The 115,343-nt window shown below is 62.4% G+C and carries 107 protein-coding genes, 1 tRNA gene and 1 riboswitch (1 of these 109 running past the window's edge); of the genes, 32 read left to right on the forward strand and 76 right to left on the reverse strand.

Annotation, left to right across the window (positions count from 1 at the left end; genetic code table 11):
- Positions 1–438: 438 nt before the first annotated feature.
- A complete protein-coding gene (gene tyrS / locus AC2ETI_RS26015) occupies positions 439–1,716 on the reverse strand; it encodes a tyrosine--tRNA ligase (RefSeq protein ID WP_020907871.1) in 1,278 nt (425 codons plus the stop codon).
- 19 nt (positions 1,717–1,735) lie between these two features.
- On the reverse strand, positions 1,736–2,344 hold the full coding sequence (locus tag AC2ETI_RS26020) for a DNA-3-methyladenine glycosylase (protein ID WP_020969717.1): 609 nt from the start codon (positions 2,342–2,344) through the stop codon (positions 1,736–1,738).
- Positions 2,345–2,430: 86 nt separating this feature from the next.
- Here AC2ETI_RS26020 and AC2ETI_RS26025 point away from each other — a divergent pair, with 86 nt between their 5' ends.
- Genes AC2ETI_RS26025 through AC2ETI_RS26035 form a run of 3 tightly spaced genes read left to right on the forward strand, consistent with a single transcriptional unit; the run spans position 2,431 to position 4,537 of the window.
- The gene (locus AC2ETI_RS26025) at positions 2,431–3,165 is read left to right on the forward strand and encodes an ABC transporter ATP-binding protein (protein ID WP_042951992.1); all 735 of its coding nucleotides are present in this window, start codon (positions 2,431–2,433) and stop codon (positions 3,163–3,165) included.
- Positions 3,162–3,917, forward strand: coding sequence for an ABC transporter permease (locus AC2ETI_RS26030; protein WP_003944033.1), 756 nt, complete (start codon positions 3,162–3,164; stop codon positions 3,915–3,917). Before AC2ETI_RS26025 ends, AC2ETI_RS26030 begins: the two co-directional genes overlap by 4 nt.
- Entirely contained in the window at positions 3,914–4,537 is a 624-nt protein-coding gene (locus tag AC2ETI_RS26035; protein ID WP_308370697.1) for a TetR/AcrR family transcriptional regulator, read from the forward strand. Before AC2ETI_RS26030 ends, AC2ETI_RS26035 begins: the two co-directional genes overlap by 4 nt.
- Here AC2ETI_RS26035 and AC2ETI_RS26040 read toward each other — a convergent pair.
- From AC2ETI_RS26040 to AC2ETI_RS26105, 14 genes are all read right to left on the reverse strand, one after another.
- Entirely contained in the window at positions 4,534–4,740 is a 207-nt protein-coding gene (locus AC2ETI_RS26040; RefSeq protein ID WP_003944045.1) for a Trm112 family protein, read from the reverse strand. The genes AC2ETI_RS26035 and AC2ETI_RS26040 overlap by 4 nt on opposite strands.
- 39 nt (positions 4,741–4,779) lie before the next feature.
- Complete coding sequence (locus tag AC2ETI_RS26045; protein ID WP_483634618.1) at positions 4,780–7,761, reverse strand: acyl-CoA synthetase; 2,982 nt, start codon at positions 7,759–7,761, stop codon at positions 4,780–4,782.
- Between the two features lie 169 nt (positions 7,762–7,930).
- Positions 7,931–9,373: an argininosuccinate lyase gene (gene argH / locus AC2ETI_RS26050; RefSeq protein WP_029255450.1), complete on the reverse strand. Its 1,443-nt coding sequence runs from the start codon at positions 9,371–9,373 to the stop codon at positions 7,931–7,933.
- Between the two features lie 3 nt (positions 9,374–9,376).
- Positions 9,377–10,576 carry an argininosuccinate synthase gene (locus AC2ETI_RS26055; RefSeq protein WP_007736221.1) on the reverse strand — a complete coding sequence of 400 codons (1,200 nt, stop codon included), beginning with the start codon at positions 10,574–10,576 and terminating at the stop codon, positions 9,377–9,379.
- Positions 10,577–10,623: 47 nt separating this feature from the next.
- Positions 10,624–11,103 (reverse strand): arginine repressor, encoded by a 480-nt coding sequence (locus tag AC2ETI_RS26060; RefSeq protein ID WP_019748604.1) that lies wholly within the window; start codon positions 11,101–11,103, stop codon positions 10,624–10,626.
- A complete protein-coding gene (argF, locus tag AC2ETI_RS26065; RefSeq protein ID WP_019748605.1) occupies positions 11,100–12,050 on the reverse strand; it encodes an ornithine carbamoyltransferase in 951 nt (316 codons plus the stop codon). Before argF ends, AC2ETI_RS26060 begins: the two co-directional genes overlap by 4 nt.
- The gene (locus tag AC2ETI_RS26070; protein ID WP_020969719.1) at positions 12,047–13,246 is read right to left on the reverse strand and encodes an acetylornithine transaminase; all 1,200 of its coding nucleotides are present in this window, start codon (positions 13,244–13,246) and stop codon (positions 12,047–12,049) included. The genes argF and AC2ETI_RS26070 overlap by 4 nt, the downstream gene beginning before the upstream one ends.
- Positions 13,243–14,166, reverse strand: a complete 924-nt coding sequence (gene argB, locus AC2ETI_RS26075; protein WP_019748607.1) for an acetylglutamate kinase — start codon at positions 14,164–14,166, stop codon at positions 13,243–13,245. The genes AC2ETI_RS26070 and argB overlap by 4 nt, the downstream gene beginning before the upstream one ends.
- The gene (gene argJ / locus AC2ETI_RS26080; RefSeq protein ID WP_020907877.1) at positions 14,163–15,374 is read right to left on the reverse strand and encodes a bifunctional glutamate N-acetyltransferase/amino-acid acetyltransferase ArgJ; all 1,212 of its coding nucleotides are present in this window, start codon (positions 15,372–15,374) and stop codon (positions 14,163–14,165) included. Before argJ ends, argB begins: the two co-directional genes overlap by 4 nt.
- 59 nt (positions 15,375–15,433) lie before the next feature.
- Complete coding sequence (argC, locus tag AC2ETI_RS26085; protein WP_019748609.1) at positions 15,434–16,504, reverse strand: N-acetyl-gamma-glutamyl-phosphate reductase; 1,071 nt, start codon at positions 16,502–16,504, stop codon at positions 15,434–15,436.
- 38 nt (positions 16,505–16,542) lie between these two features.
- On the reverse strand, positions 16,543–17,004 hold the full coding sequence (locus AC2ETI_RS26090) for a hypothetical protein (RefSeq protein ID WP_483634619.1): 462 nt from the start codon (positions 17,002–17,004) through the stop codon (positions 16,543–16,545).
- 116 nt (positions 17,005–17,120) lie between these two features.
- Complete coding sequence (locus tag AC2ETI_RS26095; RefSeq protein WP_030245831.1) at positions 17,121–18,056, reverse strand: NAD-dependent epimerase/dehydratase family protein; 936 nt, start codon at positions 18,054–18,056, stop codon at positions 17,121–17,123.
- On the reverse strand, positions 18,053–18,964 hold the full coding sequence (locus AC2ETI_RS26100; RefSeq protein ID WP_483634620.1) for a bile acid:sodium symporter family protein: 912 nt from the start codon (positions 18,962–18,964) through the stop codon (positions 18,053–18,055). The genes AC2ETI_RS26095 and AC2ETI_RS26100 overlap by 4 nt, the downstream gene beginning before the upstream one ends.
- Positions 18,964–20,283, reverse strand: coding sequence for a flavin-containing monooxygenase (locus tag AC2ETI_RS26105; RefSeq protein ID WP_483634621.1), 1,320 nt, complete (start codon positions 20,281–20,283; stop codon positions 18,964–18,966). The genes AC2ETI_RS26100 and AC2ETI_RS26105 overlap by 1 nt, the downstream gene beginning before the upstream one ends.
- A 56-nt stretch (positions 20,284–20,339) precedes the next feature.
- Between AC2ETI_RS26105 and AC2ETI_RS26110 the strand changes: the two genes are divergently transcribed.
- Positions 20,340–21,404, forward strand: coding sequence for an Lrp/AsnC family transcriptional regulator (locus AC2ETI_RS26110; protein ID WP_483634622.1), 1,065 nt, complete (start codon positions 20,340–20,342; stop codon positions 21,402–21,404).
- A 58-nt stretch (positions 21,405–21,462) separates the two neighbouring features.
- On the opposite strand, the gene pheT is transcribed toward AC2ETI_RS26110, so the two are convergent.
- The 6 genes from pheT to infC form a co-directional block, all read right to left on the reverse strand.
- Positions 21,463–23,949 carry a phenylalanine--tRNA ligase subunit beta gene (pheT, locus tag AC2ETI_RS26115; protein WP_483634623.1) on the reverse strand — a complete coding sequence of 829 codons (2,487 nt, stop codon included), beginning with the start codon at positions 23,947–23,949 and terminating at the stop codon, positions 21,463–21,465.
- Between the two features lie 60 nt (positions 23,950–24,009).
- Positions 24,010–25,080, reverse strand: coding sequence for a phenylalanine--tRNA ligase subunit alpha (pheS, locus tag AC2ETI_RS26120; protein ID WP_003944109.1), 1,071 nt, complete (start codon positions 25,078–25,080; stop codon positions 24,010–24,012).
- A 170-nt stretch (positions 25,081–25,250) separates the two neighbouring features.
- Positions 25,251–26,081 carry a TrmH family RNA methyltransferase gene (locus AC2ETI_RS26125; RefSeq protein ID WP_007736261.1) on the reverse strand — a complete coding sequence of 277 codons (831 nt, stop codon included), beginning with the start codon at positions 26,079–26,081 and terminating at the stop codon, positions 25,251–25,253.
- A gap of 23 nt (positions 26,082–26,104) precedes the next feature.
- Positions 26,105–26,494, reverse strand: coding sequence for a 50S ribosomal protein L20 (gene rplT / locus AC2ETI_RS26130; protein ID WP_019748616.1), 390 nt, complete (start codon positions 26,492–26,494; stop codon positions 26,105–26,107).
- Positions 26,495–26,557: 63 nt separating this feature from the next.
- Positions 26,558–26,752 carry a 50S ribosomal protein L35 gene (rpmI, locus tag AC2ETI_RS26135; protein ID WP_003944043.1) on the reverse strand — a complete coding sequence of 65 codons (195 nt, stop codon included), beginning with the start codon at positions 26,750–26,752 and terminating at the stop codon, positions 26,558–26,560.
- A 43-nt stretch (positions 26,753–26,795) separates the two neighbouring features.
- Entirely contained in the window at positions 26,796–27,488 is a 693-nt protein-coding gene (infC, locus tag AC2ETI_RS26140) for a translation initiation factor IF-3 (protein WP_003944008.1), read from the reverse strand.
- A 370-nt stretch (positions 27,489–27,858) separates the two neighbouring features.
- Between infC and AC2ETI_RS26145 the strand changes: the two genes are divergently transcribed.
- Positions 27,859–28,227 (forward strand): DUF1844 domain-containing protein, encoded by a 369-nt coding sequence (locus AC2ETI_RS26145; protein WP_020907885.1) that lies wholly within the window; start codon positions 27,859–27,861, stop codon positions 28,225–28,227.
- 1 nt (position 28,228) lies between these two features.
- Entirely contained in the window at positions 28,229–28,645 is a 417-nt protein-coding gene (locus AC2ETI_RS26150) for a DUF1801 domain-containing protein (protein WP_019748618.1), read from the forward strand.
- Positions 28,646–28,650: 5 nt separating this feature from the next.
- On the opposite strand, the gene AC2ETI_RS26155 is transcribed toward AC2ETI_RS26150, so the two are convergent.
- Positions 28,651–29,361: a helix-turn-helix transcriptional regulator gene (locus AC2ETI_RS26155; RefSeq protein ID WP_019748619.1), complete on the reverse strand. Its 711-nt coding sequence runs from the start codon at positions 29,359–29,361 to the stop codon at positions 28,651–28,653.
- An 80-nt stretch (positions 29,362–29,441) separates the two neighbouring features.
- Between AC2ETI_RS26155 and AC2ETI_RS26160 the strand changes: the two genes are divergently transcribed.
- Positions 29,442–30,152, forward strand: a complete 711-nt coding sequence (locus AC2ETI_RS26160) for an alpha/beta fold hydrolase (protein ID WP_019748620.1) — start codon at positions 29,442–29,444, stop codon at positions 30,150–30,152.
- Between the two features lie 72 nt (positions 30,153–30,224).
- On the opposite strand, the gene uvrA is transcribed toward AC2ETI_RS26160, so the two are convergent.
- Positions 30,225–33,185, reverse strand: coding sequence for an excinuclease ABC subunit UvrA (uvrA, locus tag AC2ETI_RS26165; RefSeq protein WP_024487477.1), 2,961 nt, complete (start codon positions 33,183–33,185; stop codon positions 30,225–30,227).
- Between the two features lie 174 nt (positions 33,186–33,359).
- Here uvrA and AC2ETI_RS26170 point away from each other — a divergent pair, with 174 nt between their 5' ends.
- Positions 33,360–34,046, forward strand: coding sequence for an MBL fold metallo-hydrolase (locus tag AC2ETI_RS26170; RefSeq protein WP_020969731.1), 687 nt, complete (start codon positions 33,360–33,362; stop codon positions 34,044–34,046).
- A gap of 28 nt (positions 34,047–34,074) precedes the next feature.
- On the opposite strand, the gene AC2ETI_RS26175 is transcribed toward AC2ETI_RS26170, so the two are convergent.
- Complete coding sequence (locus tag AC2ETI_RS26175; protein ID WP_241896145.1) at positions 34,075–34,644, reverse strand: DUF2716 domain-containing protein; 570 nt, start codon at positions 34,642–34,644, stop codon at positions 34,075–34,077.
- 245 nt (positions 34,645–34,889) lie between these two features.
- On the opposite strand from AC2ETI_RS26175, the gene AC2ETI_RS26180 reads away from it, so the two are divergent.
- The 3 genes from AC2ETI_RS26180 to AC2ETI_RS26190 all read left to right on the forward strand — a co-directional run bounded on the left by AC2ETI_RS26180 (position 34,890) and on the right by AC2ETI_RS26190 (position 38,782).
- Positions 34,890–35,822 carry a DoxX family protein gene (locus AC2ETI_RS26180; protein WP_483634624.1) on the forward strand — a complete coding sequence of 311 codons (933 nt, stop codon included), beginning with the start codon at positions 34,890–34,892 and terminating at the stop codon, positions 35,820–35,822.
- Between the two features lie 132 nt (positions 35,823–35,954).
- Positions 35,955–38,237 (forward strand): HelD family protein, encoded by a 2,283-nt coding sequence (locus AC2ETI_RS26185; protein WP_133727425.1) that lies wholly within the window; start codon positions 35,955–35,957, stop codon positions 38,235–38,237.
- Positions 38,238–38,320: 83 nt separating this feature from the next.
- Complete coding sequence (locus tag AC2ETI_RS26190) at positions 38,321–38,782, forward strand: hypothetical protein (protein WP_483634625.1); 462 nt, start codon at positions 38,321–38,323, stop codon at positions 38,780–38,782.
- A 1-nt stretch (position 38,783) separates the two neighbouring features.
- Here AC2ETI_RS26190 and AC2ETI_RS26195 read toward each other — a convergent pair whose 3' ends face one another.
- The 3 genes from AC2ETI_RS26195 to uvrB form a co-directional block, all read right to left on the reverse strand.
- A complete protein-coding gene (locus AC2ETI_RS26195) occupies positions 38,784–39,236 on the reverse strand; it encodes a universal stress protein (protein ID WP_019748627.1) in 453 nt (150 codons plus the stop codon).
- A 188-nt stretch (positions 39,237–39,424) separates the two neighbouring features.
- Positions 39,425–40,300, reverse strand: a complete 876-nt coding sequence (locus AC2ETI_RS26200; RefSeq protein ID WP_029538185.1) for an SCO6745 family protein — start codon at positions 40,298–40,300, stop codon at positions 39,425–39,427.
- A gap of 45 nt (positions 40,301–40,345) precedes the next feature.
- Positions 40,346–42,508 (reverse strand): excinuclease ABC subunit UvrB, encoded by a 2,163-nt coding sequence (gene uvrB, locus AC2ETI_RS26205; protein ID WP_019748629.1) that lies wholly within the window; start codon positions 42,506–42,508, stop codon positions 40,346–40,348.
- Between the two features lie 86 nt (positions 42,509–42,594).
- On the opposite strand from uvrB, the gene AC2ETI_RS26210 reads away from it, so the two are divergent.
- Positions 42,595–43,113 (forward strand): ribonuclease FAU-1 family protein, encoded by a 519-nt coding sequence (locus AC2ETI_RS26210; protein WP_113684194.1) that lies wholly within the window; start codon positions 42,595–42,597, stop codon positions 43,111–43,113.
- Positions 43,114–43,117: 4 nt separating this feature from the next.
- Here AC2ETI_RS26210 and coaE read toward each other — a convergent pair whose 3' ends face one another.
- Positions 43,118–44,332 (reverse strand): dephospho-CoA kinase, encoded by a 1,215-nt coding sequence (gene coaE / locus AC2ETI_RS26215; RefSeq protein ID WP_113684195.1) that lies wholly within the window; start codon positions 44,330–44,332, stop codon positions 43,118–43,120.
- A 159-nt stretch (positions 44,333–44,491) separates the two neighbouring features.
- Here coaE and AC2ETI_RS26220 point away from each other — a divergent pair, with 159 nt between their 5' ends.
- Positions 44,492–44,707: a hypothetical protein gene (locus AC2ETI_RS26220; protein WP_003944056.1), complete on the forward strand. Its 216-nt coding sequence runs from the start codon at positions 44,492–44,494 to the stop codon at positions 44,705–44,707.
- A gap of 174 nt (positions 44,708–44,881) precedes the next feature.
- On the opposite strand, the gene rpsA is transcribed toward AC2ETI_RS26220, so the two are convergent.
- Entirely contained in the window at positions 44,882–46,369 is a 1,488-nt protein-coding gene (gene rpsA, locus AC2ETI_RS26225) for a 30S ribosomal protein S1 (RefSeq protein ID WP_019748632.1), read from the reverse strand.
- 338 nt (positions 46,370–46,707) lie between these two features.
- On the opposite strand from rpsA, the gene AC2ETI_RS26230 reads away from it, so the two are divergent.
- The gene (locus tag AC2ETI_RS26230; protein WP_007728737.1) at positions 46,708–47,553 is read left to right on the forward strand and encodes a class I SAM-dependent methyltransferase; all 846 of its coding nucleotides are present in this window, start codon (positions 46,708–46,710) and stop codon (positions 47,551–47,553) included.
- Positions 47,554–47,556: 3 nt separating this feature from the next.
- Here AC2ETI_RS26230 and AC2ETI_RS26235 read toward each other — a convergent pair whose 3' ends face one another.
- From AC2ETI_RS26235 to AC2ETI_RS26250, 4 genes are all read right to left on the reverse strand, one after another.
- Positions 47,557–48,318 carry an amino acid ABC transporter ATP-binding protein gene (locus AC2ETI_RS26235; protein WP_019748634.1) on the reverse strand — a complete coding sequence of 254 codons (762 nt, stop codon included), beginning with the start codon at positions 48,316–48,318 and terminating at the stop codon, positions 47,557–47,559.
- Positions 48,315–49,271 (reverse strand): amino acid ABC transporter permease, encoded by a 957-nt coding sequence (locus AC2ETI_RS26240; protein WP_483634626.1) that lies wholly within the window; start codon positions 49,269–49,271, stop codon positions 48,315–48,317. Before AC2ETI_RS26240 ends, AC2ETI_RS26235 begins: the two co-directional genes overlap by 4 nt.
- Positions 49,271–50,143 (reverse strand): ABC transporter substrate-binding protein, encoded by an 873-nt coding sequence (locus AC2ETI_RS26245; protein ID WP_024487476.1) that lies wholly within the window; start codon positions 50,141–50,143, stop codon positions 49,271–49,273. Before AC2ETI_RS26245 ends, AC2ETI_RS26240 begins: the two co-directional genes overlap by 1 nt.
- A gap of 206 nt (positions 50,144–50,349) precedes the next feature.
- The gene (locus AC2ETI_RS26250; protein WP_060939360.1) at positions 50,350–51,447 is read right to left on the reverse strand and encodes an isocitrate/isopropylmalate dehydrogenase family protein; all 1,098 of its coding nucleotides are present in this window, start codon (positions 51,445–51,447) and stop codon (positions 50,350–50,352) included.
- On the opposite strand from AC2ETI_RS26250, the gene AC2ETI_RS26255 reads away from it, so the two are divergent.
- Positions 51,413–51,988 (forward strand): 2'-5' RNA ligase family protein, encoded by a 576-nt coding sequence (locus tag AC2ETI_RS26255; RefSeq protein ID WP_483634627.1) that lies wholly within the window; start codon positions 51,413–51,415, stop codon positions 51,986–51,988. The genes AC2ETI_RS26250 and AC2ETI_RS26255 overlap by 35 nt on opposite strands.
- Here AC2ETI_RS26255 and AC2ETI_RS26260 read toward each other — a convergent pair.
- Entirely contained in the window at positions 51,933–52,862 is a 930-nt protein-coding gene (locus AC2ETI_RS26260) for a DMT family transporter (protein WP_060939345.1), read from the reverse strand. The two genes, AC2ETI_RS26255 and AC2ETI_RS26260, sit on opposite strands and share 56 nt — an antisense overlap.
- 213 nt (positions 52,863–53,075) lie before the next feature.
- Between AC2ETI_RS26260 and AC2ETI_RS26265 the strand changes: the two genes are divergently transcribed.
- Entirely contained in the window at positions 53,076–54,071 is a 996-nt protein-coding gene (locus AC2ETI_RS26265) for a helix-turn-helix domain-containing protein (RefSeq protein WP_483634628.1), read from the forward strand.
- A 74-nt stretch (positions 54,072–54,145) separates the two neighbouring features.
- On the forward strand, positions 54,146–54,517 hold the full coding sequence (trxA, locus tag AC2ETI_RS26270) for a thioredoxin (RefSeq protein WP_003944106.1): 372 nt from the start codon (positions 54,146–54,148) through the stop codon (positions 54,515–54,517).
- A gap of 74 nt (positions 54,518–54,591) precedes the next feature.
- Here the strand turns inward: trxA and polA are convergent, their stop codons facing one another.
- Positions 54,592–57,339: a DNA polymerase I gene (polA, locus tag AC2ETI_RS26275; protein WP_019748643.1), complete on the reverse strand. Its 2,748-nt coding sequence runs from the start codon at positions 57,337–57,339 to the stop codon at positions 54,592–54,594.
- Between the two features lie 303 nt (positions 57,340–57,642).
- On the opposite strand from polA, the gene AC2ETI_RS26280 reads away from it, so the two are divergent.
- The 4 genes from AC2ETI_RS26280 to AC2ETI_RS26295 are packed head-to-tail and all read left to right on the forward strand — an operon-like array spanning position 57,643 to position 61,772.
- On the forward strand, positions 57,643–58,953 hold the full coding sequence (locus AC2ETI_RS26280; RefSeq protein ID WP_037120375.1) for a branched-chain amino acid ABC transporter permease: 1,311 nt from the start codon (positions 57,643–57,645) through the stop codon (positions 58,951–58,953).
- Positions 58,954–58,958: 5 nt separating this feature from the next.
- On the forward strand, positions 58,959–59,948 hold the full coding sequence (locus AC2ETI_RS26285; RefSeq protein ID WP_003944088.1) for a branched-chain amino acid ABC transporter permease: 990 nt from the start codon (positions 58,959–58,961) through the stop codon (positions 59,946–59,948).
- A complete protein-coding gene (locus AC2ETI_RS26290; RefSeq protein WP_029255470.1) occupies positions 59,941–60,969 on the forward strand; it encodes an ABC transporter ATP-binding protein in 1,029 nt (342 codons plus the stop codon). The genes AC2ETI_RS26285 and AC2ETI_RS26290 overlap by 8 nt, the downstream gene beginning before the upstream one ends.
- The gene (locus tag AC2ETI_RS26295) at positions 60,966–61,772 is read left to right on the forward strand and encodes an ABC transporter ATP-binding protein (protein ID WP_007728720.1); all 807 of its coding nucleotides are present in this window, start codon (positions 60,966–60,968) and stop codon (positions 61,770–61,772) included. The genes AC2ETI_RS26290 and AC2ETI_RS26295 overlap by 4 nt, the downstream gene beginning before the upstream one ends.
- 56 nt (positions 61,773–61,828) lie before the next feature.
- Here AC2ETI_RS26295 and AC2ETI_RS26300 read toward each other — a convergent pair whose 3' ends face one another.
- A complete protein-coding gene (locus tag AC2ETI_RS26300; protein ID WP_483634629.1) occupies positions 61,829–63,160 on the reverse strand; it encodes an ABC transporter substrate-binding protein in 1,332 nt (443 codons plus the stop codon).
- Between the two features lie 218 nt (positions 63,161–63,378).
- A complete protein-coding gene (locus AC2ETI_RS26305; protein WP_003944029.1) occupies positions 63,379–63,996 on the reverse strand; it encodes an ANTAR domain-containing response regulator in 618 nt (205 codons plus the stop codon).
- 107 nt (positions 63,997–64,103) lie between these two features.
- On the opposite strand from AC2ETI_RS26305, the gene AC2ETI_RS26310 reads away from it, so the two are divergent.
- Positions 64,104–64,180: transfer RNA gene (locus tag AC2ETI_RS26310), tRNA-Leu, on the forward strand.
- A 75-nt stretch (positions 64,181–64,255) separates the two neighbouring features.
- Entirely contained in the window at positions 64,256–64,888 is a 633-nt protein-coding gene (locus AC2ETI_RS26315) for an AMIN-like domain-containing (lipo)protein (protein WP_483634630.1), read from the forward strand.
- Between the two features lie 111 nt (positions 64,889–64,999).
- On the opposite strand, the gene AC2ETI_RS26320 is transcribed toward AC2ETI_RS26315, so the two are convergent.
- A complete protein-coding gene (locus AC2ETI_RS26320) occupies positions 65,000–65,941 on the reverse strand; it encodes a bifunctional 5,10-methylenetetrahydrofolate dehydrogenase/5,10-methenyltetrahydrofolate cyclohydrolase (RefSeq protein ID WP_483634631.1) in 942 nt (313 codons plus the stop codon).
- A gap of 23 nt (positions 65,942–65,964) precedes the next feature.
- A riboswitch (ZMP/ZTP riboswitch) is annotated at positions 65,965–66,045 on the reverse strand.
- A 174-nt stretch (positions 66,046–66,219) separates the two neighbouring features.
- Between AC2ETI_RS26320 and AC2ETI_RS26325 the strand changes: the two genes are divergently transcribed.
- Positions 66,220–66,723 carry an SRPBCC domain-containing protein gene (locus AC2ETI_RS26325; RefSeq protein ID WP_113684196.1) on the forward strand — a complete coding sequence of 168 codons (504 nt, stop codon included), beginning with the start codon at positions 66,220–66,222 and terminating at the stop codon, positions 66,721–66,723.
- Positions 66,724–66,756: 33 nt separating this feature from the next.
- Here the strand turns inward: AC2ETI_RS26325 and AC2ETI_RS26330 are convergent, their stop codons facing one another.
- From AC2ETI_RS26330 to AC2ETI_RS26385, 12 genes are all read right to left on the reverse strand, one after another.
- On the reverse strand, positions 66,757–67,638 hold the full coding sequence (locus tag AC2ETI_RS26330; RefSeq protein ID WP_483634632.1) for an acyl-CoA thioesterase: 882 nt from the start codon (positions 67,636–67,638) through the stop codon (positions 66,757–66,759).
- Positions 67,639–69,057, reverse strand: a complete 1,419-nt coding sequence (pyk, locus tag AC2ETI_RS26335) for a pyruvate kinase (RefSeq protein ID WP_003944038.1) — start codon at positions 69,055–69,057, stop codon at positions 67,639–67,641. It lies immediately after the preceding gene.
- A gap of 82 nt (positions 69,058–69,139) precedes the next feature.
- A complete protein-coding gene (locus AC2ETI_RS26340) occupies positions 69,140–70,642 on the reverse strand; it encodes a glutamate synthase subunit beta (protein ID WP_483634633.1) in 1,503 nt (500 codons plus the stop codon).
- A complete protein-coding gene (gltB, locus tag AC2ETI_RS26345; protein ID WP_483634634.1) occupies positions 70,635–75,113 on the reverse strand; it encodes a glutamate synthase large subunit in 4,479 nt (1,492 codons plus the stop codon). The genes AC2ETI_RS26340 and gltB overlap by 8 nt, the downstream gene beginning before the upstream one ends.
- Positions 75,114–75,244: 131 nt before the next feature.
- Positions 75,245–76,123, reverse strand: a complete 879-nt coding sequence (locus AC2ETI_RS26350; protein WP_483634646.1) for a TM2 domain-containing protein — start codon at positions 76,121–76,123, stop codon at positions 75,245–75,247.
- A 127-nt stretch (positions 76,124–76,250) separates the two neighbouring features.
- Positions 76,251–76,676, reverse strand: a complete 426-nt coding sequence (locus tag AC2ETI_RS26355; protein WP_355334314.1) for a TM2 domain-containing protein — start codon at positions 76,674–76,676, stop codon at positions 76,251–76,253.
- Positions 76,673–77,746: a prolipoprotein diacylglyceryl transferase gene (lgt, locus tag AC2ETI_RS26360; protein WP_019748656.1), complete on the reverse strand. Its 1,074-nt coding sequence runs from the start codon at positions 77,744–77,746 to the stop codon at positions 76,673–76,675. Before lgt ends, AC2ETI_RS26355 begins: the two co-directional genes overlap by 4 nt.
- Positions 77,743–78,546 (reverse strand): tryptophan synthase subunit alpha, encoded by an 804-nt coding sequence (gene trpA, locus AC2ETI_RS26365; protein WP_003944010.1) that lies wholly within the window; start codon positions 78,544–78,546, stop codon positions 77,743–77,745. The genes lgt and trpA overlap by 4 nt, the downstream gene beginning before the upstream one ends.
- Positions 78,543–79,892: a tryptophan synthase subunit beta gene (gene trpB, locus AC2ETI_RS26370; RefSeq protein ID WP_019748657.1), complete on the reverse strand. Its 1,350-nt coding sequence runs from the start codon at positions 79,890–79,892 to the stop codon at positions 78,543–78,545. The genes trpA and trpB overlap by 4 nt, the downstream gene beginning before the upstream one ends.
- Before the next feature lie 74 nt (positions 79,893–79,966).
- A complete protein-coding gene (gene trpC, locus AC2ETI_RS26375; RefSeq protein WP_003944016.1) occupies positions 79,967–80,776 on the reverse strand; it encodes an indole-3-glycerol phosphate synthase TrpC in 810 nt (269 codons plus the stop codon).
- Between the two features lie 125 nt (positions 80,777–80,901).
- Entirely contained in the window at positions 80,902–81,609 is a 708-nt protein-coding gene (locus tag AC2ETI_RS26380; protein ID WP_139148532.1) for a TIGR02234 family membrane protein, read from the reverse strand.
- The gene (locus tag AC2ETI_RS26385; protein WP_483634635.1) at positions 81,606–83,192 is read right to left on the reverse strand and encodes an anthranilate synthase component I; all 1,587 of its coding nucleotides are present in this window, start codon (positions 83,190–83,192) and stop codon (positions 81,606–81,608) included. The genes AC2ETI_RS26380 and AC2ETI_RS26385 overlap by 4 nt, the downstream gene beginning before the upstream one ends.
- Before the next feature lie 57 nt (positions 83,193–83,249).
- Between AC2ETI_RS26385 and AC2ETI_RS26390 the strand changes: the two genes are divergently transcribed.
- Positions 83,250–83,708 carry a peroxiredoxin gene (locus AC2ETI_RS26390; RefSeq protein WP_020907928.1) on the forward strand — a complete coding sequence of 153 codons (459 nt, stop codon included), beginning with the start codon at positions 83,250–83,252 and terminating at the stop codon, positions 83,706–83,708.
- Between the two features lie 39 nt (positions 83,709–83,747).
- On the opposite strand, the gene AC2ETI_RS26395 is transcribed toward AC2ETI_RS26390, so the two are convergent.
- A complete protein-coding gene (locus AC2ETI_RS26395) occupies positions 83,748–84,530 on the reverse strand; it encodes a dioxygenase family protein (RefSeq protein ID WP_019748662.1) in 783 nt (260 codons plus the stop codon).
- Between the two features lie 175 nt (positions 84,531–84,705).
- On the opposite strand from AC2ETI_RS26395, the gene AC2ETI_RS26400 reads away from it, so the two are divergent.
- Positions 84,706–85,215, forward strand: a complete 510-nt coding sequence (locus AC2ETI_RS26400) for a MarR family winged helix-turn-helix transcriptional regulator (RefSeq protein WP_020969752.1) — start codon at positions 84,706–84,708, stop codon at positions 85,213–85,215.
- Positions 85,216–85,244: 29 nt separating this feature from the next.
- Here the strand turns inward: AC2ETI_RS26400 and AC2ETI_RS26405 are convergent, their stop codons facing one another.
- On the reverse strand, positions 85,245–86,783 hold the full coding sequence (locus AC2ETI_RS26405) for an FAD-binding protein (RefSeq protein ID WP_483634636.1): 1,539 nt from the start codon (positions 86,781–86,783) through the stop codon (positions 85,245–85,247).
- Positions 86,784–87,026: 243 nt separating this feature from the next.
- On the opposite strand from AC2ETI_RS26405, the gene AC2ETI_RS26410 reads away from it, so the two are divergent.
- Positions 87,027–87,617 carry a TetR/AcrR family transcriptional regulator gene (locus AC2ETI_RS26410; protein ID WP_003943994.1) on the forward strand — a complete coding sequence of 197 codons (591 nt, stop codon included), beginning with the start codon at positions 87,027–87,029 and terminating at the stop codon, positions 87,615–87,617.
- Here the strand turns inward: AC2ETI_RS26410 and AC2ETI_RS26415 are convergent.
- The 20 genes from AC2ETI_RS26415 to AC2ETI_RS26510 all read right to left on the reverse strand — a co-directional run bounded on the left by AC2ETI_RS26415 (position 87,614) and on the right by AC2ETI_RS26510 (position 107,185).
- The gene (locus AC2ETI_RS26415; RefSeq protein WP_029255477.1) at positions 87,614–88,081 is read right to left on the reverse strand and encodes a hypothetical protein; all 468 of its coding nucleotides are present in this window, start codon (positions 88,079–88,081) and stop codon (positions 87,614–87,616) included. The genes AC2ETI_RS26410 and AC2ETI_RS26415 overlap by 4 nt on opposite strands.
- Entirely contained in the window at positions 88,078–88,614 is a 537-nt protein-coding gene (locus AC2ETI_RS26420; protein ID WP_020907934.1) for a hypothetical protein, read from the reverse strand. The genes AC2ETI_RS26415 and AC2ETI_RS26420 overlap by 4 nt, the downstream gene beginning before the upstream one ends.
- Entirely contained in the window at positions 88,581–89,900 is a 1,320-nt protein-coding gene (locus tag AC2ETI_RS26425; protein ID WP_029255478.1) for an MCE family protein, read from the reverse strand. The genes AC2ETI_RS26420 and AC2ETI_RS26425 overlap by 34 nt, the downstream gene beginning before the upstream one ends.
- Positions 89,897–91,078 (reverse strand): MCE family protein, encoded by a 1,182-nt coding sequence (locus tag AC2ETI_RS26430; RefSeq protein ID WP_483634637.1) that lies wholly within the window; start codon positions 91,076–91,078, stop codon positions 89,897–89,899. Before AC2ETI_RS26430 ends, AC2ETI_RS26425 begins: the two co-directional genes overlap by 4 nt.
- The gene (locus AC2ETI_RS26435) at positions 91,075–92,337 is read right to left on the reverse strand and encodes an MCE family protein (protein WP_041815020.1); all 1,263 of its coding nucleotides are present in this window, start codon (positions 92,335–92,337) and stop codon (positions 91,075–91,077) included. Before AC2ETI_RS26435 ends, AC2ETI_RS26430 begins: the two co-directional genes overlap by 4 nt.
- A complete protein-coding gene (locus tag AC2ETI_RS26440) occupies positions 92,337–93,359 on the reverse strand; it encodes an MCE family protein (protein WP_020907938.1) in 1,023 nt (340 codons plus the stop codon). The genes AC2ETI_RS26435 and AC2ETI_RS26440 overlap by 1 nt, the downstream gene beginning before the upstream one ends.
- Positions 93,356–94,378, reverse strand: a complete 1,023-nt coding sequence (locus tag AC2ETI_RS26445; protein ID WP_020907939.1) for an MCE family protein — start codon at positions 94,376–94,378, stop codon at positions 93,356–93,358. Before AC2ETI_RS26445 ends, AC2ETI_RS26440 begins: the two co-directional genes overlap by 4 nt.
- Positions 94,375–95,544: an MCE family protein gene (locus AC2ETI_RS26450; protein WP_020907940.1), complete on the reverse strand. Its 1,170-nt coding sequence runs from the start codon at positions 95,542–95,544 to the stop codon at positions 94,375–94,377. Before AC2ETI_RS26450 ends, AC2ETI_RS26445 begins: the two co-directional genes overlap by 4 nt.
- Before the next feature lie 9 nt (positions 95,545–95,553).
- On the reverse strand, positions 95,554–96,426 hold the full coding sequence (locus AC2ETI_RS26455) for an MlaE family ABC transporter permease (RefSeq protein ID WP_003944051.1): 873 nt from the start codon (positions 96,424–96,426) through the stop codon (positions 95,554–95,556).
- Positions 96,423–97,163, reverse strand: coding sequence for an MlaE family ABC transporter permease (locus AC2ETI_RS26460; RefSeq protein WP_021344419.1), 741 nt, complete (start codon positions 97,161–97,163; stop codon positions 96,423–96,425). The genes AC2ETI_RS26455 and AC2ETI_RS26460 overlap by 4 nt, the downstream gene beginning before the upstream one ends.
- A 34-nt stretch (positions 97,164–97,197) precedes the next feature.
- Positions 97,198–98,451: a cytochrome P450 gene (locus tag AC2ETI_RS26465; RefSeq protein ID WP_483634638.1), complete on the reverse strand. Its 1,254-nt coding sequence runs from the start codon at positions 98,449–98,451 to the stop codon at positions 97,198–97,200.
- Between the two features lie 53 nt (positions 98,452–98,504).
- Positions 98,505–100,142: an acyl-CoA synthetase gene (locus AC2ETI_RS26470; RefSeq protein WP_483634639.1), complete on the reverse strand. Its 1,638-nt coding sequence runs from the start codon at positions 100,140–100,142 to the stop codon at positions 98,505–98,507.
- A 26-nt stretch (positions 100,143–100,168) separates the two neighbouring features.
- Positions 100,169–101,416, reverse strand: coding sequence for a hypothetical protein (locus AC2ETI_RS26475; protein ID WP_031333428.1), 1,248 nt, complete (start codon positions 101,414–101,416; stop codon positions 100,169–100,171).
- A gap of 5 nt (positions 101,417–101,421) precedes the next feature.
- Positions 101,422–101,973: a Cif family virulence factor gene (locus AC2ETI_RS26480; protein WP_020907944.1), complete on the reverse strand. Its 552-nt coding sequence runs from the start codon at positions 101,971–101,973 to the stop codon at positions 101,422–101,424.
- A 58-nt stretch (positions 101,974–102,031) separates the two neighbouring features.
- Positions 102,032–102,223 (reverse strand): ferredoxin, encoded by a 192-nt coding sequence (locus AC2ETI_RS26485; protein ID WP_020907945.1) that lies wholly within the window; start codon positions 102,221–102,223, stop codon positions 102,032–102,034.
- Between the two features lie 2 nt (positions 102,224–102,225).
- Positions 102,226–103,620 carry a cytochrome P450 gene (locus AC2ETI_RS26490; RefSeq protein ID WP_046378648.1) on the reverse strand — a complete coding sequence of 465 codons (1,395 nt, stop codon included), beginning with the start codon at positions 103,618–103,620 and terminating at the stop codon, positions 102,226–102,228.
- A complete protein-coding gene (locus AC2ETI_RS26495; RefSeq protein ID WP_021334003.1) occupies positions 103,617–104,423 on the reverse strand; it encodes an SDR family oxidoreductase in 807 nt (268 codons plus the stop codon). Before AC2ETI_RS26495 ends, AC2ETI_RS26490 begins: the two co-directional genes overlap by 4 nt.
- Positions 104,423–105,628, reverse strand: a complete 1,206-nt coding sequence (locus AC2ETI_RS26500) for a cytochrome P450 (protein WP_019748682.1) — start codon at positions 105,626–105,628, stop codon at positions 104,423–104,425. Before AC2ETI_RS26500 ends, AC2ETI_RS26495 begins: the two co-directional genes overlap by 1 nt.
- On the reverse strand, positions 105,625–106,191 hold the full coding sequence (locus AC2ETI_RS26505; protein ID WP_024487471.1) for a TetR/AcrR family transcriptional regulator: 567 nt from the start codon (positions 106,189–106,191) through the stop codon (positions 105,625–105,627). The genes AC2ETI_RS26500 and AC2ETI_RS26505 overlap by 4 nt, the downstream gene beginning before the upstream one ends.
- Positions 106,192–106,327: 136 nt before the next feature.
- A complete protein-coding gene (locus AC2ETI_RS26510; protein WP_019748684.1) occupies positions 106,328–107,185 on the reverse strand; it encodes a mycofactocin-coupled SDR family oxidoreductase in 858 nt (285 codons plus the stop codon).
- A gap of 229 nt (positions 107,186–107,414) precedes the next feature.
- On the opposite strand from AC2ETI_RS26510, the gene AC2ETI_RS26515 reads away from it, so the two are divergent.
- From AC2ETI_RS26515 to AC2ETI_RS26535, 5 genes are all read left to right on the forward strand, one after another.
- The gene (locus AC2ETI_RS26515) at positions 107,415–108,881 is read left to right on the forward strand and encodes an aldehyde dehydrogenase (RefSeq protein ID WP_133727441.1); all 1,467 of its coding nucleotides are present in this window, start codon (positions 107,415–107,417) and stop codon (positions 108,879–108,881) included.
- A gap of 60 nt (positions 108,882–108,941) precedes the next feature.
- A complete protein-coding gene (locus AC2ETI_RS26520; RefSeq protein ID WP_007728639.1) occupies positions 108,942–109,691 on the forward strand; it encodes an SDR family oxidoreductase in 750 nt (249 codons plus the stop codon).
- Positions 109,688–110,632, forward strand: coding sequence for an NAD(P)-dependent oxidoreductase (locus AC2ETI_RS26525; protein WP_483634640.1), 945 nt, complete (start codon positions 109,688–109,690; stop codon positions 110,630–110,632). The genes AC2ETI_RS26520 and AC2ETI_RS26525 overlap by 4 nt, the downstream gene beginning before the upstream one ends.
- The gene (locus tag AC2ETI_RS26530; RefSeq protein WP_084325651.1) at positions 110,629–111,090 is read left to right on the forward strand and encodes a carboxymuconolactone decarboxylase family protein; all 462 of its coding nucleotides are present in this window, start codon (positions 110,629–110,631) and stop codon (positions 111,088–111,090) included. The genes AC2ETI_RS26525 and AC2ETI_RS26530 overlap by 4 nt, the downstream gene beginning before the upstream one ends.
- Positions 111,091–111,177: 87 nt before the next feature.
- Positions 111,178–112,644, forward strand: a complete 1,467-nt coding sequence (locus AC2ETI_RS26535) for an FAD-dependent oxidoreductase (RefSeq protein ID WP_020907950.1) — start codon at positions 111,178–111,180, stop codon at positions 112,642–112,644.
- A gap of 10 nt (positions 112,645–112,654) precedes the next feature.
- On the opposite strand, the gene AC2ETI_RS26540 is transcribed toward AC2ETI_RS26535, so the two are convergent.
- The 3 genes from AC2ETI_RS26540 to AC2ETI_RS26550 all read right to left on the reverse strand — a co-directional run.
- On the reverse strand, positions 112,655–113,491 hold the full coding sequence (locus AC2ETI_RS26540) for a helix-turn-helix domain-containing GNAT family N-acetyltransferase (protein WP_021334000.1): 837 nt from the start codon (positions 113,489–113,491) through the stop codon (positions 112,655–112,657).
- Positions 113,492–113,593: 102 nt separating this feature from the next.
- Positions 113,594–114,616: an alpha/beta hydrolase gene (locus AC2ETI_RS26545; RefSeq protein ID WP_355334355.1), complete on the reverse strand. Its 1,023-nt coding sequence runs from the start codon at positions 114,614–114,616 to the stop codon at positions 113,594–113,596.
- A gap of 86 nt (positions 114,617–114,702) precedes the next feature.
- Positions 114,703–115,343, reverse strand: the end of a protein-coding gene (locus tag AC2ETI_RS26550; protein WP_483634641.1) for a non-ribosomal peptide synthase/polyketide synthase. 26,209 nt of this gene lie beyond the right edge of the window; 641 of the gene's 26,850 nt are visible here — the last part of the coding sequence; the start codon falls outside the window, past its right edge — the gene reads right to left on this strand; it ends in the stop codon at positions 114,703–114,705.

Genomic DNA, 115,343 nt, shown 5'->3' on the forward strand with positions numbered 1-115,343 from the left:
GAAAAATACTCACACCGCACACAAACCAACCAAACCCCAAGAGGCGGTTGATCATTCGCGGATGTGAAGTACCAAAAAATATTTGGCACTGACATTCATCGACACACTGTTGAGTTCTCAAAGAACACGCACACACCATCGCTTCAAACTGGTTGAAAGCTCCGGGGCAAGGGTTAAAATCTTAGCTTGTTCACTCCCAGGAAGCAAGTTCCCGTTGAGCGTGAATGTCTCCGACTTCGTCCAACCGCGTTTCCCCGGCCTCTCGGTCGGGGTTGGTGTCCGTGTCGCTCTGACTTGGACAAAGTTACGCGAATGAAAACTGAGCGTCAAACGTGCAGGTCGCAGGTGTTCGCCAGGTTAAATCCGCTGGTAGCCCGCCCGCAGACGGGCCACCAACGGCCACAGGAGCCCCGCGAGACAACTGTGACCCCACACACGTCAGTTCGAAAGTATTTTCACGCCGGCGAAATTGCGCTTTCCGCGCCGGACGACCAACCAGCTGCCGTGAAGCAGATCGGATGCGGCGGGCTCCCAGTCGTCGGCCGACACCTTCTGGTTGTTCACCGAAGCGCCGCCTTCCTTCACTGCGCGTCGAGCAGCTCCCTTGCTCTCACACAAACCGCTCGTCACAAGCAGATCGATGATCGTGCGCGGCTCCCCCGGCGCCAATTCGCTGACGGATGCTTCCTTCAGCGCCGCGGCGAGCGTCGACTCGTCGAGTTCCGCCAATTCCGCCTTGCCGAACAACGCCTGGCTGGCGAGCTCGACGGCGCGAGTGTTGTGTTCTCCGTGAACCAAGGTCGTCATCTCCGCAGCCAATCGCTTCTGCGCTTCGCGCGCATGCGGACGCTCCGCCGTTGCCGTCTCGAGTTCCGCGAGTTCGTCTGCGGTCAGGAACGTGAACCAGCGCAGGTACTTGATCACGTCGGCGTCGCCGGTGTTCACGAAGTACTGGTACCACGCGTACGGGCTGGTCATCTCGGGGTCGAGCCACAGACTGCCGCCACCGGTCGACTTTCCGAACTTCTTCCCATCAGCCGAGGTCACCAGCGGAACGGTCATTGCGTGAACACTCTCGCCGTCGACACGACGGTTGAGTTCGACGCCCGCGATGATGTTGCCCCACTGATCGGACCCACCGACCTGCAGAGTGCAGCCGAGATCGCGTCGCAAGTGCAGGTAGTCGTTGGCTTGGAGCAGCATGTAGCTGAACTCGGTGTACGACATCCCGTCCGACTCGAGACGACGCTTCACGGTGTCACGCGCAAGCATGACGTTCACGGAGAAGTGTTTGCCGACATCACGCAGGAAGTCGATGGCCGACATCTTGCCGGTCCAGTTCATATTGTTCTCGATGACCGCACTCGTCGGTGAATCGTCGAAATCCACGAATCGTTCGAGCTGACCACGGATGCGACCTGCCCAGTCCGCGACGGTATCGGCGGAGTTCATCGTCCGTTCCCCGACGTCACGGGGATCACCGATCAGGCCTGTTGCACCGCCGGCAAGAACGATCGGACGGTTACCGGCACGCTGAAACCGCTTGAGCGCGAGGAGCGGAACCAGGTGACCTGCGTGCAGGCTCGGGCCGGTCGGGTCGAAACCCGCATACAACGTGACCGGTCCGGCCTCGAGATCTTTACGCAAAGCGTCGAGATCAGTTGATTGGGCGATCAGCCCACGCCAGGTCAGTTCGTCGAGAATATTCTCAGTCACGGACTCGATCATCCCATCTTCACGAAATGACCGGCGCTCGCGGGCTTCGGCGGTACGCGGACACCGCTCGCGAGTCCGGAATCCAGAGGCGCCACGGGACCTCGGCCGCAGTACTGACCCCCACCCGCGGTCCACTGACCCACTCCTTCGACTCCCCCAATTCGAGCCGAACCCGCGAAGCAGGGTTGAACACGTCTGTTCCGTTGTCCGCCAACGTGATTGCAACGGAAGCGCCGAGATTACCTGGCCCTCTGGCCCATTGGTGAGATGGTCGATCCGGCGATCTCCGAGCAGACACCACATCGTGACCGGCCTCGATTTCGGCCGCTCGGAGCAGAACACCACCCGCGACACCATCCGGGCCGTACGAGATGTTCATACAAAAGTGCATTCCGTAGCTGCGGTAGACGTAGAGACGGCCCGCCCGCCCGAACATCACGCTGTTCCGCGGCGTTTGCCCCCGATACGAATGTGCTGCCGGATCTGGCCAGGGCCCGTCCTTCTCCCCTCCGTACGCCTCGACCTCGACAATCCTCAGCGAGATGTCGTCGACGATCAGGGTCGAGCCGAGAATTGTCAGGCCCGCTTCCAACGGGTTCTTCACATTTTCCAAGGTCTCGATACTCACCCTTCGATTGTGCCCACGCCGTTGACTCATCGGTCGGCCGAGTCGCATAATTCAACAAGTGATGAATTATCGAAATGAGGCGAACCGTGACCACCACGCCGGCAATAGACATCCGCGGACTACGAGTCATTCGCGGCAAGCACGAAGTTCTTCACTCACTCGACCTGCAGGTTTCGGCAGGATCGATCACCGGACTGCTCGGCCCGTCCGGTTGCGGCAAGACAACCCTGATGCGCGCGATAGTCGGAACCCAGATCGTCGAAAGTGGTGAGGTCAGAGTCCTGGGCGACCTCGCGGGGTCCGTTGCTCTTCGCCGCCGGGTCGGATACGTCACCCAATCCCCCAGCGTGTATGGCGACCTGACGGTCACTCGAAACGTCCAGTACTTCGGCGCTCTGTACGGCAAGTCCGGCGAAGACGTCGCAGCAGCGGTCGACGCCGTCGGACTGAGCCGATACGCCGACCAGACCGCCGCCGATCTGTCCGGAGGTCAACGCGGTCGAGTCTCGCTGGCATGCGCGTTGGTGGCATCACCTGATGTGTTGATCCTCGACGAACCGACCGTTGGTCTCGATCCGGTGCTTCGTGTCGAATTGTGGGAACGATTTGCCGACCTTGCTCGCAGCGGAACCACCCTGTTGGTCTCCAGCCACGTCATGGATGAGGCCGACCACTGCGCTGAACTGATCCTGATGCGAGACGGGCATCTCCTCGCTCAACTCACACCCGATGAATTGCGCGCCAAAACCAGATGTGAACGGCTCGAGGACGCCTTTCTCGAGCTGATACGGACTTCACCCGTCGGAGGCGAAATATCATGAGCATCAGGATCTTCGGTGCTACGACCGTACGCATTCTGCTTCAGCTCCGCCAGGACCATCGCACGGTGGCCATGATCTTGTTGGTCCCGTCGTTGTTGATGATTTTGCTGTATTTCCTCTACCAAGACGTACCCACGCCGCCCGGCCAGGTTTCACTGTTCCAACGGGTGGCGATCACCATGCTGGGAATCTTGCCGTTTGTGGTCATGTTCCTGGTCACGTCCATCGCCATGCAGCGCGAACGCAGTTCAGGAACACTCGAACGCCTGCTCACCACCCCGATGGGCAAACTCGATCTTCTGGCGGGATACGGCGCGGCATTTTCGCTCTCGGCCGCCGCTCAGGCAGCTCTCGCGTGCGCGGTTGCTTTCGGATTTCTCGGACTCACCATCGCCGGCAGTCTTGCCTGGGTCATCGTCATTGCAGTTCTCGGCGCAATACTCGGCGTTGCGCTCGGCCTGTTGGCCAGCGCATTCGCGAAGACCGAGTTCCAAGCGGTGCAGTTCATGCCGGTAGTTGTGGTCCCCCAACTGTTCCTCTGTGGACTCCTGGTGCCCCGCGATCAATTGCCGACCTGGCTCGAATGGATCAGCAACGTCCTCCCCTTGAGCTACGCCGTCGACGCACTTCAGCAAGTGTCGATGCATGCCGACGCGACGGGTCAGATGTGGCGTGATCTCGCCGTCATGGCGGGCTTCGCCGCCGCAGCACTCTCGCTGGCCGCGGCAACACTCGATCGCCGCACTCCATGAACGACAACGACACGGCGCCCGCACCTGCACCGATTCGTTCGGGGCGACGACCGGGCAAGTCGGAGACTCGCGCGCAGATCCTCGATTCGGCGCGACGGGCGTTCTCTCAGAACGGTTTTCGACGAACAACCGTTCGATCGATAGCTGCGGCCGCTGACGTCGATCCGGCCATGATTCATCATCATTTCGGAAGCAAGGAGCAGTTGTTCACCGCTGCGATCGCGCTACCGATCGATCCAGTGCAGGTATTGGGACCGGTTCACGCCTCTCCGACCGAAAATCTCGGCGAAAATCTACTCAGAGCAGTGATCGGGTTGTGGGAATCGGAACACCAGCCGGCGATTCTGGCGGCTTTTCGATCGGCGGTTTCCGGCGACGGAGCGCAGTTGATCCAGAGCTTTCTGCTCGATGTCGTATTGCGCGACATCATTCCGCGGGTGGACACACCACCTGGTAGCGGCTTGATCAGAGCGGAGTTGGTGGCATCTCAGATGGCCGGACTGCTTGTCACGCGATATGTGCTCGGACTCGAACCACTCGCATCATTGTGCGTTGACGCTTTGGTACCGCTGGTGGCTCCGAACCTCCAGCGGTACCTGACCGGTGAATTACCGATCTAGCCTTCAGCCCGCGCGAGCAACTTCTCGTGCTCGTCGTCCGCCACATCGCGTGCCTCGTCGATCAACAGAACTGGAATGCCGTTCTCGATCGGGTATGCACGCCGCAGGCGCGGGTTGTAGAGCAACTCGTCCCCGACCAGCAACAGCGGGCCTTTGTCCTGGGGGCAGGCCAAAATGCTGAGCAACGTCGAATCAATAGCCACGTGAGTCCTCTCGAACCGATCAAACAGAATGTCCTCAGGCTACCGTGCTCCGGTGCCCACCCTCGTCGGCATCAACTGCGCGGCAATTGCCTTGGTCAGCCGCTTGTACGACTGCGTCTCGGAATCGAGGAACCAGGTCCGTGGTCCTGGCGCCGGCAATCCGGCGGCAGCTAACGCAGTGGAGCTCGGACGGTACGACGAACCCACCGGGATCTCGTCTACCACGTGCACGATATCCGGGCGCGCATCAAAAGCGATGCGCGAGAGAGCCTCTGCAAGCTCGGCGGAACGGAACTGCCGCCCCGGACGCCATGTCACGGCAGCGACCGCCAGCTGATGCGGCGCGTCACCGACGCCGTATGCGACGGCAAGATCCACCCGCGCCACACTCGACAACGCGTCGACGATCGGCTGGGTGAACACGGGACCGCGGAGCGTCGAAATGACCGTGTTCTTGTGATCGATCAGCCAGTAGTCGCCGTCGGCGTCCCGGCGGAAGAGATTCTCCGTGGGAATCCACGAATCACCCGCTTGGAAGAGTCCCCGCATCGCTCCGCCCGAGAGATCGGCAGTGAATCCCGCGCGCCCGAGTAGCAACCCGACTTCGTCTTCGGCGCACTCACGGACAAATCCGTTTCCGTTTTCGAGGAGCCGACCACTCAGCGGGTCGTATGCCGCCAACCGCACCTGCGCGCTACCCGGCAACGGGCGGCCCTTGGAACCAACTTTGGAGCCCGCGACATTGGCAAGAATCACGTCACCTTCGGTCGACGCATAGAACTCGAGTACCTGCGCGGGGTCGAACGCCTCCGTGGTCCGCTTCCACAGCCCGTGAGGCATTCCCGAACCGATGAACAGTCGGACCGGATGGCTACCGTCGATGAGAAGAAGATCCTCGTCGAGGATCTCGCGCATCATCGACCACGTGTAACTCACGACGGTCACACCGTAGCGATGGATTTCCTCGACGAATCGAGCCGGATTCAGTCCGCGTGAGAGCGCAATCCGTGAGCCACCGGCCATGGCGCCACCGATGGTCGCGAGCAGACTCGACGAATGATGGAGTGGTGCAAGGCAGTACACGGTGTCACCGCGATCGAGATCTGCCGCCGTGGCCGTTCCGAAGGCCGACAGTGCCCACCGGTAGTTAGTGATCTGCTTGGCTTCGAGCACACCGCCCGATTCCGCAAAGATGATGAATGCGAGTTCACGGGCGACGCCGGGATCCGGCCGGTACCAACCGGGCAGATTGACCTTCGTCGGATCGATTTGTTCGAGATCGATCACGTCGTGTGACGGATCCACCTCGAGTCCGCGGGCATCGCCGCCGCCGAGTACCAAGACCGGCCTACCGGTGATCACCGCAGCGTCGACGTTCTCCGGATCGGTGATGATCCGATCAACCGATCCCAGCTTGACCGCCGCCGAGATGTCGGACCCCGGCGGAAGCATGACGGCAACGGCACCGAGGCGCGACAGGGCCGCGATGGCCGCGAGCGCGCTGGGGCGGGTCTCCATCAGGACACCGACGTGCGCTGCCGGACGCACTCCCACGGAAATCAATCCACGCACGACATTGTCGATGCGGGCGTTGACCGCTTCGTAGGTGTGCACACGATTGTCGAAGAGGAAGCACTCGCCGTTCGGTGCTTTTCGACGCTGCTCCGCGAGCAATTGGCTCAGCGAGATCTTGGTGTGTGGCTGAATTTGGTTGAGTCGCGCAAGACGTGGCAACGCGCGTGCCGCTTCGCCGGACAATTCGAAAGTCCCGCGCAACGCACCGGCTGCAAGGTCACTGATTCCCTTGGTGACTCCTGCACCTACTTCAGCGACCGAGGCGACAGTGTGGATGATCCGATTGCTGATCGACACACCGGTCTGGTCTTCGAGGTCGGCGCCGTAGACCATGTTCGCGATACGGTCCGGGAGGGGTCCACCCGTCTCGGTCCACTGCACGAATTCACCGGTGGTCGGCCAGGTGTGATTGGCCGCGGTGGAACCGACAACCAATCCGAAATGACCTGCGCGCAAGGTAGATTCGTAGACCTTGGCCCGCGGCGCCGCCTGGCTGATCCCACGGACCGCCTGAGGTTGACCGATGTCGTCGACCTCGCCGACGAATGCCAGGATGGGGCAGGTGATCTCGGCGAGCGAGACCAATTGATCCTTGATGACAAACCCACCGGTCATCATTCGGTTGTGCACGATGAACTGCTTGAGCAGTTCGGCAACCGCGGGCCCGGACCACGCGACCCAACCCTCGGTCGCGAGGAAGCGTCGCTGCTGCTCCCTCGGCAGCAAAGCCTCACGGTCGTGCAGTTGAAGCAGGAAGTCGACGCGCATCTTCAACGTCTTCACGGGATCGAGCAACTGGAACCCGGTGCGAGCCATCCACCCGGTGACCGCCAGGCGATTGAAGACGTGATCGGCGAGGAAATCCGCACCCTTGGTGGCCAGTCCGGCCGGGATACCGAAGGGCAACGCGGCGAGTGTGTCGACCGGACTGCCGAAGGTGATGACGCTGGCGATGTTTCGACTACGCCGATACGCGGCAGCTTGATAGGCGAACATGCCGCCCTGCGAATAGCCGGAGATGTGAACATCTTTACCGGTGTGACGGTGGATGTGGTCGATGATGTCGCTGAGAGCGATGATGTGATCGGCGAGATTGCGATCCCAACCGCCCTCTTCGGAGTCGGGCGAACCAAAATCGACTACCCAGGGGTCCAGGCCCATCTCGTGCAGAATTCCCACAGCACCCTGGTCGCGGGTCACGTCGTACACGTTCGCCGACATCATCATCGGCGGGATCAGCACGATCGGTGCACCGACGGTTTCCGGATCGCTGTCCGGGAAGTAGCGGCGAAGCCGGTACATCGCAGCGCGCTCGACGATCTCGAACGGCGACGTGGTCGCATCCGTTTCCAGCCCACCCAACCGGACGACCTCGAGGCCGTTTTGTGCTGTCGCAACCACCCGACGAATCGGGCCCAGCACAGACTTGGAATTCAATCCCACCATTTCACTCCCAAGTTACTCACCATGTGACGTCAGTCTCATTTTCCCGCGCGCAACAAGCCTACTGACGACGAATACGCGTACGCGGTCAGGGAGCAAATTCTGCTCCCTGACCGCGTACGACCGAAGGACTACTGCCGAAAAGAGAGAGGAAACACTCGTGACCGCAAGGTCAGAGGGTCCATTCCCGCAGCGACTGCGCCACTGCTCGGACTCCGTCCAACTGTTCTGCTACCCGCACCCCCGCGGTGCCGCCTCGCGCATTACGCGAAGCGATGGAACCCTCGACTGTCAGCACCTCACGAACAGCGGGAGTCAGCGCGCTGTCGACGCCGGCCAGTTCCTCGTCCGTGAGATCTTCGAGTCCGACGCCTCGCGCTTCGGCGACACGCACACACGCTCCAGCAGCCTCGTGTGCAACCCGGAACGGCACGCCCTGGCGCACCATCCACTCCGCGATGTCGGTGGCCAACGTGAACCCTGCCGGAGCAAGTTCCGCCATACGCGCGGTGTGGAACTCGAGAGTCTGCACCAGGCCGGTGATGGCCGGGAGCAACATCTCCAGCTGCGCAACCGAGTCGAAGACCGGTTCCTTGTCCTCTTGCAGATCGCGGTTGTACGCCAGCGGCTGAGCCTTGAGCGTCGCCAGCAGGCCGGTGAGGTTACCGATCAAACGACCAGACTTACCGCGCGTGAGTTCCGAGACATCCGGATTCTTCTTCTGCGGCATGATCGACGAACCTGTCGACCACGCGTCGGCAAGCGTGATGTAGCCGAATTCCGGTGTGCTCCAGATGATGATCTCTTCCGCCATGCGGGAGAGATCGACACCGATCATCGCAAGCACGAACGCTGCCTCGGCCGCAAAATCACGCGAAGCGGTTGCGTCGATCGAGTTCTCGGCCGAGCTGTCGAACTTCAATTCCGCTGCAATGGCTTCGGGGTCGAGACCGAGCGAGGAACCGGCAAGTGCACCGGAACCGTACGGGGACACCGCAGCTCGCACGTCGAAGTCGCGAAGACGTTGCACGTCGCGCAACAGCGGATGCGCATGGGCGAGCAGGTGATGTGCCAACAAGACCGGTTGAGCAGCCTGCAGGTGCGTCTTGCCCGGCATCACGGCATCCGGGTGAGCCCCGGCCTGAGTCGCCAATGCGTCGACCACGTCGAGAACACCGGTGGAGATGCGGCGAACCGCATCCCGAAGCCACATTCGGAACAGCGTGGCCACCTGGTCGTTTCGCGAACGACCAGCACGCAGGCGTCCGCCGACCTCAGGCCCGACACGCTCGATCAGACCGCGTTCGAGTGCGCCGTGTACGTCCTCGTCCGAATCACTCGGTCCGAAGGCGCCACTGGCAACATCGGCCGCCAGACGGTCGAGACCGTCGAGCATTGTTGCGAGGTCGGCCTCGCTGAGCAGGCCTGCCTTGTTCAGTACGCGAGCATGCGCCTGCGACGCCCGCACGTCGTACGGAGCGAGGACCCAGTCGAAGTGAGTCGACTTGCTCAGCGCCGCCATGGCAGCGGCCGGTCCGGACTCGAACCGTCCGCCCCACAGCGCGCCTTCGTTGGTGCCGTGTTTTTGGGCGTCTCCGTCACCGTGAGCCGTCATGGCTCAGAGTCCCAGATCGCGCTTCGCGGCGACCTTCGACGACAGACCGTGGATCTCGACGAAGCCCTTCGATGCGGACTGGTCGAAGCTGTCGCCCTCGTCGTACGTCGCGAGGTTGAAGTCGTAGAGCGACTCGGGGCTACGACGACCGTTGACGGTGATGGCTCCACCGTGCAGGAAGAGACGAATGTCGCCGGTGACGCGCTCCTGCGTCTTGTTGACGAACGTATCCAGTGCGTCCTTGAGGGGCGAGAACCAGAGGCCGTCGTAGACCAGCTCGGACCAACGCTGCTCCATCTGACGCTTGTAGCGACCGAGTTCGCGTTCGAGGGTGACGTGCTCGAGTTCCTGGTGCGCGGTGATGAGAACCATGGCTCCGGGAGCTTCGTAGATCTCACGGCTCTTGATGCCCACGAGACGGTCCTCGACGACGTCGAGGCGACCGACGCCCTGAGCGCCTGCGCGCTTGTTCAGTTCCTGGATGGCTTCGAGAACCGACACCGGGCGGCCATCGATGGCAACCGGGCGACCCTTGTCGAAGCTGATGATGAGCTCGTCGGGCGCGTTCCAGTTGACCGTCGGGTCCTGGGTGTAGTCGTAGACGTCCTTCGTCGGTGCGTTCCACAGATCCTCGAGGAATCCGGTTTCGACGGCGCGGCCCCAGACGTTCTGGTCGATCGAGAACGGCGACTTCTTGGAGACGTTGATCGGGATGTTGTTCTCTTCGGCGAAGGCGATGGCCTTCTCGCGGGTCCAGGCGTAGTCGCGGACCGGTGCGATGACCTGAAGGTCGGGTGCGAGGGCGCCGAATCCGACCTCGAAGCGAACCTGGTCGTTGCCCTTACCGGTGCAACCGTGCGAGACGATGGTGCCGCCGTGCGAGCGTGCAGCTTCGACGATGTGCTTGACGATCAGCGGACGGCTGATGGCCGAGACCAGCGGGTAGCGGTCCATGTAGAGGGCGTTGGCCGCAATGGTCGGCAGGCAGTACTCGTCCGCGAACTCGTCGCGGGCGTCGACGACAACGGATTCGACTGCGCCGCAGTCGATCGCGCGCTGACGCACGACCTCCATGTCCTCGCCACCCTGCCCCAGATCGATGGCGACGGCGACAACTTCAGCGCCCGTCTCCTTACCGATCCAACTGATGGCAACAGAAGTGTCCAGCCCGCCCGAGTAGGCGAGTACGACGCGATCGGCCATGGTTTTTGTGCTCCTTCGGTTGAAAATCTCTATCAAAGAATAAGGGGTCAGGCGAGCGATTCGATCATGGCCGCGAGTTCCGCTCCGGAAAGCGGTTCTCGGGCCACCACGAAGATGGTGTCATCTCCGGCGATCGTTCCCACGATGTCGGGCATCGAGGACCGATCCAGTGCGCTCGCGAGGTAGTGCGCGGCTCCCGGCGGTGTCCGGAGAACCGCCATGTTGCCGCTGAAATCGGTGGAGACCAACAGCTCACCCAACAGCCGTGAGAGGCGGTCGGTACCGCCGGACACACCGCGTACCGGGTTCCCGTCCTCCGGCACCACGTAAACACCGGCGCCGCCGTCAGCGGCACGCAGTTTCACCGCTCCCAGCTCTTCGAGGTCACGCGAGAGGGTGGCCTGCGTCGCTTCGATGCCCTCGGCACCGAGCAACGCCGCCAACTCCGTCTGACTTCGGACGGGATGCGCCGCCAGCAGCGCGATGATGCGCGACTGGCGACCGGCCCGAGTGGGAGCGACGCTCACGCCTGGTCCAGTTGGGTTCGCTGTTCCAGCAGCCACACGAGCAACGCCTTCTGGGCGTGCAGACGGTTCTCCGCCTCGTCCCAGACGACGCTCTGGGGTCCGTCGAGAACCTCGTCGGTGACCTCTTCGCCGCGATGGGCCGGCAGGCAGTGCAGGACGACAGCCTTCGGATCTGCTTTGGCGAGCAGTTCCTTGTTGATCTGGAACGGGCGGAAAGGTCCGACCCGATCGAGCCCGTCGTTCTCCTGACCCATCGAGGTCCAGGTATCGGTGACCAACGCGTCGGCACCGACGACGCCGGCCTGCGGGTCCTGCGTCAGCGTGATGGTTGCACCGGTTTCCGCGGCGCGTGTGCGCGCTGCTGCCACTACCCAGTCCGCCGGTTCGAAACCCGCGGGACTTGCGATGGTGACGTCGATGCCTGCGGTGACTCCGCCGAGCATCAGCGAGTGAGCCATGTTGTTGGCGCCGTCGCCCAGGTAGGTCAGCTTCAGTCCCTTGAGCTCACCCTTCTGCTCGATCAGCGTTTGCAGATCGGCCAGAACCTGACAGGGATGAAATTCGTCGGACAACGCATTGACGATGGGAATCGTTGCACCCGTTGCCATTTGCTCCAAGCGCTTCTGGCCGAACGTGCGCCACACGACGGCGTCGACATAGCGGGAGAGTACGCGTCCGGTGTCCGCCAACGTCTCTTCACGACCGAGTTGGGTACTGCGCCCGTCGACGACGACGGCGTGGCCGCCCATCTGCGCGATACCCATCTCGAACGAGAAACGTGTACGCGTCGAGTTCTTCTCGAAGATGACGCCGACTCCGCGAGGACCCTCGAGTGGACGCCGAGCGAACGGGTCCTTCTTGAGAATCGCAGCGAGTTCCAGAACTTCGGCCTGCTGCGCCGGAGTCAGATCGTCGTCCCTGAGAAAGTGTTTCACCACGGTAGTCACTTCTCCCCCGGCTGGTCAGCCGATAGTGCACTGTCGAAGATGGCAGGTAGTGCTGCCACGAAGGTTTCGGCCTGCTCATCCGTGAGGATGAGCGGCGGCGCCAACCGGATCACTCCGGGTTGCGCTGCATTCACAAGGTACCCGGCTTCGCGCGCGGCATTTTCCACCGCCGGCGCGACGTCCTCGGTCAGCACGACACCCAGCAACAGTCCTGATCCCCGCACGTAGTCGACCAACGGATGGCCCAGATCTTCGATGCCCGCCGAGATCGATTTGCCCAAGCTGTCGGCGCGTGAGATCAGGTCTTCCGCTGCAATGGTTTTCAGCACGGCGAGCGCCGCCGCAGCGCACACCGGATTGCCACCGAACGTCGTACCGTGCTTGCCCGGTCCGAACAACTCTGCCGTTGCTCCGGTCGCGATGCAGGCGCCGATCGGCATTCCGCCGCCGAGTCCCTTCGCAAGAGTGATGACGTCCGGCACGATGCCGACTGCCTGATGTGCGTAGAACCAGCCGGTCCGGCCGATGCCGGTCTGAACTTCGTCGAGTACGAGCAGCGCACCACGTTCGGCGGTGATCCGCCGAGCCTCGACTAGGTATCCCTCGGGTGGCACCACGACGCCGCCCTCACCCATGATCGGTTCGAGGAACACAGCAGCGGTGTCGGAATCGACTGCCCGCTCCAGTGCCTCGACATCGCCGTACGGCACGAACTCGACACCGGCGGGCATCGGTTCGAACGGCGCCCGCTTGGCCGGCTGACCCGTCAGAGCGAGTGCCCCCATCGTGCGACCGTGGAAAGAGCCCTCGGCCGCGATGATCTTCTTCCGGCCAGTGGCGCGAGCGAGCTTGAAGGCAGCCTCGTTCGCCTCGGTACCGGAGTTGCAGAAGAACGCGCGCCCGGTGACGTTGCCGAGATGAGCGAGCAACTGCTCCGCCAACTCGACGACCGGCTCGCTGGCGTACAGGTTGGAAACATGGCCGAGTGTCGACAACTGAGTAGTGACGGCTTCGACGACGGCCGGATGTCCGTGCCCGAGGATGTTGACGGCGATTCCGGCAAGGAAGTCGACGTACTGCTTGCCGTCGGCGTCGGTGAGTACGGCGCCGTCACCGCGGACGAGAGCAACCCGGGGTACGCCGTAATTGTTCATCAGCGAAGCGGACCACCGCTGCTGCAGATCGATCGTGCTCATGAAGTAGCTCCCTGCTGGGGACCGGCGACCGAGGAGCCGGGCACGACCATCGTGCCGATTCCTTCACCGGTGAAAAGTTCGAGTAGGACTGAATGTTCGAGCCGGCCGTCGATCACGTGCGCCGACGGCACACCTCCGCGCACCGCGCGAAGGCAGGCCTCCATCTTGGGCACCATGCCGGCATCGAGACTCGGCAACAACTGGGCCAGGGCGTCGGTGTCGATTTCGGTGGCCAGCGAGGATCGGTCCGGCCAATCGGTGTACAGGCCTTCGACGTCGGTGAGGACAACGAGCTTCTCGGCACCGATCGCCTCGGCCAGTGCGGCAGCGGCGGTATCGGCGTTGATGTTGTGGACGACGCCGTCGGCATCGGGCGCGATGGTCGAGACCACCGGAATGCGTCCTGCCGCAATGAGATCGAGTACCGCGTCTGGGTTCACGGTGGTGACGTCTCCGACCAGGCCGATGTCGGTCTGCTCCCCCTCGACCGCAACAGTGCGTCGAGTAGCGGTGAACAGGTGCGCATCTTCACCGGAGATACCGACCGCGTACGGACCGTGCGCGTTGATCAGGCCGACGAGTTCACGGCCCACCTGACCGAAGAGCACCATCCGGACGACGTCCATCACCTCGGGCGTCGTGACCCGGAAACCACCGCGGAACTCACCCTTCATGCCAAGGCGTGCCAGCATCGCGTTGATCTGCGGGCCGCCGCCGTGCACGACGACGGGGTGGATGCCGACAGTCCGCAGGAACGCCATGTCCGCGGCGAAGGCGGTCTTGAGTGTCTCGTCGATCATGGCGTTTCCGCCGTACTTGACCACGACCACCTTGTCTCGGAATCGCTGCAGCCACGGCAGCGCGTCGGCGAGGACATGCGCCTTCTGATGCTCGCTGATCACGGGATACGTCTCGGTCATGACGAGTACGCCGAGTTCTCTTCGACGTACGCGTGCGAGAGGTCCGTGGTGCGAATGCTCACGGACTCGTTGCCGATTCCCAGGTCGATGTCGAGTTCGATGTCGATCCCGCTCAGGTCCACCTCACGCGCTCCCGGAGCGCCGACGCCGTCGATGCAGACGGGACTCCCGTTGAAGGACACACTGATTCGATCGGGATCGAGCTCGATGGGAGCGATACCCACTGCTGCGAGGACGCGGCCCCAGTTCGGATCGGATCCGAACAGTGCCGTCTTGACCAGGCTGTCGCGGGCGATGGTGCGGGCGCCGATCAACGCATCGGACTCGGACGCTGCGCCGCGCACCGTCACCTTGACCCGCTTGGTGACGCCCTCGGCGTCTGCCATCAACTGATCCGCGAGATCGTCGCACACTGCGAAGACCGCGGCGTTGAGTTCGTCCTGGGTCGGTGTGACACCGCTGGCGCCGGAGGCCAACAGGAGCACCGTGTCGTTGGTGGACGTGGCGCCGTCGACGTCGAGGCGATCGAAGCTCAGGTGGGTGGCGGCGCGCAGAGCGGTATCGAGCTGCTCGGCCGTTGCGACAGCATCGGTCGTGACGACGCACAGCATCGTCGCCAGTGCGGGCGCGAGCATGCCTGCACCCTTGGCCATTCCGCCGACGTTCCACTTGTTCGCGTGGTGCAGCGACGCCTGCTTCGGCACGGTATCGGTGGTCATGATCGCGTATGCCGCGTCGGTGCCGCCGGAGATTCCGCCGGCCAGTTCGTGCACTACCTCGGTGACACCGGGGATCAGCTTGTCCATGGGCAAGCGGTCACCGATCAGGCCGGTCGAACAGACGGCGACCTCGATCGCGCCCGTCTCGGTTCCCCAATTGCTCAGTGCCGAGGCAACTTCCTCGGCAGTCTTGTGCGCATCCTGGAATCCGCCTGCACCGGTACACGCGTTTGCGCCGCCCGAGTTGAGCACGACCGCGCGCAGCTTGCCCGTCGTCAAAACCTGCTGAGACCACAGCACCGGAGCGGCCTTGACCTTGTTCAGGGTGAAGACACCGGCAGCGGCCAGATCGGGTCCCTCGTTGAGCACCAATGCGAGGTCCGACTTGCCACTCTTCTTGATACCGGCAGCAATTCCGGCACCGCGGAATCCGGCAGGTGCGGTGACGCCCTGTGTGCGGAGCAGCCGTCCCCCGGCGACGTGAACCACGTCTGCAACGGTCGCGTCAGGCTCGGTTGCGTTGTCGATCTGCTGCGGATTGTCGGTGCTCACGGAGCTACTCCCACGGTAGAGAGACCTGCGGTCTCGGGTAGGCCAAGGGCGAGATTCATCGATTGCACCGCGCCACCGGCGGTGCCCTTGGTGAGATTGTCGATTGCCGAGATGACAACGAGCTGACCGGCGTCGGCGTCAACGGTGACCCCGATCTGCACGGCATTGGATCCGATCACGGCACCGGTCTGCGGAAAGACTCCGGCAGGCAGCACGTGAATGAACGGCTCGTCGTTGTATGCCTTTTCGTAGATTTCGCGCGCTTGCTCTTCGGTGGCCGTGGTGGCTGCCGTGCAGGTCGCGAGGATGCCGCGCGGCATGGGCGCGAGGACTGGAGTGAAAGAAACACTGATGTCCTTGCCGCCTGCGGCCGAGAGATTCTGAATGATCTCAGGGGTGTGGCGATGGACACCTCCGACACCGTATGCGCGGACGGAGCCCATGACCTCGGAACCCAGCAGATCGGCCTTCGGCGCCCGGCCGGCGCCCGAAGTGCCACTGACCGCAACCACGTTCACGTGTGAGTCCACGATCCCCGCGGCAACGGCGGGGGCCAGCGCGAGGCTCGCTGCCGTCGGGTAGCAGCCCGGAACGGCAATGCGGGTTGCGCCTACCAATTTCTCACGGGCACCGGGCAATTCAGGAAGACCGTATGGCCAGGTACCGGCATGAGTGCTCTTGTAGTACTTCTCCCAGGCTGCGGGATCCTGCAGCCGGAAGTCCGCGCCGCAGTCGATGATGACCGTCGACTCGGGCAGCAACTTGGCGTACTGAGCCGAATTTCCGTGTGGGAGACCGAGGAAGACGACGTCGTGACCCGAGAGGATTTCGACAGTGGTCTCTTCGAGTACCCGCGAAGAGAGTGGGAGCAAGTGCGGATGATGCTCACCGAGCGTCGAACCGGCGTTGCCACCGGCGGTCAGCGAACCGATCACCAGACTGCCGTCGGCGTAGGACGGGTGCCCGAGGAGCAGACGCAGAACCTCACCACCGGCGTACCCACTGGCGCCGGCAACGGCGACTCTGATCGGCTTGCGTGCGTTCTCGGTCGTACCACCTTCAGTCATGTCACACAGTATGCATCATTGTGCATCGGAATGCATAATTACTTACCCATGGATCGCCGGATCTCCTCGAGCTTGGCTTTTGCGGCCTTCTGGCGCTCGTCCCACTGCTCGTCGACGGATTTTCCGGCAGGACTCTTGTGTGCCAATTCGGCCGAACCTATGGAAGTACCGAAGCGCCCCTCTATCTTCTCCCGAACACGGTCGAAAGTGGGGACTCCCCCTTCGGTGTAGTCGGGTTCGGGAATTCTCGGGTCGGTCGCAAGTACCACCGGGACGTCGATGATCTCGTCGACCTCCACAACGGTGTCGGGCAGTTCGACTTCTTCGGCGTCGGTGATCGTGTTGTCGTCCTCTACACGGTGCGACTCGAGGCTCGCGGCAGCGGTGTCCACCACGGAAAGAAGGACCGACAAGCTCGGACGACGCTCGACCACTGCGCGAACGACCGCGAGGAAGTCCTTGTCGTCGAGTGCACTGGCGGCCTCGACTACCTGGTGCACGGAACCATCGTGCTCGGACCCATCATGTTCGGGCCCATCATTTCGTGACACTGTCAGTCCCTTCTCGAAATGCCGACGGACAACTCCGATCCTTCCACGACTGTCTGCCGAAGGGGTCAGCGTGAGGCGAGGTAAGCGGCAAACGCGTCCTCGCTCGAATATGCGGGGACGTACCCGAACTGTTCCTTGAGCCGCCGATTGTCGAGAACGGGTCGGTACTGGAGAAATCCGACGCGCTCCGGACCGTGTTCCGTTACGCCCAATCGCCGTCCGACGCGTAGAACGCCTCGCAACAGCCATGCAGGAAGCGTCACCGTGCGCTTGCCCATCCGGGAAGCCAACTCGTCGACGGTCAACGCGCCGTCGCCCGCGACATTGAAGATGCCCACTTGGTTTCCGGTCACGGCCTCCGCAAAAGCGCCCGCGACATCGGTGTGCCAGACAAACACGAAGGGGCTGTCGCTCCCGGCAACCTTGAGCAGCTTGCGGCGATCGAACAACGCGGTGATCTGATTGTCGACGCTCTCACCCAAGATCGTGCCGATCCGGAAGACAACTTGTTCCAACTCCGGGTGTTCGACGCGATATTCGGCGAGCATCTCTTCGACCAGGCGTTTGTGGCGACTGTAAGTGAATTCGTCGTTGCCTCGGACAGGTACGTCCTCGGTGATCCACGGTGGGTTGTCGGAGTGGTAGCCGTACGCCGCTCCGGACGAAGACACGACGAGCCGTCCAACCCCGTGTTCGACGCAGGCCGCGAGCACGTTTCGTGTCCCGTCGACGTCGACGCGGTACTCCTGCTCTGCTGTCGTGTTCTTGCCGGGATTCACGATGGACGCAAGGTGGATCACGACGTTCGGTCGGTACTGACCGAACACCCGCCCCAATTCTGTGGGGTCGCAGACGTCCGCCCTAACGCGGCGGATGCGATCGTCCGGCGTGTCCTTGACCGTGAGGTCGGCACAGACAACGGTGATGCCCTGCGCGATCAGTGCGTCGATGACAGCGGTACCCAGGAACCCGTTCCCGCCCGTGACGAGTGCGACGGTCATGCCGGTACCGCCTTTCGGGCGCGTCGCTTGGACCAGATCGTCGCCAGAGCCAACCCGGCGATGATGTCCCAGATTCCCCACCAGCCGACCACGACGGCCATGCCACCGAGCCCGTCGAAGAACGTGAACACCAGGCCAAGCCCCAGTCCGGCATTGCGGATGCCGACCTCGAAAGAGACGGCGCGACGGCTGTATTCGTTCAACCCGGTGACGGCGCCGCAGAAGTATCCCAGTGCGAGGGCAACCGTGTCGTGCAGGAAGACCGCAAGCAGTACCACCCCGATGTAGTCGACGAAGTACGACGCATTCCCTGACACCCCCGCGACGATGAAGATCAACAACGCCACCAACGAACCGTTTTTCACCCACGGCTGCGCTTTCGCGGCGATCTCCGGGAACTTTTGTGCCGCCCAGATGCCGAGAACGAACGGCACACCGATGATCAGGGCGATTTGCGCGACCATCTCGAGCGCATTCAGGTTCACGGACTGCAACAGAGCGTCGGTCTCCGGGCGTCGGCTCCCCCAGAACGCGAGATTGAGCGGCATGAGGAAGATCGCGAAGACGTTCGACACCGCCGTCATGGACACCGAGAGTGCGACGTCGCCGCCCGCCCGGTGAGTCAGGACATTCGAGATATTGCCCGGCGGGCAGCACGCCACCAGGATCATGCCGAGCGCTACCGAGGGAGCGGGCGAGAGAATCAGCGTCAGCAGAAAAGTCACTGCCGGTAGCAGCAGGAACTGGGCAGCGATACCCACCGCCATCGCCTTGGGTTTGGTGAGCGCACGACGGAAGTCGTCGACCGAGGTGTCGAGGGCGATCCCCAGCATGATCGCGGCCAGCACCACGTTGAGGATCATCAACGATCCCGGGTTGAAGTTGAGCACCACGTCATCGATCGGCATCACTGTCCTCCCTTCGTCAGAGCGGCATCGAGCAGTCCGATGTGCCGCCTGATCGTTGATCGGTAGGCGTCCTTGTTCACGTAGTAGGCCATTCGTCCCAGCTTCAGGTACTTGTATCCCCCGGACAGATCGGGAGGAGGGCCGGCCGCCGCTGCCGAGAATTCGCGCGCCGCGGCGGGGGCTTCGGTGCGTGCGGTGATCAATTTGGCCACCAACTCGGCCTGCTCGAAACGGCCCTGCCACCCGAGACCGGATGCTTCGACCATGCCGAGCACAAAGAGATTGTCGTGGCGGCGACTCGCGACGTTGAGGAACAGGTCCGGGGCAGCGCCCGACCAGTCCAGGTCCTCGCGCGCGATGAAGGGATAGTCGAGGTGATACCCCGTGGCGCAGAGAACGAGGTCGTAGTCGGCAGACGATCCGTCGACAAACCGCACCGTCTTCCCCTCGAACCGGTCGACGTCGGCGCGCACGTGCACGTCACCGTGCCCGATGTGGTGCAGGATCAACGAGTTCACGACCGGATGCGATTCGTAGATCTTGTAGTCCGGTGCCGGAAATCCGAACCGCACCGGATCTCCCGTGAACTGCTTGAGTACCAAGGTGTCGACGCGTTGTTTGATCCACGGCGGCAACGGCTTTCCCTGATTCAAGGTGTCCGAGGGTCGTCCGAACAGATACTTGGGGACGAAGTAGTAGCCTCGCCGAACGCTTAAATCGACGCACTCGGCCTGGTGGACGGCATCGACGGCGATGTCGCATCCACTGTTGCCCGCTCCGATGACCAGTACCCGCCTTTCGCGGAAGATCTCGGCGCTGCGGTACTCGCTCGTGTGCATCAACGTGCCGGTGAAGTTGCCCCGGAACGTCGGTACGTTCGGCTTCGACAGCGTTCCGTTCGCGATGATCACGCCTCGATACCGCGCGACTGTCGTCTCACCGCTGCGACTACGCGTGGTGACCTGCCACAGCGAATCGACCAGCGAAACGTCGATGACGGTAGTGCCGAAGGCAAAGTGCCTGCGAAGATCGTGGGTATCGGCGTAGTCGCGGAAATACTCGGCAAGTTCGACGTGGCTCGGGTAGTCGGCAACCGAATCCGCCATCGGGAACTCCGCGAATGCGGTAGTGCCCTTCGACGAAATGAGGTGCGCCGACTCGTAGACGGTGCTGTGCGGGTTATCGATGTCCCAGAGCCCACCGACGTCGTCGTGGCTCTCGAAGCCGTCGAACGCTATGCCGGCTCGATCGAGGTTTCGCGCGCCGGCCAATCCAGACGGACCCGCTCCGATCAGCGCGTACTTGCCCTCGGTGCTCATGGGTCGAGCGTCGCAGATAGTTCGAATCTTGCGGCAATGTGCAGGATAATGACGTTATGAGCGCACTCGATGCCGACAACGATCGCGGGATAGATGAAATCGATCTGAGGATAATCAATGCGCTGCAGCTCGCACCGCGATCGAAGTGGCTTTCGTTGGCCGGCCCACTCGAACTCGACGCCGCGACTCTGGCCCGGCGTTGGAATCGACTGTCCGAATCGTCGTTGGCCTGGGTCACGGTTACTCCGGGGCCACAGGTGCTGGGCACCATCGTCACAGCGATCATCGAAATCGATTGCTCACCAGAACTTCTCGACACCGTCGCGGCACGTCTCACCATCTTGGCCCACGCCGTGACCATCGAAGTATCAACAGGTAGAGCCGATCTGCTCGTCACAGCCGGTACTGCGGACTTGGCGTCGATGTCGCGCTTCATCTCGGAAGAGATCGCAACCATCGACGGCGTACTCGCGACACGAACCTCGATCATCACACGCTGGTTCACCGAAGGTGGGCGATGGAGACTCAATGCGCTGGCACCGTCCGAGAAGGGTGTGCTGACCACCAGCGAAAACCGTACTGCCGTGCGCGCTCGGTCGACCGGCATTTCCGAAAAGGATCGCAAGGTTCTCACGATCCTCGCCTACGACGGGCGCACTCCCATGAAGGAGTTGGCCGACGCGATCGGTGTCAGTCCGGCTGCGTGCAAACGCCAGATCGACCGGCTCACGTCTTCGGGGTTGGTGGCGCTGCGGTGTGAATTTGCCCGGCCGCTGGCCGGGCTTCCCGTGCTCGCCACACTGTGGTGCCGCGTCGAACCCGAACTTCTCGATACGGCGGGCCGATTACTGAGCCGAGCGCCGGAAGTCCGAAACTGTTTCGCGGTGGTGGGCGCCGACAACCTGGTGGTGCAGTTGTGGCTGCATTCTCCTGCAGAACTCGATGCATTCGAAATTCGTCTGCGCAAGGAGATTTCGGGGCTTTACGTCACCGAACGATCCATCGTGCTGCACCTGCGCAAACTGCTCGGTCACGTACTCGATCAGGACGGGCGCAGAACCTCGACGATCGCCCCGGATGTGTGGTTGCCGAGCCGCACCGATTCACCGGAAAACCGATAACACGACAGAGCCCACGACCACCGGGAGTGGACGTGGGCTCTGTGATCAGTTGAGTAGATCAGCCGCGCATCTGCGCACCGACGGCCTTGGAGGCAGCCTCGACCGCGGCATCGCGAGCCGCGCTTGCCTCGTCCTCGGTCAGTGTCCGGTCGACACCACGGAATCGCAACGCGAACGCGAGCGACTTGCGGCCTTCACCGACCTGCTCGCCCTCGAAGACGTCGAAGAGGCGAATGTCTTCGAGAAGTTCGCCGCCGCCGGAACGCAGAGCTTCCTGGACCTTCGCCGCAGGAATATCGCGATCGACAACAACCGCCACGTCCTGGAGCACTGCGGGGAAGGGCGAAATGCGCGGCGCCGGCAGGTTCTCGACCAACGGCAAAGCGTCGAGGTCGATCTCCAGTGCACAAGTGCGCGCAGGCAATCCCGCACGCTCGAGAACAGCCGGATGCAGTTCGCCCGCATGACCGACTACGTTGCCGTCAACGACAACCTCGGCGCAACGGCCGGGATGCCACGGCAGGTACTGCGCCGCACGCAGTTCCACCTCGACGCCTGCTGCAGCTGCAATGACCCGCACTGCTGCAAAAGTGTCCGAAGCCTCGGCCTGACGGCCAGGACCCCAGGGGCCGCTCGGCTCACGCAAACCACTCAACACTGCAGCGATGTGCACGGGCTGAGCCGGCAACGACGCGATCAGGTTCGCGATCTGCTCGTCCGTCGGGCGACGATCCACCGGCAATGCATCCACCGGCTTGGTATCGGGGCCCGGCAGGACAACCTGCGCGATGCCGTACAGCGAAAGATCACGCTGACCGCGAGAAGCGTTGCGAGCCAGGATCTCCAGCAGACCCGGGAGCAGCGTGGTCGCCAACTCCGGACGATCGGCTTCGAGCGGGTTGAGGACCTCGCTGGTGTTGCGGCGCGGATCATCCGCGTCGAGGCCCCAGACGTCGAAGACGTTGGTGGGCAGGAAGACCGGAGGAAGTACCTCGACGTAACCGGCGTGAGCCACGGCCTTCGACACCGTGCGCTTACGCCGCTGCGACTGAGTCAATCCGCGTCCGGCCGGAGCGGCGGGAAGCACCGACGGGATCTGCTCGAGACCTTCGAGGCGAAGAACTTCCTCGACGAGGTCCGCAGGCTGCACCAGGTCCGGACGCCACGACGGCGGCGTCGCGACCAACTGGCCGTGTCCCTCTTCGCTGACGCCGACCTCGACGTTGCAGCCAACCTGGGTGAGGCGGCGAGCTGCGGTGCCGTTGGGGTACGTGACTCCGGCGACACGATCGGGCAGGTCGATATCCATGCGAATGGCAGCGCTAGGGGCAACATCGCCCACGTCGGTCAGGACCGGCTCGATCCGTCCGCCGGCAATCTCGACCAGCAGAGCGGCTGCGCGGTCGACGGCCGCGAGCGGAATCGCCGGATCGACGACGCGCTCGAAACGCTTGCTCGCCTCACTCGGCAGCTTGTGCCGGCGCGCCGTCTTGAAGACTGCGAGCGGATCCCAAGTAGCTCCTTCGAGGAGGATGTCCGTCGTTGCCGTTCCCACCTCGGTGGTTGCGCCGCCCATGACGGCAGCCAGCGAGATGACTCCGGAATCGTCAGCGATGACAACGTCTTCGGGATCGAGCGTGCGTTCGACGTCGTCGAGCGTCGTCAGCTTCTCCCCCGCCTTGGCGCGACGGACCACCAGGTCGCCCTGCACCGAGGTCGCATCGAACGCGTGCAGAGGTTGGCCGAGTTCGAGCATCACGTAGTTGGTGACGTCGACGGCCGGCGAGATCGGGCGAACACCCGAGAGCAGAAGTCGACGCTGCAGCCACCACGGGCTCACTGCCTGCGGATCGATACCCGTGATCTTCCGCATCACGAAACGCGAAGCCTTGGACTCCGGTTCGAGGCGCACCGGCCAGGCTTCACCCTCAGCCGGGTGCGCGGGAACCGAAGCGGGATCGGCGTATTCGAGATCGAAGCCGCACGCGAGCTCTCGCGTAAGACCACGGACCGAGAAGCAGTAGCCACGGTCCGGGGTGATGTTCAGTTCGATGATCGTGTCACCGAGACCGAGCAACTCGTTGCCGTCGGCGCCGGGTTCGGCGGTACCAGGCTCGAGCACCAAGATGCCCGAATGGTCTTTGCCGATACCGAGTTCCGAGACGGAGCAGATCATGCCGTCGGACACCTGGCCGTACGTCTTGCGAGTGGCGATTTCGAATCCGCCGGGCAGCACCGCGCCGGGCAGCGCAACGACGACGAGGTCACCCTCGTTGAAATTGCGTGCGCCACAGACGATGCCGCGAGGCTCGGGTTCGCCGACCTCGACCTGGCAGAAGCGGATCGGCTTCTTGAACTCGGTCAGTTCGGTGATGGAGACGACCTTGCCGACGACCAACGGGCCGTCGATCGCCTCGAGTGTGTCGAGTTCCTCGACTTCGAGTCCCACCCGGACGAACCCGGCGTCCAGCTCTTCCGGGGTCACCTCCCAGTCCGGAGTTGCCCGCTGCAGGATCTCGGTCAGCCAGGATTGCGCTACTCGCACGTCTGCTCAGCTCTCTCGTTTGTCGATAAGTCTTTGTGAAGGTTCCGCGGACCGGATCGGTCAGCCTGCGACACCGAAGGGCAGCGTGAAACGCACGTCACCTTCGACGATGTCGCGCATGTCCGGGATACCGTTGCGGAACTGCAGGGTCCGCTCGAGGCCCATGCCGAATGCGAAACCCGAGTACTCGTCGGGATCGATACCGCTGGCGCGCAGAACGTTCGGGTTGACCATGCCGCAGCCGCCCCACTCGACCCAGCCGGCGCCGCCCTTCTTGTTCGCGAACCAGACGTCGACCTCGGCCGACGGTTCCGTGAACGGGAAGTAGTTGGGGCGCATACGGGTACGCGTCTCGGGGCCGAAAAGGGCACGAGCGAACGCGTCGAGAGTCCCGCGCAGGTTGGCCATGGTCAGGCCCTTGTCGACGGCCAGGCCTTCGACCTGCGAGAAGACAGGCGTGTGGGTCGCATCGAGTTCATCGGTGCGGAACGTGCGGCCCGGGCACACCACGTAGATCGGCACCTCACGCGAGAGCATGGTGCGGACCTGCACCGGCGAGGTGTGGGTACGCAGCACCTGGCGAGAGTTCTCGGGTGCCAGGTGGAAGGTGTCCTGCATCGTGCGCGCAGGGTGATCCGGCAAGAAGTTGAGTGCGTCGAAGTTGAAGTGCTCGGTCTCCACCTCCGGACCCTCGGCAACTTCCCAACCCATCGCGACGAATACGTCGGCGACCTGCTCGGAAATCAGGCTGATCGGGTGACGCGCCCCGACGGGGTGGCGATCGGAGGGCAAAGTGACGTCGATCGCCTCGGCAACCAACACCGCGGCGTCACGCTCGGCGAGGAGGACCTCACGACGAGCGTCGTACGCGTTGTTGATCCGAGTGCGGAAGATGTTGACGCGCTTACCGGCGTCCGCCTTTTCCTTGCCCGGAAGGCTGCCGAGTCCCCGGCGCGCGAGGGCGATCGGGGACTTGTCCCCCAGGTGCTCTACCTTGACGTGCGCCAGCGCGTCCAGGTCAGCGGCGTCCGCCAGCGCCTTCTCGGCGTTCTCAGCCGCAGCGGTCAACGCCTCTTCGGTGAGTACACTCGCGTCGACCTCCGGCGGTGTCGCGCCCTCATTTTTGGCCACGGCTGTGACGCTCCTGTCGCTTCTCGGTTTACTTCTCGTACTGCGTGCTTCTTGTACTGCTTACTTCTTGTACTGCGAGCGAGCATTCGAACTCGCTCGAGCATTGTCTCTGCTCTTGTATTGTCTCAGGCTTCCGCAAATGGGATTCCGTGAGGTCTTCGCGTGCGTTTTCAGCCGTGATCGGTGGCGCGATTTTGCACCCGCGCGCTTGCGTACAGGCAAATTGCCGCCGCTGTCGCGAGGTTCAAGCTTTCGGCGCGGCCATGGATCGGAATCCTGACCCGATGATCAGCCTGTGCGGCGATCGCCGGATCGAGACCGTGAGCTTCGTTACCGAACAGCCAGGCCGTCGGCTTGCTCAGCAACTCGTCGGCCTCGTCGAGATCGACCTCGCCGTCAGCTGCAGTCGCGAGAATCTGAATGCCCGCTGCGCGAATCTGCTCGATCACCGACACCGTGTCTCGATCGCGGACGACTGGCAGGTGAAAGAGGCTGCCCGCCGACGAACGAACGACCTTGCCGTTGTGCGGATCGACGCTGTCACCGGCGAGGATTGCCGCATCGGCACCCACTGCGTCGGCGATGCGAATGACGGTGCCCGCGTTACCTGGTTCGTTGACCTCGACCGGCACTGCGAGCAGTCGGGTCTCCTGATGGACGGCTGCGCTCAGCGGTACATCCAGTAGATCGCTGACGGCAACGAGACCGGGCGGCGTGACGGTATCGCTCAGAGCTTTGATTGCTCGATCGGTCACAAGAGCAACACGAACTCCAGCGGTCAGCGCCCGATCGATGACGTGCTGATAGCGCTCGGCTGCGTCCTCGGTGTAGAAGAGGTCGTGTACCGGGCGGGCCTCGCCGTTCGAGAGTGCACCGTTCAACAGTTCGGTGACCGAGTTCTCGCCCTCGACGAGGAAACGTCCTGCTTTGCGTCGTTCTGCTGTGCGCAGGAGCTTGACAGCAGAAACGACCCGCGGAGTCCGCTCGGTGAGCGGGTCCACGGGCCGTTGCTGTGATGCGTGAATCAGGCTGCTTCTCCGGCAGGAGCGTTCACGTCAGCCGGCAGAGCGGCCTTCGCGAGTGCGACCAGGCCGGCAAAGGCCTCGGCATCGGAGACAGCGAGCTCGGCCAGGATCTTGCGGTCGACCTCGACCTCTGCCAGACGCAGGCCCTGGATGAGGCGGTTGTACGTGATGTCGTTTGCGCGAGCTGCAGCGTTGATACGCGTGATCCACAGCTTGCGGAACTCGCCCTTGCGCGCACGACGGTCGCGGTACGCGTAGGTGAGCGAGTGGAGCTGCTGCTCCTTGGCCTTGGTGTACAGACGCGAACGCTGTCCACGGTAGCCGCTGGATGCAGCAAGAATTGAACGACGCTTCTTCTGGGCGTTGACCGCCCTCTTTACGCGTGCCACTTGAAAAATCCTGTCAATCTAGGGGCTGAAAGTACGGCCCCGGGTGGTCAGTAAGGGGGCGACTCAGATGCCGAGCATGCGCTTGATGCGCGGAGCGTCGTCAGGGCTGACAACAGCGACACCGTCGAGACGACGGGTAACCCTGCTGGACTTGTGCTCGAGAAGGTGGCGACGGCCGGCCTTCTGGCGCATGAGCTTTCCGCTGCCGGACACCTTGAATCGCTTCGAGGCGCCGCTGTGGCTCTTCATCTTGGGCATGGAGTCCTCAGTTCTTGTTACGTGGTGGATCTTGGGAAATCGACTAGCTGGCCGGAGCCTCGGGAGCGGCATCGCCGGTCGCCGGTGCTTCCGGAGCTGCTTCACTGGAAGCCGGTGCGGCCGGAGCCGGACGCGGAGCAGCCTGAGCCACTGGCGCCTGAGCGCTCTCCTGCGCCTTGACGCGAGTCTTGGCGCCCTTGTGCGGTGCCAGGACCATCGTCATGTTTCGGCCGTCCTGCTTTGCCGAGGTTTCGACGAATCCGAGATCTGCGACGTCTGCTCCCAGACGCTGCAGAAGGCGGTAGCCGAGTTCGGGGCGTGACTGCTCACGTCCGCGGAACATGATCGTGACCTTGACCTTGGAACCGGCTTCGAGGAAGCGAACGACGTTGCGCTTCTTGGTCTCGTAGTCGTGGTCGTCGATCTTGGGTCGGAGCTTCTGCTCCTTGATGACCGTCAGCTGCTGGTTCTTACGTGACTCACGTGCCTTCTGTGCAGCCTCGTACTTGAACTTGCCGTAGTCCATGATCTTGCAGACCGGTGGACGGGCATCAGGAGCTACCTCGACCAGGTCGAGGTCGGCCTCAAGGGCCAAGCGGAGTGCATCTTCAACACGCACGATGCCTACCTGTTCCCCGCCAGGTCCGACCAAACGAACCTCGGGAACGCGGATACGATCGTTGATGCGGGTCTCAGTGCTGATGGGGCCTCCTAGGTTGAACGGTGCGGTCTTCATGACCGCACGCAGCCCGTACCGCCCGCACCCCAACAAAAAAGCCCCGCTGTGATGATTGCTCATCCGCGGGGCCCGATGTCGACCGATCACATAAGATCCAGCTCACGCCGAAACCTATCTCCTCGACTGAGCGAGGAACCTGACGAAGAATTGATCTCCGATAACAGGTGACCGGAACCACTGAACCGCAGTTTTACCTGCCGCGCAGAGGTGGGAGTCGGACTCCACTTGCTGCCCCCGAACAAGTCGGAGGCGGTCGTTGCAACAAGAGTAACAGGTCGCCACAGATGAAAGAAATCGGTGCCGCTCCCAGTGCTGCCGGGAGAGGCCCGATTCAACACGACCACAGCCTGATGGAATCCTTACAACCATGAGTGAGAACTTCGAGGCAGATCAGAACACCGACGGCGCGAACCCCGACGTCCGCGAACTCTCCGAAGTTCCCGCGGTCGAGGTCATCAGCCGCGCCGCAGTGATGCTGATGAGTTCGGCTGCCGAAAAACTCGGCCTCTCCGACGCCGATCCGTCTTCCAGTCCCTATCTGGACCTCGACGAAGCTCGTCGAGTCATCACGGCGCTTGCCGGACTCGTGACTGCGTCGGTCGAATACCTCGGCCCCCACGCCGGACCCATCCGTGAAGGCCTTCAAGCCCTGCAGCGCGCATTCCGTGAGGCCTCCTCGCACCCGGACGAGCCAGGAAAGGGACCGGGCGAGAAGTTCACCGGTCCGGTCTACTGAGTTGGCAACCGCCAACAAGACTCAACCGACGCCCGAGGACGTCGACGCATTCATTTCACGCGTCGACGACCGCAAGCGTGCCGACAGCGTGGAGTTGATCTCCTTGCTGTCGGCCGCGACCGGCGAGCCTGCCGTCATGTGGGGCTCGAGCATCATCGGTTTCGGGGCACGGCACTACCGGTATGCGAGTGGCCACGAAGGTGACACCCCACTGATCGGGTTCTCCCCCAGGGCCACCGCGCTCACGTTGTATTTGTCGCTGAACTTCGACGACTACACCGACACACTGGCGCGCCTCGGCAAGCACAAGATCGGCAAGGGCTGCCTGTACGTCAAACGGCTGAGCGACGTCGACATGGCAGTCCTGACCGAACTGATCGCGGATTCCGTTGCCGCAGCCCGCAACATGATCGACTGAACAGGTCACCTTCGTGGGGCTACAGGCCGAGCGTCTTCGGGCGGTTGGCCGAACAGGGTCGAATCCCGTGGTGTGAAGTGATCGTTCGTGAGCGTGGCCCGACGCATTCGATCGAGTCGAAACCACCGCACCGCGTCGCGCTGGCGACACCAGCCGATGAGAAACCACTGCCCACGGTCCTGCGCCAGAATGTGTGGCTCAACTGCCCGCACCGTCTCCGCACCGTCCCCATCCACGTAGTGCAACGACACGACGCGACTCTGTTCGAGCCCCTGCTCGACGGCCCGCCGGTTCGTGCGCGAATCCGCTACTACCCCGCCGTCGCCGCGAATCCACACACGGCCACCGAGTTCGGCGACCTTACGACGACTCTCCTCGTCCATCACGTCGAGCAGTTTCGCCAGAGCTGCTCGTCCGTCCGGCGCAAACGGGGCGTCACCGGCCGCCGTCAAGGCCAACGCGATTGAAACTGCTTGCGGAACAGTGAAATTGACCGGCGGTAGCGTGGCGCGACCTACAAGTCGGTATCCACCCCCGGGGCCCGAGCGCGCCTCGATCGCCGCGCCCGACATCATCAGAGTCTCGATATCCCGCTTGATCGTCCGGGTGGTGACACCGAATTCCTCGGACAATCGGGAACACGTAGCCCCTCGATCGCCCTGTCGCCGAAGCTCTTCGACGAGAGCGTGCAATCTCGCAGCTCGATTCACGTTCACCAGTGTCGCAGATTTCGATACCAAACAGTGACATAATTGGTGACACTCTGTTGTCACCAACCTGATTGCACAGTGAGTCCATGAAAACTCACATCGTTCTTGTTCCCGGATTCTGGCTCGGCTCATGGGCTTGGGACGCAGTCCTCCCCCACCTCGAGCGCTCCGACACCACCCGCGTGACCAGCCTGACGCTGCCCGGACTCGACGCCGTCGATGCAGATAGATCAGCGGTCACCTTCGACGCCCACGTCCGCGCAGTCATCGACGCTGTATCGGATTCAGACGAACGTACGGTCCTGGTCGTACACAGCGGCGCCGGCCCGGTGGGATACGCGGTAACCGATCGCATCCCGGATCGAGTCGCGCGGATCGTCTACGTCGATTCAGGCCCCATGCCCGACGGCGCGGCGCTGCGACCGGATCTGGCCGCTGACGTCGTCGAGATACCGCTGCCGACGTGGGCAGAACTTGAAGCAGACGGCAGCAGCCTCGAAGGACTCGACGAGAAGGCTCTCGAGGCGTTTCGCGCCAACGCCGTCCCCGAACCGGCCGGGCCGGCGCGTGAGCCGATTGTCCTCACGAACGAAAAGCGCTACCAGGTGCCGTCAACCGTCGTTTGCAGCACGTTCCCGTCCGCGGTGATTGCCCAGATGGCCGACGGAGGTCATCCGATGGCCGCCGAACTGGCGAAACTCCCCGTGACGTACGTCGACCTCCCGACGGGCCATTGGCCGATGTGGTCGCGCCCCGAAGACGTCGCCCAGGTGATCCTCGAGGCCGCCGCTTCCTGATCGACAAAGCAGTGATGCCGGATCGGATTCCGACCCGGCATCACTGACCGACTGCTACTTGCTCACCTTCTACTAGCTCACGGAAGCAGCTTTCTTCCGTGGCGCCGCCTTCTTTGCGGCAACTGCCTTCGTTGCACGCTTCTTGGTGATCGGCTTGGCCTTGACGGGCGCGTGCTGTGCGGTGAGAACCTCACTGAGGAACTTGCCCGTGTAGCTCTCGGGGACCGCGGCAACGTCCTCCGGGGTACCTTGCGCCACAACGGTTCCGCCGCCGGATCCACCTTCGGGCCCCATGTCGACGACCCAGTCCGACGTCTTGATCACGTCGAGGTTGTGCTCGATCACGATCACGCTGTTGCCCTTGTCCACCAGACCGTTGATCACGATCAGGAGCTTTCGGATGTCCTCGAAATGCAGACCCGTGGTGGGCTCGTCGAGGATGTACACCGTGCGACCGGTGGACCGCTTCTGCAACTCGGCGGCCAGCTTGACGCGCTGCGCCTCACCACCGGACAGGGTCGGAGCCGGCTGACCCAGTCGGACATAGCCCAGTCCGACGTCGACCAGCGTCTTGAGGTACCGGTGAATAGACGTCACCGGCTGGAAGAACTCGGCTGCTTCCTCGATGGGCATGTCGAGTACCTCGGCGATCGACTTGCCCTTGTAGTGGACCTCGAGCGTTTCGCGGTTGTACCGAGCGCCGTGGCATACCTCGCAGGGCACGTACACGTCCGGCAGGAAGTTCATCTCGATCTTCAAGGTTCCGTCGCCGGAGCACGCCTCGCAGCGTCCCCCCTTGACATTGAACGAGAATCGGCCGGGCTGGTAACCGCGGACTTTCGCTTCCGTGGTGGCCGCGAACAGGGTTCGGATCTTGTCGAACACACCGGTGTACGTCGCCGCATTCGATCGCGGAGTCCGGCCGATCGGAGACTGATCGACCTGCACGAGCTTGTCCAGCTGATCGAGACCGTTGATTCGTGTGTGACGGCCAGGCACCTGGCGTGCGCCGTTGAGCTTGTTCGCCATGACCGTCGCGAGAATGTCGTTGACCAACGTCGACTTGCCCGAACCGGAGACGCCGGTGACAGCGGTGAGAACACCCAGCGGGAAACTCACGTCGATGCCGTCGAGATTGTGCTCGCGAGCTCCGACGACCGTGACCTGGCGTTTGCGATCCACCGGCCGACGAATGGCCGGAACCTCGATGAAGCTGCGACCCGACAGGTAGGCCCCGGTCAAAGACTCTTCACACGTCAGCAGTTCTTCGTACGGTCCGCTGTGGACGACCTTGCCGCCGTGCTCGCCGGCGTACGGTCCGATGTCGACCACCCAGTCGGATGTACGGATCGTGTCTTCGTCGTGTTCGACGACGATCAGCGTGTTGCCGAGGTCGCGCAGGCGCGTCAGGGTTTCGATCAGTCGCCGGTTGTCACGCTGGTGCAGGCCGATGGACGGCTCGTCGAGCACGTACAACACACCGACGAGTCCGGATCCGATCTGCGTTGCCAAGCGAATTCGCTGGGCTTCGCCACCGGACAACGTGCCCGCGGCTCGCGAGAGGGAAAGGTATTCCAGGCCGACGTCGAGCAGGAAGCCGAGGCGCGCCTGAACTTCCTTGAGGACCTGACCCGCGATTGCCTCTTCACGCGAACCGAGAGTGAGGCTGTTCAGGAAATCCGCGCAATCGGAGATCGACAGTTCACAGACCTCGGCGATGGACTTACTGCCGAAGTCTCCCGCCGCGATAGTCACCGACAGGATTTCGGGGCGCAGGCGAGCACCACCACACGCCGGGCACGGGGTGTCGCGCATGTACCCGTCGTAGCGTTCCTTCATCTGATCGGATTCGGTCTGTTCGAGCCGGCGGTGCAAGAACGGCATCACACCTTCGAACTCCGCGTAGTAAGAACGGGTACGGCCGTACCGATTCTTGTACCGGACGTGCACCTGCTCTTCGCTGCCTTCGAGGATTGCTTTGCGGGCCTTCGCCGGCAACTTGTTCCACGGCGTCTTCATGTCGAAACCGAGAATGTCGCCGAGGCCGGACAGCAGGCGTCCGAAGTACTCGGAACTCTGGCCCATCGACCACGGCGCGATTGCACCGTCTTCGAGACTCAGGTCAGGATCGGGAACCACCAGATCCGGGTCGACCTCCTTGCGGATACCGAGGCCGGTGCATTCCGGGCAGGCGCCGTAGGGCGAGTTGAAGGAGAACGAGCGCGGTTCGAGATCGTCGATCGCGAGTGCGTGGCCATTCGGGCAGGCCAGTTTCTCGGAGAAACGACGCTCGCGATCAGGTGCATTTTCCTCGCGGTCGACGAAGTCGAGGACCACGATGCCTTCGGCCAATCGAAGTGCGGTCTCGACCGAGTCGGTCAGGCGCTGCTTCGAGCTCGCCTTGACCTGCAATCGGTCGACCACTACTTCGATGTCGTGCTTTTCCTGTTTCTTGAGCTTCGGCGGATCTGCGAGTGAATGGACGACTCCGTCGACGCGCACGCGCGAGTAGCCCTGGGTGTTGAGCTGATCGAAGAGATCGACGAACTCGCCTTTACGGGTACGGACTACCGGTGCGAGGACCTGGAACTTGATGCCCTCTTCCATCTCGAGCACCTGGTCGACGATCTGCTGCGGGGTCTGACGTGCGATCTTCTCACCACAGACCGGGCAGTGCGCAGAACCTGCGCGGGCATAAAGGAGCCGGAGGTAGTCATAGACCTCGGTGATCGTGCCCACCGTCGAACGGGGGTTGCGGTTGGTCGACTTCTGGTCGATGGACACCGCCGGCGACAAACCCTCGATGAAATCGACATCGGGCTTGTCCATCTGACCGAGGAACTGACGCGCGTATGCCGAGAGTGACTCGACGTAGCGACGCTGACCTTCGGCAAAGATCGTGTCGAACGCGAGGCTGGACTTGCCGGAGCCGGACAACCCGGTGAAGACGATCAGGCTGTCTCGCGGGAGGTCGAGATCGACTCCTCGCAGATTGTGCTCACGCGCACCCCGCACGATCAGGCGATCCGCCACACCAATTCCCTTCATTGTCAATCGTCCGGGGCCGTCCCCCCGGAGAAGTCTCGAGTGGCCTCGCAAACGCGAGTCCTCGAGCGATCGTCATCGTAGGCCGAGCCACCGACACGTTTTTCTCACCAGGCGAGCCCATCGCTCTACCTGCCCCTATTCGAAGGTAGCCTGCGTTTCATGACGAATCAGCCCATCGTGATCGACGACTCCTACACCGGTCAGGTCTCCCCCGATTCTGCCCCTCAGCGGCGCACAGTCGACGGCGCCGTCATCACGAAGATGTCGGTCGGCCCCATGGACAACAACACTTACCTCGTCGTCTGTTCCGCGACCGGGAAATCTCTCCTGATCGATGCGGCCAACGAGGCCGAGAAGATCATTGCGCTCATCGAACAGGAAGCACCTGTTTTCGATTCCATCGTCACCACCCACCAACACGGTGATCACTGGTTGGCTCTGCAGGACGTCCACGCTGCCACCAAGGTGCCGACCGCGGCTCATCCTCTCGACGCGGAGGTCCTTCCCGTCACCCCGGACGTACTCCTCGAAGACGGCGACAAGGTGACAGTTGGCAATCTGAGCCTCGACGTCATTCACCTGTCCGGCCACACGCCCGGTTCCATTGCGTTGGCTCTGACCGAACCGAATGGGCAGGTTCACCTCTTCACCGGCGACTCACTCTTCCCCGGAGGCGTCGGAAAGACCGCCGACCCCGAGAAGTTCACTTCCCTGCTCGACGACGTGGAAAACAAGTTGTTCGGAAGGTACGACGACGCGACTGTCGTCTACCCCGGGCACGGCAAGGACACGACGCTGGGTACCGAGCGCCCGCACCTGGCGGAATGGCGCGAGCGCGGTTGGTGACGTTTCACCTGTTCCGTACTGGACCCCGCTAACCGACTTCCTGACTATCGACCTGTTCACCGTCGACGCGAAGTCGCGGAAGCCAGGTCGACAGAGTCCGGCCGAGTCCTTCGACCATCCGTTCCCCGAACACACACAGCGTGCGTTCCCACGGATGGCCGAAGGTCCCCTCCGTGAAGTCGTCACGACTGAATATGTAGTAGTCGCCGTTCGGATAGATCGGGACACGCCACTCCGCCAACTCTTTCGCGGCAGCATGCGCCTCCGCGTCGAAGGTGTAGCCCGGATGCTGCCAATCCAGAACGACAAAGTTGGGATCGTCGTTCCAATCGGTGACAAAACAGCGCAACGCTTCGGCGTTGATCGCATCCACGCGAGCGGCCCACGCCCCTGGAGTCGCAGCTGGCGCCGCACCCAAATCGAAGACCACGGACGGGATGGGCTCGGCGATGGCGGGCCAAGATCGTGCGTCGATGCCGGGAGTGAACCCAAAGCGCACACGAAAGATCGCCCAGTTTCTCTCGTTCTCCTCATCCGACAGCTGTCCCCAGCCGGCAGGAAGGGTCGAGCCGAAGTTCTGAGTCATCTTGGTGGTCACAACACCATCGTGCTCGAACGGTGCGCATTGTGTGACACCTTCGAACACGCCGTATGCGGATACGCGGTAACGGATACTCCAGAACGGTGTGTCCGGATCGGTGGAGAAGTCATCGACGCAGTACAGCGCGCTTCGGCGACCAGGAATCCGTCAACCGGGTCAGGCGTCGCGGGATCGCCGAACCGGACCAATTCCTTGTGAGATCGCTAGGGTGGAAAACGAACCTACATCGGGAGGCTTGAAACATGCTGGTACGTCGAATTGCTCGTCCACTGCTTTCCACGATCTTCATCGCCGGGGGAATCGATGCTTTGCGCAACCCCGCTCAGCGAGCAGCCAAAGCGTCACCGCTGATCGACAAATCCGTCGAGACGCTGCCAGGAGCAGTGACGCAGAAGGTGCCTGCTGATCCGGAAACACTCGTCAAGATCAACGCCGCCGTCCAGATCGGTGGCGGTGCCCTGCTGGCCACCGGCAAGGCACCGCGTCTCGCGTCGTTGGTCCTCGCGGGGAGCCTGGTACCGACCACGCTTGCCGGTCACGACTTCTGGAACGAAACCGATCCGTCACTGCGGGCGATGCAGCGGACCAACTTCATCAAGAACGTCAGCCTGCTCGGCGGACTGATGATCGCGTCCGTCGACACCGAGGGCAAGCCGTCGCTCGGCTGGCGTGGCCGCCGCGCCGCGAAGAAGGCCCAGGCGTCTATAGCCGCGGCACTTCCGTTGGTCGCATCGCAGACCGATCACACGAGCGATCGCGTCGAACACGCTCTGTCGGTGGCTTCCGAACGCGGTTCCGAACTTACCGAAACCGCGAAGGCACACGGCACGGATTGGCTCGAACTTGCCAAGGAGCGCAGCTCCGAGTTCGCGGAGATCGCGAGCAAGCGTGCCGCGGAATTCGGAGAGGTCGCCAAAGAACGCGGCCCGGACATCCTCGAAGTCGCGCAGAAGCGCGGCTCCGAACTGGCCGAGACCGCACGCGAGCGCAGCGCCGAACTGGCAGAGCTGGCGAGCAAGCGCAGCTCCGAGTTCGCCGAACTCGCGCTCGAAAAGAGCAACGAGTGGGTCGAAACGGCGTCGGAGCAGACCGAGGTGCTGGGTAAGCGTGCCCGAAAGCGCGCCGAGAAGGCGCTCGAAAAGGCTCGCGCCAAGAAGGACGAATTGACGCACTGAGTGCACCGAAAAACACGGTCAGGCCACCTTCGGGTGGCCTGACCTGTATCTATGCGGCAGTTCATCTGGGGGAACTAGACTGTCTTGGCGCTTTTGCAGCGCGTGAATTTCTCATCAAGCCTAGGAGATCCTTTGCCCGACGCGGACCCGTCACTGAACGAGCAAGAGCTCGAGCAGCAGTACGTGACGATGTTGTACTCCCGTCTCGACGATCTTCGAAAGTATGCCCAAACTCGCTTGAGCACGGTCCTCCTCGAGACCGGCGGAACCCCGCAAGCACGCAGTGAACGCGAATCCTTCAATGCCATGTACACCGAGGATCTCGCCAAGTACGACGCAGCCGAGAACGGAATGTGTTTCGGACGCATCGACTTCGACGACGAGCGACGCTACGTCGGCCGACTCGGAATTCTGGACACCGACAATGACTACGAAACGCTACTGCTCGACTGGCGAGCTCCGATGGCACGACCGTTCTATCTGGCGACGCCCGCGGCACCTGAGGGCGTCAAGCGACGACGCCATATCCGCAGTCGGAGCCGAACAGTCACCGGAATCAACGACGAATACCTGGACCTCGACGCTGCCCGAGCCGCCGGCGTGGTGACCGAAGCCGGCGGCGTCGCCGGTGAGAGCGCACTCCTGGACGCGCTGAACGCAGCGCGTACGGGTCAGATGAACGACATCGTCGAGACCATTCAGAGTGAGCAGGATGCCATCATCCGCTCCGAGCACAAAAGCGTTCTGGTGGTCCAGGGCGGTCCGGGTACCGGCAAAACCGCAGTCGCCCTTCACCGTGCCGCGTTCCTGCTCTACACCTACCGCCAGCAACTGGCCAAGGCCGGTGTTCTCATCATCGGGCCGAACGCGACGTTCCTCGACTACATCAGCCAGGTCCTTCCTTCACTCGGTGAGACCGGAGTTCTGCTCTCGACGATCGGGGACCTGTACCCCGGAGTGCGTGCGACTCGTACGGATTCCCTCGCCGCCGGTGAGATCAAGGGTTCCCTCGCGATCCTCGACGTACTCAAGAACGCCGTCCGGGATCGGCAGGAAGTCCCGTCGAAGCCGATCACCCTTCGATTCGACACGTACGACTTGAAGCTGGATCGCAAGACTGTCACGAAGGCTCGCGGACGTGCTCGGTCGTCGCGTCGCCCACACAACCTGGCGCGCCCGATCTTCGTGGCAGCAGTCATCGAGGCGTTGGCACTGCAGATGGCCGAACTCATCGGCGGCAACCTCGTCGACGGCGGCTCACTCCTCAGTCGGGACGACATCGCCGACATTCGCGACGAGATGCGTGAGGACGCGGACATCATGTCCGCCATCGGAAAGCTGTGGCCTGAATTGTCGCCGCAGCAAATCCTCGCGGAACTGTGGACCTCTCCGGCAAGGTTGGCCAAGGCAGCGCCGCAACTCGACGACGCCCAACGCGACGAGCTTCTGCAGAGCGTCGGACCGGGTTTCAGTGCGGCAGACGCTCCCCTCCTCGATGAACTGGCCGAGATCCTCGGAGTCGACGATGCCGCGGAACGCGAACGCGCACAACGTGAATGGCGCGCGCAGATCGCCGACGCCCAGGGCGCCCTCGACATCCTCACCGGCTCTGCACCACAGGATCTCGAAGACGAGATGGACCCCGAGATCTTGATGGCGTACGACTTGATCGACGCCAGCCAACTCGCCCAGCGCCACGATCAGGGCCAGCGCCAGACCACGGCAGAACGCGCTGCCGGCGACCGAACCTGGACCTACGGTCACGTGATCGTCGACGAAGCCCAAGAGCTCTCCGAAATGGCGTGGCGAATGCTGATGCGGCGCATACCGAATCGCTGGATGACGTTGGTCGGCGATACAGCTCAGACCGGTGATCCCGCGGGAACCTCGTCCTGGCAGAAGATTCTCGAGCCTTACGTCGCCAAGCGCTGGAAGCTCACCGAACTGACCGTCAACTACCGAACTCCCTCGGAGATCATGGATGTCGCGCACCGTGTGCTCGAAGAGATCGACCCGGAGCAATCCGTGCCCCGGTCGGTACGCGACAGCGGATTCGCGCCGTGGGCACTCAAGACCACGACCGAAGAATTGGAATCGACCGTGCGCCGTTGCATCGAGTCCGAGTCGCATCCCGGTATCACCGCAGTGATCGCCGGTTCCGAGGTCGTTGCCGATCTGGCGGGCATTGCGAGTGAGACCGTAAGTGTCCTGTCGGTCAAGGACGTCAAGGGACTCGAGTTCGACACCGTGTTGATCGTCGAACCTGCCGACATTCTCGACGAGTCACCACGCGGAATGAACGACCTCTACGTCGCGTTGACCCGCGCTACCCAGAGGCTCGGCATCATTCACGTCGAGTCGCTCCCCGCGGTTCTCGACGGCGTCGCGGCAGCAGAGTTGGCCTTCGATTCGTGAGCCTCACGGAGTAGGTTCGTGCGTGACACCACGAATCGTGGTGTCACCCCAATTTGTGTCGACGACTGAAGGAATGACCCCTCGTGCTTGGCCTGCCCGCAAGTTCCGCCGCACCCTTCCACAAGATCGCTCGCGTGGTGATCGGTGTTGGGATGCTTGCGGCGGTGACAGCCGGTTGTTCAGAGGATGATTCGAGTTCAACGGCTGCTGCAGGCAGCGACGACATCGCTGCTGTTGCTGCCGCACCGACCGAAAAACCGGTAGACGATGCACAACGGCTGCGGGCGGCGCTTGCATCTACCGGGGTCAAGCCAGCCTTTTCCGACGACATGTTGCAGGCGCTCGGTGACGGCGTCTGCCAGCAACTCGCGGCCGGCACGGATCGAGAGATGATCATCGCGAATCTGCGGACGGTATCGCTGAACGGCGCGAGCGAACCGATGGTCACCACCGGAAACGACTCGGCCGCATCGACAACGCCCCCCAGCGCCGATCAGCTGGCTGAAGTGTTCGTCGATGCGGCCGAGGCCGACTACTGCCGCTAGGTCAGCGAACGGTGTGCACGATCAGGACATCGGATGTCGCCTTGCGCGCCGCATCGGAAGGCACCGATCCGAGCAGACGCCCGGTCAGTGTGTTCAATCCGCGATTTCCGACGACCAGCAAGTCACCCTTGACCTCGTCGAGCAAAGCGAGAAGCGATTCGACGGGAGCGCCGACGATAGCGCGCTCGACAACATCCTTTGCACCCTGGGCATGTGCGCGCTCACGAGCGGTGCGAAGGATCTCGTAGGTCGGAGCGGAACCGGTGACCTGGTAGGCCTCGTTACCCAACGCATCAGCGGCAGCGCTCACGTCCTTGGGATCAGCCGGGTAGTACGCACACGCGATGACGAGCTGAGCGTCCGAGCCACTGGCAATGGCGGCAGCTCTGTCGACTGCCTTCAGTGACGACTCGGAGCCATCGGTTCCTACGACAACGGTCCGGTAGGCACTCATTCATTCCTCCATGGTTACGGGACGGACGGTACGGCCGGCACCGGGCGCAACGCTGTTGCGCCCGCTCGACAACCGCTGCGCTGACATTAGCGGGATTGTGCCGCGGATAGTGTTATTTGCAGTACACGCCACAAGCCCACAATGAATGTGATTCTTCGTCACAGACACATTTGTGCGGCGGTGACCACTCAGCGAAGTTTGCCGAAGCGGGGCCCGAACAGCGCCGCCGGAAAAACTTCCTGCTCGACCAGGGCGGTACGCCACGGCGTCGCCAATTCCAGCAACCGCTTGGCACCCTCCTCACCCAGCGCATCCCACGGAGCCAAAGCGAGGTCGTCAGTCAGGTCTTCGACGACGTCACGCAGTTCCTGCCCGTCCTCGGTCAGTGCACCGGACGAACGATCCAGCAGTTCGCGGTCCTTCAAACTCTCGACGGCCTCGTCCCACTGTTCCTGCGACCATCCGCGGCGAGTCTGCGCGAACTTACGCTGAAACCCGATTCCCGTCGCGGTGTGCGTGATCAACGCGTCCAGGCCGTTCAATCCCGCGGTCTGAAGAGCCGCAATGTGGCCGTCGCCGCGATACTCACGCAGCAGTGTCAGCGCGTGCCAGAAACGCAGGTGCGGTTCGGTCGGCCAGTCGAGCGACGCCCAACCTGCGTACAGGGGGCGGCCGTCCACTCCGGGGATGTTCTGAGCCGCGATCGACACGAGTTCGGCGGCCTCGGCCATGTCTGCCGATCCTGTCACGTCCGCACCGAACAGGCGGACGTACGCCGCGTCGATTGCCCGATACCGCGCGGCGACAACTTCTGTGGGCCTTGCCAATTCCCAGGCACGTGGGATGACGCTGGCGATCAGTTCGGGATTGAAGTTGAAGAAGGTGGCCGTGACGACAGTCGCCGGTGGAGCGCCGAGCGGTGCTGATCGCCCTGCGAAGTACACCATCCGGCCGGGCTCCAACCCGACGCCGACAAGCTCCTTCTCCGTCTCCGGGACGAAGTACGCCAACGAGTGGAGAAGTTCGAGAGTCCGCGCGGTCTTGCCTGCAGTCTGTGCATCCATACCTGAAACCGTAGCGGTCGAGAGCACGAACCCACGCGAGGCGACCTACTTGAGACCCGCGGCGTCCATCCCTCGGAGCTCCTTCTTCAAATCCGAGATTTCGTCTCGCAATCGCCCAGCCAACTCGAACTGAAGATCGCGTGCAGCGTTCATCATCTGATCGGTGAGTTCCTTGACCAGATCTGCCAATTCGGCCCGAGGCATCGATTTGGTGTCGCGCCCCTCGTACACACCCGCACTGACCGCACGACCGGCCTCACCCTGCGCACGCCGACCACGCGTCGCATTGCGACCCGAACCACCGACGTCCACGGACGCCGCAGTGTCCTCTGCCTCCTCGTACACCTGATCGAGAATGTCCGCGATCTTCTTGCGTAGAGGTTGTGGGTCGACGCCCATCTTCTCGTTGTAGGCGACCTGCTTCTCGCGCCGCCGCTCGGTTTCCTCGATGGCCTGCGCCATGGATGCGGTGATCTTGTCCGCATACATGTGCACTTGACCGGAAACATTTCGAGCCGCTCGACCGATCGTCTGAATGAGGCTGGTGGAGCTACGGAGGAAGCCTTCCTTGTCGGCATCGAGGATCGCGACCAGCGACACCTCGGGGAGGTCGAGTCCCTCACGCAGGAGGTTGATGCCGACCAACACGTCGTACTCGCCCAGGCGGAGCTGCCGGAGCAGCTCGACTCGCCGGAGCGTATCGATATCCGAGTGCAGATACCGGACGCGAATTCCGAGTTCGAGAAGGTAGTCGGTCAGGTCTTCCGACATCTTCTTGGTCAACGTCGTGACCAGCACACGCTCGTCACGTTCGGCACGCTCACGGATCTCGTGAACGAGATCGTCGATCTGCCCCTTGGTGGGTTTGACGATGACCTCGGGATCGATCAATCCGGTCGGGCGAATCACCTGCTCGACGAACTCACCGCCGGACTGACCCAACTCGTACTTACCGGGCGTCGCCGACAGGTAGACGGTCTGACCGATCCGCTTACTGAATTCTTCCCAAGTCAGAGGGCGGTTATCGGTTGCCGACGGTAGCCGGAATCCGAATTCGACCAGGTTGCGCTTGCGCGACATATCGCCCTCGTACATGGCGCCGATCTGCGGAACGGTCACATGTGACTCGTCGATGACCAGCAGGAAATCTTCGGGGAAATAGTCGATCAAAGTTGCGGGGGCAGTTCCGGGGCCACGGCCGTCGATGTGGCGCGAGTAGTTCTCGATGCCGGAGCAGAATCCGACCTGCTTGATCATCTCTAGGTCGTACTGCGTTCGCATGCGCAGACGCTGAGCTTCGAGAAGCTTGCCCTTGCCCTCGAGTTCCGCGAGCCGCTCTTCCAGTTCCGCCTCGATGTCCTTGGCTGCACGCTCCATGCGTTCAGGACCGGCGACGTAGTGCGTCGCCGGGAAGATGCGAACCGTGTCGACCTGGCGAACGATGTCCCCGGTCAGTGGATGTAGGTAGTACAGCGCCTCGATCTCGTCACCGAAGAATTCGATGCGGACCGCCAGCTCTTCGTAGGAAGGAATGATCTCGACCGTGTCGCCGCGCACGCGGAACGAACCTCGCGTGAACGCCATGTCGTTGCGGTTGTACTGAACGTCGACGAGCAGACGGAGGAACGCGTCGCGCGGTACCTCGACACCGACGTCGAGCTGAATCGAGCGATCGAGATACGACTGCGGTGTACCGAGGCCGTAGATGCACGACACCGAGGCCACCACGACCACATCCCGTCGTGACAGAAGGCTGGACGTTGCCGAGTGGCGAAGCCGCTCGACGTCGTCATTGACCGACGAATCCTTCTCGATGTAAGTGTCCGTCTGGGCGATGTACGCCTCGGGTTGGTAGTAGTCGTAGTACGAGACGAAGTACTCGACCGCGTTGTTGGGAAGCATTTCCCGAAGCTCGTTCGCGAGCTGAGCCGCCAAGGTCTTGTTCGGAGCCATCACCAAAGCCGGGCGCTGCAGCTTTTCGATCAACCACGCTGTTGTCGCGGACTTACCGGTACCGGTCGCACCGAGGAGGACAACGTCCTTCTCTCCCTCATTGATCCGTTTTTCAAGCTCGGCGATAGCTGCCGGCTGATCGCCTGCCGGTTCGTACGGGCTGACGACCTCGAAGCGCGCGTCTGAGCGCTCGATGTCACCAACCGGCCGAAACTCGGAATGCGCGACCACGGGATGTTCGGAAGCAAACGCCATGAAACCAGGGTAGGCGCACCCACCGACACAATGCCTGCTCGTCCGCGTTCAGCCGAAAATGCAGTTCGGCGGTAGGTTCTTCGACCATGAGCGAGGAACGTCCCCACATTCACCGGCCGAAGGTCGAAACCTTCGACATCGCAGCTCGCACCAACGTCGATCCCAAGGGTTTCGTTCGCCCGGTCGAGCACTACCGCGAAGAACCGTGGGGGCTGTACATGGCGCGCCACGCCGACCATCCCCGGTTTCACTACCTGGAGTCCTGGATCATTCCCGAACTCGGAATTCGAGCATCGATTTTCCACTTCACACCAGAGCATGTCCGCGACTGGGATTTCTATGTCGACATCGGCGACTTCACCCGCGGTGAGCAGGTCTGGACATCCGAGGACCACTACCTCGACCTGATCGTGCAGACCGGACGCAGCATCGAATTGCTCGACGTCGACGAATTGCTCGAGGCGAACACCGCCGGGATTCTCGACCCGAAGACGTCAGAGCGCGCGATGCTGAACGCGGCCCGCGCTATCGACGGCATCGCCGCCCACGGTCACGATCTCGAAGCCTGGCTCACCTCGGTGGGCATGCCGGTCACGTGGCGCTGAGCAGTTAGAGGGACCAGCCTGATTTCTCGGCCCACTCCCACGCCCGGTGGAAAGCGGCGTCGAACCACGGCGTCTTGACGCCCAGGTAGGCGTCGATCGCAGCGGCGTAGTCGTCGATGCCTGCGGCACTCTCGGCTGCCTTGACCTTGAGTTCGGCATACTCGGCACGCGCCGACGCATCGGCGCGAAGCCAGTCGCGGAAGAGGATCGCGAACTGCTGACCGGGCCAACCGTCCACCCGAATGTGAATATTCGCGCGGCGCCCTGGATCGGCACTGCCGTGAATCCGCTTTGCCCACACCGCCGGATCGGTTTCACCACCGAGGTACGACGGTTTCGGGTCGTCGGCGGCGATGTGCTCGATCCGGGGGAACCCGGCAGCGGCCAGATCTTCCGCGAGGTCGTCGGCAACGCCGAGGTGCTCGACAGTGATCTGAATGTCGATCACGTCCTTGGCATCGAGACCAGGCACCGCGGTCGATCCGATGTGATCGATACGGCGCGCGCGGTCGCCGGACGCCAGCGACAACCGGCCGATGATCCGTTCGGCCTGTGCCGGCCACGACGGGTCAGCTGGAGCCAGCTCCGGCAGTGCACGTACTACCGTGCGCTCGCGGAGGTTCTTCTCGAAAGGTACAAGTCGATTCGCCCACAGGTCGCGGACCACGTCGTCGAGTGAACCCGGCTCTCCGCTGTTGTCGAGCCACACGTCGGCAACCGCACGACGCTGATCGTCATGTGCCTGCGCTGCGATGCGCGCACGAGCGTCGGATTCCGGCATGCCGCGTGAGCCCACCAAGCGTCGAACTCGTTCCTCCTCGTCGACGTAGACGATGACGACCAGGTTGAACGCCGGCGCCATCGAACCCTCGACCAACAGCGGAATGTCTTGAACGAGCACTGCATCCGACGGTGCAGACGAGATCTGCTCCATCGTCCGCGCACCGATAAGTGGGTGAAGGATGCCATTGAGAGTTCCGCGTGACGTGTCGTCGGCAAACGCCAACGAGGCCAGCGCGGGGCGGTTGAGGCTGCCGTCCTCCGACAGAATCCCGTCGCCGAATGCATCGACCAGAGCGGCAAGGCCAGGAGTACCGGGCTCGACCACTTCTCGGGCGATCAGGTCGGCATCGACGATGACGGCTCCCAGTTCGCTGAGGATTTTCGACACTGTCGACTTACCGGCTCCGATGCCTCCAGTGAGGCCTACTCTCAACACACTCGACAGTCTCTCATCTCCGCGCCCGAGAGATTGAGACACGCCTACCGATCGAACACGCCGAGGCGTTCGAGGCTCAAATACCACAATTTCGGTGACCGTGCGGTTATGTTCTAGCGAACGCACCTGTACCTGCACCTTCTCGAGAAAGTGGACGCCATGCGAGCAGATCGCGACCATCACGGTCAGCACCGCCTCGGAATGCCGAACGGCGTGCACTGCATAGAGTTTCCCGAAGTTGCTTTTGCCCTGGCAGAGCACCGTCGTACGTGGTTCACGATGCTCGTGAGCCAAGGCCGACACAGCTTCGCATCGATGCGTAAGCGCACAGCCGAAGCGACCGCCACCTACTGGGTGCCTGCTCCCGCAAACTGAGTTTTTTCACGAAGTACAAAATGACCGGCAACCCTACGGTGCCGGTCATTTCTGTGTTCACTCACTGAGTTCTTCGCGCGCCAGTGGTACCTGACCGAGAAAAGAACCCCGCCCCTGCAAGTGCAGGGGCGGGGTTCTTCAAAGATCTCGCTTGATCAGATCAAGCGGTAATCCTTATGCGTTGCCCGACAGCTTCTCGCGAAGTGCGGCGAGCTGCGCATCGCTGGCAAGCGATCCACCAGCGGACTCTGCCGGAGCGGAGCCGGCAGCAGCCGGAGCCTCAGCATCGTCTGCAGCAGCCGTCTCCGAGGAGTAGCCGGCAGCAGCGGTGGCAGCCTCAGCGGCCTCGTCTGCAGCGGTCTTCTCCATCTGAGTGGTGTGCATCTTGTGACGACGCTCAGCCTCGGCGTAGCGGTTCTCCCACTCTTCGCGCTGCTTGTCGAAGCCCTCGAGCCATTCGTTGGTCTCGGGATCGAAGCCCTCGGGGAAGATGTAGTTGCCCTGCTCGTCGTACGAGTCGGCCATGCCGTACTTGGACGGATCGAACTCGGCGTTGTAATCCTCGTTGGCCTGCTTCAGCGACAGCGAGATACGACGACGCTCGAGGTCGATGTCGATGACCTTGACGAGTGCATCGTCGCCGACGCCGACAACCTGGTCCGGAACCTCGACGTGGCGCTCAGCGAGCTCCGAGATGTGAACGAGGCCTTCGATTCCCTCTTCGACGCGCACGAATGCACCGAACGGAACCAGCTTCGTGACCTTGCCGGGCACGATCTGGCCGATGGCGTGCGTGCGGGCGAACTGACGCCACGGATCTTCCTGCGTTGCCTTGAGCGACAGGGAGACGCGCTCGCGGTCCAGGTCGACGTCGAGAACCTCGACGGTGACCTCGGTGCCGACCTCGACAACCTCGGACGGGTGATCGATGTGCTTCCAAGACAGCTCGGAAACGTGAACCAGACCGTCTACGCCGCCCAGGTCCACGAATGCACCGAAGTTGACGATGGAGGACACGACGCCCTTGCGGACCTGGCCCTTCTGGAGCTGGTGCAGGAATTCGCTGCGAACCTCGGACTGAGTCTGCTCGAGCCATGCGCGGCGCGACAGGACCACGTTGTTGCGGTTCTTGTCGAGCTCGATGATCTTGGCCTCGATCTCCTTGCCGACGTACGGCTGGAGGTCGCGGACGCGACGCATTTCGACGAGCGAAGCGGGGAGGAAGCCACGAAGACCGATGTCAAGGATGAGGCCGCCCTTGACGACCTCGATGACGGTGCCCTTGACGGCCTCGTCCTTCTCCTTGAGCTCCTCGATGGTGCCCCAGGCACGCTCGTACTGAGCGCGCTTCTTCGACAGGATCAGTCGACCTTCTTTGTCCTCCTTGGTGAGGACGAGAGCCTCGACCGCATCTCCCACGGAGACGACCTCGTTGGGGTCGACGTCGTGCTTGATGGAGAGCTCACGAGAAGGGATGACACCTTCGGTCTTGTAACCGATGTCGAGCAGAACCTCGTCGCGGTCGACCTTGACGATGGTTCCTTCGACGATGTCACCATCGTTGAAGTACTTGATCGTGGCATCGATGGCGGCGAGGAAGTCCTCGGCGGAGCCAATGTCGTTAATGGCAACCTGCGGCGAGGTGACGGTTGTGGAGGGCATATGTTGAATTGCTCCGGACGAGTTGTGGTCGGTTGATGGATTTTGTCGGACGAGATGCGCAACTGTGGCGTACAAATGTTGGAAGTACTTTTGTGAAGTACTAGATCGAAGTACCCAGCTGCATCAATAACGAACAACCGAATACCGGATCACATCCCACACCACGGAAGCGCACCGCGAGCTCCCTCGGTCCAACTGATTCCGAGACCTTGGTAAAGATCCCGTATAGACAATCAGTCGGATGACAGACACTCGCGTGAGTAAGACTACGCGTCGGCTATCTTGCCGGGCAAACCCGGGTACCCTGCGCCCGCATCGCCCGTTCTACTGTGTTGTTCATGTCTGACGAGCGCCATGCCGCCGCCAATTCCATTCTCGGCACCAGCGGTGTCGGCCGGGTCCGTGTCGATTCCAGTGCCAGCGACCGTGCCAGCCGTGCGTGGTGGGACGCCGACGCCGACGATTACCACCGAACCCACGGCGAGTTTCTGGGCGTGAACAGCGCGGAAGGTGAATTCGTCTGGTGCCCCGAAGGGCTGCACGAGGGCGATCACCACTTACTCGGCGACATAGTCGACAAAGACATATTGGAAGTGGGTTGCGGCTCGGCGCCGTGTGCCCGATGGCTCGCCGGACACGGTGCTCGGGCCGTCGGTCTCGACATCTCGATGGGGATGCTCGCCCGCGGGCAGGACGCGATGAATGCCGGCGGACCGGCAGTCCCGTTGATTCAGGCAAGTGCGGAACTCCTGCCATTTGCCGACGAGAGTTTCGACATCGTCTGTTCTGCGTTCGGCGCCGTCCCGTTCGTTGCCGATTCGCAGCGAGTGATGAACGAAGTCGCCCGGGTTCTGCGTCCCGGCGGATCGTGGGTCTTTGCCGTCAACCATCCGATCCGATGGATCTTCCCCGACGATCCCGGGCCGAAGGGCTTGACCGCGACCCTCCCCTACTTCGACCGCACCCCGTATGTCGAGGTCGATGACAACGGAGTCCCCACCTACGTCGAGCATCACCGCACCATCGGCGACCGGGTTCGTGAGATCGTCGCGGCCGGACTTCAGGTGCGCGACATCATCGAGCCCGAATGGCCGGAGTGGTTGGACCGCGAATGGGGACAGTGGAGTCCCCTGCGCGGCCAACTCTTTCCGGGCACTGCAATTTTCAGCGCCGTCAAACCCTGACGGCTACAGCAGCTTCGACAGGAACGCCTTGGTCCGATCGTGCTGCGGATTGGCCAGGAGTTCCCGGGGCTCGCCTGCCTCGACCACAACTCCCCCGTCCATGAACACCAACTGATCTGCGACCTCGCGGGCGAAACCCATCTCGTGGGTGACGACCACCATCGTCATGCCTTCTTTGGCCAATTGCTTCATCACAGTGAGAACTTCACCGACGAGTTCGGGGTCGAGCGCGGACGTCGGCTCGTCGAACAGCATGAGCTTCGGGTCCATCGCGAGAGCGCGGGCGATGGCAACTCTTTGCTGCTGACCACCCGACAACTGGGCCGGGTAGGCGTTGGCTTTGGCGCTCAACCCGACCTGATCGAGGAGGTCCTTCGCTCGTTCGACAGCCTTCTTCTTACTGACGCGCTTCACCTGCGTCGGCGCTTCGATGATGTTCTCGAGAGCGGTGCGGTGCGGGAACAGGTTGAAGTGCTGAAACACCATCCCGATGTCGCGGCGTTGTTTGGCCGCTGCTCGCGGGTGGAGTTCGTACAGTTTGCCGTTCTTCTCCGAGTAACCCACCAGGTCGCCGTCGACGTACAGTCGGCCGGCGTTGACCTGCTCGAGGTGATTGATGCAGCGCAAGAACGTCGACTTGCCCGACCCGGACGGACCGACCAGGCAGAGGACCTGGCCAGGGTCGATTTCGAGCGAAATCCCTTTCAGAACCTCCAGTGCGCCGAAGTTCTTACAAACTCGGTCTGCTTTCACCATGGGTGTCATTTGCGTTCTCCTCCGGGGGTATCCGGAAGCGTTTCCACTACCGTAGCTTTTCCTTGCGCGTCGGCCAGTGCCTGAAGCTGGCGTGTGGTCAGTGCTCGGGTTGCGCCCTTCGAATAGTGACGCTCGACGTAGTACTGCCCGATCATGAGCAGACTCGTGATCGCGAGGTACCACGTTGCCGCCACCATCAACAGGGGAATCGGCTCGAAGTTGGCGCCCGAGATATCGCGCGCTCGACCGTACAACTCGAAGCTGTAAGGGACCGCCGTCACGAGCGAGGTGGTCTTGAGCATGCTGATGACTTCGTTACCGGTCGGCGGAATGATGACGCGCATCGCCTGCGGTAGTACGGTTCGGCGCATCGTCTGACTCCACGTCATACCCAATGCAACAGATGCTTCGGTCTGGCCCTCGTTGACCGAACTCACGCCGGCACGGACGATCTCGGCCATGTATGCAGCCTCGTTCAGTGCCAAACCGATCACCGCAAACAGAAACGCTGCCTGCAAGTCCTGGAGATTGATGTGCGCAAACTGATCTACGAAGGGAATACCGAGATCGATGCTCTTGTAGATCGACGGGAACAGGCCCCAGAAGACCAACTGCACGTAGACAGGGGTTCCTCGAAAGATCCACAGATAGCCCCAGGCCGCGGCGCGAAGCACCGGGTTGGGAGAAAGTCGCATGACTGCCAAAATCACACCGAGGACGATCGCGATCACCATTGCCAGCACCGTCAGCTGGATCGTTGTCCACGCACCAGCGGAGATCCGTTTGTCGAACAGATACTGACCGTAAGTCCCCCATGCAAAGGCTTCGTTGGTCGCCGCGCCGTAAACGAACAGTCCGAAGAGGACCACGACGACGACCGCGGCAATCCAACGACCAGGTCTGCGTAGTGGAATCGCCTTGATCGGCACCGGATCGCCGGTCTCAGTTGTTGTCATGTTCATCAGCTTTCCGCGCCGTTGATCTTGGATACTTCGATGACGCCGGCCTCGACACTCCAGGTCTGCGCGATCTGTTGATAGACGCCGTTGTCGATCAGGTACTGCATTGCCTGCTGCAGGGCGGGCCCAAGGGCGGAACCCTTCACGATCGGCCAGCCGTACGGCGCCGAATCAAACGGTTCTCCCGCAGCTTCCATCCGGCCCTTGCTCCGTTTGATCGCATAGCCGGTCACTGGCGAATCAGCGGACAGCGCGTCGACTCGACCGAGGATGAGCGCGTTGGCCGCGTCGTCCTGGCTGTCGTACTTGATCTTGTCGATCGGGGGCTTGCCCTCGGCCACGCATGCCTCGCTCTTGGCAGGCACCTCGTCGATGTCCTCGGTGGTCGTGGTCTGCACCGCCACCCGAAGCCCGCATGCGTTGTTCGGATCGACTGGCTTGTCCGGCCGTTGCGCCCACTGGATCCCTGCGCTGTAGTACGTGACGAAGTCGACCGTCTTCTCGCGTTCCTTGGAGTCGGTGAACGAAGACATGCCGAGGTCGTAGCTTCCCGACTGGATAGCGGGGATGATCTTGTCGAAGTCGGCTTGGTTGAAGACAGCTTCGACACCGAGCACGGCGGCAACGGCATTCATCAGGTCGACGTCGAAACCGACGATGTTGCCGTCCGCGTCCTTGAATTCGTTTGGCGCGTACGGAATGTTGACGCCGACCTGCAGCTTGCCCGAATCCGTGACCTTGGACGGCAGAAGAGCGGCGATCTCGGGCACCTTCTGGACATCAAGTGGCGGCCCTTCCGGAACGAGACCCTCGTTGTTGGTGACACATCCGCCGCACAGTGCGACGATCAAGCCCACCAACAGGACTCGCACCACGTTGGTGCGGATACGCCCGCCACTGCTCGAGCCATAACCCACGCCACGTGGCCTTGGTGCCCGTGCGTTTTCATCGACCACGACTCTGCTCTCCACTCGTCGATCGCCGCACTTGCAACGTCCATCCGAAATTCAGTCGAACGGTAGGTTACGGCAGGAGTTCCACCGTCGCCGACTTCGCAAGATTCCGGCCTGTCGTACAAGAATCAGCGACGCAGAGTGTGTGCGTACACGACTTCGGAAAATTCGCTGGTCGATGCCAAACCGCCGAGGTCGGCGGTCGCGATACCCGACGCGATGGTCGTACGAACCGCGTCTGAAATGCGGCGTGCCGCCGCAGACAACAACCGATCTCCGCGCGCATCACCGAGCCAGTCGAGCATCATCGCACTCGAGAGGAACAGTGCCGTCGGGTTCGCCCGGTTCTTCCCGGCAATGTCGGGTGCTGCACCGTGCGCAGCCTGAGCCATGACCTGCGTCTCGGAAGCGTTGATCGACGGCGCGGTTCCGAGTGAACCGGACAGCTCGCCCGCCAGATCCGACAAAATGTCGCCGAACATGTTTTCGGTCACCACGACGTCGAAGTCTCCGCCGCGTCGAACGAGGTGCGCCGCCATCGCGTCGACGTGCTCGTCGTCGACGACTACGTGGGGGTACTCCGCGGCGACGGTTCGGCAGGCGTCGCGGAAGAGGCCGGTGGTCAGTGTCAGGACGTTGGCCTTGTGGACGATCGTGACGTGATTGCGCCGACGCGACGCCAACGCGAAGGCAGTGCGTGCGATCCGTTCGCATGCAGCGCGGGTGAACACACCGACGGCCAGGGCGATGTCTGGCGTCGGCATGAATTCGCCGCTGCCGACTGCCATGTTCCGATCCGCGTACAACCCCTCGGTGTTCTCGCGGACGATCACCAGATCCATGTCGGGGACCATCGCCTTGACGCCGGGGAACGCTGCTGCCGGTCGGATGTTCGCGAACAACTCGAACTTTTTCCGGATGACGCCGCCGGGGGTGAGTTGTCCGCGAAACCTCTCGGGATACGACGCGCTGTCATGGGGTCCGAGGATCCAGCCTTGCAGCTGCCCCAACCCATCGATGGTTTCGTCGGGAATTGGCGTGCCGTGAGTGTCGATGGCCGTACTCCCGAGCGGAAGCTCGACCCACTCGACGGGCGGAGCGTGAACCGATGACAGCGCCGCATCCACGATCTGCCGTGTCGCCGGGACGATTTCGTGGCCGATTCCGTCGCCGTGCATGAGTCCCAGCCGCATGGCCGGAGTACCGATTGCGCTCGCACCTGTCATCAGGCAATCATTGCTCACCATGGTCCAGTCGGTGGAATTGCTCCTCGATCCGGTGAGTGAGTCGGCAGTGCGAGCACAATGGCAGCTACTCGCCGACGCCGGATTACCGAGTCAGGCCTCTCATCACAGCCCGTCCAACCGTCCGCACATCACGCTGTTCGTCGCCCGTGAGATCCCCGCGGAGATCGACGAACTGTTGGTGCGGCGCTTCTCGGCCCCGGACTTCGAGGTCCGACTGGGTGGCTACGTCGTGTTCGGCGGCAAGCAGATGGTCTTGGCGCGCTCGGTTGTTCCTTCGCGTGCACTCCTTCACCTGCACCGAGAAATAGGCGAGTCAACGGTTGGCTCGACGGCACTTCCCGCCCACGTCGAGCCCGGCGCGTGGACGCCTCACGTGACGCTCGCCCGACGCGTCGAACCTGCACGTCTGGGTGAAGCCATCGCCCTGCTCGGCACCGACGTGATTCACGGGCGCAGCGGCGGGATCAGGCGCTGGGACGGCGAACAGAAGACGGAATGGTTACTGACACCGCCGGTGTGACAGAGCGGGTTGCACGTCGGGTCACCAGGATTCCCGCGATCACCGCCAGCGCACCAACCGGCTGATTCCAGCCAACGCTTTCGTCCAAGACTATTGCGCCGAGAGCGACGCCCACCACTGGACTGAGATAAGTGACGGTGGACGCCGCAGTCGGCCCCCACCCCTGAACGACGTTGGTGTTCCAGATAAATGCGAGCCCGGTCCCCAGTGCGCCCAGAGCGATCATCGACAGGACAACTGCCGGCGTGAGGTGCATCGGCGTGTTTGCGACGACCGGAGAGGCCAGAACCATCACGAAAGCACCGATACTGATTTGCACAAGCGCGACCGTACGAGTGTCGACGCCGAGAGGAAGCACGAAACGCCTGAGGTAGACAAACGAAATCCCGTACGACGCAGTCGCTCCCAGGCAAGCCACCTGCGCACTGAGGGTTCCGCCGACGCCGAGATTCCACGGCGCCAACACGATCAGCACTCCACCGAATCCGAGAAGCAACCCCAGCGACTTGTATCGCGTCAGCGTCTCCCCCGGCAGAAAGGCAAGGGAGACAGCCATAGTCATCAGTGGCGTGGTGGCGTTGTAGATGCTCGCGAGTCCCGAGGACATGTCCTGCTCCGCCCAACTGAACAGCAGCCACGGAACGATGCATTGCGTCGCTGCGAGAAAAGCCAGGTGCTTCCAAACACGAAATTCCCTCGGTAGGCCGATCCGGCTGACCGCTGACACGAGAACCAGCGCGAGCGCACCGAAGACCAAGCGCCACAGAACTACCTGCGTGAAGGACAGACCTTCGAGCCCGATCTTCATGAAGAGGAAACTGGCTCCCCACACCACCGCAGCTGCGGTGTATTGAAAGGCCAGACTTGCCCTCAAAGGGTGAAGTCTCCGTGCGGACTGACGTCGTGACGAGTGTCGGGCGTTCGGCCGGCAAGAGCTAGTACGTTCAGGACCAGTAGGACCAAGAGGCTGACGACGATGATTGCCATGTGTCCAGCCTGACGGAATGTCCCACGTGGCAGTAGTGGCAGAAAAGCCAGACTTGGACGATTTTCTGCCACTTTCCCGTTTTTCTGTCACACTCGAAAGATGCTCGCGAAAGTGGTGGTCCCACTGATGCCGATGACCGAGGCGTTCGAACTCGGCGTGGCATGTGAAGTCTTCGGCTTCGACCGATCCGACGGCGGCCTCCCCACGTACGACTTCTCGCTGATCGCCGCAGTTCCGGGCCCGATCCGAACGCGGTTCGGTTACAACATCGATGTTCCGTACAACCTCGATTCTCTCGACGACGCCGACCTCATCGTCGTTTCCGCCGGCGGAACCTACGACGCCGGCGACGCGTACATGTGCTCACCGAGTCCCGACTCGAGTGTCGATCCCCTGCTGGTCAAACTCAACGAGGCCGTAGCCCGGGGCGCCAAGGTGGCAAGCCTGTGCACCGGAGCGTTTGTCCTGGGCGCGGCTGGACTACTGGACGGAAGGCGATGCACGACGCATTGGCGGCACGCAGAGAGGCTTGCCCAGACGTATCCGGAAGCCAAGGTCGATCCGGACGTGTTGTACGTGGACGAAGATCCGGTGTTCACCAGCGCAGGCACCGCGGCAGGAATCGATCTGTGCCTGCACATCGTGCGAAAGGAACAGGGTTCTCGTGTCGCCAACGGCATCGCGAGAAGGATGGTGGTGCCACCCCACCGTGACGGTGGGCAGGCCCAGTACGTCGCCACTCCCCTCACCTCGACGCCGAGTGCAACCCTTGCCCCACTCCTCGACTGGATGACGGAGAATCTCGCCCTCGACCTCACTGTCGGAATGGTCGCGGCCCGAGCGAACATGTCCGCTCGCACATTTGCCCGCCGTTTCCAAGCGGAAACGGGAACGACTCCCGCCCGCTGGCTCAGCGATCAGCGAGTACTGGCCGCCCAGCAACTCCTGGAGAATTCGGACCTCTCCGTCGATGTCATCGCGGAACGCGTTGGTTTCGGCGGCGGCGCCGTGCTTCGCCAGCACTTCATCCGGCTTCGCTGCACCACGCCCCAGGCCTACCGCCGGACGTTTCGGGCGACCGAGAACGCAAGCTGAAATCGGCTCAGGGAAGAATCAGCGGTTCCGGGGCGTTGCACACACCAACAGCCCGCACAATGGAAAGGACCCCTGTGGCCACCCAGACACTCACCCAGCAGAACTTCGACGAAACGATCAACGGCAGCGACGTCGTCCTCGTGGACTTCTGGGCCTCCTGGTGCGGCCCGTGCCGCCAGTTCGCGCCGACGTTCGAAGCCTCTTCGGAGAAGCACGCCGACGTCGTTCACGCCAAGGTCGACACCGAGGCCGAGCAGGGAATCGCAGCGGCCGCGAACATCCGCTCCATCCCCACGATCATGGCCTTCCGCGAAGGCGTACTCGTGTTCAACCAGGCCGGCGCTCTTCCCGCCGCTCAACTCGAAGAGCTCGTCACTCAGGTCAAGGCACTCGACATGGACGAGGTCCGCAAGCAGATCGCAGAGCAGACCGCTTCAGCTGAATAGCGAAAAGAGCGCGCTCCGAATCGAATTCGATTCGGAGCGCGCTCTTTTCGTAGCCAGACTGTCTTGACGCCGACTCAGTGAGCCGCGCTGTCCCAGCTTCGACCGGTTCCCACCGAAACATCCAGGGGTACCGACAACTCGATGGCTGTGGCCATCTTGTCCTTGACCAGTGCGGTGACTTCCTCCAACTCGGAGGCGACCACTTCGAGCACCAATTCGTCGTGCACCTGCAACAGCATGCGCGACTTCAATCCGGCTTCGGCGAGAGCCTTCTGAACATTGATCATCGCGACCTTGATGATGTCGGCTGCGGTGCCCTGGATCGGCGCATTCAGGGCAGCACGTTCGGCCACCTCACGACGCTGACGGTTGTCGCTGTTGAGGTCCGGCAGGTAGCGACGACGGCCGTAGAGCGTCGAGGTGTAGCCGTCCTTACGTGCCTGCTCGACCACCGCGTGGAGGTAATCCCGCACGCCGCCGAAACGAGCGAAGTACGCATCCATCTGCTGCTTCGCTTCTTCGGTCGAAATCTTCAGCTGCGACGCCAATCCGTAGGCACTGAGCCCGTAGGCCAGACCGTAGGACATCGCCTTGACCCGGCGACGCAGTTCAGGAGTGACCTCTTCGATCGGAACTCCGAATGCGCGCGAGCCGACAAAGCTGTGCAGGTCCTCACCGGTGTTGAATGCCTCGATCAGTCCCTCGTCGCCTGACACGTGCGCCATGATGCGCATTTCGATCTGGCTGTAGTCGGCAGTGAGCAGAACGTCGAACCCTTGCCCGACTACGAATCCGTCGCGAATCTCGCGCCCCGCGTCGTTTCGCACCGGGATGTTCTGCAAGTTCGGATCGGTCGACGACAGACGCCCGGTCGCGGCAACCGTCTGGTTGAACGTCGTGTGGATGCGACCGTCTTCGGCCACGGCCTTGAGAAGACCGTCGACGGTCACCTTCATGCGCGTCGCATCACGGTGCGCGAGAAGGTGTTCGAGGAACGGGTGTCCTGTCTTGTCGAACAGACCCTGCAACGCCTCGGCGTCGGTGGTGTAGCCCGTCTTCGTCTTCTTCGTCTTGGGCATGTCGAGTTCTTCGAACAAGACCACCTGCAGCTGCTTCGGCGAACCCAGGTTGATCTGCTTGTCGATCACCTCGTACGCGGAGTTTGCGGCGTCGGCGACCTGGGAGGCGAAACGGCTCTGAAGATCGTGCAGATGCGCGCTGTCGACGGCGATGCCGGTGGCCTCGATCTGAGCGAGCTCGATCGTCAACGGCAGTTCCATGTCGGAGAGGAGCGACTTGGACTCGATCGACTCCAACTCGGTGTCCAGTGCAGCTGCCAAGTCGAGAACGGCCTGAGCGCTGAGCATCGCGGTCTCGGCTGCTTCGGCATCGAGCTGTTCGGTGTCGTCGAGCAGTGAAAGCTGTTCCTGGCCGGATGTTTCGGCGCGCAGTTCACGCTTGAGGTAGCGAAGCGAGAGATCGTCGAGATTGAAGCTGCGCTGGCCCGGCCGGACGAGGTATGCGGCCAGAGCAGTGTCGCTGGTCAGTCCACCGAGCGTCCAACCACGCCCACGCAGAGCGTGGATCGCCCACTTGGCTTCGTGCAGCGCCTTCGGCTGCGATGCGTCGGCGAGCCAATCACCGAGAGCTGCTTCGTCTTCCGGTGTTGCCGTCGACGCCGCGATGTATGCACATTCACCGTCGGAGGCCGCGATCGCGAGTGCAGTGACGTCGCCGGCAAACGGAGTTCTGGTTCCGAGCACTGTGACGCCGTGACGCTCACCGGTTCGCGCGTGGGCATCGAGCCACGCGGCAACCGCACCCGGGGCGAGTGCATCGCCGCTGACCTCGAACCCTTCCTCTGCTTCGGGCTCGGACGACGACAGGGTCGCGAACAGTCGATCGCGGAGAACCTTGAACTCGAGATCGTCGAACAACGCATGAATCTTCTCGCGGTCCCACGGGGCCAAGACCAACTGCTCGGGCGTGTACGGCAACGGAACGTCGCGAACCATCTCGGTGAGCTGACGATTGAGCAGGACGTTTGCGAGGTTCTCTCGTAGTGAGTCGCCCACCTTGCCGCGGACCTTGTCCACGTTGTCTACCAGTCCCTGCAGGTCACCGTACTCACGGATCCACTTGGTAGCGGTTTTCTCGCCGACGCCGGGGATACCGGGGAGGTTGTCACTCGGGTCGCCGCGCAGGGCAGCAAAATCCGGATACTGCGACGGAGTGAGGCTGTACTTCTCCTCGACGGCCGTCGGCGTGAATCGGGTGAGCTCCGAGACACCCTTCTTCGGGTAGAGCACAGTGACGTTGTCGGTCACCAGCTGCAGCGAGTCGCGGTCGCCGGTCACGACGAGAACCCGGTATCCGAGTGCCTCCGCCTGCGTGGTCAACGTGGCAATCACGTCGTCGGCCTCGAAACCTTCCTCGGCCATGACCGGGATGCCCAGCGCGCCGAGAACGTCCTTGGTGATGTCGATCTGGCCCTTGAATTCGTCCGGAGCCTTCGCGCGCTGCGCCTTGTATTCGGGGAACAGGTCGGCGCGAAACGTCTGACGCGACACGTCGAAAGCCGCGGCCAAGTGGGTGGGCTGCTCGTCACGAAGAAGGTTGATCAACATCGACGTGAAGCCGTACACCGCGTTGGTGGCCTGCCCACTGTGTGTCTTGAAGTTCTCTGCAGGCAGCGCATAGAAGGCGCGAAATGCCAACGAATGCCCGTCGAGAAGCATCAGAAGAGGGCGATCGTCCGCCTTGCCGGTGGTGCCGGCTGAAGCGGTGGACGTGCTGGACCGAGTTGTGGTTGCGGGGCTCACGGTTCATCAGTCTAGGGATCGCGACCGACATCGACGCCTTCGCCGTTGTTTACGCAGGAACAAACATAAGAATCGGACAATTGATGCAGCCTTCGGCCTTCGATACGGAACCGAAACATCCCGGAAATCTCAGAACCCCATCTGAAGCGAACGGAGCCGTTAGAGTCCGGAAATCGCAGCAACGAAACAATCCCTGTGCTGCGCGGCACCTTTGTCCAGACGCGCTATTCCCGACCCGCTCGGAGGACGTACGTGGCCCCACCCGTAGTGAAACGGCAGACCCTCGCGACACTCAGCCGACTACTGGCCTTTGCATTACTGACGTTCTTCGCATTACTCAGCCTGGCCGGAACTGCTTCGGCTCAGGAACCGACCACTTCCCCTACACCGCCGACCCCGACAGCATCCGCAACACCGACAGCACCGGTTCCCGACAACGCTGTCCCCGTCAGCGGCAATCTCAACAACGGCGGCACACGCCTCGAGGGCGTCACCGTCCGTGCGCTCGATTCTTCCGGTACGGAAGTCGCCACCGGAGAATCGGCATCGAACGGCCGTTGGGAACTGGCCGTGGCACCGGGCACCTACACCTTCGAGATCGTTGCCGACACACTTCCCGACGGGGTCAGTGTGCAAGCCGCTGTCGAACGCGAGGTGGTGGCCGGCCGCGCGAACACCGTGATCTTCTCGTTCGGCGAGGTACGTACCGCCTCGAATGTCAGCTTCGGCGAGAAGCTGATCCGCACGACGGTCGACGGTCTGCGGTTCGGCCTCGTGATCGCGATCGCCGGTGTGGGTTTGAGCCTGATCTACGGCACCACTGGCCTGACCAACTTCGCTCACGGCGAGATGGTGACGTTAGGAGCCGTTGCTGCCTGGGTGATCAACACGTCCTTCGGCGTTCCGCTGATTCCCGCCACGATCCTCGCGATCTTCGTCGGCATCGGCATCGGCCTGCTGACCAACGGAATCGTCTGGAAACCACTGCGTAAGCGCAAGACCGGGTTGATCGCGCAATTGGTGGTTTCGATCGGTCTCGCGATTTCATTGCGCTACTTGATCCTGATCTTCTTCTCCGACCGCGCCGAACCGTTCGACGACTACCAGGGCCAGGTCGAGAAGAACTGGGGCCCGATCGCACTGACCGACGCCAACGCGATAGTCATGATCGTCAGTCTGGTCGTCCTGGTCGGCGTCGCACTGCTTCTGCAGAAGACTCGCATCGGAAAGGCCATGCGTGCCGTCTCCGACAATCGTGACCTCGCCGCTTCGTCCGGTATCAACGTCGAGCGCGTGATCATGTTCGTCTGGGGGCTCGGCGGCGGATTGGCCGCCCTCGGCGGTGTGCTGTTCGGTATCTCCGAACTCGGCGGACGCGTCCAGTGGGAAATGGGCTTCAAACTGTTGCTGCTCATGTTCGCCGGAATCACCCTCGGTGGTCTGGGAACCGCGTACGGGGCGCTACTCGGCTGCGTCATCGTGGGACTTCTGGTCCAACTCTCGACGCTCATCATCAACCCCGATCTCAAATACATCGGCGGACTTCTCGTCTTGATCGTGATCCTCGTGGTTCGCCCCCAGGGCATCCTCGGATCCAGACAAAGGATCGGGTGACGAACATGGACATCATGGGAGCTTTCCAGGTTTCCTTCGCCCAGTTGATCGGGCCGTCGGCAATCTTCTACGCACTGCTGGCAATCGGGCTGAACCTGCACTTCGGCTACGCCGGACTGCTCAACTTCGGTCAGATCGGTTTTGCCCTCCTCGGCGGCTACGGCGTCGGCATCATGACCGTGACCTACGACCAGCCGTTGTGGCTCGGCATCCTCGTCGGACTCACCGCAGCCGGGCTCCTCGCGCTCGTGCTCGGTATCCCGACGCTGCGTCTGCGCGCCGACTATCTCGCCATCGTGACCATCGCCGCTTCGGAGATCCTGCGTCTGATCTTCCGCTCGACCGCGTCGGATTCGGTGACCGGTTCCACCAATGGCCTGTTCGGTTTCGCAGACCCGTTCACCGCACTGAGCCCCTTCGACTCGGCCAAGCAGTACTCATTTCTCGGCGTGAAGTTCTACGGAGACGACCTCTGGTCGATGGTCGTGGGGTGGACGCTGGTCTTGATCTTGTGCGGATTTGTCTACTTGTTGACGCACAGTCCGTGGGGGCGCGTCCTCAAGGCGGTTCGCGAAGACGAGGACGCAGCGCGATCGTTGGGCAAGAACGTCTTCGTGTACAAGATGCAGGCGCTGGTTCTCGGCGGCGTGATCGGTGGTCTGGCCGGTGTGTTCAACGCTTTGCAGACCAAGTCCATCAACCCGGACTTCTACTCGACCGCGCAGACGTTCTTCGCGTTCGGCGCACTGATTCTGGGCGGGGCGGCAACGGTATTCGGCCCGGTGGTCGGCGCAATGTTGTTCTGGTTCCTCCTCGCCATACCTGATGCCTTGCTGCGTCAGGCGATCTCCGGCGAAAATCCGCTGCTTTCACTCACGGAACAGCAAGTCGGGGCCACTAGGTATGTCCTGCTCGGATTGATGATTGCTCTCCTGATGGTCTTCAGACCGCAGGGAATACTGGGTAACAAGCGGGAGGTGCAACTCAATGCTTGACGCCGATACCAGAGCACAGATCTTTGCCGACGTTCCTCACCTTCCCGGATCGGCGAAACCCGACCCGGTGTTGGTCGCTGACAACGTCTCGCGGACGTTCGGCGGTCTCAAGGCCGTCGACGTCGATCACCTCGAGATTCAACGAGGGTGCATCACGGGTCTGATCGGTCCAAACGGTGCCGGAAAAACGACGCTCTTCAACCTTCTTACCGGTTTCGACCGGCCGGACACCGGTACGTGGTCGATGGACGGTCAATCGCTGGGCCGCATGTATCCCCACCAGGTAGCCAGGAAGGGAGTGGTACGGACGTTCCAGTTGACCAAGGCGCTCTCCAAACTCACCGTGCTGGACAACGTACGACTCGGCGCCACCGGCCAACGAGGTGAACGCATTTTTGCATCCCTCGTTCCGTGGATCTGGAAAGGGCAGGAACGCGAGATCACCGAACGCGCCAACGAACTCCTCGCACGATTCAAACTCGACACCAAGGCAGACGACCTCGCCGGTTCACTCTCCGGTGGGCAGCGCAAATTGCTCGAAATGGCTCGCGCACTCATGACCTCGCCCTCGGTGGTGATGCTCGACGAACCGATGGCGGGGGTCAATCCTGCTCTGACGCAAAGCCTGCTCGGACACATCAAATCATTGCGCGACGACGGAATGACGGTCGTGTTCGTCGAGCACGACATGGACGTGATCCGAGATATCAGCGATTGGGTGGTGGTCATGGCGCAGGGCAGCGTCATCGCCGAATCCACCCCGGACGAACTCTCGTCCAACACAGCCGTCGTCGACGCATATCTGGGCAGCCACCATGACCAGGCCCTCGAGTTCGACGACAACGGAAATCCGGTGGGCGAGACGGCCGTTCTGGCCGCCGCCCTGGCTGAAGCCGAGGTCGAAACCCTCGAGTCGGGCGGGGACCTGTCGGAACCCGACGTCGACAACCTTCCGGCCGATCTCGCCGCGACGCTGGAATCGAGTCCCGAGGAACCGCGCGGAAGGCACGAGAAGCCATGAGCGAGAACCACGCACGTTCACTCACGCCTGCAGAGTTCGCCGCGACGGCCGAGGAGCATCAGCGACTGTCGGCAGGTGCCCTGCTCCGCGCCGACAGCCTCGTCGCGGGCTACATTCCCGGCGTCAACATCCTGCGTGAATGCAACTTCTTCCTGAAGGAAGGGGAAATCGTCGGGATCATCGGACCGAACGGCGCAGGCAAATCGACACTCCTGAAATCACTGTTCGGACTGATACCGGTACGCGAAGGGTCGGTCACCCTACGCGAGGACAACATCACGTCTGCGCCCGCTCACGTCCTCGTTCAGAAGGGAGTCGGGTACGTCCCTCAGACACAGAACGTCTTTCAGACTCTGACCATCGAAGAAAACCTCGAAATGGGCATTTATCTGCGTCCCAAGGCATTCGCGGAACGATTCGCCTTCGTGAGTGAACTGTTCCCTCTTCTGAGTGAACGGCGAAAGGTGAAGGCCGGCGCACTCTCCGGCGGCGAACGCCAGATGGTCGCGATGGGCCGGGCCCTGATGATGGATCCGTCGGTGCTGCTGCTCGACGAACCGTCTGCGGGCCTGTCCCCCATGTTCCAGGACGAGGTGTTCATCCGCTGCAAGAAGATCAATGCTGCGGGTGTCTCGGTCATCATGGTCGAGCAGAACGCGCGCCGCTGCCTTCAGATCTGCGACCGCGGCTACGTACTCGATCAGGGTAAGAACGCGTACACCGACACCGGCGCCAATCTGATGAACGACCCCAAGGTGATCGAGTTGTACTTGGGAACGCTCGCCGGAAGCAAAGAGAAGTAGGACAGACACGAGAATGGGCCAGGGTCTTGCGACCCTGGCCCATTCTCGTTGGCTGCTTACTTGCCCACGACCACGAATCCTTCTGTGGTCAGCGTGTTCTCAGGGCCGAACTTGAGCTTTCCGTACGAACCGATGGACGGTTCTCCCGAATCGTTGAAGTCCAACTCACCGGTGATGCCGTCGTAGTCGATGTCGGTTCCCGCCTTCACCAACGGCAGGCACTCGACGTAGGACGTGCACTTGGTGCCGCCTTCGGTGACGCTGTTGATGTTGGCCGCGATGTCGGTACCGGCCGTCGACTTCGCCTGCTCGGCAGCGAGAGCTGAGATCACCACCGCGTCGTACGACTCTCCGGCGTAGTTGAAGTCGATCAGAGAGGGGTTCACAGCCTTCAGACGATCCTGGAAGGCAGCTCCGACGTCCGTCAGGGGCGTGGTTCCCTGCATGGTGTCGAGCAACGGCTTCGCCACGGATTCGCCGAGCGCGTTACCCATGTTGCCGTCGACGCCGTACATCGCCATTCCGTCCGACGGGCCGATGCCCACTTCGTGCATGCGCGTGATGATCTTCGCCGACTCCTCGAAGCCCACCAATGCCACTGCATCCGGATTGAAGTTCTTGACTTGATCGACTTCGGAGTTGAACGACTGCGCGTTCGGGTCGTAGATGATCTTCTCGATCTGATCGGAGGGGACGCCCGAATCGATCAGATTCTTTTCGATGTTGTCCGCCAGACCCGTCCCGTACGGGTCGTTGAGGGCCATGATCGCTACGCGCTGACCACCGTCGTCCGAAATGAGCTGTGCGACGGCCTGAGCCTGTAGTACGTCCGTCGGAGCGGTGCGGAAGTACATGCCCTTGTCGGGGTAGCAGACGAATTGGTCCGAGGTGTTGGCAGGCGAGAACATCACGACGCCTGCGCTGGCGATCTTGTCGATCACCTTGAGCGAAACCGAGGACGACGCGGCGCCGACGATGACCTGAGTGCCTGCAGCCAATTCGCGGTCGACGGTGGTGTTGGCGGTGTCCGTTGTGGTGTCACCCGAATCGCCGGGAATCAGCTGGACCGGTTGGCCGAGAACGCCTCCGGCTGCATTGACGTCGTTGACTCCCAGCTGGGTGCCCGCGACCATCGGCGGCCCGAGAAACGACAAGCTGCCTGTATCAGGAAGAAGCGTACCGATACGCAGCGCTTCCGTGGACGGGGTGGCGCCGGCCTTGGCCTGCTCCGGGGTGCAATCAGTCGTGACGGATGTCGTCGCGGCGGAAGCGCCGGACGTAGAGCCACTCGAAGACGAGTCATCCGACTTGTTCGAGCTACAGCCTGCAAGTGCCAGTGATGCCGCGCCGAGAACTGCAGCAGTACGCACAAGTGTTCGTCTAGCCATCCCACGCTCCTAAGATCAGCCGGTGCTCGCGCCACCCGAACTGGCGCTCGCTGTGGGATCAGACGCTAGACCTTGGAACCGTTTCGCGATCCTTCAAGAAAGCCCTGTGACCTGACTGTTATCTGAAGGCGCACAGTGTTTACACGGCTGTAGCGCTGCGCGACGTTTCGACGGTCGACGCAGCCACTCAGTGCAGCCGGATAACCCGGACACTTTGCTCAAGCGTCCGGTTCACCGCCCAGAGTTTCCAGTACGACCTGTGCGACCGCCTTCATCGTGGAGCGCCGATCCATCGCGGCGCGCTGAATCCACTTGAACGCCTCAGGTTCGGTGAGCGCTTGGCGAACCATCAGAACACTCTTGGCTCGCTCGATCAGCTTGCGTGCTTCGAGCCGGTCGGAAAGATCAGCGACCTCACGCTCGAGCGCCGTCACCTCGCGGAAACGACTGACCGCCAATTCGACAGCGGGAACGAGGTCACTGATCGAGAACGGCTTGACCAAGTAAGCCATGGCGCCGGCATCGCGTGCGCGCTCGACCAACTCGCGCTGACTGAACGCTGTGAGAATGACAACAGGAGCGATCCGCTTGGCGGCAATCTCCGAAGCGGCGTCGATGCCGTCTCTCCTGGGCATCTTCACGTCCATGATGACCAGATCAGGCTTGAGCGACTCGGCCAACTCCACCGCAACCTGCCCGTCACCGGCCTCACCGACGACGTCGTAGCCCTCTTCGCGGAGCATCTCGACCAGATCCATGCGGATCAACGCCTCGTCTTCAGCGACGACAACACGACGGGGTGCGAGCTGATTGCCTTGCGGCTGCGGCGAATTCATGGCCACCATCCTCCTCCATCGAACCGCCCCGACACGAGACGCGAACGATTAGAGGGTACCGGTGTTTGACATTGAAATCGCATCTTCTAATGTAGTCATCGCAACAAGCCCTCGTATCCCAATTGGCAGAGGAAACGGATTCAAAACCCGTCCAGTGTGAGTTCGAGTCTCACCGAGGGCACCACCTGCCGCAGTTGGCCGTACCGCAAGGTTTCGGTATTCGGCTGTACCCCAGATCGACCGCAGTTAGATTCGATCCATGAACGGTCGTCGCCTGATTGCTCTGCTCGGAGCCATATCTGTTTTCGCACTGCTCACCGGGTGTCAGACTGACGACCAATCCGACACTGCCGGCGAATCCAACACTGCCGGCGAATCTTCCACCCAGACCGTCCTCGATGCTGCAACACAGACAGGCACCCTTCAGGTCGGCACTCCCCCGATCGATGCCCCACCAACCGAAATCTCCACGCTTGCTCCGTTCCCGAACGACACGGAGATCCCTTCACCGAATCCGCGCGTCGACGTGACCGAGATCGACGTGACCGATCACGATGGTTTCACCCGAATCACCTACCGATTCGACGGAAATGGATCAGTGTTCTGGAAAACCGAATATGTCAGCGAAGCAATCCGAGCGGGTGACAGCACAGTCGTGGACGTCGGAAGTCGATCGATACTTCAAGTCGACCTGATGGGAGTCCAATCGGATTCGTCGCTCAACTCCGTATCTCACGAGGGCGAAAACATCACGCGCATAGACAGTGCGGCCAGGAACAGTGCGATCCTGCAGTCGTTTGTCGGCACGGTCGACATCCGTCCGGCATACACCGTATCGACATCCGATTCACCGTCCCAGTTGATGATCGACATCCCCACGGCAGACAGCTGACTGTCGAATACCCAATTGCGCGCTCAGCTCAGCCATTCCAGCGCAGCGGTGCTCGACGCGGTAATTCGGTTATCGAGGGGCGGATGAATACTCCGTCTCGAAACCGAGGTCTCACAATCGATCCGAGGCGATTGCTGGGTCCGGTCCAACACGACTGTCATGATTCTCACTACATGCCCGAACTTCCGCTGCTCGAACTGCTGCTGCCAGTGTTTGTTCCAGCAGGACGGCAACCGTCATGGGGCCGACGCCACCCGGCACCGGTGTGATCGCACCGGCATGTGCGAGTGCGGCGACGTACTCCACGTCTCCGACGTTGCCCTCGTTGTACCCCGCATCGATCACCACTGCCCCAGGCTTGATCCACGCCCCTTCGATCAGTTCCGGAACACCGACGGCCGCGATAACGACGTCTGCCGAGGCGACGTGGGCGGCCAGGTCGACGGTTCGCGAATGGCAGTACGTCACCGTTGCGCCTCGACGCAGGAGGAGCATTCCCATCGGCAATCCGAGTATCGGGCTCCGGCCGACCACGACAGCATGCTTTCCGGAGAGTTCGACGCCTGTGGCGTCGAGGAGGCGCAGGATGCCACTCGGTGTACATGATTCGAATCCCCCACCGGTCAACGCCATTGCCGCGAACGCTGCCGAGGTAACGCCGTCGACGTCTTTGTCGGCCGAGATGGCATCGAACGCAGCCCGTTCGTCGATGTGGCCTGGCACCGGGTGTTGCAGCAGTATGCCGTCGATCGAAGGGTCCGCCGACAACGCTCTCAGCACGTTGACTAGTTCTTCGGTGGTTGTACTCACCGGGAGTTCGACCGTCCGCGACGTCATTCCGACGGCGACAGACCGTTTGGCCTTCATCTGTACATACGCCTTCGAGGCCGGGTCCGCTCCCACGATGACGGCGGCCAGGCAAGGAACGTGCCCTGTCTCATCACGAAACTGCCTCGTGCGCACTGACAGGTCCGCGAGCGCAGCATCGGCAATTGCGCGTCCGTCGATTATTCGAGCGGCCACGTTCTGGCTGGGCAGATTTTCGGTAGACATGAATCCCCCTTCACACAAGATGTGTGAAGCACCCAGGCGGTCGATGCCTCGCGATGTGCACTCCCCGGTGGTAATTCCCACCCGCGCCAGTCGTGCGTGGTCAGCGTACCGCGCGTTTGTCTCACTGCCACGAAACGCATCCGGAACGCCGCTCTCAAAACGAGACAAATCGACATAACCTATCAATAGGTAACGATCTGACCTGCAGTTATTCCATCCTAAGCAATTAGATGGCACGATGGGGGCAACCGCACGGGCACCAAGCATTGGAGGCACCGATGGACAACGGCAAGATAAACCTGACCTATGACGGTCGGGTGTCACTGAGCTTCCAACTGGCAATTCCGCACGCACCGGACAAGGTCTGGAAAGTGATAACGGAACGCGAGTACCTCGACGCCTGGTTCCCGGCGGACGTCGATTTCAATCTCACTCCAGGCGCGGATCTGCTGTTCAAGGTGACCCCGGAACAAGTCGAGCGATTCGGACTGCCCGCAGATCACGTGACGGGCGGGACGGTCATCAGCGTCCACCCGCACCGAATTCTCGAATTCCTCTGGGACGCAGATACTCTGCATTGGGAACTGGCACCGGACGGCACCGGCGGCTGCTGGCTGACCCTCACCCACACGATGGAAGACGAAGAGTCCGCGTACGCCCACGCTGCCGGCTGGCACGCGGGCTTGGAAGTTGTTGCGGCCCAACTCGATGGACGCGAAGTCGACTGGTCTCCGTGGGACCGCGCCGACGAACTCTCACCGCAATATCGCAAGTCTGCTTGATTCTGGGCCCGAGTTCAGTCTCGGGCCCGCATCTCATTCCCCTTTACGCGGGAAATGCCTGATCATTCCTTCTTGGACCACCGTCGCCAACAGCAGTCCTTCCACCGAGAAGTACCGTCCGGTTGCCAGACCGCGCGAACCTGCGGCGACCGGCGATTCGGTGGCGTACAGAACCCAGTCGGTGAACCGGAACGGGCGATGGAACCAGATCGAATGATTGACCGTCGCCGCGACGATACGATCATGACCCCAGGACAAACCATGAGTGGTCAGAATCGAATCGAGCACGGTGGTGTCGGACGAATATGCCAGCGTCGCAGCGTGAATGAGCGAATCGTCCGGCAGATCACCGTCGGGGCGCATCCACACCCGATTGTGGTTGAGTTTCTCGCCGGTGCCCTTGAGGATCCACGCCGGATCGTTGGCGTACCGCATGTCGATCGGCTTGAGCGCCGCGCTGAAATGCGGCAGTTTTTCCTCGTACCCCACCAGATGATCGCCGATGGGAGGCAACGACTCCGGAAGTGGAACATCCGGGATCTCGACAGCATGGTCGAGCCCCTTGCCGGAGTCCTGGAACGCCGCGAGCATCACGAACAATTCGTTCTCACCCTGATAGGCAGCCACCTGACGGTTGGCGAATGCCCTCCCGTCACGATGACGCTCCACCCGGTACTCGATAGGCGCCTTCACATCTCCGCCTCGAATGAAATGGGCGTTCACGGCATGGATGGGGCGATCACCGTCGACAGTCCGTCCGGCGGCCATCAGTGCCTGAGACACCAATTGACCGCCGAACGTCCGCGAACCTACCTGCTTCGGGTGGTATCCACGGAACGCGTCGTCACCGATCTGCTCCAGATCCAACAGACCGAGAAGAGTACCGAGGTCGGTGGACGCGTTCGCGTGGGTCACTCAGTGGTCCTCTTCGCCGATACGGTGGACGTGAATGAGGTTTGTGGAACCGACAGTTCCCGGAGGGGATCCGGCAACGATGACCACGAGGTCACCCTTGACGTACCGCCCGAGGGAGAGCAACGCACTGTCCACCTGACGCACCATCTCGTCAGTGGTGGCCACCGCATCGACCAGGAACGTCTCGGTTCCCCACGTCAGCGTCAGCTGACTGCGCACCGCAGGCAGCGGTGTGAAGGCGAGCAACGGCAGCGGCGTGTGCAGACGAGCCAGTCGACGCACCGTGTCACCGGACTGAGTGAACGCAACCAAGGCCTTGGCGTCGAGACGTTCGCCGATGTCGCGTGCTGCGTACGAGATGACTCCGCGCTTGGTGCGCGGGACATGGGTCAACGGTGGGACACGGGTTGATTCGTTCTCGACGGCCTCGACGATGCGGGCCATGGTGCGAACGGTTTCCATGACGTACTTGCCCACCGAAGTCTCGCCCGAGAGCATGACTGCGTCGGCGCCGTCGAGAACGGCGTTGGCGACATCGGATGCCTCTGCGCGAGTGGGACGTGAGTTCTCGATCATCGACTCGAGCATCTGCGTCGCGACGATGACCGGCTTCGCGTTCTCACGAGCAATCTGGATTGCGCGCTTCTGAACGAGCGGGACCTGCTCGAGCGGCAACTCGACACCGAGGTCACCGCGGGCGACCATGACGGCGTCGAACGCGAGCACGATGGCTTCGAGATTGTCGATGGCCTCGGGCTTCTCGAGCTTCGCGATGACGGGAACGCGGCGCCCGACTCGATCCATGATGGCGTGAACCAATTCGACGTCCGCCGGTGAGCGAACGAAGGAGAGTGCAATGAAGTCGACACCCAGCTTGAGAGCGAACTCGAGGTCGGCGATGTCCTTGCCCGACAGGGCTGGAACGGAGACGTTCATACCGGGCAGTGAGAGGCCCTTGTTGTTGCTGACCGGACCGCCTTCGGTGACCCGACAGACGACGTCGTTGCCGTCGATGGACGTGACGACCAGGCCGACCTTTCCGTCGTCGACCAGCAGTCGATCGCCGGCCTTGGCGTCGCGCGCCAATTCCTTGTACGTGGTCCCGACGCGATCGTGCGTTCCCTCGACGTCGTCGACGGTGATACGAACCTCTTCACCGTTGGCCCAGGTGGTCCGCTCGTCCTTGAATCGGCCGAGGCGAATCTTGGGCCCCTGAAGGTCGGCGAGAACACCGACGGCCTTTCCGGTGGCGTCCGACGCGGCGCGGACGCGAATGTAGTTTTCTTCGTGATCGGCATGCTCGCCGTGGCTGAAGTTGAGGCGCGCCACGTCCATGCCGCTCTCCACGAGCTCACGGATGCGGTCGCCAGAAGCTGTCGCAGGTCCAAGTGTGCATACAATTTTTGTCCGTCGGTTCACGGCTCGAGCCTAGTCGCTACCCCACCGCACTTCTATCCGGCATTTGCGACCTGCACTTTCTGTACTTACTCGATTCAGTTGGTCAGCTCACGAACAGCGGAAATGCCTTTGGATGAACCGGAGCCGGAAGCGCCGACTCGCCTGTGAGAAACACGTCGACGGCACGTGCGGCCGACCGTCCCTCGGCAATCGCCCAAACGACCAGCGACGCCCCGCGATGCGCGTCGCCGCAGACGAATACGCCGGGTGTCCCGGTCTGCCACCCGACATCACACTCGATTCTGCCGAGTGGATCGGTGCCGACATCAAGGTCGGTGAGCAGTGGGGCGGTTTCGACGCCGTCGAAACCCAGAGCGAGCAGGACCATCTCGCACACCAGATCCGTCGCGTCGCCGGTCTCCACCAGGGTCCGTTGTCCGTCCTTCGCTCGTGACACGGCTACCGGAACCATCCGGATTGCGCGGACCGCACCCCCACCGTCGTCTAGAAATTCCTGCGCCGCCCATCGGAATCGTTTGTCACTGCCCTCCTCGTCTGCCGGCGAGCTGCGTAGGACCCGCGGCCACAACGGCCATGGGTCGCGATCTCGATCGCGGCGTGCCGGAGGTGGGACGTGGTAATCCAATTCCGTCACCGAGAGGGCGCCTTGGCGATGCACCGTGCCGAGGCAGTCGGCGGCCGTGTCACCGCCACCGATGATCACGACGTTCTTACCTCGCGCCGAGATGCTCGACGCACCGTCACCCTCGCATTCGCGGTTGGCCGCACGCAGGTACGTCATCGCACGATGGATTCCGCGAAGACTACGACCCGGTACTTCGGTGTCTCTGGCACGATCAGCCCCGACCGCCAGGACTACCGCCTCGAATTCCGTCGAGAGGTCGTGCGCGCTCACGTTCACTCCGACGGCGCAGTCGGTGACGAATCTGGTCCCCTCGGCGGTCAGTTGGTCCAGCCGCCGGTTGATGAGGGCCTTGGGCAACTTGAATTCCGGAATTCCGTAGCGAAGCAGTCCCCCGATCCGATCGCTCCGCTCGAACACCGTGACACTGTGTCCGGCTCGTGTCAGTTGTTGAGCCGCGGCCAGTCCCGCCGGTCCCGAACCGACAACCGCAACACGGTTTCCGCTGTGAACTACCGGTGCCTGCGGCCCCAACCAACCCGACTCCCAGGCGTTGTCGACGATTGCCTGTTCGATGCGCTTGATGGTGACACCCCCCGACGTGTGCTCGCCGTCGAGTGCGAGAACGCACGCCGTTTCGCACGGTGCGGGGCACAGATGTCCGGTGAACTCGGGGAAATTGTTGGTGGAATGCAGATTCTCCGAGGCTTCGGACCACCGTCCACGCCGAACCAGGTCGTTCCATTCCGGAATGAGATTGCCGAGCGGACACCCCACGTCGGCCGAATGGCAGTACGGCACAGCGCAGTCCATGCAACGCGAGGCCTGTGCAGATACGTCTCGATTTCGCACGACGGGATCCAGCGACTCGTATACCGACGCCCAGTCGCCGACACGCACATCGGTCGATCTGGTCGGTGAGCCGGATCGTTTCACGTTGAGGAACCCGCGTGCGTCAGGCATGAGCCGGTTCCACCAGTTCGTTCTCTTCCACGACCTTCCGGTAGTCGACAGGCAAAACTTTGGTGAATCTCGGACTCTGGCCAACCCAGTCGTCGAGAAGTTTTGCCGCCACGGGCGAGCCGGTCGCAGCCAAATGCTCGCCGAGAATTTCGACCAGCTGACTGCAGTCTTCCGCCGAAGGCCGCTCCAGAACGACCATGTCGCCGTTGACCTTCTCTGCCTTCACGTCGAGTACGAAGGCAATTCCGCCCGACATTCCCGCAGCAAGGTTCCTACCAGTTGGGCCGATGATGACGACGCGACCCCCGGTCATGTACTCGCACGCATGGTCTCCGACGCCTTCCACCACAGCGACCGCGCCCGAGTTGCGCACTGCGAATCGTTCCCCGACACGCCCCCTGGCATAGAGCGCACCGCTCGTAGCGCCGTACAGCAGCGTATTGCCGGCAATCACCTGATCCTCCGCCACGAAGGGCGCGTCCTCACTCGGCCGAAGCGCGATTCGTCCACCGGAGAGCCCCTTCCCCACGTAATCGTTTGCATCGCCGACGACGACCAGCGAGATGCCGGGCGGCAGGAACGCACCGAGTGACTGGCCTGCCGTTCCACTGAGCACGACGTCGATAGTGCCTTGAGGTAGCCCGACGGCGCCGTAGCGTCTGGTCACCTCTGCGCCCAGCCTCGTTCCCACCGCCCGATCCGTATTGTGTACTGGCAGTTCGATATGCACGGGTCGAGCGTCCTCGAGTGAGTTCGCGGCGCACTCGATCAGGGTGCGTTCGAGTTCGCTCGAAACAGGTACACACGGCGGGTAGGCCGCGCCGGTCGGCGCGGCCGGAACGTCGAAGAGTGGTGAGAGGTCCAACGTGCGACTCTTCCAATGCGCCACCGCCGGAGACATTTCCAATACGTCTGCGTGGCCCAGAGCGTCGTCGATACTTCGAAACCCCAGTTCTGCCAACAAACGTCGTACGTCGTCGGCGATGAAGCGGAAGAAGTTCTCGACGTACTCCGGCCGGCCGGTGAATCGCTCGCGCAGTTCGGGATTCTGCGTCGCTACTCCGACGGGGCAGGTGTCGAGGTGACATACCCGCATCATGACGCAGCCGGCCGCGATCAGTGGCGCCGTGGAAAAACCGTACTCCTGCGCCCCCAGCAACGCGGCGACGACGACGTCCCGCGCCGTGCGCAAACCCCCGTCACACTGGACGACGATCCGATCGCGTAACCCGTTGAGCACCAAGGTCTGCTGAGTTTCGGCCAGCCCGATCTCCCAGGGCGTACCAGCGTGGTGGATGGACGAGAGTGCCGCCGCGCCCGTCCCGCCGTCGTGACCGGAGATCAGCACCACGTCGGCGTGCGCTTTGGCCACACCTGCCGCAACTGTCCCGACTCCGACTGCGCTGACCAACTTCACGTGTATCCGCGCACGATCGTTTGCGCATCTGAGGTCGTAGATCAATTGGGCGAGATCCTCGATCGAATAGATGTCGTGGTGCGGGGGCGGAGAAATGAGGCCGACTCCAGGTGTCGAGTACCGGGTTTCCGCGATCCACGGGTACACCTTGGACCCCGGAAGCTGCCCTCCTTCACCGGGCTTGGCGCCCTGGGCCATCTTGATCTGAATGTCAGTGGCATCGACCAGGTAATCGCTGGTCACCCCGAAGCGACCACTCGCGACCTGCTTGACTGCGCTTCGACGCTTGTTGTCACGCAACCGCTCCGGTGACTCTCCGCCCTCACCGGTGTTGGAACGTCCGCCGAGAGCATTCATCGCGACCGCCATCGTCTCGTGCGCCTCGGCAGAGAGGGAGCCGTAGCTCATCGCACCGGTGTTGAATCGAGCGAGAATCAACTCGACGGGTTCGACCTGACGGAGCGGAATCGGCGGACGAATCCCACGCCGAAATCGAAACAGCCCCCGAAGTGTTCCGCCCTGCGCACTCAGTCGATCGACTTCATCGCTGTAGCGACGAAACATCTCACTTCGCCCCGTCCGGGTCGCATGCTGAAGGAAGAACACGGACTCGGGTGTGAACACATGCAATTCACCACCGCGGCGATACCGGAACTCTCCACTGCTGCTCAACTGACGATGCCGCACCGTACGATACGTGGCCGCGTGACGCATCAGAACTTCTCGCGCGACTTCGGTGATACCGATCCCGCCGATCCTGCTTCGTGTGTTGCAGAAGTATTCGTCGACCAATTCTCGGCCCAAGCCCACTGCCTCGAATACCTGTGCGCCCGTATAGGAGTGAACCGTAGCGATTCCCATCTTCGACATCACTTTGAGCACGCCGGAATTTGCCGCTCTCAGATAGTTGTCCGATGCCATTTTCGAATCTATTCCGGGAAGCTCGTCTTGCTCGCTGAGTGCTTCTACCGATTCGAGAGCAAGATAGGGGTGGACAGCCGCAGCACCGTAGCCGATCAGCAGCGCGATGTGATGAACTTCGCGCGCGTCACCCGACTCGACGACGAGGGAAACCTTGGTTCGCAGGCCATGCCGAACCAGATCGTGATGCACGGCAGATACTGCGAGCAATGACGGAATGGGAGCCTGCTCAGGGCCCGATCCACGGTCGGAGATCACCAGAATCTCGATTCCGGCTGCGGCGGCCGTTCGGGCGGACTCACGAAGCCTCTCGACGCCTTCGCCGAGACTGCCTCTCGGATCGAAACCTCCCCGTAGGACAGCGCTTCTCGGAGTTCTTGCGCCGCACAGTTCGGCGACCTTCGCCATCTTCCCCGGTCCGATCACCGGTTTATCGAGAACAATCCTTCGGCACGACAGCGCCGACGCTTCGAACAAGTTCTGCTCAGCGCCGAGGGTGACACCAAGCGTAGTGACGACTTCCTCGCGAATCGCGTCCAAAGGCGGGTTCGTCACCTGAGCAAAGAGCTGGACGAAGTAGTCGTACAACAGCTTCGGCCGATCCGAGAGAACGGCGAGAGGTGTGTCGACTCCCATCGATCCCAACGGCTCCGATCCTGAGCGAGCCATTGGAAGGAGAACTTCCTGCAAGTCCTCTGCCTGGTATCCGAAGAGCACCTGCCTTTGCAACAGCGGAGCCGGATCGCCTCGGGCAGGCGCCGACTCGGGGATTTCCTCGAGATCGACCAATCCCCCCTCGACCCATTCCCGGTAGGGGGCTGTGCTCGCGAGTTCGGATTTGATCTCCGCATCGGAAACGATGCCACGACGAGCGGTGTCGACGAGGAACATTCGACCCGGTTCGAGGCGCCCCTTCTCCAACACCTCGGACGTCGGAGCGTCGAACACACCGCTCTCACTCGCCAACACGATACGGCCGTTCCTCATCCGCCACCATCGCCCGGGGCGAAGACCGTTACGATCCAACACCGCCCCGACAACAGTGCCGTCGCTGAACGTCACGGACGCCGGACCGTCCCATGGTTCCATCAGGCAAGCGTGAAATTGGTAGAAGGCCCTCATCTCGTCTGGCATCGAAGAATCGTTCTCCCAGGCACCGGGAATCATCATCGCGATGGCGTGCTGCACACTGCGGCCCCCGAGCGTCAGAAACTCGAGCACTTCGTCGAACGACGAAGAGTCGGATCCACCCGGGGTACAGATCGGAAACATGCGATCGATGTCCCCACCCAAAAGTGCGCTCCGCAACATCGGCTCGCGAGCGCGCATCCAATTCCTGTTTCCCACAATCGTATTGATCTCGCCGTTGTGAGCGATGCAGCGATACGGCTGAGCAAGTGACCACGACGGAAAAGTGTTCGTGGAGTACCGACTGTGCACGACCGCCAAGGCAGTTCGCATTCGGGCGTCGCATAGGTCGGTGAAGTAACCGGGTAACTGCGTCGGCGTGAGCATGCCCTTGTACACGATGGTTCGGGCGGACAACGAGGGGAAATACACCGCATCATCGGCCGAATGAATTCGCTCGACTTGTCTCCTGAGCGCGAACACTCGTCGGTCCAAGGCAATTCCGCCCACACTGCGATCTCTTGGCTCGGCGCACGTCACAAAACATTGACTGATGTACGGAGCGCACTGCGCGGCAACGGTTCCGACGCAGTCACGGTCGACTGGGACCTCCCGCCACCCGATAATCCGCAGTCCTTCTGCCGCTGCGTACCGGTGTATCCGAACTACCGCGCGCCCACGTGCTTCCTGATCCACCGGGAGAAAGCAGTTTCCGGCTGCGTAGGTGTTCTCACCCATCGCGTTGGGTGGTGGAAGCTCGAACGCGGTCACCGCGTCGAAGAATTCCGTCGGCAGCTGAAGAAGGATGCCCGCGCCGTCACCACTGTTGCACTCGCGCCCGACCGCGCCACGGTGGGTGAGATTGGCCAGGACCGCGAGCGCCTCGTCGACAATGGAATGCAGGTGACGTCCAGAGGTGTCTGCTACTACGGCTACACCACATGAATCGGTTTCCTGATCGGGGTCGTACAGGCCTCGAGGATCAGGTATTCGAGAAAACGGCACTCGGCGACCTCCACACGGTCATGCAGCCGACGTTCGTTAGTTTATCAGCACATAACCGCAGGTCGCGAGAGAAAAGTGTGACCCCCTGACGACGAGCGTCAGGGGGCCACAGTTCCGAACATCGTTTTCGATCAGCTACGCAAAGGTCGGTTGTACTGATCGCGCACACTGCCGGTCAACATCATGATTCCGTCGATGAGCGGCCAGATGCCGCCGATTCCACACGTCAACCAAGTGACCGCGATCTGTGCGACAGCCATGCCGGGCTGGTTGAGGTAAAAACGTCCTGCTCCGAAACCGCCGAGCAGAATGCCCAGCAATCCGGCGGTCGTCTTCGACTTGTCCGAATACGGTTCGCCGGTCATCGGGTCACGTCCGTACGGTGCGGACGGGTCGACAAGGCCGAAGCCAGGCTGAGGATAACCCTGACCTTGCGGGTATCCCTGCGCCTGACCGTAACCGGGCTGCGAATATCCAGGCGGGGGGTAGCCCTGCTGCTGACCGTAATTCTGGCTTCCCTGCGGCGGAGCGGCGGGGTAGCCCTGCGGCGGAGCCGCGTAGGGATTCGGAGTCTGGTCTGCCGGCGCACCGTAGACGGGACCGTCCGTCGGGGTTTGGGTCGGCCTCGAGTAGTCCGGCGCCGGATAGTCGGTCGCCGGATAGTTCTGGGCGGCGTAGCTTTCCTGCGACGTGTATGGCGCCGTGGGCTGATTCGGGGTGGAATCAGAATCGGCAGTGGGAAACGCTGTCGTCGATTCGGTTCCGGTCGGCGGCGGGTAGATGGGGTGGTTTCCCCAGCCCGGGCCGTTCCCGACTCCCGAATACGTGTCCCATCCTGGACCGGTGCCGGTGGTCTCCGTCGACGGAGTCTTCTCCGTTGGCGCCGAGGTTTCCGTCAACGACGCATCCGCCGTCGCGTCGTAGTCGAACGGCGACCCGAACTGGGGTGGAACCGGCGGCTGCGATCCTGACGAGTCCCCCGACTCGGACGGTTCCGGATTCTTGTTCAAGTTAGGCAACGTACTTTCCTTCGATTCGACGACGGTACGTAATAGCTTTTGTTATCGGGCCACGAGAAGGGTTCGGCCTTCGCGTGGCCGGTCCCCCACAGATCTTTCCTCGGTTCGTGCTCCCGGATCATCCTCGTAACGGCCGGCGAACACCGTCCCGCGCATTGCCCGAAAGTATCACGATGCCGTCGACGAACGCCCAGATCCAAATTCCGATGGCAAATGGAATTCCGATGAGGAACGCGGACATGAACAGCGCGAAGAACATGCCGAGCAGTTGGCACAGTCCGATGCCGACGCTCCCGATGTAAAGACGACCGACTCCACAGATTCCGAAGAAGCCCAGCAAGATCTGCAACAGTCCAGCTGTAGCTTTCGACTTGTCGGAATACGGTTCCCCCGTTACCGGGTGCCGACCGTACGGCGCATAGGGATCTCCGAACCCGTACATCGATGGAGCGGGCGGTGGATGCTGATATCCGTACGGATTGGGCGCGCCGTAGACCGGTCCCTGATCCTCGGGGAATCCCCCTTGCGAATAGGGACCTGTCACGGCTTGTCTTTCTTCGACAGCTTCACCGCGTCCGACGACTCATCCGACGCTGCCGTGGAGGCGCTTGCCTCACTGGAAGCGGATTCAGCAGCATCGGATTCAGAATCTTCAGCGTCGGCGCCTTTCGCGTCGGCCTTCGCCGAATCAGTTTCGGTAACTGGCGCCGCGACTCCTGCTTCGCCGGCAGCTACCGCAGCGACGTAGTCCTTCGACTTCAAATCAGCCGGATCCTCACGACCCTTCTTCGCCAGGAAGAAGTAGGCCAGTGCGGCGAAGAACACGATCCCCGAAGTGAATGTGTTGACTCGAATGCCGGCGATCTCGTATGCGAAATCGTCGCGCATCAGTTCGACGACAAACCGGCCCAGGCAATAACCCGCGACGTACAGAGCAAACAGGCGTCCGTGACCGATCTTGAATCGGCGGTCGACGAGGACCAGCAGGATCACGATCAGGACGTTCCACACAGCTTCGTAGAGGAACGTCGGGTGAACGACCCGAATGACTTCTCCGTTGGAGACACCTGCCAGTTGATCGAGCTGGCCGGAGGAGTTCACACGCTCGAAGATCTCGAGGCCCCATGGGACGGTGGTCTCGCGACCGTACAACTCCTGGTTGAAGTAGTTGCCGATACGACCGATGGCCTGCGCGAGCAGGATTCCGGGCGCAATCGCATCACCGAGCGCGGAAACCGGAATGCCGCGTCGACGGCAGCCGATCCACGCACCGATGCCGCCGAGGAACACAGCTCCCCAGATTCCGAGGCCTCCCTGCCACACCTTGAGTGCATCGAGAGGCTGACCGTTCTCGCCGAAATAGGCGGGCCAGTCGGTCAATACGTGATAGAGCCTGCCACCGATCAGACCGAACGGAACAGCCCAGATCGCGATGTCGAGAACGGTCCCCTTCTCGCCGCCGCGGGCGACCCAACGACGATCTCCCCACACGATCGCGACGATGATGCCGAGGATGATGAAGAGCGCGTAGGCGCGCAGCGCTACCGGTCCGACGTACCAGACGCCTTGGGGCGGGCTGGGGATATAGGCCAGTAGGTCCACAGTTGAGGTCACGACGCCACGGTAGCCGAGCGGACGCCCTCGGCGAGTTCTTCGGTGAGCGAGCGAACCGCTCCCAAGCCGTTCTCGACCGCGGAGACCAGAGCCGAGCCGACGATGACGGCATCGGCGTATGCCGCGATTTCGGCAGCTTGTGCGCCGGACCGAACGCCCAATCCGACGCCGACGGGAATGTCGGAATGCGCGCGGATTCGTGCGGTCAGTTCCGGAGCCATCGACGACACGGCGTCGCGAGCGCCGGTGACACCCATTGTCGAGGCCGCGTAGATGAATCCACTACTCGCGTCGAGTGTCATCGCGAGCCGTTCTTCCGTCGAGGACGGGGCGACAAGGAAGATCCGGTCGAGGTGGTGCTCCTCGGATGCTTCCATCCAGGCGCCTGCTTCTTCCGGAATGAGGTTGGGGGTGATGAGTCCGAGCCCGCCGGCGGAAGCGAGGTCTCGTGCGAACTTGTCGACGCCGTACTGCAGTACCGGGTTCCAGTAGGTCATCACGACGGCCTTGCCGCCGACCGAACTGATCTGCTCGATCACGGTGAAGATGTCGCGAAGGCGAACGCCGTTGGTGAGTGCGGTTTCGGCTGCACGCTGGATGGTCGGACCGTCCATGACCGGATCGGAATACGCGACACCGACTTCGATGATGTCGCAGCCACCGTCGACCATCGCCTTGAACACGTCGATCGATTCGGGAACGGTCGGATAACCGGCAGGCAGGTAACCGACGAGGGCGGCACGCTTGTCAGCCTTGCACGCTGCAAAGGTGGGTGCGAGGCGTGATGGTCGTTCGCTCACTTGTCCGAGCCTTCCGTGTTGTCGTTCTGGTCTGCTGCATCAGCCGGAGCGGTTGCCTGACTCGAGGCGCCGTCGAAGAGACCGAACCAGCTTGCGGCGGTGTCCATGTCCTTGTCACCGCGACCGGAGAGATTGACGACGATGATCGCGCCCTCGCCGAGTTCCTTGCCCAGTCGGAGCGCGCCGGCAACGGCGTGGGCGGATTCGATGGCCGGGATGATGCCTTCGCGGCGCGAGAGCAGCAGTAGAGCATCCATCGCTTCGCTGTCGGTGACGGGTTCGTAGGTGGCACGCCCGATATCGCTCAGGTAAGCGTGCTCGGGTCCGACGCCCGGGTAGTCCAGACCAGCCGAGATCGAGTGCGATTCGATGGTCTGACCGTCTTCGTCCTGGAGCAGGTAGGAGTAGGCACCCTGGAATGCGCCAGGTGTACCGCCGGCGAACGTTGCTGCATGCCTTCCGGTTTCGACACCGTCGCCGGCCGCTTCGTAGCCAACCAGCCGTACCGACAAATCGTCGATGAACGGGTGGAAGATTCCGATTGCGTTGGAGCCGCCTCCGACGCAGGCTGTGACTGCATCGGGCAGGCGGCCGGTCAGTGCCTGAACCTGGACGCGTGTTTCGAGGCCGACCACTCGCTGGAAGTCGCGAACGATGGTGGGGAACGGGTGCGGACCTGCCGCGGTACCGAAGCAGTAATAGGTGTTGTCCGCGTGGGAAACCCAGTCGCGCAAGGCTTCGTTGATCGCGTCCTTGAGCGTGCGCGAACCGGTCTCGACCGAGACGACCTCCGCGCCGAGCAGGCGCATGCGTGCGACGTTCAGTGCTTGACGTTCGGTGTCGACAGCACCCATGTAGATGACGCACTCGAGACCGAGCAGTGCACAGGCGGTGGCCGATGCCACACCGTGCTGGCCCGCTCCGGTCTCGGCGATGATGCGAGTCTTGCCCATACGCTTCGCCAGCAGAACCTGACCGAGAACGTTGTTGATCTTGTGAGAACCGGTGTGGTTCAGATCTTCACGCTTGAGAATGATGCGCGCACCACCGGCGAACTCGCTCATTCGCGTTGCCTCGAAAATCGGCGACGGACGCCCGGTGTAATCGCGCTGCAAGCGATCGAGTTCGTTCAAGAACGTGTCGTCCGCGCGAGCCTTTTCGTACTCCGCAGTGACTTCCTCGATAACCGCCATGAGGGCTTCCGGCACATGCCGTCCGCCATAGACGCCGAAATGCCCTCCGGCATCCGGGTCGTGAGAGCGCTCGGTGAGTCCCGCGCTGGCCGGCGGCAGATTGCCGCCCTTGAATACTGCACCGGAGCCTGGTTCCTGAGTACGTGAAGTCACCCCACCAGTCTGCCCCAACGGTGTCGCTGGTCACCGCCCGGGTGCATCAAAGCACGCCGGGCGGGTGAAGCGCTTTATCGAGACGGTTTGGGGCAGGACGGGTGTGCACCGGCATTGACCAGATCTGCGACGGCCTTGCGAGGGTCGCCGCTGGTCACGAGGCCTTCACCGACGAGCACTGCGTCGGCGCCCGCACCGGCGTACGCCAACAGATCGGCAGTTCCGCGAACACCCGATTCGGCGATCTTGATCGTCTCGGTCGGCAGACCGGGAGCAATGCGACCGAAGGTGTTCTTGTCCACCTCGAGGGTCTTGAGATTGCGCGCGTTGACACCGATCACCTTGGCGCCGGCTTCGAGCGCGCGGTTGGCTTCTTCCTCGGTGTGCACCTCGACGAGGGCAGTCATTCCCAGAGATTCGGTGCGATCGATCAGCGAGGCGAGCGCCTGCTGTTCGAGTGCCGCGACGATCAGCAAGATGACGTCGGCGCCGTGAGCGCGAGCCTCGTGAATCTGGTACGGCCCCACGATGAAGTCCTTGCGCAGCACCGGAATGGTGACCGCTTTACGGACTGCGTCGAGGTCGGCCAACGAGCCGTGAAAACGGCGCTCTTCGGTGAGAACACTGATGATGCGTGCGCCGCCGGCTTGGTAAGCCGCGGCAAGCTCTGCGGGATCGGCAATGTCGGCCAGCGCACCCTTTGACGGGCTCGCTCGCTTGACCTCGGCGATGACGCCGATGCTCGATTCCAGAAGTGCTGCTGCAGCATCGAGTGCAGGCGGTGCAGCGGCCGCAGCAGCCTTGACTGCAGCGAAGTCGAGTACGGCTTCGCGGGCGGCGACATCAGCGCGCACCCCGTCGAGAATCGAGTCGAGTACGGTCATCGTGGCCCGAATCCTTTCTGGGCAAGAGCCCGATGTGAGATACGTCATCAGGGTGGTCTCAGCCTAGTGGGACGAAATTTTGCTACTCCGTCGGGGTACCCACGCAGGTGAGGGTTCAGTCTTACTCAGTGCGACGACCCCGGTCTCGCACCGTTGCCTCCCCCTGCTCCGTCGTCCCCGTCAGCCACTGTCGGGTCCTCGCCGGCATCGAGCGCGTCCCACAACATCCGTTGTGTCACAGGCTCGTCCGACGCGGGTGTGTCTCCCTGACCGAGCTTGGCTGCAGCTTCGCGGCGGGCGGCAGGGTTGTCGTACTTCGACGACAACCCGCCTCGCACTGGAGGTTTGCGCATCAGAAGTACTGCTGCGCCGAGCGCCGCCAGCGCTCCGAGCAACGCAAGCAAGGCAGGCAGTACCGAAACAGTCGTCGAGAGATCTTCCGGGTGACCGGACAACTCGGCCAACTCCACCGCTCGGTCCGCAGAGGCTCCGGACACCAACAACTGCACCGCCGGAACCGCTACCGCGACGGCGACGAGTGCCACCAACAGTCCGACCACACGAAGGGCCCAACCTCGCACCGCGAACGACGCCGCGATCGCCGCCAGAAGCGCGAGCGCGAGCGGAGTCATCGCCGCCGCCCAGGTGCTGCCGTCGAGGTCCGTCGTCCGCTCCAGCGTCTTGCCGTCGCTCGAGGTCAGATGAACCCACGTCATCCGTGAGCTGCCCCACAGAGCTGCTGCCGACAGTGCAAGCAAAAGCGTTCTCGGCACAGCGGTGCCACGAGAAGCCCTTGTAGGCTGCTCCGCTGCAATCGACTCGTTCTCACTCACTGATCGTCACCTCCGATGGTGCGCAGGGTGTGTGCCGACGCGATGGCGCTCAGCACTGCCATCGCCTTGTTGCGGGCCTCGGTGTCCTCGTAGACCGGATCCGAGTCGGCGACGACGCCGGCCCCCGCCTGGACATATCCAATCCCGTCCTTGATCAATGCCGTTCGGATCGCGATCGCGGTGTCGGCGTCGCCGGCGAAGTCGAGGTAGCCGACGATGCCGCCGTAGATACCCCGCCTGGTGGGCTCGAGTTCTTCGATCAGCTGCATCGCACGCACCTTGGGTGCCCCTGACAGGGTTCCAGCGGGGAAGCAAGCCGTGACCGCGTCGAGAGCGTGCTTTCCCTCGGCCAGATGACCGGTGACGGTCGATACGAGATGCATCACGTGGCTGTACCGCTCGATGTGCCGGTAGTCGTGCACCTTCACCGTGCCCGGGCGACAGACACGACCCAGATCGTTTCGCCCCAGATCGACGAGCATGAGGTGCTCGGAGTTCTCCTTCTCGTCGGCGAGGAGGTCCTTCTCGAGCAGGATGTCGTCCTCCTCTGTGGCACCGCGCCATCTGGTTCCAGCGATCGGGTGTGTTGTCGCGATGCCCTCGGCGACGGTGACCAGTGCCTCAGGGCTCGAACCGACGATCGAAAACGCCGTCTCTCCATCACCGTTCGGCACGTTGAGCAGATACATGTACGGGCTGGGGTTCGACGCGCGCAGCATCCGGTACACGTCGATCGGTGCTGCAGTGCAATCGATCTCGAATCGCTGCGAGAGAACTACCTGGAATGCCTCGCCCGCTTCGATGTCGCCGATCAACTTTTTGACGTCGACACCGAAGCTCTCGGTGGTGCGTTGACGACGGTAGTTCGGAGTCGCTTTCGAGAATGTCGACACCGTCGATTTCGCCGGCGCCGCGAGAGCGCGAGTCATCGCGTCCAACCTGGCGACCGCGTCGTCGTACGCCGTGTCGACACGCTCGTCGGTGCCGTCCCAGTTGACCGCATTGGCGATGAGGGTGATCGCCCCTTCGTGGTGATCGACAGCGGCGATGTCGGCAGCAAGCAGCATGACCATCTCGGGTATCTGCAGGTCGTCGACCGCGGAGTCACCCAATCTCTCGAGGCGCCGCACCGCGTCGTAACCGAGGAACCCGACCATTCCGCCGGTCAGCGGGGGTAGGTCGGGAAGTCGCTCCGAACGAAGTAGTTCGAGGGTGGCACCGAGTGCATCGATCGGGTCACCGCCGGCCGGAGCACCGGCCGGAACATTGCCGTACCAAGCCGCCTCTCCGTCCACGACGGTCAGTGCAGCCGGACTCCCGACGCCGATGAACGACCACCGCGACCACGAACGACCGTTCTCGGCCGACTCGAGCAAGAAGGTGCCTGGACGATTGCCGGCCAACTTCTCGTACGCCGAGAGCGGAGTTTCGGAGTCCGCCAACACTTTCCGAGTGACCGGAACGACCCGGTGCTCAACTGCGAGGGCACGGAACTGCTCCCGAGTGGTGGTGGAATCGGACGCGTCACCGACGATCGCGGTGTCGGACGACCGTGCGGACATGGAGGTGGGCTCGCCGTGCATGCCTCCATCATCCCAGGCTCCCCCACACGGTCGTCGTGCGCGGGTAACCTCGGCCGAATGAAACCAGGCCAACTCGCCCCCGATTTCTCGCTGCCCGACCAGGACGGAACTCCGCGCTCGCTGACGAGCCTGCTCGCGAACGGCCCCTTGGTCCTCTTCTTCTACCCGGCAGCCTCGACGCCGGTGTGCACCGCCGAGGCGTGCCACTTCCGTGACCTGGGCAGCGAATTCGCCGCGGTGGGCGCTTCGCGGGCAGGTATCAGCACCGATACGGTCGAAGCTCAGTCCACCTTTGCCACCGCACAATCCTTCGACTACCCCCTGCTCGCCGACACCGACGGCAAGGTAGCCGAACAGTTCGGCGTCAAGCGCGGACTCCTGGGCAAGCTGGCTCCGGTCAAACGCTCGACCTTCGTGATCGACACCGACCGCACCGTTCTCAAAGTCATCTCGAGTGAACTTCGCGCCAACACGCACGGCGACCAGGCACTCGAGTTCCTTCGCAATCGAAGCTGACTCACCTGGGCGAAATGATTCTCTGAGCAACCTGATTCTCTAGGCGACCTGAATCGAGCGCTTCGCAAGTCCCATCCAGAATCCGTCGATCACCTGGGTGGGCACCTGCTCCGGATCGGACGACGCACCGAGCGTGACGAACAAAGGGGCGAAGTGCTCGATGGTCGGATGCGCGTACGGCATCCCGGGAGCTTGGGCGCGGAAGTCGATCAACGAATCGACGTCTCCGGCAGCGAACCTCTCCCCTGCCCACGCGTCGAATTCCGCCGACCATCCCGGGGCCTGCGCCTCCGGTGACGGATCGCGCAGGAACGGCAGCCCGTGCGTGGTGAATCCGGATCCCACGATCAGCACACCTTGCTCACGGAGTGGCCGTAGGCGTTCTCCGAGATGGAGCAAACGCTCGGGATCGAGGGTTGGCAGCGAAATTTGCAGTACCGGGATGTCTGCGTCCGGGTACATCACCGTGAGCGGCACGTAGGCACCGTGATCCAGTCCTCGATTCGGCTGCTGAACCACTCGTTCGTTGTCCGGCATCAACGCGGCGACCTGAGCGGCGAGTTCCGGAGCGCCGGGAGAGTTGTACTTCGCGCGGTAGAACCTCTCGGGAAAACCACCGAAGTCGTAGATGAGCGGGGTGCCCGTGGTCGTCGAACCGATCGTCAGCGGTGCTGATTCCCAGTGCGCCGAGACGACGAGGATTGCCGTCGGCCGCGGAAGATCGCCGGCCCACGCCCCCAATTGGTCGACCCACAACGCGCTGTCCACCAGCGGCGGAGCACCGTGGCTGAGATACAGCGCAGGCATGGTTGTGGTGGACATATGGGCTCCTCGGGATAGACATTCGTCGTTAAGTTGAAGGTTCAACCTAATATAGGACTCAACACTTGCGTCCCGCAACTATTCCCCGCAATATTCTTCTGGACATGCGTCTGAGACGCTGTACACCAGCACGCTCCGTGCACGAAGAATGCTCGACCCGAAGGAGAAGTCACCGATGAGTGAACCGACCGCGCAGCCCGACGCGCAGTCTCAGACGAAGTGGCTCACAGCCGAGCAGCAGGAAGCCTGGCTGACACTGATCGCTCTCGTGACACGGTTGCCTGCCGCACTCGACACTCAACTGCAACGCGATTCGGCACTCACCCACTTCGAGTATTTCGTGCTCGCCGCACTCTCGGACGCCCCCGACCACAAGCTCCAGTTGTCGGTACTGGCCCAGCGCGCGAACGCTTCCCTGTCCCGCCTCTCGCACGTCGTCACGAAGATGGAGAAAGCCGGCTGGGTGAAACGGGAAGTCATTCGCGGCAGCCGCGGCTCCAACGCAGTACTCACCGACGAAGGAATGACAAAGGTCGTCGCGGCCGCGCCGCCACACGTCGCCTCGGTTCAAGGTCTCCTCTTCGAGGGCCTCGATGATCGCCAGGTCGCCCAGCTTTCGTCCTTGGGGACTGCAATGCTCAGCCAACTGGACAAGGGAATCGCCGCCGGACTCGGCAAGGCCTGACCCCTTTCCCGACACCAGCGGTCTGATCCTTACGACGGCGGCTTCGTGAGGTCGAGTGCAGCCAGGTGACTGAACAGCATGCTCGCTCCGATCGGGTTTCCACCGCCGGGATACGTAGTCCCGCTGGCCGCTGCCATCGTGTTGCCCGCCGCGTACAATCCGGCAATCGCCGTACCGTCGGCTTTGAGCACCCGCCCGGTTGCGTCGGTACGTAGACCACCTTTGGTCCCGAGGTCGGAGATACCGAAAGCGGCAGCGTGAAACGGTCCTTGGTCGATCGGTACGAGCGGTGAAGCCCCCTCCGAAAAGGCACGGTCGTACGCAGTGTCTCCTCGGCCGAAGTCCGTGTCGACGCCGGTCGCCGCAGACTCGTTGAATCGCTTCACGGTCTGCACCAGTTCCGCTGCGGGAACATCGATCTGGGCGGCGAGGTCTTCGAGCGTCTGGGCACTCTTCCACAACCCAGCATCCACATACTGCTCCGTCTGCACCATGGGCACGTTGGGCGCCTTCACCGGCGGCACTGCACCTTCCCTGTTGTCGTAGATCATCCAATACGGTGTGGTTACTTTTCGTGCCCGCATGTGTTCTATGACGGAGCGACCCAAGCGGTCGTACGGCGCAGACTCGTTGACGAATCGACGACCGTTGTCGTCCACGAAGATTCCGCCGGTGAACCACAGCGCAAACGCGGAGCGGCCATCCGGATGGGTGAGCCCCGGCGACCACCAGGCCTCCCCCATGAGGTCGGTATCGGCGCCCACGGCGATAGCCGCCTGATGCGCCTTGCCGAGATTGCCGGGACAACCCATCGTGTCGAGCGCAGAGCCGGGAACACCGAATTCGGCACGCAGGGTCTCGTTCTGTTCGAATCCGCCCGCGGCCAGAATCACTCCTCTGCGGGCTCGGATGGTTCGACGCCGACCACCTTGTTCGACGACCGCGCCGACGACCGATCCGTCCTCGACGACCAATTCTTCGAGAGTGGTGTTCAGGTGCATGGCGGCGTTGGCGAATGTCGAAAGTGCCAGCAAGAATCGACCGATCAACGACTGCCCGCCGACGAGGTACGCCGGCAACTCTTCTCCCAACCGCTCCGTCGCGAGCGGCGATCGAAGTGAATCACGAAGCACACCAAGCTTCTTAGCGTTCATCGGTTTGGGAACGATGTGTCGACCGCTCGCGCGAGCCTTGGGTTTTTCCCCGAAGTAGTCGGGCCACGGCAGTATCTGGAACTCGAAATTCGAGTCCTCTTCGAGATAGTCGATCAACCCGGCGCCGCCTCGAACGTATGCCTCCTGGACGTCGGCAGGTGTCCGATCACCCACCACCGAACGGTAGTACTCCAGCGCATCTTCGATGGTGTCGTCGTCCCCACCCCGGCGAAGAACGGCGTTGCACGGGAACCACATTCCGCCGCCGCCCGAGTACGCCGTTGTTCCGCCGTACTTGTCGGTCGCTTCGATCACAATGACGTCGAGGCCTTCGCGTGCTGCCGTGTACGCGCCGGCGAGTCCGCCGCCCGATCCCACAGCGAGTACGTCGCATGTCTCGTCCCACTTCGTCATAATCAGCCTCTCCGATCCTGGGCACATTTCCGAACGTGTTCTAGAAATCGTTCTAACACATGGACTTAGCGATCGCGGGGGATCGAAATTCTGTCCCACCGAGCGGGAGCGAGACATGACGCCGAGCGGGAGCGAGACATGACACCGAGCGGGAGCGAGACATGACACCGAGCGGGGAGCGAGAATGAGCGGCGATAGCGCACACTTTGCTCGCATGGGTCTGATCCCGTAGTGTCTGGACACATGTCTGGTAAGACCAAGTTCGAGTCCACTCGTCGACGGCTCACACAGCAGCAAGCCGAAACCGTCGATCGATTGACCGCGGCAGCGATCACGGTCCTGCGCGACAAAGGGTTTGCCGATCTGACTGTGCGAATGGTGGCAGCGGAAGCCGGTGTCGCCGCAGCCACGGCGTACACCTATTTTTCGTCCAAGAGTCACCTTGTGGCAGAACTGTTCTGGCGCCGACTCGACGCGGTACCGCACGAGCCCTCCCCCGAGGCGGAACGAGAAGCGCAGGTCTGCTCGGTCCTTCGAAGCGTCGCACTCCTCGTTTCCGACGAACCGGAGCTGGCCGCGGCCGTGACCACGGCGATGATGGGCAATGATCCCGACGTCGAACACCTTCGGGGACGTATCGGCAAGAACATCCGCGAGCGGCTCATCGAGGCGCTGGGGCCGTCATACGATCCCGACGTACTCGAAGCACTCGAAATCTCCTGGTCCGGAGCGCTTGTCCGAGCCGGCATGGGTTACGAGTCCTATTCGCAGATCGCAGACCGGCTCGAAGTCACTGCCAGGCTGATCATGGCGGGCCGCGACAACCTTCACTAGACGGGGGTCATGGCACTCACCAGCCATGTGCCGTCGACTCGATCGAGTGTCACCTCGACTCGGCTCGACGTCGACGCTGGTGCCGGCCGCGCGATACTCGTCGTGATCTGATCGACGAACAGGAGCAATTCTGCTCGGTCTGCAGCAGCGGAGAGCACTCCGACGTCGACTACTCGCGCCTTCGTGCTGATTCCTTGCTCCTTCGACTGGGGTGCAACGGTTTTCGATCCGAATTCGGCGAAGCGGTCCTGAAATGTTCCACTTGCGCCCTCGGCAGCATGTGCAAGATCCTCGTCCACCGTGTCGCTGTTGTAGGTCAAGAGATTCTCGACGAGCATCGGCGCCACACCGATCACCTCGACACGTGCGGTTTCAGCGGCTGCCGAACGGTGGTGACTCCAGAGCAGAGTCCCGCCGGCTCCCACCAAGATCAGCGCTGCAAACGCCAAGACCACGCGCTTCACGGGACGAACTCCACACTCGACATCAGTACCCGACCGTCGACCTCTTCGACACCGACGCGAAGACGGTAGGTTCGCGCCGAAGACTCTCCCGCCGAATTGCCGACCTGAGCCGATGCCGCGATCAGTACCACCCCCGAGGTTCCGGATTCCGATGCCAGGGCGGCGGTGTCGACATGACCGTCGGAATCGACGGCGAAATCACGGATCGATGCGACGAACGCAGATTCACCGGACTTCAGTTCGTCTGCAAAAGTTCCCGTAGTCAGCGACTTCAGCTCCGCGAGATCCTCGTCGAGCGTGGCAGAGTGAACGTCGATCAGAGCAAGGGTTCCTGCGACAGCACCGTCGACGAACCCTTGACGCTGGGACTCTCGCACGCGGTCCGATCGAACTGCCAGACAACCGAAGACGACAACGACGCTCAGAGCCGCGAGTGCAATCCAGACCAGGGCAGTGAGTACACCGCGCTTCCCTCGGACCGGATCCAGCACCTCACCTCTCAGCGATTCGTCGGCGTCAGCAACTGTTGCCACGGCTCCCCCTCCCCCGGACCGGAGTCAGCCGGAGCCAACTCCGTGTGTTGATAGTCGACTCCGTCAGGCCCGGTGTACAACTCGCCGGGCGCATTGGTCCCCGACGGCACGTACGCTTCGGGGCTCCGGCAGATCTCCGGGCTCGGTGCTCGTTTGCCCGGTACCTCCATGCAGGGAATGTTCCGAGATCCACGAACGGCGAAGACCGAGTTCTGTGGCACTTTGCAGTACAGATCAGCCGGGGTGTCCGGCACACTCGTCTGGGTCGGGTCCCGTCGCTGATCGGCAGGAAGGTAACCGGTCGAGCACGCCGCAGGGTCCTGCGCTTGGAGGTGGAAGTTGACGTTCGCGGCGCCGTCCACCTGCCCGCGTTGTACGACGGTTTCCTGTGCCGCGACCAGTGGCGGCAAGATGACGAGCACCTGTTCCAACCCGGCGTTGTACGTCAAAGCCACCTGAGCGGTGCTGGTGAAATTGGCAAGCAGCACAGGCAAAGTGGGTTTGAGGCCTTGAAACAGCAGGTCGGCTTCAGTCGCGAAGCCCGGTCCGGTCTCGAGGATATTGCGCACGGACCCGTCGGCGACCTCCAACTGTCCACTGAGCTGAGCGACACTGGACGCCCACTGGCGAATCTGATCGCCCGTCACCACCTGTGTCTGCAGGAGCGGATCCAACTGCTGTACGAGCGTCGTAGCCGGCGTTGTGGCAGCGGCCATCTGATCGACGAACGAGGTGGTCGAATCCAGCAGACGAGCCAGATCCTCTCCCCTGCCTCCGAAAGCTGCCGCGGACTCGTCGATCACCGATCGCAACTTGTCCTGCGGTACGGATGCGAGCATCGCCTGCGCCTGATCGAGGACCGGTCCGATCTCGGTCGGGATCGTGACAGCGTCGGGGCCGATCACGTCTCCGTCGGCCAGAAAGGGTCCGTCCGCGGTGCTCGGTTGCATGTCGACGTATTGCTCACCGATTGCCGACACGCTTCGCACCGCTACTGTGAGCCCGCTGGAGGGAACGGGAACCGCACTCTCCAAGGATAATTCGGCGCGTACCACTCCCGGAGAGAGACGCACCGACCTGACCTGACCGATGGTGTCGCCGCGATAGGTCACGTTCGCGTTCCGATACAGGCCGCCGGCGTCGGGCAGTTCGACTGTCACCGAATAGCGCCCGATGCCGAGCATGGTCGGAACTCTCAGGTACGAGATAGCCGCTGCGCTCATGCCTATCACCGCCAGGATCGCGAAGATCGTCAATTGCCTTCGCACCAACTTCGTGAGAATCATCGTCCACCGTCCTGGTCGGTCCGCCCTGTACCACTTGGGGCGGCCCGCCCGGTACCACTTGGGGCGGCCCGCCCGGTGTCACTTGGGGCGGCCCGCCCGGTACCCAGAGGCGCGGTCAAAGGATCGACCAGTATTCCGTTCTCCACCGGAGTTTGCGGCGCCCCGAACGGAGTACCGAAGCCCAGACCTGACTGAAGGCGATTACTCGTGAGGTCGATCAGCGCCCACAAATTGGTGTAATCACCGCGCATTCCGTCGTCGATGGTCGTCTGAGGGAAGGGGAAGGTACTCAGATTGCCCAAATTGTTGATCAGGTCCGGTCCTGTTTCGACCACCTTCTGCAGCGTCGATTCCAAGGCGCTCAAATTGGCTTTCAAATCGTCGCGGGTCCGGTCGACCAGATCGGTCCCGACGTCCCCGAACCTGCCGACCGCATCGAGGGCGGTGGTCAGGTCGACGCGTTGGGCGCTCAGTTCCGCCAAGGCCGGATCAAGGGTCTCCAACGCCTCACCGAGAACGTCTCGCTGAGCCGTGATCTCACCGGCGAACACGTCGAGATTCTCCATGGTCGTGACTATCGCCTCGCGTTGACGGTCGAGTGTCTCGGTCACGCTGTCCATCTGGCTCAGCAGGTCGCGCGCCGCATCGGTCCGCCCGCCGAGAGCGGTGTTCAGTTCCGTGGTGATGCTGTGAATCTGGGCCAGCCCACCGCCGTTGAGCACCAAGGACAGTGCCGTCAACGCTTCCTCGGTGGTGGGATAGACACTGGCCGATGCAAGGGGAATCACGGATCCCTCCGACAACCGCCCTTCCGGCGCCACCTCGGTGGGCGGCGCGAGCGCGACGTGTTTGGATCCGAGCAGACTGGTTTGGCCGATCTTGGCAGTCGCGTTGGCGGGCAGCGACACCGAACCGTCGAGCGCAACCGTCACCCGGGCGTGCCAGTTGTCGGTCTCGATCGCACTGATACTTCCGACTGTCACGTCGTTGACCATGACCGGAGAGTTGGGACTGATCGACGTGACGTCCGGCATCTCGATCACGACCGAGAAACTTCCCTCACCGCGGCCGGCCGCGCCCGGCAGCGACACCGAATTCAGCCCGCTCCATTGACAACCCGTCAGAACGAGCACGGCGCTCGCCGCCACACACACTGTTCCCCACCGGCGGCCAGTCATCGTGATCCTGTCGACGGCATGAGCAAGCCGGTCAGATCAGACGCCACCGGTACCGTCGGAAAACTCAAGGCGCCAGTCGGTTCCAGATCAGGCTCGCTGTACACCAGTTGGTCCGGAAGAGCGCCGAGCGCCCGGGTCGGGTTGATGCTCAGGTCCGGGTAGTTCGCCTTGATCGTGTTGAGCAACGGGCCGAGGTATTCGATGCACAAATCCGCGCCCTTCTTCGAGGTGTCGTTGGCCAGGCCGGCGATTCCGCCGCAGATCAAGTCGATCGGGTTGCCGACGTTCTGGAATGCGGGCACACCCACCATCGCTCCTTGGGCCGGCCGGTAGACGTTGTAGTAGTTCGACAACGCTGTCGGAGCCAGATGCAGTACCTTCTCGAGACCTGCGCGCTTGTCGACCAATACCTGGGACACGTCGGCCAACTTCGCGATCTGCTCCGTCAAGCCGGTTCGGTTCTGTTCGACAAACCGCTGTACGTCGATGACGGCGGCGTCCAGATCGGCGAGAGCCGGAGCCAATTGCGTCCGGCTCTCGGCGAGCACACTCGAGACATTTGCCAGTCGTCCTTGGAACTGAACGATCTGTTCGTCGCTTGCGGCGAGTGCGGTCGTGAAGGTCTGCAGGCCGCGGATGGTGCCGAACAGATCGGCTCCGCCTTCGTCGAGTGTGCTCATAGCCTCCGAGAGTTCGGTCACCGAGCGCCCCAGCGCTTCCCCGTTGCCGGCCAGTGCGGATCCGGCACCGTCGAGGAAGTTGGCGGCGGGACCGCGATCGTCCCCGTCGGGACCCAAAGCATCGGCAGCCCGGCCCAGCTGTTCCTTGATCTGGTCCCACTCGACCGGGACGGCTGTTCGGTCGAGCCCGATCTCCGCACCGTCATTCAGTGCGTCGGCGCCGTCCGTCACCGCCGGCGTCAACTGCACGAAGCGGGCCGAGACCAGCGACTGGGCAACGATCACCGCTTTCGCGTCCTCGGCGACGGGAACCTCGCGCGCCAATTTCAGTTCGACGCGCATTCGATCTCCCTGTGGGGCGATCTCGGTGACGCGGCCGACGTCGACCCCCACGACACGAACGTCGTCACCGACATACAGGCCGGTCGTCGAGGTGAAGTAGGCCGTCACGTTGTAGTAGCGCAGATGTTGCACCGCAAGGTATCCCGACACGACGACGATCGCCGCGCCGACGACGCTTCCACCGACTACGCCGATTCGACGCCAGTTCACCGGTTTGCGAACTCGTAAGGCACCCATCATCGAACCTCCGGAATCGGTAGCGGCGCAGATGGTAGCCCGAACATCGCGTTGATCAACGGTTGGGTGTATTGCGCCGGTACCAGGTTCTGGACGTAGGCGTAATAGAAGGGACCGCTGGCCACGGTGTCGCCGAGCGTGCCCACGTACGTACCGAGACCGTCGATTCCCTGAGAAAGGTTGTCCTTGTTGTTCTGCAGAATGCCGACAACCGTGTCGAGTTTGCCGAGGACCGGTTGCAATTGCGCCTCGTTGTCGTGGACGAGTCCGCTCAGCTGGGTCGACAACGCCGAGATGTTCGTGATCACTTCCCCCAGCGCCGCCTGTCGCCGATCCAGTTCTCCCAACAAGGCGTTGCCGTCGACGAGTAGCGCGTTGACCTGTGGTCCACGCTCGGCCAGCGTCCCGGCGACGTCGTTTGCATCGGACAGCAAGGTGCGCAACATGTCGTCGCGTCTATTGACGCTGTCGGAGATCCGTGCGACACCGTCCAGTGCCGGCCTCAGGTTCGGCGCACTGTCGGACATCACCTGCCCCACTGCGTCGAGTGATTCGGAGAGTTGGTCGAGATCGATGTCCTCGACCGTCGTGGTGAGGTCACCGAGCACGTCGGGCAGCGAGTACGCCGATCTTGTTCGCTCGACCGGGATCTCGCCGCCGACCGCGATCCTTCCCGGACCGTCCAGATCGAGTGATACCGCTCGCTTGCCGAGCAACGACATCGTGGTGACGGCTGCCGACGTGCTTTCTCCCAAACCGATCGAGCCTTCCAGTGTGAAGTCCACGCGCGCGAGTCCGTGCTCGACCTCGATCCGGTCCACCGTTCCGATCTTCACTCCGGCGGCGTTGACTTCGTCTCCCGGCGCGAGACCGCTGGCGTCGGCGAACACCGCGCTGTACCCGACGCCCGATTTCAGGAACTGCAGATTCTGATACTGGAGCGATGCCAATACGACGGCGGCCGTGACGACCAATCCCACGACCCCCACGCGTACGGCCTGGCTCTGTGCCATCTCTCTCATCGTGGTGCGCACCTTCCGGTCGTCTGATCCACCAGGTCGACAGTGAGCGGCGTACCGTCGGCACCGTCGACCTTCAGTGCGATTCCGCACAGATAGAAGTTGAAGAACGACCCGTACGAGCCGACTCGGATCAGCTGCTTGTAGTTCGAGGGCATGGACGCGAGAATCCGATCGAGCTCACTTTGTTGCTCGATCAGCGGATTCAGGCTTGCGTCCAGCTTCGACAGGTTTCCCGCGATGTCCGGGCGAACTCCGGCGAGGAGATCGGCGAAGGTGCCTGATGCGGTGTTCACGCTCTCGACGGCAGTCCCGATCATCTCCCTGTCCGCCGCGAGCCCGCTGACCAGCTGTTGTAGGTGATCGAGAGTGTCACTGAACTGACCACCGCGGCTGCGCAATTCACTGAGCACACCGTCGAGGTTGCCGATCACTCGACCGATCAGTTGGTCGCGGTCTGCGAGAGTGTTCGTGATCGATCCGGTGTGCGCCAGCACCGATGCCACAGTTCCGGACTGGCCTTGAAACACCTCGAGCAAGGACATCGACAACGCGTTGACCTGCTCTGGGTCCAGGGCTTGAAACAGCGGCTTGAAACCACCGAGTAGCGCATCGAGGTCGAGTGCCGGCGCGGTGCGATCGACGGGAATGCTCTCGCCCTGTGGCTGCGGTTCCGCGATCCCCGGATCGTCGAGCAGTTCGAGGTATCGATTACCCACCAGATCCTGATATCGAACAGCGGCTCTGGTCGATACAGTCACGGTGTCACCCGTATCCACACTGAAACTCACGTGGGCACGGTGATTCCCACCGAATTCGACGGAGCCGACAGAACCGACCGGCACACCCGCGATGCGCACCTTGTCGCCGGCTCTGAGCCCGGAGGCGTTGACGAACTCCGCCGAGTACGACCTCGCGTCGCCACCTCGCATCTGGCCGAACACGAGGATCAGCCCGGCGTTGACGAGGATCATCACCAGAACAAAAATTCCGAACTTGACGGTGTACCCACGAACTTTCATCGGATCTCCGTCCCGAACAGGTAGCTCATCAGATCCGGGACCGTGTTCATCGGTTGCCCACCATTCGGCTGACGCTCGGGCGCAAACGGATTCACCCCGGTATCGGTCACCAGGTACGGAGCATTGACGTTCGGGTCGCGCAGTGGAAGACCCATACACTGCGGGCCACCTGTTGCCGCGACCTTCGGAAGGTCGTCGGGATATCGGTACGGTTCGGTTCCGGCGATCAGACCGATCGACATCTTGATTCCTGGTTGTCCGTTGTAGGCGCCGTCGCCGATCTTCTTGCTCTCCTGCAGTCCGTGGAACATGCAGGGAATCACCGGGGAGTATTCCTCGAGCAGTGCGGTGGTCGGCCGCAGTAACGACAGAACGGTGTCGATACCGTCGGCGTTGGCTCCCAGTACATCTTCTCCGGTGCGGGCGACCCCGATCACGTTGAGCAAGAGGAGATCGAGATTCTGCTGCTCGTCGAGAACAGTGGTTCCCGTCGTCGTGAGCGAGTCGAGGGTGTCCATCAAGTCGAGAACAGCGTCGCGGTAGGTCTGTGTGACGGCTGGTAAATCCGTCAACACATGATCGAGAGCCTCACGTGCAGTGTTGAATTCGAGCAACGAGGAATCTGCTTGTTCGAGTGCGACCCCGAGCCGTTCGCCGCGTCCTTGCAGAGCAGTCGAGAGGGCACCCAATGTCGAATCGAGCTTGCCCGGGTCCACCGTCCGGAGCACGGTGGTGAGTTTCTCGAACACCGTGTTCAGCTCGACAGTCACCCGGGATGCGTCGATCGTCGCCCCGGCGGCAAGTCGCGCGCTGCTCGGCTGCTCCGGCGAGGACAGGCTGACGAACTTCGCGCCGAAGGCCGTGTTCGACGTGATCGCCACATCCACGTTTGACGGAATAGATTCGAGCGCTTCGGGATCGATCGACAACGACAGTTGTGCGGTAGCGTCGTCAGTCGGCGTGATGGACTCCACCGAGCCCACGGTCACCCCGGCCATCTTCACCCGCGCGCCCGGATCCATCACGAGCCCCGCGCGCTCCGCGATCACCGTGATCGGGACGCGAGCGACAAACACCTGGTTGAAAGACGCGACCGACAAAGCGATGACCCCGACGATCGCCGCAGCCAAGCCCAGAGCAGCCAACTTGTAGCCGTATCTGTGCACGCAGTACCCCTAACCGGACAGATTGAAGTTGCCGGAACCGCCGTAGAGCGCGAGTGAGACGAGCAGGGTCACCGCCACGACGCAGATCAGCGAGAGCCGAACCCCGCGGCCCACTGCAGTTCCCACGCCCGACGGTCCCCCGGACGCGTTGTATCCGTAGTACGTGTGGATCAGCATCACAAGTAGTGCCATCACGAGCACTTGAACGAAGGACCATGCGACGTCGACCGGATCGAGGAACGTCGTGAAGTAGTGGTCGTAAAGACCGGAGGATTGACCGAACAGCACGACCGTGGTGAATCGTCCGGCCAGAAATGATCCTACGAGCGCCAGTGAGTACAGCGGCAAGATCGCGATCATCCCTGCGGTGACGCGGGTGCTGACGACGTACGGGACCGAACTGATCGCCATCGATTCGAGGGCGTCGATTTCCTCACTGATGCGCATGGCACCGATCTGCGCGGTCGAACCTGCTCCGATCGTGGCCGACAGGCCGATTCCCGCGATGACCGGCGCAGCGATACGAACGTTGATGAAGGCGGAGAAGAATCCGGTGAGCGCTTCGACTCCGATATTTCCCAGCGAGCTGAAACCTTGGATCGCAATGGTGCCGCCCGAGGCTAGAGTCAGAAATCCTACGACCGCAACCGTGCCGCCGATCACTGCCAAAGCTCCGGTGCCCATGCTGATCTCGGCTACCAGCCTCAACACTTCTTTCGGGTGTTTGCGAATTGCCCACGGGATGTGAGCGATGGCGCGCGCGAAGAAGACAGCTTGTCGCCCGACGTCGTCGATCGAGCGTGACGTTCGAGCCACCCGCGCCCGCGTGCGTCCGAACTTGCCGATTTGTGCCAGCGAATCCGACAGCGTCACCTCGATCACCCCGCCGTCAATCGGATGCCGACCGCGGTGACGATGGTGTTGACGACGAACAACGCCATGAATGCGTACACCACCGTTTCGTTGACGGCCTCCCCCACGCCTTTCGGCCCACCCCGTACCGACAGTCCGCGATAGCAGGCCACCAATCCCGCCAGCATCCCGAACAGTGCAGCTTTGACCATCGACAACGCCACCTCGGGCAGGCCGGTCAGCAACGTGATTCCCTCGACGAAGGCGCCAGGGTTCACGCCCTGGAGAAACACCGAGAAGGCGTAACCGCCGGCGATGCCGATGACGCAGACGAGTCCGTTGAGCAGCAAAGCCACCACGGTCGACGCGACCACACGCGGAATCACCAACCGATTGATCGGATCGATCCCGAGCACCTCCATGGCGTCGATCTCTTCACGAATCGTTCTCGATCCCAGATCGGCGGCGATGGCTGTCGCGCCCGCACCTGCCACGATCAGCACCGTCACCACCGGACCGACCTGAGTCACGGCACCGAGCGCGGCCCCGGCGCCGCTGAGGTCGGCGGCACCGATCTCGCGGAGAAGGATGTTGAGGGTGAAACTCACCAGGACCGTGAACGGCACGGCTACCAACACTGTCGGCACGATCGACACCCGGGCGATCATCCAACTCTGCTCGAGAAACTCCTGCACCTGAAAGCGGGTGCGGAACAAGCCCACTGCGACATCGGCGCCCATCCGGTAGAACTGGCCGAGTTCGCGCATCGGGCCCGCAAGTGCAACTCTTCCGCTGTACACGTCAATGCCCCGAAGGACATGACGTGGAGTTGCCGTAGTCGACCTTGAATTCCTTGATCCCGTTGAGCCAACCGGACGAGAGCCTGCTCGGATCGCCGAGCTTGCTGATGTCGGGCATGTGATCGGCGATCTTGCCGAAGATCAGATCGACCTCCATTCTGGCCAGGTTGGCGCCGACACAGTAGTGCGGTCCGGTTCCTCCGAACGCGAGGTGCGGGTTCGGGTCTCGGGTGATGTCGAAGACGTCGGGGTTCTCGAAGACGGTTTCGTCGAAGTTCGCCGAGCCGTAGAGCAGTACGACACGCTGCCCCTTCGCAATCGCAGTGCCGGCAATCTGTGTGTCCACCACTGCTGTTCGTTGCATGGACGTCAGTGGCGAAGCCCAGCGGATGATCTCGTCCGCGGCGGTGCGCGGACGCTCACGCTTGTACAGTTCCCACTGATCCGGATGCTCGAGAAATGCCATCATGCCGAGTGTCGTTGCGTTGCGCGTCGTTTCGTTGCCCGCGACAGCCAACATGATGACGAAGAAACCGAACTGTTCCGGGGTGAGTTTCTGCCCGTCGATGTCGGCATGCACCAAGCGCGAGATGATGTCGTCGAGCGGTTCCTCCCGTCTCGCCTCGGCCAGTTGATAGGCGTAGCCCAGGATCTGCGCCGACGCCATCCGCGACTCGCCGGCGAGCGACTCGTCGTCGTATCCCGTCATCTGATTCGACCATTCGTACAGCTGACGGCGCCCGTCCTGCGGTACACCGATCAGCTCCGAGATCGCCTGCATCGGTAACTCGCTGGCGACCTGGCTGACAAAATCACCGCTACCTTCCGCCACGGCAGCCGACGCTATGTCTTCTGCCCGCGCTTCCAGCCCGGCCCGCATCGCTTCCACCGACCGCGGAGTGAACACGCGCGCCACCAACTTGCGCAGCTGTGTGTGCTCAGGGGCGTCCTTGTTGATGAGGACGTGTTTTGTCGCCTCCAACTCCTCCGCCGAGATGTTGTCTTCATGCCGCGGAATGCAGCCGTTGACGTTGCTCGAGAACTCCTCGCTGCGCAACGAGACGTCGCGGACGTCTGCGTGGCGGGAGACAACCCAACAACCACCGTCGTGAAATCCGCCGGTACCCGGTTCCTGGGCGTTCCACCAGACCGGAGCGCATCGTCGTAGTTCGGCGAACTCGGCAAGCGGGACGCGCTCGCCGTACAGATGCGGGTCGGTCACGTCGAACCCGTCGGGAAGGTCGATCTCAGGCATTGCAGATGCTCCTTTACGGATGGGTGCCGGGTGCCGGGTGTTGCGTGTGAGCGCTAGTCGATCCGGTGGACCGGGTCGCTGTTCTGTGAGAACTCCTTGGCCCAGCGGTAGTCCGGCTTGCCGCTCGGCGCTCGAACGACCTCGTCGGCGATCCAGAAGGAACGCGGAATCTTGTAGCCGGCAAGCTGAGTGCGGGTGTGTTTTTCGATGGAATCGAAATCCGGTTCCACACCATCGCGGACGCGGAGCACCGCCGCCACCCGATTGCCCCACCGCTCGTCGGCAATGCCGATCACTGTTGCGTCGTAGATGTCGGGATGGGCCTTCACCACGGCTTCGACCTCTTCCACGAAGACTTTCTCACCGCCGGTGTTGACCACCATGTTTCCCCGGCCGAGGAGAGTGACCGAGCCGTCGTCCTCGATCCGCGCTCGGTCTCCGGTCACCACTGCCCGCGCGCCGTTCACCTCTCGGAATATCTCCGCCGACTTCACCGGATCGTTGTAGTAGCCCAGTGGGACGTTGCCGAGTTTCGCCAACCATCCTTCGGCCCCCGAACCCGGCTCCAACACACGGTTGTCGTCGTCGACGACGACCGTGAATCTGTTGGCGCCCACTTTGGGTCCGCCACGCTGCTCGAGCCCTTTGGTTGCGAATCCGATTCCACCGAAGCCTGTTTCGGACGATCCAACCGAATCGGAGATCATCAGATTCGGAAAGACGTCGAAGAACGCGTCTTTGACCGATCCGGAGAAGAGCGCAGCGCCGGAGGCGAGCACAGCCAGGCTCGACGCATCCGGTTGCAATTCGTGATGGGCTTCGACCAGTGGACGGCCCATGGCGTCGCCGGTGATGACTATGACCTGCGGGCGATATTCGGCGACGACTTTCCAGACCTGCGCCGCATCGAACTTCGGTTCGAAGATGACGGTGTTTCCGGAGAACAGAGCGTTGAACGTCGGCATCAGTGCCGAGGTGTGGATCAGCGGTGGAAGCATGCACCACCGCATCGGTTCGGCTGCCGCGGCGCCACCGCGCGACTGCTGGTACTCGTCGGCGATCGGCTCACCCGAATAGAAGTCGTAACCGCCGGCCAACACGCGCCAGATGTCTTCCTGCCGCCAGACGACGCCTTTCGGTCGTCCGGTTGTTCCGCCGGTGTAGAGAACGTAGACGTCGTCGCCGGAACGCTCGGGAAAAGCATGTTCACCTACGCGCAGCGGGGATTGGTTGCCGAGCGCATCCTCGTACGCCACTGCCCCCGGAATCGACGGTTCGTTCCCGAGAGCGAGTTCGTCCGCCACCTCGATCACGTACTTGACCCGCGGCGCGGACACCAACGCCTCGGCGACCCGCTCAGCGAAACCACGATGGAAAACCAACGCCGTGAGATCCGCATTCTCGTACAGATAAACCAATTCGTCGCTCGTGTAGCGGTAGTTCACCGTGATGGGAACGCCGCGGATCTTGAAGGCCGCGAGGACAGCAACCATCGCCTCGATCGAGTTGTGCAGTTGAATACCGATGTGCGAACCGACACCCAACCCGACGGACTGGAAGTAATGCGCCAATCGGTTGGCCCGCTCGTCGAGCTCACGGTATGTCACCTCCTCGCCGGAAACGATCAGCGCCAGGCGATCGGGCATCGCATCGACGGAATGCTCGAACAGGTCTGCAAACGTGTACGCCATAGGTTGAGTCCTTCGGGTTCGGCCGGTCAGACGACGAAGAGAGGCAAAGGGATTCCGCGATCTTCGAATACGAATGCCGCGCCGGTACTGACCTTCGTAATGGCGACTTCGACGCATTCCGGAGCGGGAGCTTCGGTGATGTCGACGGCCAGAAGGAGCCCCGCGGCATCTTCGGCCACCACTCTCACGGTGAAGTGCGGATTCACGCCGCGGACCAAAGCCTGGAGGGGATCGAGGTGCTCGCTGCCGAGCAAGGTCGGCCAACCGCCGTCGCGGTCGACAAGAGCGTCTCGCGAGATCCACAGCTCCAGAGCACCGCCGTCCGGTCGGATCTCGCTCTCCACATACTGCTTCGGATTCAGCAAGGGATGCACGGACAGGACCAATGCCAACGATTCCAGAGTCGAAGGAAGCCCGAGCGCATCTCGAATACGCTGTGCCGCAACTCCCGCGATTCCGGTCAATTGCTTTCGCGTGATCTCGCGCGCCTTGTCTTCGTCGGCACGGCGGCGAACCGCTGCCAGAAAGCCCAACGCCAACAGATGATGCTGCACGCAGATCTCCTCTGCGATACGAACCAAGGCTGATCGCGAGAAGTCGGAAAACCTCAGGTCGGACAACAACGGACCCGAGTAGTCCGCCCTACCGTCCCCACCGTGATCGATCGGGCTCAGCTCGACCGTCACCGCGGCGGTGCGTCCGATCTGCTCGGTGTGCGCGGTCATCACGGGAGGCGTGTGCGACGGGTCGATGGCAACGGTCCAGGCGCAGTGCGGATGTCGGTCCGCGGGCCTGCGCGGTGGTCGGTGAATCGGCCGGATCTGGGCGTGCGGGTTGGTCGCGATGGCCGTCGCATCGAAAGTCGGATCCTCGATGTCGTGACACATCGAGGTCACGAACTCATCGCCCAACGGCTCGACGTCCATGAGTGCTCCGCAATGATCGAGCCAGAATTCACCGTGCAGCGGATCGTCGACCCGGTATCGAAAGTCCATGAACTGTGGCGGAGCGCCGATGTCGAGTTGTAACCCTTTGAAGATCGTCACGACGTCGTCGCCCTCGTATCCGAGAGCCTTCTGCATGCGGCGGGTGTACCAGGGGCTGGCCGATTCCCACTCCTCGACGGCCACCTGCGCCATACCCTCGCGTCCGAATTCGACGATCAGATGCGCCATGCCCGAGCGATCGATCAGCTGCCCGCACAGGAGCAACTCGGGCACCAACACGGCAAGGTCGCGCTGCGAGAGTGTCTCGAAGGAATCGCGCACCGTCATCGGACTCACCACAGCGGGACCGGCGCGGTGCCCACCGGATACCAGCCCGGTAGCGGGTCGCCCGAGATCGATCGCTGGATCCGGCCCTGCATCCCCTTCGAGAGAGCGTTGTTGCCGATCATCTCCATGAACAGTGCCGACACGTTCCCGAAGTCGAAGAAGTCACGCTGCCAGGACCATTGGAAGTCCCCGCCGTAGCGGAACCAACTACCGCCGATACCGTAGACGGAGTAGTTGCTCCCGTCCTCACGCTTGGCATCGGAAATCTGCTTCCACAAGCCGATCACGTTTCCGCTACGTTCGTCGATCACAAAGTCTTGATACGGGTACTCCCAACCTTCGAGGCCCTTCATCTCGAGGCCGAGCGCGACTTCGCGAATCTCCTCGCGCCCCACTGCCATGAAATCCTGCTTGGGACCGTAGTTCCACCCGTACGTTGCGTCCTCGGTGTACATGTCCGCCAACGGTTTCCAATCACCGGCGGCTTCGGCCTTCTTGTTCGCCTCGATCCAGCGTTGGACCATCTCGTCGAGCTCTGCGCGGTCGAAACCCGTCATCTGAACTTCCTCCCTCGAGTACTTGAATTCGCTGCAATCAATCGACAATCCGCTGTAATCAGTCGACAATTCTCAGGGCGCCGGTCGGGCAGTACCTGACCGCCATCTCAGCTTCACCGCGGAGCGACTCGGGTGGGTCCGAGTCCAGAAGACTGACCTTCCCCCGCTTCGGGACGACAAAGATCTCCGGTGCCTCGAGCTCGCACGCCGCATGGCCTTGGCACAGGTCGAGGTCTACTTCGACGTGCATGATCACCCCTCACGCCCGGGACGTGTTCTGCGCCGGTACCTCACCGCGCACGGCTGCTGCAATTGGACGACCATCTTGCTGTGGTCGTTTCGGTAGGACTCCGACGGCTGCGCCATCTCGAACTCGAAGTCCCGCAGCAGGATCGAGAAGATCGCTTTGAGCTGCATCTGGGCGAATGCAGCGCCGACGCAGCGATGCCGGCCGGCTCCGAACGGAATCCACGTCCAGCGGTTGACGATGTCCTCTTGATTCGGGTCGATGTACCTCCCGGGATCGAAGGTGTCCGGTCGGGGGAAGTCCTCGGCGATTCGATTGGAGATCGCGGGCGTCGCGGCGACAAGATGGCCCTCTCGGATCTCGAAGCCGCCCACTTCGAAATCTCCACGTGCCACCCGCAACAGGATGATCAACGGCGGATGCAGTCGAAGGGTTTCCTTGACCACGGCCTCGAGAACCGGAATCTGGCGCAGGGCATGAAAACTGATGTCGGCGCCGTCGGAGTACAGATTGTCGAGTTCGTCGACGACGTCCGTCATGGTGTCGGGATGCCGCAACATCTCGATCAGCGACCACGCTGCCGTGCCGGAAGTCGTGTGGTGGCCGGCGAACATCATCGAGATGAAGATGCCGGTGATCTCGTCGGCACTGAACCGGAGGTCGCCGTTCTCGTCCTTGACCGAGACCAACACGTCCAACATGTCGCGGTCCTCCTTGCCCTGCGGAGGATTCGCGATGCGCCCGTTCATGATGTCCTGTACCAGAGCGACCAACGCCAACCGGGCCTCGTCGCGGCGGCGGAAACTCTCGATCGGCGCGTACGGATCCACGAAAGCCAATGCATCCGTTCCCTGTTCGAGCTCGTGATACAGCTTGGCGAAGCTATCGTCCAGTTCGTCGCGGAACTTCTTGCCGATCAGGCACGCCGACGAGGTGTAGATGGTCAGCTCGGCGAAGAAGTCGAGCAGATCGATCTCGCCTTCGTCTCCCCACTGCGCGACCATCGCCTCGACCTCGTGGCCGATCGTGGCGGCGTGCCCACGCATCTGTTCGCCGCGCAGAGCCGAGTTGTGCAGCATCTCTTTGCGCCGCTCCGGGCTGGCATCGAAGACCACGCCTTCACCGAATATCGGCTTCATGAAGGGGTAAGCCGCTTGTTGGTCGAGATCCTCGTCGGTGGAGCGGAAGAAGAACTCGTTTGCCTCGGCTCCGGACAGCAGGATCACCGTGCGGTCGGCAAGTTGAAAGGCGCCGACGTCACCACATTCCTCGCGCACCCGGCGCATGAGCGCTATCGGGTCGGTTCGCAGTTCCTCGAGGTGCCCGTGCGGGAGATCCCCGCCGGACACCCGCGGCGGCTCGGGCAGTGTTCGCGACGTCTCCTGCACTCCGTGCGTCATGTCGTCTCCTGTGAGTTCGCAGTGGGAAGTTTGTCCAGTGGTGCCTCGGGCTGAACTTCGACGAGCACGATGTGTGCTCCTCGCGGCGCCGACACAACGGCGACGATGGCATTGGCGATGTCCGAGGCGCGCAGAAAGTAACCATGGCGGGCGAACCCCCACTTACTCCACGATTCCCCAACCGGTCCGATGATCTCCGGCGTCGTGTCCATCCCCATGCCGGTCAGTGTCGGCCCGGGTCGCACGATCGACGCGCGAATGCCTGTTCCTTCGAGCTCCATTCGCATCTGGCGCCCCATTGCTTCGAGCCCGGCCTTGGCCGCGTCGTAAGCACCCATGAGTGGACGCTGGCGCTCGGCACAATCCGAGCCGATCAGTACGAAGTCACCGCGCTGTCGTTGCCTCATGCCGGGGAGTACGCGATGCGCCAATCGCTGCGCACCAACGAGGTGGACTTGGATCTGCCGTGAGAACGCCTCTGGATCCATCTCGTCCGCAGCCCCGAATTCGAGGTCACCGGCACCGGAGACGACCATTTCGGTGGGACCGTGGACTGCCTCTGCGGCCGAGACGAATCCGTCGACCGAATCACCGTCCGTGACGTCGAGGAAGTGGGCGAACGCTTCACCACCATTGCTGCGGATCTTCTCGGCGATGGCTTCGCATTCGGTGACTCGACGCGCACCGAGCGCAACCGGATGGCCGAGTTCGGCCAGGGCATACGCAGTAGCGGTGCCGATTCCCGACGATGCACCACTGATCAATGCCGGCCGATGAAGTGGATTGGGTTCGAAACGAGGCATCAGCGCACCTGCACTTTCACCGGCAGGGCCGCAAAGCCGCGGACGTTTGTCGAATGAACACGCTCGATTCCGGACTCGTCGACTTCGTAGTCGCTGACCCGACGCCCGAACTCTGCGAGGGCGATCTTGGCTTCGAGCTTGGCAAGGTGGGCACCGAGACAGAAGTGCACGCCACCACCGAAACTCGCGAGTTTTCCCGACGAACTCCGGCCGATCTGGAAGCTGTCGGCATCCTCGAAGACGTCGGCGTCTCGGTTGGCCGATCCGATCAGGAGCAGGACCTTCTCCCCCGCCGGAATGGTGCGTCCGTGATATTCGAGGTCGACAACCGAAGTCCGAGCCACGATCTGGCTCGACGTGTCGTAGCGAAGAGTCTCTTCCACCCATTCCGAGGCTCGTTCGGGATCGTCGAGAACCGGTGTGATCTGCTCCCGGTGGTGCGAACCCCAGTACAGAGCGTTTCCGAGAAGCTTGGTCGTGGTCTCGTTTCCGGCCACGACCATCAGAAACATGAATCCGAGGATCTCCTGGTCCGAGAGTTTGTCTCCGTCGATCTCGGCATCGAGCAAGGCCGAGGTCAGATCGTCCGTCCGCGATCGGCGACGCTGCGCGATCATCTCCTTGTAGTAGCCCATCAAACTGATCGAAGCCTCCACCGCAGGTTGCGGCACGTCGAGAACACCCGCCTCTCGATGCACCACCAGATCCGCCTTGCGCCGCAGTTCGGCCCTGTCGGGTTCGGGAACCCCCATGAGTTCGGAGATGACGTCCATCGGCAGCTTTCCCGCCACCTCCGTAATCCAGTCGAACTCCCCCGCGCCCAACGCAGGTACCAGATGTTGCTTCGTGAGTTCGAGGATCCGGCCGTCGAGCTCCGCAACCCGTCGCGGTGTGAATCCGCGAGAAACCAACTGGCGCAACCGCATATGGCGGGGATCGTCCATCGCGAGAAACGACATCACATAATGCGCGTGTGGACCGTAGGCTGCGGGGTCGAGCGATACCCCGTTGGCGCTCGAGAGACGCTTGTTGTCCTTGAATCCGTCGACCACGTCCGCATATCGCGACAACGCCCAAAAGCCAACGTCCGGATTGTGATACAACGGTGATTCTTCGCGCAGACGCTTGTACGTCGGATACGGATCGTCGTGAAAGTGGTAGTCGTACGGATTGAAGACCACCGGATCGATCAAAGCTTCTGTCATGATTTCTCCAGGATCAGTAGAGCTGAGGCCTCGAGGCGTCCAGCGATTTGCGCGTAGGTTCCGTAGCCGATCCCTGCTCGCAGAAGCGCCCCGGCATAAAGCATTTCGAGCGCTTCCAACACTTCGGGTTCGCCATTCGGATCCAACGCCGAAGCGAGTCGTTGATGGATCTCGAGTCCGATCCGCCCGCGAAGATGTTCCACTTCAGGATCGGATCCGAGCAGTGCATTGGTCACGGCGGCCGATACCTCCGGTTCGTCCGCGAGAAGCAGCGCGATGTTTCGAAGTACAGACAGCACGTGCGCGGTGCGATCCAACCCTGAGCCATCAGGCGCCGACGAGTTCTGAAGTCTTCGCCAGAAAACCTCTGCGACCAGATGCTCCTTGGACGCGAAATACGTGTAGGCGGTCGCAGTTCCTACACCCGCTTCGGCCGCAACCGAACGGACAGTCAGTCCGGAAAACTCTTGTTTGCGTAGAACTTTCACTGTTGCTTCGGCAAGCCTGGCCACAGTTTCCGCCTGTTTGCCCGTGAGGCGCCTGCGAGTGGATTCATAGACAATCGATCCCCCGCCACTTGAATCGCCCCGTTTGCTGGACACGTGTCTGGACGTTACTACAGCACCCTGTCCAGGGCAACGAAATGGGGAAACTTCGAAAATTCACCACTCACAGGCAGCCACGAAGCGAAAAGTTCTACTACAGACCGATCTTCATCCCGGCACCAGCGTCCACGCGCAGTTGCTGCCCGGTGACGAATCGCGACTCGTCCGAGGACAGGTACACGACCGCATGCGAGATGTCCGCGGGCTCGACCCACGGAGTCGGCATCGCCTGCATGAACGGGAACGTCACTGCCGCATCCTCGGCGGTCGGATTCTCGAGGTCGGGACGGAACGTCCGGTACATCGGCATGCTCTGCAACATGTCGGTGTTCACGTTGGTCGGATGAATCGCGTTGACGCGAATGGAACTCGGCCCGAGAGTCAGTGCCAACGAACTGGTATATGCCTGAATCAGCTTCTTGGCCAGTCCGTATCCGTCGCCACCCGGACCCTGGAGCGCCTGCTGCCCGTTGAATCCGGTCTGTGGCACCAGACCGGCAACAGAGCCGATCGCGATGATCGAACCCCCTTCGCCGAGGTATTCCATCGACGCGTGCACTGTATTGACGACACCGAGAAAGTTCACATCGAACGCGTCGACGAAACCGGCAGTCGACACGTGCTTGCCGAGCGGACAGATACCGGCGTTCGCCACGACGACATGCAATCCGCCCAACTGACCTACCGCCTCGGCAAGTGCCGTTTCGAGTCCGGCGCGATCGCGGACGTCGACACGTGCCGTCACCACCTGCTGTCCGGTCTCTTTCACCAGTCGAGCCGTTTCCTCGAGATCGGCAGGACTGGCGAGCGGGTATTCGTTGCTGGCGATGTCTGCGCACAGATCGAAGGCGATGATGTGCGCGCCCTCCCGTGCGAGATGAACGGCATGACTGCGCCCCTGACCTCGAGCAGCACCGGTCACCAGCACCACTTTTCCGTCAACTCTGTTCATTTCGACCTCTCTCCCGTGAATGTGAAGGCGTGTACGTGAAGGCGTGCATGTGAAGGCGTGGTTGTGAATGTGCGGTGAACCGTAGCCGCGCCGCCCCGGACACGAGGCGCTTTTCACCGAAGCAGATCCCGAGACGCTCTCGAAATCTCTTATGCCCCAGAAACCATTGCCTCAACCACGAGTGTGAACTAGAGTCCAGACACATGTCCAGAAAGAGAGGGTTCGCGTTATGACGCTTCGACCCGCAGACAGTTCTGCACTTCTCGTCGACGGAAAGCTGGTTCCCGGATCCGGTGGAACCTTCGAAGTTTTCAACCCGGCCACCGAGGAACTGATCGGCCGTGCGGCCGAAGGCACCACCGCGGACATGGACGCGGCCATTGCCGCGGCGCGCCGTGCGTTCGACGAGACCGAATGGGCACGCGATCACGGGTTTCGCGCTCGCTGCCTGCGCCAACTGTGCGACGCACTCCAGTCCCACATCGAGGAGTTGCGTGAGATCACCGTCGCCGAGGTCGGCGCACCCGTCATGCTGACGAGCGGTCCGCAACTCGAAGGCCCGATCGAAGATCTTCGCTACTGGGCTGACCTGATCGAAACCTATTCGTGGGAACAAGATCTCGGGCATGCGTCACCCATGGGGATTCCGACCCATCGCCGACTGCTCAAGGAAGCGGTCGGCGTCGTCGGCGCAATCACACCGTGGAACTTCCCGCACCAGATCAATTTCGCCAAACTCGGCCCCGCCCTCGCGGCCGGCAACACCATCGTTCTCAAACCCGCGCCGGACACGCCCTGGTGCGCCGCGCTGGTCGCCAAGGTGATTGCAGAAGAAACCGAGATCCCGGCGGGCGTCGTCAACGTGGTGACGTCGACAGATCACTCTCTCGGCGCGCAGCTGTGCAGCGATCCGCGCGTCGATCTCGTGTCCTTCACCGGTTCCACCGCCACCGGACGCACGGTGATGGCCGCGGCCGCGCAAACCCTCAAGAAGGTCTTCCTCGAACTCGGGGGCAAGTCCGCATTCATCGTCCTCGACGACGCGGACATCAAGGGTGCATGCTCGGTTGCCGCGTTCTCCGTGTGCGTTCATGCCGGTCAGGGATGCGCACTCAGTACTAGACTTCTCGTGCCGCGCGCTCGGTACGAAGATGCTCTGGCCGCGGCCTGCGCCGCGATGGCGGGTATCCGAGCCGGTGACCCCAGCGCGCGCGGAACGGTGTGTGGTCCGGTCATCTCCGCGCGCCAGCGCGCCAGGGTGGAGAGCTACCTCGCCCTCGCGGTCGAAGAGGGCGGCACGATCGTGACGGGTGGAGGCCGACCCGACGATCACCAGAGCGGCTTCTTCGTCGAACCCACTCTCATTGCCGGGCTGGACAACTCGTCTCGCGTAGCGCAGGAGGAGATTTTCGGGCCCGTTCTCGTGATCATTCCGTACGACAACGACGACGACGCTATCCGGATTGCCAACGATTCCCCCTACGGCCTGTCCGGGTCGGTGTGGGGCGCCGATCCCGATCGCGTCGCGCACGTCGTTGCCGGTGTCAGAACCGGAACGCTGAGCGTCAACGGCGGCGTCTGGTATTCGGCCGACGCACCGTTCGGCGGCTACAAACAATCCGGGATCGGCCGCGAAATGGGCCTCGCCGGTTTCGAGGAATACCTCGAAACCAAGCTCGTCGCTTCACCTTCCTGACATTCCACACCCTCACCCCACACCCTCACCACAGAATCATCACCACGAAAGTAGGTCGACATGGGACGTTTCGACGGTCGCACCGCGATAGTCACCGGAGCAGCGCAGGGTATCGGAGAGGCATATGCCCGCGCTCTGGCCGCGGAGGGGGCCAACGTGGTCGTGGCGGACCTCAATCGCGAACTCGGTGAAGCTGTCGCCAAGCAGATCACGGCGGACGGTGGAAGTGCCGTGTTCAAGGACGTCGACGTCGCCGACGGGGAGTCGACTGCGGCACTTGCCGACTTCACGATCGAGCAGTTCGGTAGCATCGAGCATCTGGTGAACAACGCTGCCATCTACGGCGGAATGAAGATCGATTCCCTGTTGACGGTGGACTGGGACTACTACCGAAAGTTCATGAGCGTCAACATGGACGGCGCATTGCACGTGTGCCGGGCGGTCGTACCTCATATGCGCGCGAAGGGCGGTTCGATCGTCAACCAGTCCTCCACAGCAGCCTGGCTGTACTCGAATTACTACGGACTCGCGAAAGCCGGCGTCAACAGCCTGACACAACAACTCGCGACCGAACTCGGCTGGTCGAATATCCGGATCAACGCCATCGCTCCCGGTCCCATCGACACGGAGGCGACTCGAACCGTCACCCCCGGCAACATCGTCAAGGACATGGTGAAGCGAATCCCGTTGCAGCGCATGGGAACGCCGGAGGATCTCGTCGGCATGTGCCTGTTCCTTCTCTCCGACGACGCAGGCTGGGTGACCGGGCAGATCTTCAACGTCGACGGAGGCCAGGTGTACCGGTCATGACGGAATCGGCGCCGAAAGCCAGCGCTTCGAAAACCAGACTGGGATACATCGGCCTAGGCAACATGGGCGCGCCGATGGCGCAGCGCCTCCTGGACTGGCCGGGCGGACTGGTGGTGTGTGATGCCCGCGCAGAAGCGCTCGAACCGTTCACCACTGCGGGCGCGAGCGCAGCATCGACGCCCGCCGACGTTGCAGCGCAGGCGAGCATCATCTCCGTCACGGTGCTCGACGACGCGCAGGTACGCGAGGTTGTGTGCGGGCCGCACGGGATCCTGTCGATCGCACAGCCAGGCACTGTCATCGCGATTCACTCCACTATCTCGGACACCACGGCGGTGGAACTCGCTGACATCTGTCACCAGCGTGGTGTTCTGCTGGTCGACGCGCCGATCAGTGGCGGTGCCGGCGGCGCAGCGCAGGGCAGGTTGGCAGTGATGATCGGCGGCTCCGACGAGGCGTTCGAAGCCGTCCGCGAGCCCTTCGGATCCTGGGCCGAGCTGGTGGTTCACGCCGGTGACGTCGGCGCGGGAACGCGAATGAAGCTCGCACGCAACCTTCTTCACTTCGTCTCGTTCACCGCCACGACCGAGGCCGCGCGACTCGCCGAAGCAGCAGGACTCGATCTCCGCACGCTCGGAAAGGTCGTCAGGCACACCGATGCGATCACTGGTGGCGCGGGCGCGATCATGCTCCGCGACACCACCGCACCGGTCTCGGAGGACGACCCGTGGTTCTCGATACTGCGGCATGTTCGCAATCTCGGGGAGAAGGACTTGGCCTTGGCCATCGACCTCGGTGATCGGCTGAATCTCGACCTGCCGCTCGCGCACCTTGCGCTCGCCGGACTCGGTGCCGGTCTGGGCGTCGGGAATGACAGCGAAGACAGGCCGGCCGAACCTTCAACGGCATCTTCGGCATCTACTACTCGGGAGCACGCATGACCGACACCACTCACCTGACCGATGCCGGTGGAACCGACGAAAGCCGCATCTCCGAGGCCCGCGCTCGTGGCGTCGCGAAGATGAACGAGGTGTACGGCTGGGAGCTTCCCGCCGACGTTCCCGGCGACTTCTTCGCGGTCACCGCCGACCACCTCTTTGCCGACATCTGGACGCGACCGGGACTGTCGGTGCGTGATCGGCGACTACTCCTGATCGGTGCCATCACCGCCCAGGGGCAGAACGATGTGGCAAAGATCCAGATCAACGCTGCTCTCCACAACGAGGAGTTGACCGAGCAGCAGTTCGAAGAGGCCGCGATCTTCCTGTGCCACTACGTCGGCTGGCCGCTGGCCACGGGACTCAACAATGCGCTGATCGCCGTGAAGGCCGACAGACGTAAAGCCGCGCGCGTCAAGGAGAAGGCCGCGGCCGATTCCGCGAAAACGGACACCGACTGACTTTCGGTCGAGATACTGCCATCAAGGCATCAATCACACCCACCGATTCCCCCACCAACCAACCAGAAGAACGAAGGATCCGAATCCATGGCCGAGGCCAGCTCAATCCGTCCGCAGTCCGCCGCAAGCATCGAGCAGTGGGACTTCGAGGCTGACGTCGTCGTCGCCGGCTACGGCATTGCCGGAGTGAGTGCTTCGATCGAGGCCGCGCGAGCGGGCGCCGACGTATTGGTGCTCGAGCGCACGAGCGGCTGGGGCGGCGCTGCGGCGCTGGCAGGTGGATTCATCTATCTGGGCGGCGGGACCCCGTTGCAGCAGGCACTCGGGTTCGAGGACTCCCCCGCCAACATGAAATCATTCATGATGGCCGCACTCGGGCCCGGCGCCGACGAGGAGAAGATCACCGACTACTGCGAAGGCAGCGTCGAGCACTACAACTGGCTCGTCGACAACGGTGTGCCGTTCAAGGAAAGTTTCTACGGCCAACCCGGCTGGGAAACACCCTTCGACGACGGACTCATGTATTCCGGCGGCGAGAACTCGGCACCGTTCAACACGATCGCGACACCGGCCCCTCGCGGGCACGTGCCGCAGATGAGCGGCAAGCGCACCGGGGAGAAGGGCGGTGGTTTCATGTTGATGAAGCCACTGATCGAGACGGCCGAAAGCCTCGGCGTACGAGCAGAATACGACATGCGAGTCCAGCGCCTGGTCGTCGACGGAGATCGAGTAGTCGGCATCATCGCCAAGCAGTACGGCAAGGAAGTGGCAGTTCGAGCACGCACGGGTGTCGTACTGGCGACGGGAAGCTTCGCCTACAACGAAGCGATGATCCAGTCGTACGCCCCACGGCTGATCGGGCGCCCCGGTGCGGCTATCGAAGAGCACGACGGCAAGGCCATCCAGATGGCGCAGGCACTCGGGGCCGACCTCGCACACATGGACGCAACAGAGGTCGCATTCTTCGGCGACCCCCAGTTGATGATCCGCGGCATTCTCGTCAACGGACGCGGCCAGCGCTACGTCAACGAAGACACGTATCCGGGAAGAATCGGCCAGGAGACGCTGCTGCGCAACGAGAATCAGGCCTACCTGATCATCGACGAAGCTTCCTACGAAGAGGGCTGCGCCGCCGACAGTTCCACACCGTTCTTCAGATTCCAGCCCAAGTGGGTGGCCGAGACCGTCGAGGAACTCGAATCCGACATGGGCCTGCCGGAAGGCACCCTTCAGTCGACGGTCGAGGTCTACAACCGGCACGCCGCCCGTGGTGAAGACCCGGTACTCGGTAAGAAGAAGGAGTGGGTCAAGCCGATCGGCTCACCCGTCGCTGCGCTCGATCTTCGCAATTTCACCGCCGGATTCACGCTCGGCGGCCTGCGCACGTCGATCAACTCGGAGGTCATCCACGTCTCCGGCGAACCGATCCCGGGTTTGTTTGCCGCTGGACGCTGCACCGCCGGCGTCTGCGCCGGTGGATACGCCTCCGGAACGTCGCTCGGTGACGGCAGCTTCTACGGGCGACGCGCGGGAATCAGCGCTGCCAAGGGTTGAGTGTCTCTTCTCAAATGTCAGCGTCCTCAATGTCAGCGTCCTCGCTGCGACGTTCGAGGAACAACGTGTCACGCCACCTGCCACCGAGTTGAGCGATACGCGAGCGAGTGCCGACGATTCGGAATCCGACGGCCTGATGCAAGGCGACACTCGCCCGGTTCTCCGGGAAGATCGACGACTGCACCGTCCAGATCTCGCTGGCGTCGGCGGCTTGCACCTGTCGGCGAAGCAGCAGCTTGCCCACGCCGCGCCCGCGAGCGCCGCTACCGATGTAGATGGAGTTCTCGGCGACCCCGCGGTAGCAATCACGCGAGGACACCGGGCTCAGGCTCGCCCAGCCTTCGACTCGGCCGTCGATCTCGGCGACCCATCGATGATCGGGCAACCATTGCGCTTCGAGCTTCTCGGCTGACGGCACCGACGTGGTGAACGTCGCGGTTCCGGTGTCGATTCCTTCGCGGTAGATCGAGCGCACGGCATCCCAGTCGCCGGATTCCATGCGGCGCAGCACCACATCGTCGGGAAGAACTCCCAGTGTGTCTTCGACCGGGCCACGCGCAGCCACGACGGCGGCCGCTGCCATCAGATCGGAGTATGCCGTTCCGGCAACACTGACAACCGAAGTGCCTTCACGCACCGAAGCCTCGACAAAACCGACCTCGATCAAGGCCTCGAGGTGAGCACTCAGCGCCGACGGCGCGAGTGATGCGGCGTGTGCAATCGTGTCGACGTCGATCGGACCGCCGGCAGCGAGTCGGAGCACTCGCAGCCGCGTCGGATCACCAAGGCACGCAAACCTGCGCGCAAGTACATCGGTGTCGAGGGGCGCGAGTGTTTCTGAACTCATGTGGCGACTATAACGCCGCTGACCTGCAGTTCGGTCGGCTAGGTGGGGCGAGCGGGCCCCGAAGTGAGAAACAACTCAGCCGCCGATCCTCGGGTTCACCGGCTAACGCGCACCGATCGACTCGGCAATCATCGACCACGAGTTGTGAAGATCGTCCTGCCAATAACCCCAGGAGTGAGTGCCGGTTGCCCGGAAATCATAGGTGGCCGGGATGCCCAGGGAGTCGAGCCGCTCGGCCAAACGCTGGGTGCACTGGTTCGTCCCGGCCTCGATGACTCCACCCACGATCACCTGGTTCGCCAGAACGCCGAGGTCGCCGTTGACCATCGGTCCGCCCAGATTCTCGTGTGGGCCGGGCAGGCCCGATCCATTGCTGATGTAGAGGTCGACGCCCCGCAATCTCTCGGCGTTGACCACAGGATCGTTGGCTACCCAGCCCGGACCGCCGGGAGGACCCCACATGTTGTCCACGTTGCCGCCGCGGAATCCGACCACGAATCTCACGTAGTCCTGACCGGGTTGAGTACTCGTCTCGGCGCACCCGCTGAAAGCACCGACGGCACGGTAAACGGATGGCGCCGCCTCGGCCAGGCTCAGAACCGAGGTACCTGCCATCGACAATCCGGCAACGGCATTCACACCCGTCGTCCCGAGCGTGGCATCGACGATCGGTGGCAACTCCTCGGTGAGGAACGTGGTCCACTTGTTCAGCCCGAGAACAGGATCGGGCTTCTCCCAGTCGGTGTAGTAGCTGTAGGCACCGCCGATCGGGTTGACGACGTTGACGTTCTTGTCGCCGAAGAAGTCGACGACGTCTGTGCGTGTCTGCCACGTCGCCGTGTCCTCGCCTCCGCCCGCGCCGTTGAGCAGGTAGAGAGTCGGCCGGGGCGCACTCGTGTCTGCCGGCCGAATCACCTCGAGTGGGATCACCTTGTCCATTGCAGCGGAGTAGACATACATCGTCAGCTGACGGGCGTTGATTTCCTCGACGTGATCGAGAGCTGAACCACCTGAAGGGGATGTTCGCGCCTGATCAGCCGAGGCAAGCGCCGCTTCACCGAACAATCCCGTCCATGCGACGAGGGCGACGACCAGTATCGCCCGAGTACGTCCGATCCTTCTCATTGCCGCTCCTCGTGCTCGATTGCGGTGCCCGGCAACAGCTCGGTGGCGCTCGCTTCACGGGCGTGCGGCTCGGTGGCTTCAAGTTGTCATGCCCGTTCGGAGTATCCGGAAAACATCGAGAGCACCCGAGCCATCTCCGGTCCGATGACCGCCATGGCCGGTGCCTCGATCATCTCGTTGTGTCCGCATCGCACCGGTACCTCCACGATCCGGCCCGTCACGAGCGGACGCCATTCCTGTGGCGACCTTTCCCGCGGAATCGTGTCGTCTTTTCCGTCAGCCGGGAAGATCAGCAGGTCTCCCTCGTATATCTGGGGAACGAACTGGTGCGTGATTCTCTGCGAAGTCTCGTACCCTCTGGCAATCCGCTCGAGGTCCCGACCGTCGACTCCCGTCTCGGGCCCGAGCCTCCGGGCCAGCACGGCCGCCGCCTCGTCGAAGGTCAGATCTCGGTCGGTCTCGATCTCGAGGCCGAGTCCTCGCAGTAGGTCTCGGACGTCGAGTGCGGCTGACGCAGAGGCATCGCCGTTGTCGGGGTAGCTGTCCATCATCGTCAGTGTGGCAACTTCGCGGCCGGACGATTGCAGGCCGACGGCCATGGCGTGCGCGATGACTCCGCCGAGGGACCAACCGAGCAAGTCGTACGGCCCGTCCGGCGAAACGGCTTCCATCTCTTCGACGTAGCGATGCGCCAACTGTTCGATCGACTGATAGTCACCGTCGTCGC

The organism is Rhodococcus sp. MurmanLake-1 (assembly GCF_056945715.1).

Bases quoted from the DNA above. Each gene is read 5' to 3' on its own strand.
- AC2ETI_RS26480 (WP_020907944.1), bottom strand. From the start codon at position 101,973: ATGACGGGTTTCGACCGCGCAGAGCTCGACGAGATGGTCCAACGCTGG.
- AC2ETI_RS26515 (WP_133727441.1), top strand. From the start codon at position 107,415: ATGACGCTTCGACCCGCAGACAGTTCTGCACTTCTCGTCGACGGAAAG.
- AC2ETI_RS26315 (WP_483634630.1), top strand. From the start codon at position 64,256: ATGAACGGTCGTCGCCTGATTGCTCTGCTCGGAGCCATATCTGTTTTC.
- AC2ETI_RS26300 (WP_483634629.1), bottom strand. From the start codon at position 63,160: ATGGCTAGACGAACACTTGTGCGTACTGCTGCAGTTCTCGGCGCGGCA.
- AC2ETI_RS26145 (WP_020907885.1), top strand. From the start codon at position 27,859: ATGAGTGAGAACTTCGAGGCAGATCAGAACACCGACGGCGCGAACCCC.
- AC2ETI_RS26240 (WP_483634626.1), bottom strand. From the start codon at position 49,271: ATGAACATGACAACAACTGAGACCGGCGATCCGGTGCCGATCAAGGCG.
- AC2ETI_RS26325 (WP_113684196.1), top strand. From the start codon at position 66,220: ATGGACAACGGCAAGATAAACCTGACCTATGACGGTCGGGTGTCACTG.
- AC2ETI_RS26535 (WP_020907950.1), top strand. From the start codon at position 111,178: ATGGCCGAGGCCAGCTCAATCCGTCCGCAGTCCGCCGCAAGCATCGAG.
- AC2ETI_RS26160 (WP_019748620.1), top strand. From the start codon at position 29,442: ATGAAAACTCACATCGTTCTTGTTCCCGGATTCTGGCTCGGCTCATGG.
- AC2ETI_RS26095 (WP_030245831.1), bottom strand. From the start codon at position 18,056: ATGACCGTCGCACTCGTCACGGGCGGGAACGGGTTCCTGGGTACCGCT.
- AC2ETI_RS26490 (WP_046378648.1), bottom strand. From the start codon at position 103,620: ATGACGCACGGAGTGCAGGAGACGTCGCGAACACTGCCCGAGCCGCCG.
- AC2ETI_RS26285 (WP_003944088.1), top strand. From the start codon at position 58,959: ATGGACATCATGGGAGCTTTCCAGGTTTCCTTCGCCCAGTTGATCGGG.
- AC2ETI_RS26180 (WP_483634624.1), top strand. From the start codon at position 34,890: ATGCTGGTACGTCGAATTGCTCGTCCACTGCTTTCCACGATCTTCATC.
- AC2ETI_RS26320 (WP_483634631.1), bottom strand. From the start codon at position 65,941: ATGTCTACCGAAAATCTGCCCAGCCAGAACGTGGCCGCTCGAATAATC.
- AC2ETI_RS26500 (WP_019748682.1), bottom strand. From the start codon at position 105,628: ATGACAGAAGCTTTGATCGATCCGGTGGTCTTCAATCCGTACGACTAC.
- AC2ETI_RS26540 (WP_021334000.1), bottom strand. From the start codon at position 113,491: ATGAGTTCAGAAACACTCGCGCCCCTCGACACCGATGTACTTGCGCGC.
- AC2ETI_RS26035 (WP_308370697.1), top strand. From the start codon at position 3,914: ATGAACGACAACGACACGGCGCCCGCACCTGCACCGATTCGTTCGGGG.
- AC2ETI_RS26525 (WP_483634640.1), top strand. From the start codon at position 109,688: ATGACGGAATCGGCGCCGAAAGCCAGCGCTTCGAAAACCAGACTGGGA.
- AC2ETI_RS26105 (WP_483634621.1), bottom strand. From the start codon at position 20,283: ATGAGCACCGAGGGCAAGTACGCGCTGATCGGAGCGGGTCCGTCTGGA.
- AC2ETI_RS26230 (WP_007728737.1), top strand. From the start codon at position 46,708: ATGTCTGACGAGCGCCATGCCGCCGCCAATTCCATTCTCGGCACCAGC.
- AC2ETI_RS26530 (WP_084325651.1), top strand. From the start codon at position 110,629: ATGACCGACACCACTCACCTGACCGATGCCGGTGGAACCGACGAAAGC.
- infC (WP_003944008.1), bottom strand. From the start codon at position 27,488: ATGAAGACCGCACCGTTCAACCTAGGAGGCCCCATCAGCACTGAGACC.
- argC (WP_019748609.1), bottom strand. From the start codon at position 16,504: ATGACTGAAGGTGGTACGACCGAGAACGCACGCAAGCCGATCAGAGTC.
- AC2ETI_RS26110 (WP_483634622.1), top strand. From the start codon at position 20,340: ATGAGCGCACTCGATGCCGACAACGATCGCGGGATAGATGAAATCGAT.
- uvrB (WP_019748629.1), bottom strand. From the start codon at position 42,508: ATGGCGTTTGCTTCCGAACATCCCGTGGTCGCGCATTCCGAGTTTCGG.
- AC2ETI_RS26030 (WP_003944033.1), top strand. From the start codon at position 3,162: ATGAGCATCAGGATCTTCGGTGCTACGACCGTACGCATTCTGCTTCAG.
- AC2ETI_RS26070 (WP_020969719.1), bottom strand. From the start codon at position 13,246: ATGAGCACGATCGATCTGCAGCAGCGGTGGTCCGCTTCGCTGATGAAC.
- AC2ETI_RS26465 (WP_483634638.1), bottom strand. From the start codon at position 98,451: ATGCCTGAGATCGACCTTCCCGACGGGTTCGACGTGACCGACCCGCAT.
- AC2ETI_RS26545 (WP_355334355.1), bottom strand. From the start codon at position 114,616: ATGAGAAGGATCGGACGTACTCGGGCGATACTGGTCGTCGCCCTCGTC.
- AC2ETI_RS26235 (WP_019748634.1), bottom strand. From the start codon at position 48,318: ATGACACCCATGGTGAAAGCAGACCGAGTTTGTAAGAACTTCGGCGCA.
- AC2ETI_RS26170 (WP_020969731.1), top strand. From the start codon at position 33,360: ATGACGAATCAGCCCATCGTGATCGACGACTCCTACACCGGTCAGGTC.
- argH (WP_029255450.1), bottom strand. From the start codon at position 9,373: ATGACGGCTCACGGTGACGGAGACGCCCAAAAACACGGCACCAACGAA.
- AC2ETI_RS26430 (WP_483634637.1), bottom strand. From the start codon at position 91,078: ATGACTGGCCGCCGGTGGGGAACAGTGTGTGTGGCGGCGAGCGCCGTG.
- AC2ETI_RS26410 (WP_003943994.1), top strand. From the start codon at position 87,027: ATGTCTGGTAAGACCAAGTTCGAGTCCACTCGTCGACGGCTCACACAG.
- AC2ETI_RS26385 (WP_483634635.1), bottom strand. From the start codon at position 83,192: ATGCACGGCGAGCCCACCTCCATGTCCGCACGGTCGTCCGACACCGCG.
- AC2ETI_RS26265 (WP_483634628.1), top strand. From the start codon at position 53,076: ATGCTCGCGAAAGTGGTGGTCCCACTGATGCCGATGACCGAGGCGTTC.
- argB (WP_019748607.1), bottom strand. From the start codon at position 14,166: ATGACCGAGACGTATCCCGTGATCAGCGAGCATCAGAAGGCGCATGTC.
- AC2ETI_RS26100 (WP_483634620.1), bottom strand. From the start codon at position 18,964: ATGCCGATCGATGACGTGGTGCTCAACTTCAACCCGGGATCGTTGATG.
- trpC (WP_003944016.1), bottom strand. From the start codon at position 80,776: ATGACCGTACTCGACTCGATTCTCGACGGGGTGCGCGCTGATGTCGCC.
- AC2ETI_RS26210 (WP_113684194.1), top strand. From the start codon at position 42,595: ATGAGCGAGGAACGTCCCCACATTCACCGGCCGAAGGTCGAAACCTTC.
- AC2ETI_RS26485 (WP_020907945.1), bottom strand. From the start codon at position 102,223: ATGCACGTCGAAGTAGACCTCGACCTGTGCCAAGGCCATGCGGCGTGC.
- AC2ETI_RS26045 (WP_483634618.1), bottom strand. From the start codon at position 7,761: ATGGTGGGATTGAATTCCAAGTCTGTGCTGGGCCCGATTCGTCGGGTG.
- AC2ETI_RS26440 (WP_020907938.1), bottom strand. From the start codon at position 93,359: ATGAGAGAGATGGCACAGAGCCAGGCCGTACGCGTGGGGGTCGTGGGA.
- AC2ETI_RS26435 (WP_041815020.1), bottom strand. From the start codon at position 92,337: ATGGGTGCCTTACGAGTTCGCAAACCGGTGAACTGGCGTCGAATCGGC.
- AC2ETI_RS26405 (WP_483634636.1), bottom strand. From the start codon at position 86,783: ATGACGAAGTGGGACGAGACATGCGACGTACTCGCTGTGGGATCGGGC.
- AC2ETI_RS26295 (WP_007728720.1), top strand. From the start codon at position 60,966: ATGAGCGAGAACCACGCACGTTCACTCACGCCTGCAGAGTTCGCCGCG.
- AC2ETI_RS26470 (WP_483634639.1), bottom strand. From the start codon at position 100,142: ATGGCGTACACGTTTGCAGACCTGTTCGAGCATTCCGTCGATGCGATG.
- AC2ETI_RS26445 (WP_020907939.1), bottom strand. From the start codon at position 94,378: ATGAAAGTTCGTGGGTACACCGTCAAGTTCGGAATTTTTGTTCTGGTG.
- rpmI (WP_003944043.1), bottom strand. From the start codon at position 26,752: ATGCCCAAGATGAAGAGCCACAGCGGCGCCTCGAAGCGATTCAAGGTG.
- AC2ETI_RS26340 (WP_483634633.1), bottom strand. From the start codon at position 70,642: ATGCCTGACGCACGCGGGTTCCTCAACGTGAAACGATCCGGCTCACCG.
- AC2ETI_RS26305 (WP_003944029.1), bottom strand. From the start codon at position 63,996: ATGAATTCGCCGCAGCCGCAAGGCAATCAGCTCGCACCCCGTCGTGTT.
- AC2ETI_RS26510 (WP_019748684.1), bottom strand. From the start codon at position 107,185: ATGAACAGAGTTGACGGAAAAGTGGTGCTGGTGACCGGTGCTGCTCGA.
- AC2ETI_RS26520 (WP_007728639.1), top strand. From the start codon at position 108,942: ATGGGACGTTTCGACGGTCGCACCGCGATAGTCACCGGAGCAGCGCAG.
- AC2ETI_RS26395 (WP_019748662.1), bottom strand. From the start codon at position 84,530: ATGTCCACCACAACCATGCCTGCGCTGTATCTCAGCCACGGTGCTCCG.
- AC2ETI_RS26250 (WP_060939360.1), bottom strand. From the start codon at position 51,447: ATGACAGGTGCGAGCGCAATCGGTACTCCGGCCATGCGGCTGGGACTC.
- AC2ETI_RS26055 (WP_007736221.1), bottom strand. From the start codon at position 10,576: ATGGCCGATCGCGTCGTACTCGCCTACTCGGGCGGGCTGGACACTTCT.
- AC2ETI_RS26290 (WP_029255470.1), top strand. From the start codon at position 59,941: ATGCTTGACGCCGATACCAGAGCACAGATCTTTGCCGACGTTCCTCAC.
- AC2ETI_RS26460 (WP_021344419.1), bottom strand. From the start codon at position 97,163: ATGCGCGAACTCGGCCAGTTCTACCGGATGGGCGCCGATGTCGCAGTG.
- AC2ETI_RS26475 (WP_031333428.1), bottom strand. From the start codon at position 101,416: ATGACGGTGCGCGATTCCTTCGAGACACTCTCGCAGCGCGACCTTGCC.
- AC2ETI_RS26195 (WP_019748627.1), bottom strand. From the start codon at position 39,236: ATGAGTGCCTACCGGACCGTTGTCGTAGGAACCGATGGCTCCGAGTCG.
- AC2ETI_RS26495 (WP_021334003.1), bottom strand. From the start codon at position 104,423: ATGCCTCGTTTCGAACCCAATCCACTTCATCGGCCGGCATTGATCAGT.
- AC2ETI_RS26200 (WP_029538185.1), bottom strand. From the start codon at position 40,300: ATGGATGCACAGACTGCAGGCAAGACCGCGCGGACTCTCGAACTTCTC.
- rpsA (WP_019748632.1), bottom strand. From the start codon at position 46,369: ATGCCCTCCACAACCGTCACCTCGCCGCAGGTTGCCATTAACGACATT.
- AC2ETI_RS26255 (WP_483634627.1), top strand. From the start codon at position 51,413: ATGGCCGGAGTACCGATTGCGCTCGCACCTGTCATCAGGCAATCATTG.
- AC2ETI_RS26425 (WP_029255478.1), bottom strand. From the start codon at position 89,900: ATGATTCTCACGAAGTTGGTGCGAAGGCAATTGACGATCTTCGCGATC.
- AC2ETI_RS26390 (WP_020907928.1), top strand. From the start codon at position 83,250: ATGAAACCAGGCCAACTCGCCCCCGATTTCTCGCTGCCCGACCAGGAC.
- AC2ETI_RS26220 (WP_003944056.1), top strand. From the start codon at position 44,492: ATGCGAGCAGATCGCGACCATCACGGTCAGCACCGCCTCGGAATGCCG.
- AC2ETI_RS26400 (WP_020969752.1), top strand. From the start codon at position 84,706: ATGAGTGAACCGACCGCGCAGCCCGACGCGCAGTCTCAGACGAAGTGG.